General features: G+C 71.3%; 70 protein-coding genes and 9 pseudogenes. 37 read left to right on the top strand and 42 right to left on the bottom strand.

Annotation, left to right across the window (positions count from 1 at the left end; genetic code table 11):
* Positions 1-342 precede the first annotated feature (342 nt).
* From ACIA5F_RS24595 to ACIA5F_RS24585, 3 genes are all read right to left on the bottom strand, one after another.
* Positions 343-540: a serine protease inhibitor gene (locus ACIA5F_RS24595; protein ID WP_399356427.1), complete on the bottom strand. Its 198-nt coding sequence runs from the start codon at positions 538-540 to the stop codon at positions 343-345.
* 219 nt (positions 541-759) lie between these two features.
* Positions 760-1,536: an AAA family ATPase gene (locus ACIA5F_RS24590; protein ID WP_399356425.1), complete on the bottom strand. Its 777-nt coding sequence runs from the start codon at positions 1,534-1,536 to the stop codon at positions 760-762.
* Positions 1,533-2,678, bottom strand: a complete 1,146-nt coding sequence (locus tag ACIA5F_RS24585; protein ID WP_399356423.1) for a Mu transposase C-terminal domain-containing protein — start codon at positions 2,676-2,678, stop codon at positions 1,533-1,535. Before ACIA5F_RS24585 ends, ACIA5F_RS24590 begins: the two co-directional genes overlap by 4 nt.
* Before the next feature lie 160 nt (positions 2,679-2,838).
* Between ACIA5F_RS24585 and ACIA5F_RS24580 the strand changes: the two genes are divergently transcribed.
* On the top strand, positions 2,839-3,669 hold the full coding sequence (locus ACIA5F_RS24580; protein WP_399356421.1) for an IS5 family transposase: 831 nt from the start codon (positions 2,839-2,841) through the stop codon (positions 3,667-3,669).
* 201 nt (positions 3,670-3,870) lie between these two features.
* A complete protein-coding gene (locus ACIA5F_RS24575; protein WP_399356419.1) occupies positions 3,871-4,089 on the top strand; it encodes a hypothetical protein in 219 nt (72 codons plus the stop codon).
* Positions 4,090-4,687: 598 nt separating this feature from the next.
* Here ACIA5F_RS24575 and ACIA5F_RS24570 read toward each other — a convergent pair.
* Positions 4,688-6,151 carry a hypothetical protein gene (locus tag ACIA5F_RS24570; RefSeq protein WP_399356417.1) on the bottom strand — a complete coding sequence of 488 codons (1,464 nt, stop codon included), beginning with the start codon at positions 6,149-6,151 and terminating at the stop codon, positions 4,688-4,690.
* Between the two features lie 73 nt (positions 6,152-6,224).
* On the bottom strand, positions 6,225-10,010 hold the full coding sequence (locus tag ACIA5F_RS24565; RefSeq protein ID WP_399356415.1) for a CDP-glycerol glycerophosphotransferase family protein: 3,786 nt from the start codon (positions 10,008-10,010) through the stop codon (positions 6,225-6,227).
* 14 nt (positions 10,011-10,024) lie between these two features.
* Between ACIA5F_RS24565 and ACIA5F_RS24560 the strand changes: the two genes are divergently transcribed.
* Positions 10,025-11,017: a hypothetical protein gene (locus tag ACIA5F_RS24560; RefSeq protein ID WP_399356413.1), complete on the top strand. Its 993-nt coding sequence runs from the start codon at positions 10,025-10,027 to the stop codon at positions 11,015-11,017.
* 49 nt (positions 11,018-11,066) lie between these two features.
* Here the strand turns inward: ACIA5F_RS24560 and ACIA5F_RS24555 are convergent.
* From ACIA5F_RS24555 to ACIA5F_RS24535, 5 genes and pseudogenes are all read right to left on the bottom strand, one after another.
* Positions 11,067-11,478, bottom strand: a pseudogene (locus ACIA5F_RS24555) (leucine zipper domain-containing protein); the annotation flags it as partial.
* 170 nt (positions 11,479-11,648) lie between these two features.
* A complete protein-coding gene (locus ACIA5F_RS24550; protein WP_399356411.1) occupies positions 11,649-11,927 on the bottom strand; it encodes a chitin binding peritrophin-A domain-containing protein in 279 nt (92 codons plus the stop codon).
* A gap of 135 nt (positions 11,928-12,062) precedes the next feature.
* Positions 12,063-12,872 carry a hypothetical protein gene (locus tag ACIA5F_RS24545; protein WP_399356409.1) on the bottom strand — a complete coding sequence of 270 codons (810 nt, stop codon included), beginning with the start codon at positions 12,870-12,872 and terminating at the stop codon, positions 12,063-12,065.
* A 1,235-nt stretch (positions 12,873-14,107) separates the two neighbouring features.
* Entirely contained in the window at positions 14,108-14,392 is a 285-nt protein-coding gene (locus ACIA5F_RS24540) for a hypothetical protein (RefSeq protein ID WP_399356408.1), read from the bottom strand.
* Positions 14,389-14,631 (bottom strand): hypothetical protein, encoded by a 243-nt coding sequence (locus tag ACIA5F_RS24535; RefSeq protein ID WP_399356406.1) that lies wholly within the window; start codon positions 14,629-14,631, stop codon positions 14,389-14,391. The genes ACIA5F_RS24540 and ACIA5F_RS24535 overlap by 4 nt, the downstream gene beginning before the upstream one ends.
* Positions 14,632-15,015: 384 nt before the next feature.
* On the opposite strand from ACIA5F_RS24535, the gene ACIA5F_RS24530 reads away from it, so the two are divergent.
* From ACIA5F_RS24530 to ACIA5F_RS24515, 4 genes and pseudogenes are all read left to right on the top strand, one after another.
* Positions 15,016-15,267 (top strand): hypothetical protein, encoded by a 252-nt coding sequence (locus ACIA5F_RS24530; protein WP_399356404.1) that lies wholly within the window; start codon positions 15,016-15,018, stop codon positions 15,265-15,267.
* Positions 15,264-15,830, top strand: a pseudogene (locus ACIA5F_RS24525) (transposase); the annotation flags it as partial. The gene ACIA5F_RS24530 and the pseudogene ACIA5F_RS24525, both read left to right, overlap by 4 nt.
* 43 nt (positions 15,831-15,873) lie before the next feature.
* Positions 15,874-16,293 (top strand): transposase, encoded by a 420-nt coding sequence (locus ACIA5F_RS24520; protein ID WP_399356435.1) that lies wholly within the window; start codon positions 15,874-15,876, stop codon positions 16,291-16,293.
* A 97-nt stretch (positions 16,294-16,390) separates the two neighbouring features.
* The gene (locus ACIA5F_RS24515; RefSeq protein WP_399356402.1) at positions 16,391-17,446 is read left to right on the top strand and encodes a hypothetical protein; all 1,056 of its coding nucleotides are present in this window, start codon (positions 16,391-16,393) and stop codon (positions 17,444-17,446) included.
* Between the two features lie 1,436 nt (positions 17,447-18,882).
* On the opposite strand, the gene ACIA5F_RS24510 is transcribed toward ACIA5F_RS24515, so the two are convergent.
* Positions 18,883-19,281 (bottom strand): hypothetical protein, encoded by a 399-nt coding sequence (locus ACIA5F_RS24510; protein ID WP_399356400.1) that lies wholly within the window; start codon positions 19,279-19,281, stop codon positions 18,883-18,885.
* Between the two features lie 709 nt (positions 19,282-19,990).
* A complete protein-coding gene (locus tag ACIA5F_RS24505) occupies positions 19,991-20,491 on the bottom strand; it encodes a hypothetical protein (RefSeq protein WP_399356398.1) in 501 nt (166 codons plus the stop codon).
* 358 nt (positions 20,492-20,849) lie between these two features.
* Here ACIA5F_RS24505 and ACIA5F_RS24500 point away from each other — a divergent pair, with 358 nt between their 5' ends.
* On the top strand, positions 20,850-21,056 hold the full coding sequence (locus tag ACIA5F_RS24500) for a hypothetical protein (protein WP_399356396.1): 207 nt from the start codon (positions 20,850-20,852) through the stop codon (positions 21,054-21,056).
* A gap of 206 nt (positions 21,057-21,262) precedes the next feature.
* Here the strand turns inward: ACIA5F_RS24500 and ACIA5F_RS24495 are convergent, their stop codons facing one another.
* From ACIA5F_RS24495 to ACIA5F_RS24480, 4 genes and pseudogenes are all read right to left on the bottom strand, one after another.
* Positions 21,263-21,739 (bottom strand): beta-ketoacyl synthase N-terminal-like domain-containing protein, encoded by a 477-nt coding sequence (locus ACIA5F_RS24495; RefSeq protein WP_399356394.1) that lies wholly within the window; start codon positions 21,737-21,739, stop codon positions 21,263-21,265.
* On the bottom strand, positions 21,684-21,818 hold the full coding sequence (locus ACIA5F_RS24490) for a hypothetical protein (RefSeq protein ID WP_399356392.1): 135 nt from the start codon (positions 21,816-21,818) through the stop codon (positions 21,684-21,686). The genes ACIA5F_RS24495 and ACIA5F_RS24490 overlap by 56 nt, the downstream gene beginning before the upstream one ends.
* 321 nt (positions 21,819-22,139) lie before the next feature.
* On the bottom strand, positions 22,140-24,095 hold the full coding sequence (locus tag ACIA5F_RS24485; protein ID WP_399356390.1) for a reprolysin-like metallopeptidase: 1,956 nt from the start codon (positions 24,093-24,095) through the stop codon (positions 22,140-22,142).
* 238 nt (positions 24,096-24,333) lie between these two features.
* Positions 24,334-24,421 (bottom strand): annotated as a pseudogene (locus ACIA5F_RS24480) (XRE family transcriptional regulator); the annotation flags it as partial.
* Positions 24,422-24,556: 135 nt separating this feature from the next.
* Here ACIA5F_RS24480 and ACIA5F_RS24475 point away from each other — a divergent pair.
* Positions 24,557-24,886 carry a hypothetical protein gene (locus ACIA5F_RS24475; RefSeq protein WP_399356388.1) on the top strand — a complete coding sequence of 110 codons (330 nt, stop codon included), beginning with the start codon at positions 24,557-24,559 and terminating at the stop codon, positions 24,884-24,886.
* Positions 24,887-25,205: 319 nt separating this feature from the next.
* Here ACIA5F_RS24475 and ACIA5F_RS24470 read toward each other — a convergent pair whose 3' ends face one another.
* The 5 genes and pseudogenes from ACIA5F_RS24470 to ACIA5F_RS24450 form a co-directional block, all read right to left on the bottom strand.
* The gene (locus ACIA5F_RS24470) at positions 25,206-25,703 is read right to left on the bottom strand and encodes a transposase family protein (RefSeq protein WP_399356386.1); all 498 of its coding nucleotides are present in this window, start codon (positions 25,701-25,703) and stop codon (positions 25,206-25,208) included.
* An 838-nt stretch (positions 25,704-26,541) separates the two neighbouring features.
* Positions 26,542-26,724 (bottom strand): hypothetical protein, encoded by a 183-nt coding sequence (locus tag ACIA5F_RS24465; RefSeq protein WP_399356384.1) that lies wholly within the window; start codon positions 26,722-26,724, stop codon positions 26,542-26,544.
* Positions 26,725-27,160: 436 nt separating this feature from the next.
* Positions 27,161-27,778, bottom strand: coding sequence for a hypothetical protein (locus tag ACIA5F_RS24460; RefSeq protein ID WP_399356382.1), 618 nt, complete (start codon positions 27,776-27,778; stop codon positions 27,161-27,163).
* A gap of 560 nt (positions 27,779-28,338) precedes the next feature.
* Positions 28,339-28,554: pseudogene (locus ACIA5F_RS24455) on the bottom strand (DUF1768 domain-containing protein); the annotation flags it as partial.
* Between the two features lie 125 nt (positions 28,555-28,679).
* Positions 28,680-29,309, bottom strand: a pseudogene (locus ACIA5F_RS24450) (transposase); the annotation flags it as partial.
* A gap of 312 nt (positions 29,310-29,621) precedes the next feature.
* Between ACIA5F_RS24450 and ACIA5F_RS24445 the strand changes: the two are divergent.
* Positions 29,622-29,951, top strand: a pseudogene (locus ACIA5F_RS24445) (hypothetical protein); the annotation flags it as partial.
* A gap of 124 nt (positions 29,952-30,075) precedes the next feature.
* Here ACIA5F_RS24445 and ACIA5F_RS24440 read toward each other — a convergent pair.
* Positions 30,076-32,451, bottom strand: a complete 2,376-nt coding sequence (locus ACIA5F_RS24440; RefSeq protein WP_399356381.1) for a hypothetical protein — start codon at positions 32,449-32,451, stop codon at positions 30,076-30,078.
* The gene (eccCa, locus tag ACIA5F_RS24435) at positions 32,448-36,455 is read right to left on the bottom strand and encodes a type VII secretion protein EccCa (RefSeq protein WP_399356433.1); all 4,008 of its coding nucleotides are present in this window, start codon (positions 36,453-36,455) and stop codon (positions 32,448-32,450) included. The genes ACIA5F_RS24440 and eccCa overlap by 4 nt, the downstream gene beginning before the upstream one ends.
* Positions 36,456-36,824: 369 nt before the next feature.
* On the opposite strand from eccCa, the gene ACIA5F_RS24430 reads away from it, so the two are divergent.
* From ACIA5F_RS24430 to ACIA5F_RS24350, 17 genes are all read left to right on the top strand, one after another.
* The gene (locus ACIA5F_RS24430) at positions 36,825-37,211 is read left to right on the top strand and encodes a hypothetical protein (protein ID WP_399356379.1); all 387 of its coding nucleotides are present in this window, start codon (positions 36,825-36,827) and stop codon (positions 37,209-37,211) included.
* 81 nt (positions 37,212-37,292) lie between these two features.
* Entirely contained in the window at positions 37,293-38,672 is a 1,380-nt protein-coding gene (gene eccD / locus ACIA5F_RS24425; protein WP_399356377.1) for a type VII secretion integral membrane protein EccD, read from the top strand.
* 63 nt (positions 38,673-38,735) lie between these two features.
* Positions 38,736-40,256: a type VII secretion protein EccB gene (gene eccB / locus ACIA5F_RS24420; protein ID WP_399356375.1), complete on the top strand. Its 1,521-nt coding sequence runs from the start codon at positions 38,736-38,738 to the stop codon at positions 40,254-40,256.
* Between the two features lie 54 nt (positions 40,257-40,310).
* Positions 40,311-40,649 carry a hypothetical protein gene (locus ACIA5F_RS24415; RefSeq protein WP_399356373.1) on the top strand — a complete coding sequence of 113 codons (339 nt, stop codon included), beginning with the start codon at positions 40,311-40,313 and terminating at the stop codon, positions 40,647-40,649.
* 86 nt (positions 40,650-40,735) lie between these two features.
* Positions 40,736-41,017, top strand: a complete 282-nt coding sequence (locus ACIA5F_RS24410) for a WXG100 family type VII secretion target (RefSeq protein WP_399356371.1) — start codon at positions 40,736-40,738, stop codon at positions 41,015-41,017.
* A 140-nt stretch (positions 41,018-41,157) separates the two neighbouring features.
* Positions 41,158-41,607, top strand: coding sequence for a hypothetical protein (locus tag ACIA5F_RS24405; RefSeq protein ID WP_399356369.1), 450 nt, complete (start codon positions 41,158-41,160; stop codon positions 41,605-41,607).
* Between the two features lie 36 nt (positions 41,608-41,643).
* A complete protein-coding gene (locus ACIA5F_RS24400; protein ID WP_399356367.1) occupies positions 41,644-43,923 on the top strand; it encodes a hypothetical protein in 2,280 nt (759 codons plus the stop codon).
* 53 nt (positions 43,924-43,976) lie between these two features.
* Positions 43,977-44,540, top strand: coding sequence for a YbaB/EbfC family nucleoid-associated protein (locus tag ACIA5F_RS24395; protein WP_399356365.1), 564 nt, complete (start codon positions 43,977-43,979; stop codon positions 44,538-44,540).
* On the top strand, positions 44,533-44,841 hold the full coding sequence (locus ACIA5F_RS24390) for a hypothetical protein (protein WP_399356363.1): 309 nt from the start codon (positions 44,533-44,535) through the stop codon (positions 44,839-44,841). The genes ACIA5F_RS24395 and ACIA5F_RS24390 overlap by 8 nt, the downstream gene beginning before the upstream one ends.
* Before the next feature lie 166 nt (positions 44,842-45,007).
* Complete coding sequence (locus ACIA5F_RS24385) at positions 45,008-57,040, top strand: hypothetical protein (RefSeq protein WP_399356361.1); 12,033 nt, start codon at positions 45,008-45,010, stop codon at positions 57,038-57,040.
* 120 nt (positions 57,041-57,160) lie between these two features.
* On the top strand, positions 57,161-57,595 hold the full coding sequence (locus ACIA5F_RS24380) for a hypothetical protein (protein WP_399356359.1): 435 nt from the start codon (positions 57,161-57,163) through the stop codon (positions 57,593-57,595).
* Positions 57,596-57,683: 88 nt separating this feature from the next.
* On the top strand, positions 57,684-59,081 hold the full coding sequence (locus tag ACIA5F_RS24375) for a hypothetical protein (RefSeq protein ID WP_399356357.1): 1,398 nt from the start codon (positions 57,684-57,686) through the stop codon (positions 59,079-59,081).
* A gap of 87 nt (positions 59,082-59,168) precedes the next feature.
* The gene (locus ACIA5F_RS24370; protein WP_399356355.1) at positions 59,169-62,597 is read left to right on the top strand and encodes a right-handed parallel beta-helix repeat-containing protein; all 3,429 of its coding nucleotides are present in this window, start codon (positions 59,169-59,171) and stop codon (positions 62,595-62,597) included.
* On the top strand, positions 62,594-63,886 hold the full coding sequence (locus ACIA5F_RS24365) for a S8 family serine peptidase (RefSeq protein WP_399356353.1): 1,293 nt from the start codon (positions 62,594-62,596) through the stop codon (positions 63,884-63,886). The genes ACIA5F_RS24370 and ACIA5F_RS24365 overlap by 4 nt, the downstream gene beginning before the upstream one ends.
* A 348-nt stretch (positions 63,887-64,234) precedes the next feature.
* Entirely contained in the window at positions 64,235-64,831 is a 597-nt protein-coding gene (locus tag ACIA5F_RS24360) for a sigma-70 family RNA polymerase sigma factor (protein ID WP_399356351.1), read from the top strand.
* Positions 64,832-64,907: 76 nt separating this feature from the next.
* Positions 64,908-66,191, top strand: a complete 1,284-nt coding sequence (locus ACIA5F_RS24355; RefSeq protein ID WP_399356349.1) for a MinD/ParA family protein — start codon at positions 64,908-64,910, stop codon at positions 66,189-66,191.
* Between the two features lie 45 nt (positions 66,192-66,236).
* The gene (locus tag ACIA5F_RS24350) at positions 66,237-66,773 is read left to right on the top strand and encodes a hypothetical protein (protein WP_399356347.1); all 537 of its coding nucleotides are present in this window, start codon (positions 66,237-66,239) and stop codon (positions 66,771-66,773) included.
* Positions 66,774-68,089: 1,316 nt separating this feature from the next.
* On the opposite strand, the gene ACIA5F_RS24345 is transcribed toward ACIA5F_RS24350, so the two are convergent.
* The 4 genes from ACIA5F_RS24345 to ACIA5F_RS24330 form a co-directional block, all read right to left on the bottom strand.
* Positions 68,090-68,800: a hypothetical protein gene (locus tag ACIA5F_RS24345; RefSeq protein WP_399356345.1), complete on the bottom strand. Its 711-nt coding sequence runs from the start codon at positions 68,798-68,800 to the stop codon at positions 68,090-68,092.
* Positions 68,801-68,913: 113 nt separating this feature from the next.
* Complete coding sequence (locus ACIA5F_RS24340; protein WP_399356431.1) at positions 68,914-69,546, bottom strand: RNA polymerase sigma factor; 633 nt, start codon at positions 69,544-69,546, stop codon at positions 68,914-68,916.
* A 1,268-nt stretch (positions 69,547-70,814) separates the two neighbouring features.
* Positions 70,815-71,417 (bottom strand): RICIN domain-containing protein, encoded by a 603-nt coding sequence (locus ACIA5F_RS24335; RefSeq protein WP_399356343.1) that lies wholly within the window; start codon positions 71,415-71,417, stop codon positions 70,815-70,817.
* A 490-nt stretch (positions 71,418-71,907) separates the two neighbouring features.
* Positions 71,908-72,438, bottom strand: a complete 531-nt coding sequence (locus tag ACIA5F_RS24330) for a GNAT family N-acetyltransferase (RefSeq protein WP_399356341.1) — start codon at positions 72,436-72,438, stop codon at positions 71,908-71,910.
* A gap of 392 nt (positions 72,439-72,830) precedes the next feature.
* Here ACIA5F_RS24330 and ACIA5F_RS24325 point away from each other — a divergent pair, with 392 nt between their 5' ends.
* Positions 72,831-73,325, top strand: coding sequence for a MarR family winged helix-turn-helix transcriptional regulator (locus ACIA5F_RS24325; protein ID WP_399356339.1), 495 nt, complete (start codon positions 72,831-72,833; stop codon positions 73,323-73,325).
* 13 nt (positions 73,326-73,338) lie between these two features.
* On the top strand, positions 73,339-74,037 hold the full coding sequence (locus ACIA5F_RS24320) for a type 1 glutamine amidotransferase domain-containing protein (RefSeq protein ID WP_399356337.1): 699 nt from the start codon (positions 73,339-73,341) through the stop codon (positions 74,035-74,037).
* Positions 74,038-74,103: 66 nt separating this feature from the next.
* Here the strand turns inward: ACIA5F_RS24320 and ACIA5F_RS24315 are convergent.
* From ACIA5F_RS24315 to ACIA5F_RS24295, 5 genes and pseudogenes are all read right to left on the bottom strand, one after another.
* Positions 74,104-74,376: pseudogene (locus ACIA5F_RS24315) on the bottom strand (transcriptional regulator); the annotation flags it as partial.
* A 251-nt stretch (positions 74,377-74,627) separates the two neighbouring features.
* Positions 74,628-77,621: a hypothetical protein gene (locus ACIA5F_RS24310; protein ID WP_399356335.1), complete on the bottom strand. Its 2,994-nt coding sequence runs from the start codon at positions 77,619-77,621 to the stop codon at positions 74,628-74,630.
* Positions 77,622-77,878: 257 nt separating this feature from the next.
* Complete coding sequence (locus tag ACIA5F_RS24305) at positions 77,879-78,598, bottom strand: replication-relaxation family protein (RefSeq protein WP_399356333.1); 720 nt, start codon at positions 78,596-78,598, stop codon at positions 77,879-77,881.
* A gap of 1,089 nt (positions 78,599-79,687) precedes the next feature.
* The gene (locus ACIA5F_RS24300; RefSeq protein WP_399356331.1) at positions 79,688-80,221 is read right to left on the bottom strand and encodes an EF-hand domain-containing protein; all 534 of its coding nucleotides are present in this window, start codon (positions 80,219-80,221) and stop codon (positions 79,688-79,690) included.
* Between the two features lie 317 nt (positions 80,222-80,538).
* Positions 80,539-81,078 (bottom strand): hypothetical protein, encoded by a 540-nt coding sequence (locus ACIA5F_RS24295; RefSeq protein WP_399356329.1) that lies wholly within the window; start codon positions 81,076-81,078, stop codon positions 80,539-80,541.
* Between the two features lie 582 nt (positions 81,079-81,660).
* Between ACIA5F_RS24295 and ACIA5F_RS24290 the strand changes: the two genes are divergently transcribed.
* Positions 81,661-82,197 carry a hypothetical protein gene (locus tag ACIA5F_RS24290; protein WP_399356327.1) on the top strand — a complete coding sequence of 179 codons (537 nt, stop codon included), beginning with the start codon at positions 81,661-81,663 and terminating at the stop codon, positions 82,195-82,197.
* Between the two features lie 824 nt (positions 82,198-83,021).
* Here ACIA5F_RS24290 and ACIA5F_RS24285 read toward each other — a convergent pair.
* Positions 83,022-83,466: pseudogene (locus ACIA5F_RS24285) on the bottom strand (amidase family protein); the annotation flags it as partial.
* A 678-nt stretch (positions 83,467-84,144) separates the two neighbouring features.
* On the opposite strand from ACIA5F_RS24285, the gene ACIA5F_RS24280 reads away from it, so the two are divergent.
* Positions 84,145-84,870: a hypothetical protein gene (locus ACIA5F_RS24280; RefSeq protein WP_399356325.1), complete on the top strand. Its 726-nt coding sequence runs from the start codon at positions 84,145-84,147 to the stop codon at positions 84,868-84,870.
* A gap of 251 nt (positions 84,871-85,121) precedes the next feature.
* On the opposite strand, the gene ACIA5F_RS24275 is transcribed toward ACIA5F_RS24280, so the two are convergent.
* The 7 genes and pseudogenes from ACIA5F_RS24275 to ACIA5F_RS24245 form a co-directional block, all read right to left on the bottom strand.
* Complete coding sequence (locus ACIA5F_RS24275) at positions 85,122-85,376, bottom strand: type II toxin-antitoxin system RelE/ParE family toxin (RefSeq protein WP_399356323.1); 255 nt, start codon at positions 85,374-85,376, stop codon at positions 85,122-85,124.
* Entirely contained in the window at positions 85,373-85,609 is a 237-nt protein-coding gene (locus ACIA5F_RS24270) for a hypothetical protein (protein WP_399356321.1), read from the bottom strand. The genes ACIA5F_RS24275 and ACIA5F_RS24270 overlap by 4 nt, the downstream gene beginning before the upstream one ends.
* A 281-nt stretch (positions 85,610-85,890) precedes the next feature.
* The gene (locus tag ACIA5F_RS24265) at positions 85,891-87,045 is read right to left on the bottom strand and encodes a glycoside hydrolase family 5 protein (RefSeq protein ID WP_399356319.1); all 1,155 of its coding nucleotides are present in this window, start codon (positions 87,043-87,045) and stop codon (positions 85,891-85,893) included.
* Positions 87,046-87,236: 191 nt separating this feature from the next.
* Complete coding sequence (locus tag ACIA5F_RS24260; protein ID WP_399356317.1) at positions 87,237-87,980, bottom strand: heparin lyase I family protein; 744 nt, start codon at positions 87,978-87,980, stop codon at positions 87,237-87,239.
* A gap of 181 nt (positions 87,981-88,161) precedes the next feature.
* Entirely contained in the window at positions 88,162-89,010 is an 849-nt protein-coding gene (locus ACIA5F_RS24255) for a glycoside hydrolase family 19 protein (RefSeq protein ID WP_399356429.1), read from the bottom strand.
* 15 nt (positions 89,011-89,025) lie between these two features.
* Positions 89,026-89,409 (bottom strand): annotated as a pseudogene (locus ACIA5F_RS24250) (cysteine/serine endopeptidase inhibitor); the annotation flags it as partial.
* A 1,143-nt stretch (positions 89,410-90,552) separates the two neighbouring features.
* A complete protein-coding gene (locus tag ACIA5F_RS24245; RefSeq protein ID WP_399356315.1) occupies positions 90,553-91,089 on the bottom strand; it encodes a DUF6584 family protein in 537 nt (178 codons plus the stop codon).
* Positions 91,090-91,339: 250 nt separating this feature from the next.
* On the opposite strand from ACIA5F_RS24245, the gene ACIA5F_RS24240 reads away from it, so the two are divergent.
* Positions 91,340-92,404, top strand: a complete 1,065-nt coding sequence (locus ACIA5F_RS24240; protein ID WP_399356313.1) for a methyltransferase — start codon at positions 91,340-91,342, stop codon at positions 92,402-92,404.
* Positions 92,405-92,509: 105 nt separating this feature from the next.
* Here the strand turns inward: ACIA5F_RS24240 and ACIA5F_RS24235 are convergent, their stop codons facing one another.
* Both ACIA5F_RS24235 and ACIA5F_RS24230 read right to left on the bottom strand, forming a co-directional pair.
* A complete protein-coding gene (locus ACIA5F_RS24235) occupies positions 92,510-92,752 on the bottom strand; it encodes a hypothetical protein (protein WP_399356311.1) in 243 nt (80 codons plus the stop codon).
* A 165-nt stretch (positions 92,753-92,917) separates the two neighbouring features.
* Positions 92,918-93,988, bottom strand: coding sequence for a GNAT family N-acetyltransferase (locus ACIA5F_RS24230; RefSeq protein ID WP_399356309.1), 1,071 nt, complete (start codon positions 93,986-93,988; stop codon positions 92,918-92,920).
* 68 nt (positions 93,989-94,056) lie between these two features.
* On the opposite strand from ACIA5F_RS24230, the gene ACIA5F_RS24225 reads away from it, so the two are divergent.
* The 5 genes from ACIA5F_RS24225 (at position 94,057) to ACIA5F_RS24205 (ending at position 98,400) form a co-directional block, all read left to right on the top strand.
* Positions 94,057-94,692 (top strand): TetR/AcrR family transcriptional regulator, encoded by a 636-nt coding sequence (locus ACIA5F_RS24225; RefSeq protein WP_399356307.1) that lies wholly within the window; start codon positions 94,057-94,059, stop codon positions 94,690-94,692.
* 172 nt (positions 94,693-94,864) lie between these two features.
* Positions 94,865-95,056, top strand: a complete 192-nt coding sequence (locus tag ACIA5F_RS24220) for a hypothetical protein (RefSeq protein WP_399356305.1) — start codon at positions 94,865-94,867, stop codon at positions 95,054-95,056.
* A gap of 340 nt (positions 95,057-95,396) precedes the next feature.
* The gene (locus ACIA5F_RS24215) at positions 95,397-95,816 is read left to right on the top strand and encodes a CAP family protein (RefSeq protein ID WP_399356303.1); all 420 of its coding nucleotides are present in this window, start codon (positions 95,397-95,399) and stop codon (positions 95,814-95,816) included.
* Positions 95,817-96,039: 223 nt separating this feature from the next.
* The gene (locus ACIA5F_RS24210) at positions 96,040-96,390 is read left to right on the top strand and encodes a hypothetical protein (RefSeq protein ID WP_399356301.1); all 351 of its coding nucleotides are present in this window, start codon (positions 96,040-96,042) and stop codon (positions 96,388-96,390) included.
* 297 nt (positions 96,391-96,687) lie between these two features.
* Positions 96,688-98,400, top strand: coding sequence for a beta strand repeat-containing protein (locus ACIA5F_RS24205; RefSeq protein ID WP_399356299.1), 1,713 nt, complete (start codon positions 96,688-96,690; stop codon positions 98,398-98,400).
* The last annotated feature ends 70 nt before the right edge of the window (positions 98,401-98,470 follow it).

Below are 98,470 nucleotides of genomic sequence, written 5' to 3'. Positions count from 1 at the left end.
CCCGCGGAGCGGGTACCTGAGCGCTGCGCGCTCAGGACTGAACGGCCTCGCTGCGCTCGGCCGAGGCGCCTTCGGCGCCTGCTCCTGCGCTTCGCTCGGCAGGGCTCGGCTTCGCCGAGCAGGGGCCGGCCTTCGGCCGGGAGTCCTGCGCTTCGCTTCGGACTGGCTCTGGTTCCGCTGCGCTCCACCAGAGCGGGCCGGCTCCGCCGGCTCAAGAGCTCCCGTGCTCCGCACGGGAGGTGACCCCGTTTCACGGGGTCCGGGCCTTCGGCCCGTTGGGCGGGTCCGCTCCGCTCCCCCACCCCGGGCCTGCTCCGCAGGCCTGGCTGGCAGTAAGAGACGCTACCCGCGCCTGGGTTCCCTGACCACCTTGCCGTCCTTCACGAAGAGTCTCACCCGCTCCTCGTTAAAGTCCATCGTCACCATGCTGCCCTCAGGCACCACATGGACCACAACCTCCGGGGACTCCCCACAGGTCTGCTCGCGGGCCTCCTCCACCGGCCTCCCCATCAGCTCCGGCCACTCACTCTTCGCGTCCAACGTCCCCTCCAGACTGGTGGTCGCTTCAAGTCCTGACCGACGCTACAGGCCACCCACTGGTTCCGCTGCGCTCCACCAAGGCAAGCCTGCAAAGCAGGCCCTAGGGCTCCCGCGGTTACCAGACTACAGGTGAGTGCTTCAATTTTTAATTCAGCTAGACTCTGGAAAGATCATGTTCCACCAGATCGACTAACCGGCGACGGCCGCAGCGATCTGTCGTCAGCCCCGCGAGGTACCCAGTCTGCTGAACGCCCAGCGCAGCACCTCCTGGTCAGGGTGGTCGCGGCCTGTCCGTTCGAGGGCGGTCAGGGTATGGGCTGTTAGCCGGGCCCAGTTACGGAAGTTGCCATGAGCCGCGTGGCGATCGGCGAAGGCGATGTCCACGGGATCGGTCCGTGCCCAGACGGGGTGGTAGAGCGGGATGACCTGCTGAACTTCCTTCAGAGTGAGCTTGGTGACGTGCTGCCAGATGAAGATGCGGGAGGAGAGCATCGGCTCCTTCCGCAATACCGTGTGCGCTCCCTCGCCGCCGGCGAAGATGATCGCGATCTGCGAGTACGGGTGATCCCAGATGTATCTGAAATATTCGAACGTCTCTCGATTCAGCCACTGTGCTTCGTCGACGACGAGCGTACGCGGCTGGGCTGCCAGCGAGTCCAGGAGCAGCCGGTCGAACTCGGACGGGTGACGCGGAGGTTCGCCCGGCAGACCGAGCGCAGCGAAGAGTTCGTGGCGCACGGCGCGGGCGGTGGGGCGGGCGCGGAAGGCGATCCGGCAGACCTCCTCGCCCCGGATCTGCTCGAGCTCGCGCAGGCAGACGTTCGCGGCGAGCGTCTTACCGACGCCGGCTGGGCCGTGGAGGCACATCATCGCCCTGGCGTCGATCGTGTCGGTGATGTTCTCCCGGGCCGCCAGGAGCGCCCGGGTCGTGACGACCGCGGCGTCCGCGAGCTGGGTGTAGTGATCGGTCTCCTGAGGCGGCAGCTGGCTCGTCATCGCTTCTCTTCCCGGGTGGCAGGACACAGGGAGGCTGGGGTGTTCCAGTCGTCGGGGGGCGGGGCGTGAGGGATGAGGTCTGGCAGGGCCAAAGCGGCCATGTCGCTGTCGGATGCCGCGGCGAGTTCCTGATCGGCTTCGGCTGCCGTGACGGCGCCCAGGCGCTGCGCGGGCGTGGGAGTAGTGGCTGGAGCGAAGCGCTGCCGGCGCAGGGCCTCGGCCTTCTTCGTCTCCTCGCGCAGGCGGCGGGCCCGCACGGTGCGGGTGCGGCGCAGATCGTCGAGCTGTTCGGGAGTCGCGGCGTCGGCGAGGTGGGCGGTGCCCAGGTGGCGGCCGGCCGGGTCGCAGACCTCGATCTCGTGATCGTGGTGGGGCATGTGCCTGATACGGACAGTGCGGCCTGCCTGGCCGGCCATCCACGCACCGACGTAGTCCCGGCCGCGCCAGCGCACCCCGTGGCTGCTCAGCTTCCGCACCCGGCCGTCGTCCTCCAGCATCAGCCTCCACAAGGCGGCCTCGGGGATGTCCGAGAGGGGCGTGGGGTCGGCCTGCCAGGCCTCGAGGGGACTGAGGCCTGCCAGGTCTGCGGAGTGGTGCTCGGTGTTCCACCACCGCGCCCAGTCCAGGACCTCGGTGGTGAATTCTTCGAAGGCCAGGGGCGGGAGCTCGTCGAGGTCGGGCTTCTTCTTGGCGCGCCGGGGCTTGGGGGTGAGGGTGTAGCCGGGCAGGACAGCGAAGAGCATGCGGTCGGCACACCGGTTGAGGTTCTCCACCGTCCCCTTCAGATGAGGGCTGTATGCGGGCAGATCCTCGAACTTGGTATCCATGTCGGTGAAGGCGCCCAGGACTGTCTTGGACAGAAAGTCCCGGCCGCGGTCGACGCGCACGTGCTCCGGGATGCCGCCCACTGGCCCGTACGGTCCGGTGCGCAGCACGGCGGCACGCAGGGCCGCCAGGATCGAGGCCCGGGACGGATGACCGGGGGTGACCGCGGTACCGGTGATGGCCTTCGTCGCGACATCGATGAACCACGTCACCCACGGGCGCACCAGCTCCCCGTCCGCGTCGACCAGGAGCGGCGCCTGGACGTGATCGGCCTCCCACGTGTGGTTCCGCCACAGCCTCGGGCGCCGCCCGAACACATCATGAGCCCGAGCCGCCTCCGGCCCCCGGGCCAGACCCGCGCGCTCGCCCGCGGTCAGAGGGCGATACGTGAGCTGATGTCCGGTTCGTGGTCGCCTGATCGTGTGGCTCTGCGGCGTCTGGCCTGGTCAGGCGGCTTGGTCGTGTTGGGGTGGCCGGGTGAGTGGACGCAAGCCGTACCGGAGTGACTTATCGGATGGGCAGTGGGCGTTGATCGAGCCGGTGATCGCGGCGTGGAAGGCCGGGCACCGGTCGGTCAGCGGGCATACGGGCCGGTACGAGATGCGGGAGATCGTGAACGTGCTCCTGTACCAGAGCCGGACCGGCTGCCAGTGGGACTACCTCCCGCACGACCTGCCGCCGCGCGGCGCGGTGTACTACTACTTCGCGAAGTGGCGTGACGACGGCACCGATCAGACCATCCATGACCTGCTGCGCTGGCAGGTGCGGGAGAGTCGGGGGCGGGAGGCCGACCCGAGCCTGGTCGTCCTGGACACCCAGAGCGTCCGCGCGGCCGCCGGGGTGCCGGCTACCACGACCGGGAAGGACGCGGCGAAGAAGGTGCCGGGCCGCAAGCGGGGCCTGGCCGTGGATGTACTGGGTCTGGTCATCGTCGTGATCGTGCTGGCCGCCTCGGTTCACGACAACACCGCGGGCACCGCGCTGCTGGACCGGGTCGCCGCGCAGTCGGACACCGTCCGCAAGGCCCTGGTCGACCAGGGCTTCAAGACCACGGTCGTCTCGCACGGCGCCTCGCTCGGCATCGATGTGGAAATCGTCGAGCGGAACCCGGCCGGCACGGGCTTCGTGCCCCAGCCGAAACGGTGGGTGGTGGAGCAGACCCTGGGCACCCTGAACCTGCAGCGGCGCTTGGTACGCGACTACGAACACCGCCCCGCCAGCTCCGAGTCGCGCGTGTACTGGGCGATGACCGCGGTGATAGCGCGCCGGCTGACCGGCACCACCACCCCCGCCTGGCGCGACGCATGACCGATAACCCGCAGGTCAAGGCGGTCCTGGACCGTGTCGACGCGCACGAACAGGAAGTGACGGCCCAGGCCGAGCAGGCCCGGGCCCAGATCGAGGAACTGACCACACGGCTCCACGGACTCGACGCGGAGATCGAGAACCTGCGGACCACCCGCAAGACCCTCCTCGCCCTCCCCGAGCCGCCCGCCACCGAGGCGCGCCGTGCCGCCCGAGGTCCCCGAGCACCCCGCCTACCAGCAGATCCTCACCGTCTTCACCGACGCCGACCGCCCGATGCGGGCCCGAGACCTCTGCCAGGCCCTCGACCTGCCGATCGTCCCGAAGAACACCGAGGGCATCCGCTCCAAGCTGAAACGCCTGGTCAGCAGAGGCATCCTCACCGAGACCGAACCCGGCCTGTTCACCCAGCCCCGCCCATAACCCCCATCGCGGACCCCCGACCAGCGAACCTCACAGCCCTAATCACGAACCGGACATCAGCTCACATATCGCCCTCTCAGGCAAACCGTCCCGCTCCCCCACCACCGCGCACCCCACAACAGACCAGGCCCTCCACAAGACCCCAAGCCTCCCTGCCTGCGATCCCACCATGGACAAGAAGTACCGATCCCATGACAGTCAGGGCGCTGGGGGTGTACCGCCCCATGACAGTGACAGCCACCCCGAACACCACCCCCATGTCAGTGACGAACCAAGCTCCTCGTCACACGACCAGCACAAACACGCTTGCCTGACAGCCCATCACTGCCAGCACACCGATGACACCAACCCCGCACATCACAGCAAGCGCTACCGCCACCCACCGGCGCCGTGTACGGGAGAGCACCAACGCCCACCCCACGTCGGACGGGGCAAGCCCGGCTTGCCCAGGCCCGGTCCACCGTTCGAGCACCGCGCGTTCCTCATCGTCCAGCAGCAACGGCACCAGCTTCGGGCCCCGACGAGGAACTGACACACCAGCGGCAGAAGTCACACGACCACTGACGAACCGCTACTGGCGCAGGACACCAGCGCGCGATCAGGCGTGGCCCCCGGGGCCCATCGGGGCGGCGTACACACTGTGCACGGTGAACGAGGCCACGGCGGGTGCCGATTCGGATCCGTTCGCGTCCAGCGCGACCACCTCGACCGCGTGCGGGCCCTCGGGCCAGGCCCAGCCCGCGTCCCAGAACCAGCCGCCGTCGTGGGCTACCGGGCAGTCGCCGAGCACGGTGCCCCGCTGCCGGAGAACGACCTGTACGGCGCCCGGGGCGAAGCCAGTGAACTGCACCGCGGGACCGAGGTAGCCGTGGAGCCCCGGGGAAACCAGCACGGGGGGCAGCGGCTGCGCCGGCCGGTTCACGGGAGCCAGGTGCCGGTCCACGACGGTGAAGACCATCTCACTGCGCTCGGACTGGAAGTTGGCTGCGTCCACGCTGAAGAGCCGGACGGCGTGCCGCCCCTTGCCCAGCGCGGGCGGGTCCCACGTCCAACTGCCGTCGGGTGCCACCGGCGTCGACGCCAGGTACCTGCCGCTCTCCCAGAAGCTCACCCGCACGGCGCCCGGCGCGGCTCCCGTCACACGGATCATGCCGTCGGACACCAGTTCTTCGGGGGCCGGGCTCAGGACGACCGGAGGCAGGAACTCCTCCGTCCGCTTCAGCTGTGAGGTGGCCGTCAGGTAGGCCTCGATGGCCGACGTGTCGCGGCTGGGCTGCTCGCCCCCGGTACGCACCATGCCCAGGCGCGGGGCGATGCCGTCCACCAGCATGTTGACCAGCCCCATGAGGGTGGGGAGGTTACGGAGGGTCACCTTGCCGTGGCCGGTGATCTGGCTGGAGTCGTTGAAGACGACGTTGAAGTTCTGGTACCCGTGGAAAAGGGGGATGAAGGGCTCGACCTGGGTACGGTACTGCTCGTCCTGGGGCGAGGTGACCAGGTAGATGTTGGCCCCCCGGTTCGGGCTGCGCCGGACCAGGTCGGGCAGGACCGTATCGAGGGCGCGGACCTTCTCGTCCGTCACCTCGCCCATCATGAGCTTCGCGGCCCCGGGCATGTCCGCCTGCACGTAGCTGCCGATCTGGAACTGCGGAACGGAGGCCACGATGTTTCCGAAGCCGTACCGCAACCCGAAGTAGAGCGCGGCCGACCCCCCCTTGGAACTGCCGAACAGGGTGCAGGCGTCGGGGGTGAGCCCCAGCGAGTCCAGCACGCGCGAGATGAGCCCGGCCACGGACCTCTCCAGCGCGAAGTCCATGTTCTTGCACAGGTAGTAGCTGTTCTGGCCGTCGAACAGGTCGCGGATCCACAGGATGTTCGACCGGACCTTGTCGAGGACTCCATTCGCCCAGCCGTACTCCCCCGGTGCCGTGAGATTGGCGAACACCACGAGGAGGTGCCCGTTGCCGTTCCTCGCGTGGGTGAAGCGGTACTCGATCGGTACCTCACCAGAAGCGTCGACTCCGGTGTGTATCTGACGGCTGTTTGCTGCTGCCTTGGACATGGGGGAATCCACTCCTGTCGAGGTCGATGGGAACCTTGAGGACCTGGTGCGGTGAACCTTCCCGGTCACAGCACTAGCGCCCGGGCCGGGCCGGCACGTCGATGCCGGCTTCGTGGTCGGCTTCGTGGGGATGACGCTGCCTTGGGAACTCCGTGAGGGTCGGGGGCCTGACAACGGCCGGCCCGTGCATACCGCCCGTGCCCGGCGCCGGGGCGGTCGCCCGGCTTTCGTCGAGGTCACCGCCCACGACGAGCAGCCGGTCGGCCAGCCGCGCGGCGGCGAACCCGTCGTCGAGGTCGCAGAAGTCCTGCTGGAATCGCCGGTAGTGCCCGTCGTAGTTGGACCGGACCTGATCGGCGTGCCTGATCGCGGAGATCAGCTGCGTGGAATCGAAGAGCAGTGGCCCCGGGGCGTTCTGCTCGAAGTCGAAGTAGAAGCCGCGCAGGGTGTCGCGGTAGTGCTCCAGGTCATAGGTGAAGAACAGGATCGGACGCCCCGTGTTGGCGAAGTCGAACATCAGCGAGGAGTAGTCGGTGATCATCACGTCGGTGATGAGCGACAGCTCTGCCATGTCGGGGTAGTCGGACACGTCGAAGACGAACCCGTCGCCCGCCCCGGGGACCGGGTCCACGACGTTCGGGTGGCGGCGGACCATGAGCACGTGGTCGGCGCCCAGCCGTGCGCGGGCGTCGTCCAGGTCGATCCTGAAGTCGAACTTGTACTTGCCGGGCGCGTAGAACTGGTCGTCGCGCCAGGTGGGAGCGTACATGACGACCTTCTTGCCGGGCGGCAGGCCGATGCTCCGGCGGATGGCCTGCGCCCTGCCCTGGTTGCCGGGGCGGCGCAGGATGTCGTTGCGGGGGTAGCCGCAGGCGAGCATCTCACCGGTGAAGCCGAAGGCGCGCTGGAGGATCGGGGTGGAGAAGCTGTTCGGGGACACCAGGATGTCCCAGTTCTGCACCTCCTTCTCCACGCGCTCCAGGTAGCGCTGGTCGGCGAAGTGCACGGCTTCGATGTCGTGCCCGATCTTCTTGAGCGGCGTGCCGTGCCAGGTCTGGACGACCGTCTGCCCGGGCCGCTTCAGGAACCAGTCGGGAAGGTGGTTGTTGGCGACGACGTACTTGGCCCGGGCCAGCGCCTCGTACCACTCCTGCGACCACAGGCGCACGGCACGGGCCGTGGAGGGCACGTCGACCTGGTCGTCCTTGACCACCCACAGGTGCTCCAGCGGTGTACCGCGGCGGACGAGTTCCTCGTGCAGCGCGCGCGGGCTGTCCGAGTACTGCGTGCCCTTGAAGGCGTCGAAGAGCACCGCGGGGACGACCGGCTCGCGCCGGGCCGCAGTGTACGTCTCGGTGCGCAGCAGCTTCTGCCGGTAGGGGCCGCGAGCGCTGTCGGGCATCGCGGAGTGCACGAGGAGGGAGAGCCGGTCGTAGGACTCGGCCTGGACCTCGTACCGGCGTCCGGCGGGGTCTTCCAGCAAGCCGGGGAGCGCCCGGACCAGGTCCTGCTCCAGCTTGATCATCCGGTCCTCGCGGCGGTCCTCCGGGGCGACCGAGGAGGGGTCCTGGGTGCGCAGGAAGAAGTCCCAGCGGCCGGAGGCGAGCGGAACGGTTCCGGCGAGGGTGCGGACCTCGGCGGGACGCACCTCCGCGCGGAAGGACCCGCCCGACCAGGCGATCGGGAAGGCGCGTTCGGCTCCGCCGCCACGGGCCCGTACGACCAGGTGGGAGGCGGTGTAGTCGAAGGAGGAGAGGCGGTCGACGGCCCCGTAGTGGCCCTCGATCTCCAGGGTTCCGTCCTCCTCCCGCCAGTTCAGGCGGGTCGCCATCGCGAGGGTCGCGCGCTCGAAGACCACGAGGTATCCCGAACCGTTGCGGTGGACGACGGCCTCGCGGTCGCCGTTCGTGTCCTGGAGGTCCGGGGGCATGCGGTAGTGGCCGTCGGGGGTGCCCTCGGCCATCACGGGGTACAGGGGTGCCTTGCGGCCCTCCACGTGCAGTGTGGTCTTCCACCCGTTGCTGCCCATGTTCCACGACGCGGGGGCGCCGGCGCCTGCTTCGGAACGCGAACCGGGCACGAGGTTGGCCAGCGGGATGCGGGTCACGAAGGTGCTCCAGCCCTCTCCACCCTCGCTGAAGTGGACCCAGGAGTCGTGCTGGGCGGCGCCGGCGAGGCTGCGGACCCGGAACTTCCCCCACTCCGGGACCGTCGCGCCCAGGTACACGCCGCCCAGTTCGAGCTGGTTGCCGACGATCCGGTGGCGGGTGATCCGGCACCGGACGATCTCCACGCGCAGCTTCAGGCTGCCCTGCAGGAAGAGCGGTACGACGCGGGTCTTCTTGTCCACGTAGATGTACGGCGGGGAAGCGGCGCTTCCGGCGCTGCCGCGCGAGAGCCCCTTGTAGCGGAAGAGACCGCGGCTGAGCACGCCCGCGGCGACCTCCCAGGTGCCCTCGACCCACTTGCCCTTCTGCTTGAGGCGCGCGACGTCGATCCTGGTCTCGAAGCCGGACCAGTCGTAGCAGTAGCGGTTCTGGCCGGACTGCTCGGTGGCCTGCGGGAAGTAGGTGGTCTTCGCCGCGTTGACCAGCATCCGGTCCTGCGTCTTGTTGCGCAGCGCAATGGCCTTCATCGACATCCGGCGCTTGTGCACGTTGATGAAGCGGATGTACGCCGCTCCCCTGATGTGCAGGGCCTCATCCTCGTCCCACGCGATGTCGGCTACCTGGCCGTGCAGGGACAGCTCCTTGTCGAGGCGGTACGTCTTCTTGTCCAGGCCGAGTTCGCGGTCGCCGAAGTGCGGGTAGTTCAGGTAGCGGTGGAAGCGGCGGCGCACGGGGATCGGGCCGCCCTTGCGCTCGAACTCGATGACCTCGAGGAGCTCTTCGAACTTGCCGGACCGCACCAGGTGCCACTTCACGCGCGCGTCGGCGGGGAGTTCGTCGAGGATGTCCTCGTCGGCCTGGTCGAGGAACTCGTTGGCCCACTCCATGAAGGCGTTCTGGTACTCCTCGTCCGCGTCGGGCAGCACCTTCAGGTGCAGCATGAGGTCCGACTTGAGGCAGGCGACGTCGTACTTGCGCTTGTGCCCGGCATAGGCGCGCGACCGGTGGGCGCCGAGGAAGCGGCTGACGGACTGCACGGCGGCGACGCGGTCGCGGAGGTTGCTCAGCTCGGTGTGGCGCTGTGTGATGGAGGGGGCGGAGGCGCCGTCACGGCGCCGCCAGAAGTAGACGAACTCGGTGATGACGTCCACTTTGGCCGCACGGAAGTGGGCGACCATATTAACCCAGGAGTCCTCATAAAGGACACCTTCGGGGAACTCCATGAAGTGGTAGTCCCAGAAGGACCGGCGAAATACCTTGTTCCACACCGTGCGGTCGTAGATGAGCGCCTCGAAGCGCGTGATGTGGGTGTGGCGGCGTTCCTTCGCCATCGCGGTCTTGTGGAGGGGGGACTGCCACTTCTTGGTGGAGTTCATCATCTGCACATTGCCCGAGACGAAATCGGACTCGGAGCCTTCGAGCCGGCGCACGAGGATCTCGTAGGCGTACTCGGGTATGACGTCGTCGCCGTCGACGAAGGCCAGGAACTCCGCCTCCGGGTGGGCCGCGCGTATACCGGTGTTGCGGGCGTGACCGGGGCCCTGCGACTCCTGGCGCATCAGACGGAAGCGGGGGTCACGTGCACAGAAGCCCGCGGCTATGCGGGTCGAGGAGTCAGTCGAGCCGTCATCGACGAGAATGACCTCGAGATCGCCGAAGGTCTGCCGTGCGATCGACTCCAGACACTCGTCCAGGTACTCCTCGACGTCCATGAACGGGACGACGATACTCAGGCGGGGCCTTGCCGACAACACATGCTCCTCCGATGAAACCATGCGACAGCGGCCCGCGGCCTGGACCGGGCACCGACACCCTCCAGGTCACCGGCGGCGCCGGCAGCACCGTGGGACGTGAGAGCGCCGGGCCCGGCGGTCCCGGCGTGGGCGCCGGCGGCAGCGTCGACGGCGGCACCGGAACCGACACCATCACCGCCACCGGCGGCTACGGTGACAAAGCCAGCGGAAACGGCACGGCCGGCACCCTCTTCGGCGGTGCCGGCAACGACCGCATCACCACCGAGTCCCGCAACTTCGTGAGCGCCGACAGGATTACCGTCGGGGCGAACCACGCCGGGGCCGGTATCACGTCCACGGGATCCGTGGACGCCGGAGACGGCGACGACACGATCACCGCCACCGGCCGCAACGCCGCCCCCGGCAACGCGGGCACCGTCAACGGCGACGCGGGCACCGACACCCTCCGCGCCACCAACACCGACACCGCCGGGACGGGGGCCACCGGGAACACCGGCACCCTCTACGGCGGCGACGACGCCGACACCATCACCACCACCGGAGGGCGTGGAGGCAACGGAGGGGATGGGCACACCGACCCCCATAACATCACTGACTCCACCCCGGGCGGGACCGGAGGAACGGGTGGCATCGGCAGCAGCGGCACCATCCGAGGCGGCGCAGGCATGGACACCATCACCACCACCGGCGGCAACGCAGGCGCCGGCGGAAGCGGCGGCTTCGCGAACGGCCTTACCGGAGACAACGGCGGAACGGGCGGCACCGGAGGCACCGGCAACGCCGCAGGCGCCACCCTGAACGGCGGTGACGGCGACGACACCATCACCGCCACCGGCGGCCCAGGCGGACCCGGCGGCCCAGGCGGCTGGCCCGGCCCCGGCGAGCCAGGCACCCCCGGCAGCCCCGGCCCTACCGGACCCAGCAACGCGGGTACCGTCGACGGCAACGCGGGCACCAACACCTGCCATGTAACCGGCGGCACCATCCTCAACTGCCAGAACTGACCACACAGACCGGGCCAGCCCGGCCCCGGGGCCGCAGCCATGCACGCGGGACCAGGTCGCCGGGGGTGTCGTGTTCGTAGCGGCGGATCCTGCGGCCGGTCACCCGGTCCAGGTGGGACAGACGGGCCAGCCGGTAGCGGGTCAGGACACGGTGCACGGTCGCGGGATTGAGTCGCAGCAGGTAGGCGATACGGGCCGGGCCCCAGCGGCGCAGGACGCGGACCCTGATGATCCGCCGCTCGGTGCGTGTCGGGGTCCGCCGGGGACTGGTGTGCGGGCGGGAGGACCGGTCCGACATGCCGGCCTCGCCCAGCCCGCGATAGCGGCCTGCCCACCGCTGGGCCGTGGTGGGCGAGACCTGGAAACGTTCGGCGGCCCGGCGCAGCGGCCAGCCGTCCTCGACCACAGCGGGCCAGCCGCAGACGTCCGGTCCCGGTCAGGGGTGCATTATGGTGGGGCATGAAGGCCTTCTGCTGGTCGGTGGTGATGTCGCAATCCACACCGAACCCGGAAGGCCCTCACTCATTCAAGATCACCCAGCAGTGATCACCATCACCGTCCACAACCCCCCGGGACAGAACACCTAGCGCCACCCACCCACGTCAACGGGAGTGCGCATCGCCCGGTTCTCTCAGGGCAAGCGCGGGCCACAGGCCTCAATCGACTCGTCGAAGACGAGATCCAGAGGACAAATGAACTGGGTCAGCACTCCATCTGATCCGCAGACGTAGAAGATCTGCGGATCTGTGTCGTCCAAGAGCACCTGACCCAAAGAGACGCACTCTCCCACCGGCGCCGCCCGGACAACCGGGACCGCTGGGGAAGCGTGAGCGAGCGGGACCACAGCCCCGCCGACCAGAAACGTGACAGCAGACACCGCGGCCAGCTTCGGGAACAGACGTAGCAGCATTCGGGCAACCACCTCTCAGACAGACACCGGCACCTACCCCTTACGGCAGGCACACAGCGGCTCCCCTCCACCACACCGGAACCCGCCTGTGAAACGCCAGGCCAGTGGACCGAACAGCTCACCCACCTCACCCTCTCAGCACCACTTGACACCGGAAACAGGCACTTCGGCAGCCCGCCCCGCGTACCGAGACCGCGGGGCGGGCCAGATGCGCGGCGAGAAGGCCGGTGCCGCCGTGGTCGCGATCCGGTCCATGCGGTGGGCCAGCAGGGGCCACTGGCGGGAGCCGACCAGGAGGCCCGCCTGCGTCTCGGGCAACACGTCCTTGACGGCTCCGACGATCGCGACGTGCGCGAGCCGGTTCACCCCCAGCTGCTCCAGCGCCTTCGCCCGGTCGCCGAGGTCCAGGTCCCGGGGCACGTTCAGCCCCTCGGTCAGCGGGCCCCAGGAACGCTTCGCGTCCACGCTGGCGGGCGGCGCCCACGGGTCGACGGCCTCCCGTACCGGCGCCGCCGCAGCAGGTGCGGGAGCGGCGCCCGCAGCGGGGACGGAGGTGGGCGCGGTACCAGGAGCGGGGGCGGGGACACGGGCATCGGCCGAAGCCCGAGCGGGGGCGGCGGTCGGCGCCGGGGCAGGAGCGGGCGCCGTGGTCGCGGCTGCGGTCGCGGCTGCGGTGGTGACGGCGGTGACGGCCTGGTCGACCCCGGCTCCGGCTCCGGCTCCGGCAGCGTGCGCGTCGAGGAGGATGCGGGCGACATCGACGCCGCGGGCGTCGAGCCGGCCCATCGCGGCCGCGATGTCCGGCCAGGCCGGGGGGGAGGGGATCGCGTCGCGCACCAGGCCTTCCGGCATCGTCGCCTTGAGGAGGCCGGCCCACCGGTCGGTGCCCTCCGCCTTCGTCCGCGCGATGTTCGCGGCGACGGCCTGGTGGACTCCGGCGGTCATGCGCCCATCTGCGGCAGGAACACCCCCAGATCGGCTCCGGCCTGCTGGAGGCCGACGAGCTGGCGGGCCAGCACCGGCCAGTCTGCTCCCTGCATCAGCCCAGCGTCCTCGCCGAGTTTCCGGTGAGGCGTTTTGGGTGGCGCGGCGGACGGCGTCGGTGATGGTCATCACCAGCCGGTAGGCCATCGCGGCGGTCTGCGCCGCTTCCCCGAGGGATTCGGCGAACGGCTCGGGCTGGGGCGGGTACGTCATCGGCAGGAAGCTCCCTCGGGTGTGGGTCAGCGTGTGCGGGCGGGGCCTGGCCAGCCAGGGTCCGGGCGGGCCGGTGCACCGGTAACGGGTGTGGTGGGCGGCAGGCCACGGCCCGCGGTGCGCACCGCTCGACCGGTGCGCGGCTTCGTCGTCGGTGGCGGGGCGCCGGGCAGACCGGACGCTTCCCGCAGCAGGACAGTCGCCTGGGAGGCGGCTTTCGCCTGCGCACGGAAGGCCTGTGCCCGGTGCCAGTCGGCGGCGGCCTCTACCGCCTCCACGAGCGCGATCAGCAGGGTGAGGACGACCGCGGCACCGCCCCCGCGCGCGGCGCGGGGGCCCGCTCCAGCGCCCGGGTCGAAGCCCGCCATCCGGCGCGGGCGCGGCCTCAAGGGAGCGGGCGCCGGGGGCGCGGGCGGCCTGCTCGAAGGCGTCGGCCGCGGCCTGCACCCGCGTCCGGACGAGGGCCGGGGAGTGTGCGGCGGCCACCGCCAGGAGGTCGCCGAGAGCGGCGACATCGCCTGCGCCCTCTTCCTGCCCGGCGCCGCCCAGCAGGGCGGACGCTTCCCGGATCCGGTGTCCGGCCAGCGCCCAGTCCGCCGGAGTGACAACGGGGGTGAAGCGCTCGCGGACGCGGGGCGGGGACAGGTCGTAGGCGAGCGTGGAACCGGCGAACCAGACCGGGCAGTCTCCGCGAGGCCTCGGCGGGCGGCTTTCTCGGCCTCGCCGGTGACCGGGCGGCGGCGCGCGGTCCGGTCGAGCGGGGACATCGGGGTGAGGCCCCAGCGAGCTTCGAAGACGCGGGCGACGGTGTGCATCGCGGGGATGTCCCCGCGCAGCCGGGGGTACCGGCCGTCCTGGCGGGCCAGGGTCGCCGCGATGTGGATGTGGTCGTCCGCGTGCCACACCGCGATCCACCGGCAGGCCTGTTCGTCGCCGTGTTCGGCGATGCCCGCGGCGTGCACCATGGCGGCGGCGACCTGCGCCTATTCCGCGTCCGACAGCAGCCGATCGCCGGGCGCGTTGCGGACCGAGACGTGCCACACGTGCTCTTCCGGCTTCGGGCCGCGCAGTGCTTCCACCGGGGCATCGAGGAGGAGCGCCAGATCGGCGAGCGACATGCGGTCCGGGTACGGGCCGGGGCACAGTAGATCAGGGTCCCAGCCGGCGACGAGGTGGGGGTCGACGTGCTCATCGCGCTCGCCCGGACCGAAGAGGTAGTCCAGGAGGTCGATCGTCGTCGCCCCGCTCTCCGCCTTCTTCGGCATCATGGCCGTGGGCGCCTCTCCCGCATCACCGGGCACGTCGTCGCGTCCACCCGGGCCACCGCCGCCAACGCCGCTTCCACGACGGTCGCGGCCGTCCCGGGGAGGCCGGTCACAGGCGGGCCGGTGGCGGTCAGGGCGCGGAGCGCGGCGACGGTCTCCCGCAGATGGACCCAGGCCTGGACCAGCTCCCTCAGCACATCCCCGGCGTCCCGGGACACCGGCACCAGCACGTGCTGCGCCACCGCCATCACCTGACGGCCCACCCACGACGCGGGCGACATCCCCTCCCGCCCCGCGGCCAGCCGCACGACCTCCAGCTCCGCGTCGTTGAACGACAGATCACCCGCCGCACGCGTGGCGCGGACATCAGCCGCTCACGCCGCCGGGCCCCCGCACCAGACCCCTCAATACCCATGGATAACCGCTCCCGGATAACACCCGTCCGGCCCACCGAAAATGCCGGGACCTTCGAGGTCAGTCAGCCCGTACTGCTCCAGTACGTACTACTGTAGGTAGGTTCCTTCCTCGAAGGAGTCATCTGATGGGTACGACGACGGGTCACACGATCGGGATGGCGAGCGGCGTGTCGCTTGCGAGGGCGGATTCGGCCGCTGAGGGGTTCTGGTGTGAAGTCGATTCCGGTATCCGAGAATGGTCTGTCGCTCGAATTGCTGGAGGAACTGGCCGTGCTCGCTGCGGAGAAGACTGCTGCCGGCGGTCTCCGTCTGATGGGCGAGGGCGGAATTTTCCCCGAGCTCGCGCAGCACCTCATGCAGGCCGCGCTCAGGCGGAGATGGACCTGTAGCTGGCCGATGAATCAGTTCGCGGCGGCCAGGGGTCACGTTCGGACGGCAATACGCGCAACGGATACCGGATGAAGAAGTTGATGACCGAGGTCGGTCCGGTCGTGGTGAACGTGCCGCGTGACCAGCTCGGCACCTTCCGTCCCGGACTCCTGCCGAAATACGTCCGGCGGACCGGCGCCCTCGACGAAATGGTTCTCTTGCTCACCGGGAAAGGGCTGACGTCCGGGGAGATCGTCGCCCACCTCGCCTAGGTCTACGGGATGACCACGTCAAAGAAAACGGTCTCCACGATTCCGGACAAGGCGCTGGAATCGATGGCGGAATGGCGTGCTCGTCCTCTCGGTTCGGTGTATCCGGTGGTGTTCATCGACGCGGTCCACGTGCGGATCCGGGATGGTCGGGTCGCCAACCGACCCGTCTACGTCGCGTCCGCGGTCACTGCGGACGGCTACCGGGAAATCCTGGGACTGTGGACCGGGCAGGGCGGCGAGGGCGCCAAGTACCGGCAGGCCGTGCTGACGGAGATCCGGAATCGCGGCGTGAAAGACGTCCTCATGCTGGTCTGTGACGGCCTGACCGCGCTGCCTGAGGCCGTCAGTGCGATCTGGCCTCAAACCGTCGTGCAGACATGCGTGGTTCACCTGATCCGGAACAGCATGCGCTACGCATCGCGGCGGGATACCGCTGAGATCGCCCCGGGACATCAAGCCGGTTTACACGGCCGTCGACGAAACGCAGGCCCGGTGCCGGCTGTCCGAATTCAGGGAGAAGTGGGACAGCCGGTACCCCTCGATCAGCGCGATCCGGGAACGGTCCTGGAACGAGTTTGTCCCGTTCCTTTCTCTGCCGCCTGCGATGCGCCAGGTCGTTAAAAACACGACCAACGCGATCGAGAGTCTCAACGCGCGCTACCGGCGGGCGGCACAGGCCTGCGGACACTTCCCGCACGAGACCGCAGCCGTCAAGCGTCTCCACCTCGCCACCCTGACACTCGATCCCACCGGCCGGGGCCGCCAGCGCTGGAACAACCGCTGGAAAGCCGCCCTCAACGAATTCGTCGTCCTCTTCGACGGCCACCTTACCGCCAATCAGATATAGGACGAACAGTCCAACAAAAAACCTGTAGGACAAATAGACGAACCACACCTGATTCGTGATAGACCCCCGTAAGCAGGATGTGCCACTTCCTCGGACGGTGGATGCCCTTGCGCTGAATGGAGCCTTCTATATTGGCGGGATCGTATCGGGCCGTGGAGAATGGGCAGAACCTCTGGACGACCACTGGATGGAGCACGGCATGAACCGGTACCGATCCCGATGCCCGCGAGCCGCAATCTGGGCCATGGTCCTCGTTGCCTGCACCGGGGCGGTGGCCGCCGCGCCCGCCCCGGCGGCCCGTGCCGAGGGGACGGTGGATCTGGCCCTTGACGTGACGAACGTGGTGATCGCTCCCGGAGGTACCGGACAGCAGGAGTTCACCGTCAGCAATCTGGGCACCCGCGCCACCAAGGCGGCCTCCCGCCTGATCTATGTCACGCCGGTCTACATTAACTTCGCCTCTGTGCCGTCCGGCTGCGTGCGGCGGCTGGAGAACCCGGACCCACTGGTCCCGCAGATCGCCGAGTGCACGGTTCCCGCAGGCCTGGAGCCCGGTGAAACCTTCACGGTCATCTTCAACCTGAGCGCCACGCCCACCAACCTGGCCGGCACGTCGTACGGTGACGCGATCGTCTCACCGGACATCACAGTGGACCCCGAGAGCAACTTCAGTGACAACGTCAACGTTCCCGACGCCGGAATCCGCCAGCCCAAGCCTCCCGCGGTGACCGGGCGGGTATCCAACGTGTACCTCGCCTTCACCACACCCGCCCTGGCGCCGGGCAAGACCACGCTGAAGCAGTTCACCATTGGCAACGAGGGCCCCTCCGCCACTGTCGATCCGGTCCGTCTCGTCTTCGCAACGCCGTTCTTCGTCAACTTCGCCGACGTCCCTCTGCCGCTCGGATGCACGCTGCTCCTGGACGACAACGACCCGCTGATTCCCCAGGTGGTGGAATGCCGCCGGACCCTGCCCCTGCCGGCCGGATTGGAGCAGGTGTACGATCTCGCGCTCACCGCGGTGCGCGGCGGCCCCAGCGGCATGGTCTGCGGCCCGGCAGTCGCGTCCGAGTCCAAGCCCGGATACTCCTCCACCCAGGACCCCTCCGTCATCGACAACGTCCTCAACTCCTGCGTCAACGAACTCCCCTGACCCCCACAGCGCCCGGGAGAGCCGTTCCCTGGCCTGCCCCCGATCCCGCACCGCGGCATCGGGGGCAGGCCCATACCGGCCATCTCGGCGGGATGGCGGAGTGGGCAGGAAACCGGACCCCGACCGCTCACCGCCTCCATCACCTCTGCTGTGCCCGCCCGTGGTAATCACCGTGCCGTTTCTGACACCCACGGCTTCGCCGACCGGCTCTCCCGCCGAGGAGGGTGGCCTTCGGACGAACAACAGCTTCTCACCAAGCACCCGTCTTGGTGCTCAGCCCAGTTCGGTGCACAAGGGTGGTGGTCGCCTCGTCCACGGGCTGGATGCGGAGGTGGTCGATGCTACCGGCGGAGCGGGCGGGACCGGCGGCGCCGCGAACACCGGCACCATCAACGGCGACGACAACGACGACACCCTCACCGCGACCGGCGGAAACGGCGGAGGTGGCGGGTACGCGGGCGGCGGAACCGGGGGCGCCGGGGCCACCGGGGTACGGGTGGCACCGGCAACACCACCACCGGCACCCTCAACGGCGGTGACGGCGACGACACCCTCACCGCCACCCCAGGCCCCGGCGGCCCCGCACTCACCGGCCCCGGCCAACTCGGCGGCACACCCGGCACCCCCGGCCCTGCCGGCACCAGCAACGCCGGCACCCTCGACGGCAACGCGGGCACCAACACCTGCCACGCCACCGGCGGCACCCTCCACAACTGCCAGAACACCTGACACCACCCGGAGAAGACCCACCACCGCCAGGGCGTGCAACAGCACACCCCAGCACCCCCCGGTGGCTTTGTTCACGAGTCCGCGACGTGAACAGAGCCACCCCGGTACCGGGTACCGGCAGACGACCCCGGGAAACAGGCCGACACCAACCCTCAGCCCGACGAACTCGCCCACCCCCGCTACCTCGGCCTGAACCCGACCCGCTCCCGCGCGGGTCAAACGATGACAGGAACACCCCGACCCTGTACACCCCGGCCCCACACGGCTCCCACCAGCGGGAACAGCCAGGCACGACGAGGATCAGGAGCGCACCCTCCCCTGTGCTGCTGGCCCCCACCCTGACCACCGAGACCCGGGTGCCCACGATCTGGGCGCGGGCAGCGATCATGTGACCGGTGCTGCCCGGTACCGTCGCTCGTCCTGGTGGTACCCGACCTCGCCGTGCTCCTGGCGCCCGTCCTCACCGCTACGGCGGGATGGCATCGCGTCGGGGGAGAGGCCGTCATGGGTCGCCAGAAGCAGAGCCATCCGCGCCGGGAGCATGGACCAGCGCCGCTCAACACCTGCAATGCCCCCCTTCGACGGGGGCCCCGGATCTGCACCCTGCCGGCCGGTCACCACCCCGCCGTCCATCAGACAACCACCGGCATGCAATGGCTGGCTCGAAGCTGAGAGGCTCGACACACGCCACTGTCCGCGCCCGGGTGTCAGCTCAGAGTGACGTTAGTCTGGGTGAATTCGGCGTCGGAGACCGAGTCGACGTCGAGCAGGTCGCCGATCACGGTGAACGGAGTCTGGCCCGATGCGTAGGAACCGGCGACCGGGACGACGGTGACATTGGCATTGTGCTGGGTGTTGTCACAGGTCGGGGTCAAGGAACCGGCACCGGCCAGCGGGTTGCCGTTGAGGGGGTCCTGGTTGAGCACATCCACCAGGAGGACGGCGATGCCGGTGGTGCAGGTGTAGTTGACGTTGACGATCACGTTGCCGCTGGAGGCCGTGGCGCTGACGTAGGAGATCGAGGTGGTGGCCATGGCGGGCGTGGCGAACACGGCGACTGCGACGCAGGCGGCCACAGTGGCCGCGGTGATCCGGGCGAGTTTCACGACGACTCCCCGATTGCGTTGTGTATTCATTTAATTACACCATGCCATATTACGGGGGTGATGTCCTCCCAGAGGCTGAGCTTGTCCTTCATACAGAGCACCACGACGACCGTCCGGCGAACGGAACCCCTGGGATGCCTTCGATGGGTGGCCCCGGAGTCGGCGGCGGGCCGGAGAACCTTGATCATTCTCACGTTGACGACTGTCAACTCACCCCTTCCCTCACCTGGTATCAGGCTACCGAGCGCATCGATCCTGAAGGCTTGAGAACAGGTTCTGACGGAACTGTGGACCGGCCGAGCGCCTTGGCATGCTCCGGCTTCAGGTCGTCGGCGTTGAACGGGGCGGGACGAGGTTCGTCACTCGCGAAGTAGGACGCGGCCAGTTTCCCCTCCGGTAAGGACGCGGAGCGACGGGCAGTCATATCCCGTCCTGTCGCGTCGGATGAGGAGAAGCTATCCGATCCGGCATCCCATCGAGTTCCTGCTGCGAAGCCAACCGGACGGTGACGGTTTGCGGTGTAGGGCGAGGGGGTTCTGGCAGGCGCGGAGAGGGAGCGCGTCTGCCGGGACGGACAGAAATTGCCCCCCGGGCGTCCTCGACGACGTCCTCCGCCTGCTGCCCCGGGCCTGACGGCGCATGCACGAAGAGCCGGGGGCCGTGGCGTACCGCGACTCCCCGGCTCGGGGTGAGAAGGAACGACCGATGTCTAGTCGGGGAGGACCACGGACACCAGGTACACGTTCACCCGGTCACCCTGTTCGTCGACCAGCAGGTCGAAGGTGGGGTCCTTGGGCGTGGTGAAGGCCGTGTACATGGGGTAAGAGCGCCCGGGCTTCACCTTCAGCCCGAGCTCGTCCATGGTCCCCTCCGGGAACGGCGTCCTGGCCTGCGGCCTGACCTTCCCGTCGACGATGGTCTCGCCGTACGGCCACCGTGTGGAGTGCGCGAGCTTGACGCCGTGGTCCGTGAGGTACTTGTCCGCACAGGACTTCGGCGCGGTGAAGCTCAGTGTCATCTGCGGTCCGAACATCTTGGAACCGGAGAAGCGCAGGTTCTCGGTCTCGCAGGCCGGCAGCTGCAGCCCGAACGTGTCCAGCATCTCCTGTCGGGAGGCGCCGCACCCGGACAGCAGGACACCCGCTGTGGCAACGGCCACTGCGGAACGGATCACCATGCATATGCGCATCGAGCCACCTTCTTCATTCATCCGCGAAATCATAGGACGAGTTCCGGCTACCTGGTGATGCCGACCGACGTCACCTTGCTGCCCTGGACGGCGAAGTCCTTGGTGGCTCTATGGACGACCTCGAATACGCGTGGGGACCGCACATCCGCCTCAGCCGCTGAACCTCTGGGGCAGACAACGGCGGGCCGCACGGACACTTCTGTGCGGCCCGCCGCCGTGCGCGGGCCGGTGCGCCGCAGGACCCCGGCCTGCATCACCGCCAGCCGCTACACGCAGGAGGCTTGTTCGGGCATCCAGCCCGCGCGGGGTGTGCTGTGCGGGCATGCTGGCAGGAAGCCAGGTGGAGAGAAGGGGTGGCCGGGGTGGCGAAGAGCGATGCGTGGTGCGTGCCGGGCAGACGCTGGTCCGTGCCAGCAGCGTGCGGCGGATCGTGTGGCAGGACGAGCCGGGAGTCCTGGCGTTGAAGGTGACCGGCGAGCCCGGGCTGCTGCCCGTCGGCGGCCTCCAGGACCTCGCCCACCCCGGCCTCATCCCGCCCCGCCCCGCACCCGGCAACCGGGCCCGCCCCCGCCCCACCACCCGGTAGACCGCCGACAGCCGTTGGCCGGGACCGGACACCCCCGCCAGGAGACGAGACACGCACAGCCCTTCCGTCCCGGCCTGCGAACCGCCGCAGGTGGATGGCCCGCGCAGCGGGGTGCTCGTCTCCGTTCACCCGAGCAGCCACCCCCCGACAACGCGGGGCCGGGACGGCTGCGGGCCCGGCCTGGATGGCAGCCGGGCCCGCTGTGCTCACCGTGCCTTCGGGACCGGGCCTCGCTCCGGCCCGCCGCACCTACGCCGGGCCGTGACACCGGCCACGGCGGGTCGTTGAACCCGACGGTCAAGCGAAGTGCGCCACGAGGCCCCGGGCGTTATCGCCTGGGGCCTCGTGCCGACCGCCTCGGCCCCGGATGCGCACGCGCTGACCACGGCGTGCACGCCTGCGCGCGCACCGATCTCCAGGCCCACGTGGGCGGCCGGTCCGTTGGGCATCAGCATCGTCACGGCGAACGGGCTGATCTTCCGCGCTCCCTTGCTGTCGAGGACCTCGGCCTGGCTCAGAGCGGTCCCCGGCCCTCCCCTGCCACACCCGAGGACCACCGCGACCCGGTGCGCGTCCAGGGCCGGGTCGGCGTCGGCCGTCCCGGTGAAGCCGGCGTCACTCCAGGCCTCACGGGCGGGCGACCAGTGCGAACTGCGCGCTGCGGTCCAGATGACGCCGCTCACCGCAGGGCGGCACCAGCTGCGCGGTGACCGTCGCGGCGATCCGCACCGGCAGCGCCCGCGCCCAGGGCTGATCAAGCACAGCCGCCCCCGACACGCCGGCCGGCACGGCCTCTCAAGTGGCCGGGTACGCCCAGGCCCAGCGGCGTAACCGCTCCCAGGCCCGTCACCACGACACCCACGTCTCCCCTCATGGCGCACCCCCCGATCGACTACCATCGTCGCTCACTTCGAGCATGCCAATGGCGACTTAAAGTGAGCATGGTGCGGTGTGTGCGACGTTGCCCCTCGCACGGGTCGGACGTTCGCCCGGTGGAGCCGGTCAGCGACTGCGGTCGGGAGCCAGTGCCATGAGCACGGAGAGGTTGCTCCGGTGCCTGGTCAGGCTGTGGTCGCCGTCGGTTCAGGGTGTGTAGGTGAAGGCGATGCCGGGGGAGATCACGCCGGCGCCACTGACCAGCGCGACGGTCACCTGTGCGGGTCCCGGCCAGGCCGGCACGGTGAACCGGACCGTGTTGTCGTCGACCACCGTCACATCGCCGGCTGGACGGCCCGAGAATCCGCCCGGGGTCGGCGTGCCCACGTAGACAGCGGAGGTGCCGGTCAGCGCTGATCCGTGGATCGTCGCGGTCACACCGCCAGCTGCGGAAGCCTGTGCCGGGTCGATCCGGTCGACCTGCGCCGGGACGCCAGCGCTGTAGGCGTCGGTGTCCTTGATGTAGGTCGCGGTCACGAAGTGGTTGTCGTTCATGGTGACCGTGATCTGGTTGTTGCGGCCAGGCTGGGTCACGCCGTCGATGGCCCACTTGTCGAGTTTGTAGCCGTCATCGGGACGGGCGGTGGCGGTGACCTGGTCGCCCTTGTCGTAGAGCCCGGTGGCCGGGACGTCGACCGAACCGCCCTGGCCGGAGTCGGCGACCGCGGTCAGCGCATAGCGGGCTGGAGCGCTCTGACCGGGAACCGCGCGGTACTGCGCGAGCACCGGGGCAGTGAGGTTCATGACCCGGACGCAGTCGGCGGGCATCGGATCGCCCAGCGCGACACCGCGCGGTCTGCCGTCGAAGTCCTGCCGCGGGTTGGAGTACCACAGCTTGGCCTCACACGTATTGGGGTCCGCACAGGAGGACGGGTACCCCATGATGTCCGTCCAGTCCCGCGCCGCCGGCAGAAATCCATGGTTGTCCGGGTAGTACGGGTTGAAGTTGCTGCTGTGGTAGTCCTTGTCGGCCGGGTCGATCGGGTCGGTCACGTAGTCGTGGTTCAGGCCGAAGTTGTGCCCGATCTCGTGGGCCAGGTGGTACGGGCTGAGGGTGTTCGCCTGCTGCGCTCCGAACGCGGCGCCGTCCGAGCTGTACTTCGCGTCCTCGGCGGGCAGCATCCGCGGCAGCGAGGGAGTCGAGCCCGTGCCGACCGTGTAGGTGGTCCCGGCCTGTGGGGTGAACGCGGTCAGGACATGGACCAGGTCCGCACCCTTCTGGTCGCGCGTCTTGCGCACGCCTGTCGCCCAAGTACTGCTGTAACGCTTGTCGTTGGGGTCGCCCAGCGCGGCAGCCATGCCGCCGGTGTCACTCACCTCGCCGGACCAGGCATCCGTGGTGAACGTGCCCAGCAGCTTCAGACGTGCCTTGACCTGGCTGTCCGCGAAAGCCTGGTTGACCGCCGCGACGGTGGCCTTGACCCGCAGATCCAGCGCGGCGGCACCACCGTCGGTCGCCTTGACCGTGGCCGGGGTGTAGCCGATCAGCACGGTGACGACCGGATCGGTCACCACAGCCCGTGCCTGGGCGCCCGGGGTGAAGCCGGGGCGCTCCGGGAGCCTGAGGCTGTCGCGCGCCAACGGCGCCTCGGCGACGGTGTCGAACTCCCGTACCGTGGTGCCGTGGCTTCCGGGCTCGATCGCGTACCGCAGCCGACCGGCCGCCACGAACCCTGCGACCGCGCGCGCGCCAGAGCCGCACGCACCGTTCACCGCAAGGGTGACCGACCGATCGGGCTTGCCGTAGACATGCCCTGACCAGAGCAGCGTGCCGTCGCCGTCCTGCGAGATCGTGTCCGCCACCACGTCCACGGAGACACCGTGCAGCAGCGGCAGGGTGCGCCGGTCCGCCGCGGCCCCCTGCCGGGTGCGGCACAGCCCTGCAAAGGAATCAGCCGACCATGCGAGATCCCCGGACCGCACCAGCCCGGGCAGCACCCCGGTCCCCGAGCGGCCGGTACTGTTCGCGTCGCCGGCTCCCGTCGCCGTCGCCGTTGCCGTTGCCGTGGGCAGCGCCGCTGCCAGCGTCAGCAGCACCGCCAAGCCCGCCGCTGCGCGGGAGCGCCGCACCATCTGCCTGCCGTCTGATCCGAGCAACCCCATGTGCCATCTCCGTCGTCCGAGAAATCCGGCCCCTTCCAGAGGCCGGCGCCGGCCTTCTGTCTAGCCCGTGCCGCACGGCGTCAGAGGGTGCGCCGTGCCAAGCGGTACGACATATCGCTCGTTCGGCCGCAATGGGAGACCTCGACTGAACGGTCAAGCGGCCGAGCATCGGTGCCGGCCCCCCGCCGGCCGCGCGGCTCCCGCCGTCCTTGAAGTAGAACCTGCGCTGCGAGGACACCGGCGGCGTAGGCGGGCGGGAGGTGCTGGGTGATACGGCGTATCCGCCCGTCGTCCGAGGTACCGGTGACGGCCGTGAACCCGAACCGGACCCCACCACCAGCCCAGAACGCCCATCTCCCCTCCGGGGGCGCGAGGCCGAGCCGCGCGCGCCGTGCCGGTGCACCGCCCGCGCGGCGTACCGTGGGCTGGACGGCACACCATGTGAGGGAAGGGCCCGGGCGATGAGCAGGACCCCACCCACTGAACCCTGGTCGGCACATGTCCGCGGCGAGACCGTCATGCTGCCCAGCACCGCCGCAGACATCCGCAACGCTCTTCCCGCGGAGCGCCGCGCGCAGTTCGACACCGCACTCGCCGAGCTGGACACCGCCGGTGCCCCGGAAGACCTGCGCACGGCGCGGTTGGCGTGGTGGGCCCTGGAGGCCGTGCCCGGCGCCGTCGAGGAGACCGACGCGGAGGTCGCCCGGCTGCGCGCCGGTGACTGCAACGGCGCCGTCACCCTGGACGAGAACGGTGAACTGGTCCCGCTCGACGGCCACGAAGCCGCGTAAACGGCCTACCGCATCGTCTACGCCGGCCAGGCCGTTCGACGTGGTCTTCATGATGCCGCCGAGAACCGGTACGCCCGCGGCGGGGGCTCAAGTTCACCGCGCCGTTGGCAGTGCTCCCCGCAACGCGGGGACGACTGCTGCCAGCGCATCCACGTCCGGTACTGGTCAGGACCACCCCCGCGCGGGCGGGGACGACACCCCGCGCCCAGCCGGGAGTGAGCCTCCGTCAACTTGTAGTCGCTGGTCACAGGGATGGTGTGACCGGCTCTACGGGTACTCACGCTGGTCGTGGGCAGCTGGCTGCGGCGTAGATCGTCTGTCAGTGGTTGACTTCGAGGTTCGTCGGAACGAGCAGCGCCCGCAGGAGTTGGGTGGCGCGGGCGGGGTCGGTGCGCAGTTTGGTGACGGTCCGCCAGTTCTTCAGGTGGGAGAAGCCGTGCTCGACCGGTGTGCGTCCGATGGCGAGGACGCGGTTGGCGGTCTTCTGGCCGGGGGTGAGCTTGTGAGTGCGGGTGGCTGTGCAGCCGGTGACGATCACTGGGTCGTGGATGTCGTTGTCCAGGCCGCGGAAGCCGAGGTCGGCCAGTGCCCCCGGGGCCGGCGGCGCGGAGGTGGGCCAGGATGTGGTCGTGGCGGGCGGCGGTGTTGTCGTGGGTGCTGCCGGGCCGGCGGCGGATGTCCAGATCAGGCGGCCCTTCTCGTCGGTCGGGGCGAGGAAACGCAGGCCATGGCTGTGGTGCTTGCCGGAATAGTTCCGTCGGTCGGCCTTGCCGGTGCGGTGCCTGGTGCGGATGAGGGTGCCGTCGATCAGGACCACCTCCCCGCCCTGCTCGGCGACCTTCCTCCGACTGCTCAGCTTCCTCGGGCAGAAGGCCGGTAAACGGGTAGGTGACCACCTGCTCCGGGTGCAGCACACAGAGCTCGGGCACGAAGCCGTCGGACCCGACGACCAGCGGCTGCGGCGGCGCGTTCGGCGCTTGCCAACCCCCCACGACCGCCGCCGACGCAGGTGCATCTCCAGGTCGTACCGGCCCGTGCCGTGCGCGTTGAAGGGGCACCAGAACACTTGAAGCAGATCGCTGTCGCCCGGCTCCGCCGGCAGGTCGGGCGCATCCCGCCGGTACAGCTGGGCGAGGCTGCTCATCGGCAGCGGGTCGATCTCGGATGCCCCGGGGGTCCGGTGCTCCCGGTGCGGTTCGCCCAGAAGCTTCCGTTCCTCGTCCGTCGGGCCGGAAGCCTGCTCGCGGGCCCATGCGGAGCCAGGACCTGCCGATAGCGACGGATGTCAGCCGGGTGTCGACCACGCCCACGGCCGTGTGCCTCGCCGTACACCGGCCACAGCACAGGACCGCCCACGGAACTGGCCGAAAGGTCTGGTCTGCCCGGCCGCGGATGGAGCCGAGTTGTCGTTCCCCCGAAAGGCGGCCAGTTCCGGGAAGAGCGCCTCGATATCGAGAGGGCGCGCGGGCGTGGTCCTCGTCATGGACGCGACCTCAGTCGCCTGAAAGCCCCGGTCACCGAGCACCCCCGGCAGCTACGCCCCAGCACCGGTGCTGTCAGAGCCCGTTCAGCAGAGCCACTCGGGCGGCTGCGTCAGCGCTCACAGGTGGGTGGTGAACGGCCGTCGGGCAGTTTCCGCAGCCGGCCGCGGTCAGTCAGTCCGGCCAGCTTCCCCCGCAACGGTTCCAGGCTCGGCCGCCCACCTGCTCGGGAGCCGCTACGGTCGAGGTGCGTTCATCGGTGAGCTGCCCGCGCACCCGCTCAAGGACACGTTCGTCGACGGCGAGTTCGTCCCGCTCGGCCCGCACCTCCGCCAGCTGCTTGACCACCCGCTTCACCCACGACCTCCACCGGCTCACCCCGGCCCAGCGCGACCGCTTCCGCCAGGTCGTGCGCACCACCTTCGTCCACGACCTCCGCGCCGGCCGGGGCTTCCGGTCCGGGCTGCGCATCAAGCGCGTCCCGGCGCACGTCCGGGGTCTACGAACTCACCTGGGCACCCGACGGACGCGCCACCTGGTCCTACGGCCAGGAACAGCACCACGGGGCCCACATCGTCTGGCGGCGGATCGGCACCCACTCGATCCTGACCGGCCCCTGACCGAGGTGGTACCGCCAACAATCGCGGGCCTTCCCCAACCTGGGGAAGGCCCGCGATGTGATGGGGCTCAGCCCCCAACGAGTTCAGTGTCCACGTCAGCTTCTCCGTGGAGGTTGTCGCCGTCAGCCTCGGCCTTCGGTACGGGCCTGGTGTCTGACGGTCAGGGAGTTGGGTCAGCAGGGGAGGGTGGACTTACCGGCGGCGCCGGTGGCACCGGTGGTGCCGTTCGCGGTGGCTGTGGCGGCGGTGCCGTTGCCGCCGGGCTTGCCGGGGCAGACCGGGCTGGCCGCGCCGCCGGCACCGCCTGTGCCGCCCGTGAAGTTACCGCCGGCCGTAGAGGCGCCGCCGTTACCACCCGCACCGCCGGGGATGCCGGTACCAGCGTTGCCGACGCCGCCCACGCCGCCCTTGCCACCGGTGCCGCCGAGCGTGGCGGCGCCTCCGGCGCCCCCGTTACCACCGTTGCCATTGGCGCCGCCTGCGCCGCCGGCACCGCCCATGCCACCGGTACTGCCGCTGCCGCCGGCGTTGCCGCCATTGCCCCCGTTACCACCGTTGCCATTGGCGCCGGCAGCGCCGCCGGTACCACCGAGACCACCGACACCGCCGCTGCTCCCGACGCCGCCTGAGCCGTTGCTGCCGGGGAAGCCGAGGACGCCGAAGCCGCCGCGGGCCCCGGAGGCAGCCGCGTCCGTGCGGTCTGCGGTGGAGGCGACGGCGGGGACGGCAGTGAGGCCGACGACGGCGATCGAGGCGACCAGAAGGGTCCGTGAAGCGGTGATGGTGCGCATGAAGCGCATGAGGTGCCTCTCGATGGATGCAGCCGGAGATACTCCCCAGCTGACTCGGTGTCAACGTAACTCGCCCAGGGGGCATGACACGGTCTACGCGAGCACCCATTGGCCTTAAATGAACTTTTTGACCAAATTTTGGCCGTAAGTTCATATTTTTCCGAGTCTTGAAAAGCTGCGGACACCGGCCCCCAGGTTCAACCCTGCATCCGGCACATCATCTGGCGCCGCACTCCGCGACCGCGTCGAGCGCCCCGGCCGACAGCCCGGCAGCGGACCACCACTCCGCCGACTCCCGGCCCGCGTCGACCGTTCCACCAGCTCCGAAAACCAAGGCCGCCAGAAAGGTGAGAGGCCACCACCGGTTGCCCGCCAGAGATTCTCAGGCAAGCCCGGTGGACAAGCCCGGCTTGCCCACCCCCATCCAGGGGCGGCACAGTCGTCCGCCGCCCTCGCACGGGAGACCGAAGCCAAACGCTCCCTGCTCCGCATCCACCAGGGACCGGCCGACCGGAGCACCTACTGCGAAGGCCGCGTCGGCCCCAACGACCTCGAACCGCAGCGCCGTCCGGGAGGGTGGTGGCCACCCAGCCGGTCCGGAGCTTCTCCTCGAACTCCTCGACCGTGACCAGACCCCAGCAGTCGACAAGCCCGTCGGCGTAGATGAAGAGGTCGGTGAGGTAGTAACGGCCGCCGTTGCGGATGAAGGCGTGCCGCCAGGTTCCGGGTATGCGGACGCCGTCCGCGGTGCGATGGGTGATCCGGTTGCCGATCATCCCGTGTCTCGCGGTGACCGCCGAGGAGACCTTGATCTTCCTCGGGCCGGCAGGTCCGGCCGCACGGAGGCGGCGCGCACGGACCTCAAGATCAAGTTTTACGGCCGTAAAACACGGAAGCGGGCCGCGCACCGGGGTGGTGAAGGGCTCGGGGCGGTGCCAGCAGCGATGTCCGGGGCGCCGTCCTCCCACTGGCCCCGGCCGATCAAGTCGTTCACGACGGGGCGGACCTGCCGGGCGGTGACCTCGGCGACATCGTCGTGGGGGCCGAGGCGGATGGCGTCCAGCAGTTGGCACCACGAGGTGCGGCCCGTCTCCAGCGCGGCGACGAACGAGTACGGCCAGCCGGGGATGAACTGGTCACTGGAGCGTCCCGAGCGTCCGTAGACGTGGCAGAACAGGCGGTCCGGGCTGGTCGGCGCGTCCGGACGCAGCCACGGCGAGACATCGACCGCCAGGACCAGGCGCCCGTCGGCGGCCTTCGGCTGCGGCAGCACGGCCAGTGCCTTACGCAGCCTGTCCGCATCGATGCAGCCCTGGTTGAGCGCGGCGTACAACGCGCCGTGCCCACGCCGGTGCTCGGCCAGCAACGTCAAATCGACCGGCGAGGTCACCGGGCCGTCCTCACAGAGCATCGCGTCGCACAGCTCGAACAGCGTGTCAGCGCGCCGGGTCAGACATCCGTAGAGGTCCTCCCGAAAGTGCGAGGTGAAGTCGAACGCCTCGTCCCGGCCATCGTGGTGCGGCAGACCCATTCCCCACGGCCTTCGCTGGTCAAGTGCCTTCTTGGTCGGAGCACAGGATCAGACGGGGCCGTGTTCACGTCCCCGGAATCCCCGTACGAGCGATCACGTTCGGGGCATCGTTCGGTCAGCCGGAGTCAACAAGATCAAGCGTTCTCTTCGGGCCCAACGTGGCGAAGGACTGTCTCGTGCTCGCCTGCGGCGACGAGCCCGTCGATGACCTTGACCATCGACGGCACACCCGCGTCGCGCACGATGAGGCCATCCCAGCACCACCAGTAGTCGCCCTCTGGTTCCCCTTGAGGGCGCAGCAGTAAAAACAAGCTCAAGAGCCGACCGGCCATACCGCCGGCCAACATCCGCGGAGCGACCTCCGACCCGGGGATCATCAGGGAACCGAAGGGCATCCGTGCTCCTGGCACCCACCTCCCCGGCGTCATCACCGCGGGCACCTTCCTCATCGACGGCGAGCGGGTCTTCCGGAACGTCCACGACCCGGCCAAAGCCGTCGTCATCGAACTGGCCGACGAACGGTACGCCCGCCTTGCCGTCCAGGTCACCGACCCGCGCACGACCGTGTCACTCATCGAGCACGCCATACCACCGGCCCGACTCCCACCCCACCCGCTTCGCTCAACCGCAGTCCGCCCATGACTCGAAGCCTTGCACCGCATCGAGTTCCGGCTGCCCCGCACGGGTCGGTCCGTCCGGGCCGGGCGCGGGCGGCCCGACCGGGGACGCGCCCCCGGATGACGTGCGGAGGGCGGAGTCGTGAGGTTCAGTGCAGGGCCGCTCCCGGGGCCACGTGGAAGCGGGTCGCGTCCGGGAGGGGGCGGCGGTCGGGGGGTTCCAGCATGTCTCTGCGCTCGAACCATTCGGTCAGGCGGGTACGGGCCTGCTCGTCGCGTTTCCGGAAGCGGTCGTCCGCTCCGTCGGTCTCCGCGGGGGAGATCTCGCGGAGCAGGACACGGATCGGCGCCGTGTCGTCCTCCGACAGGTGGAGGGCCAGGACGGAGAAGGCCGTGCCCGGGGGGAACACCACCTCCGGTTCGTCGTCCGCCCCGAGGAAGACGGACGTGCGGCGGCCGGTGGTGGACCAGATCCCGAACTCGACCGCGCCCTCCAGTTCCACGTCGCACGCCGGGACGGTCGCCACCGCCGCGGGCTCGACGAGGACCGTGCCCGGCACGTACCGGTCCAGTGGCACCCGCTCCGCCGGGGCCGCGAGCATGACCGTCCCGTAGTGCCCTGGCAGGCGGCGCAGGCCCGATTCCAGGCAGCGCAGCAGTGGGGTGAAGGGGCCGGGGGCGGCCGCCCGCGCGGCCTCGGCCAGTCCCGCGCGGGACGCCAGGTCGGGGGCGTCGGCCTGGTACAGCGCGATGGCGACCATGTCCGGCTTGAGGCCGTCCTGCGCCAGGGAGCGCAGCGACGGCAGCCGGGAGGCCAGCAGCTCCGCCTTGCTGGCGAGGATGTGGTACTTCTCGCCCAGGAGTTCCCGGAGAGCCGCTCGGTCGTCCGGGCCGCTCCGGCCGCCCGGTAGCGGCGGGGTGACGGGTATCCGCGGGGTGACGGGAGCCTCCCGCACCGGGGGCTCCGGTTCCTCCGGAGCCGGAGTCGGGGCCGGAGTCGGGGGCAAGGTCGGAGCTGGTGCCAGGGCCGGGTCGGTCGGTCCGCTCGGGGGCGGGGGCGGGGGCGGGGGCGGGCCCGGTACGGTACGGGGTTCGGGGGCGGGCTCGGGCGCCGGCGCCGGCGCCGGGCGGGAACTCGTGGAGCCCAGCCAGCGCAGGTTCAGTTCCCCCGCCCAGGAACGGGGCTGCTCCTCGTCGGACGCGTCGCCGTGGAGCAGTAGTCCGTACGGTTCCGTCGCGCCCAGGTCCGGCAGCGCGGCCAGCACCCCGGGCAGTGCCCGCCGGACCTCGGGGCCGACGGGCCGTTCCCCGTCTCCCACGATCAGGACCGGGCGGGCCGGGTCGGGGGGCACCGTACGGGGGCGGGCGTCCGGCACCCGGTCCGCCGGGCGCAGCCAGAGTCCCGCCGGGACGAGTTCGAGGACCCAGCCCTCCGGGTCCGCGCAGGTGTACAGGGCCGGGGCCGTCGCCTCCGGGCCGGACGGCCGCAGCCACGCGGACGGCACCACGCGGTGGTGTGCGGGCGAGGCGGCGAGTTCGAGCAGGAGGGGCTGCCAGGTGGGCGCGCCCCGTGCGTCGAGGTACGTGGTGGCGTGGTCGTCGGCCGTGCGTACGGGGAGGCCGATCGCTGCCCGTACCGTACGGTCGAAGCGGTCCGCGAGGGCCACTGCCATGGCGACGAGGTCGCACGGGTCGGCCCACGGCGCGGCCAGCAGGAGGTGCCGCGCGTCCGCCGCGTCCGCCGGTACCCGGTCCAGGAGTTCGGCGGCGGGCAGCGTGGGGCGGGCCGGTGATCCGACCCCCAGGAGGAAGGTGTCCGGGCCGACGCCGATCAGCGGTTCGACCGCCTCGGGCGGTCTTCCCAGCCAGACTCCGCCCGGAACGGTACGGCTGTCCTCCTCCGGCTCCTCCCCCGGCGCCTCCTCCGGCTTCTCCGTCTGCTTCTCCGTCGGCGTCGTTCCGAATCCGTGCATGCCGCCCTGGGACTCCGCCACGACGGGGACGGGCGGCGCGGGGGGCGGGAGTGGTTCCTCCGGCTCCTCCAGTTCCTCCGGCTCCTCCGGCTCCTCCTGTGCCTGCGGTTCCGCCGGGGGCCATCCCGGGCCCAGTTCGTACGGCTCCTCCCCCGGCTGCGCCAGCCACCAGGTGCCGGGTTCCGCGAGTCGCAGCGTGCCGTCCGGTTCGACGCTGACCACGTCGTCCGGGGCGACCACCGTGAAGCCCGCCGCCGTGGCGACCGCCTGCACCGGGCGGCCGCCGCCGGGGCCCCGTGCGGCGAGGCCCGAGGCGGCGAGGACCAGGCGGGTCGCGCCGCGCTCCCCGGCGAGGGCCACCAGGCCCGGCAGGGCGCGGCGGAGGACCTGTGCCGCGTCCGGCGCCGCGGCCAGCACCAGGAGCGCGCCGGGCAGCGGGGGCAGCCCGCTCAGGACGGGGGTCAGGGCGGCGGCCGTCTCCTCGGGGGCGATCACCAGGTGCGGGCCGACGGGGTGCGTGCCCGATCCGGTGGCGGGGTCGGGAGTGGTCATCCGGGGTGTCCGTTCTGCGGGGTCCGGCCGTCGGGGTCGAGCAGCGGGGTCTGGAGCTGCACCGTGCGGCGGCGGGTGATGTGCAGCGCGCGTCCGGTGGGCAGCACCTTCGGCTTCGTGCCGCCGAAGAGGTAGCCCTCGGTGGGCGGGCAGGAGAGCAGGACGGCCGGAGTGTTGACGTCCTGGAGCTTGCGCAGGAGCGGGTCGGACAGGCCGCGGCCGGCGCCGTTGGCGGAGCGGGCGACGATGATGTGCAGGCCGATCTCCGCGCCCTGGGCGAGGTGGTCGAGGACGGCGGCGAAGGGGTGTGCCGACATCGAGCCGTTGACCAGGTCGTAGTCGTCGACGAGGACGAAGAGTTCCGGGCCGCTCCACCAGTCGCGCCGCCGCAGCCGGTCCGGGGTGATGTCGGCGGCCGGGACGCGGTTGGCGATCGCCTTGCCCGCGCCGGTGATCATCTGGCGCAGCGGGTCCACGGAGACCGCGTAGCCGAGGCGGTACTCCTCGGGCACGGTCTCGTACATCTCGCGGCGGAAGTCGGCCAGCATGAGGCGGCCCTGGTCGGGGGTGTAGGCGCGCATGATCTGGGTGGCGATGTGCTGGAGCAGGTTGGTCTTGCCGGTCTCGCTGTCGCCGACGACGATCAGGTGCGGGTCCTGGGAGAAGTCGTGCCACAGCGGCTGGACGTCGTTCTCCTCCAGACCGAGCGGGATGCGCAGGGAGCCGTGGGGCTCGGGGAGGTCGGCGGCGTCGAGGACGAGGGGAAGCATCCGGACCTCGGGGGCGCGCGGGCCGGTCCAATGGTCGGCGACGACGTCGACCAGGTCGGCGACGCCCTCGCTGAGGTCGTGGACGGTGCCGATGCCGTCCAGGCGGGGCAGCGCGCACAGGAAGTGCATCTGGTCGGGGGTGAGTCCGCGGCCGGGAATCTTGGGGACCTTGGCCGCCGCCCGCATGTTGACGACCGAGTCCACGGTGTCACCCAGGCGCAGTTCGAAGCGGGTCTGGAGCTGGTCCCGGAGGGCGCCGGTGATCTCGCCCCAGCGGGTGGTGCCGACGAGCAGGTGGACGCCGTAGTTGAGGCCGCGCTGGGAGATGAGGGTGAGGGGCTGGACCAGGTCCATGAACTCCTGGCGCAGGGTGTTCCAGCCGTCGATGACCAGGAACACGTCTCCGTGCGGGTCGTCGGGGAGTTCACCGGCCGCCTTCTTGCGGCGGAAGGCGGCGACGGAGTCGACGCCGAGTTCGGCGAAGTACTTCTCGCGGCGGGTGATGACCGCGTTGGCCTCGGCGATGGTCCGCACGACCCGGTCGGGGTCGTGCCGGCCGGTGACCGAGCCGACGTGCGGCAGACCGCGCAGGCTCGACAGGGCGCCGCCACCGAAGTCCAGGCAGTAGAACTGCACTTCGGCCGGGGTGTGGGTGAGGGCGAGCGCCGTGATCAGGGTGCGGATGAGGGTGGACTTGCCGGACTGCGGGGCGCCGGCGATGCCGATGTGGCCGTCGGCGCCGCCCAGGTCGGCCACGAGCAGGTCGCGGACCTGCTGGAAGGGCCTGTCGACGACGCCGACGGGGACCTTGAGCGTGCCGCGCACCTCACCTTCGGCGGTGAAGCCGTGCTCGGGGTGGGGTCCGATCGGGGGCAGCAGTTCGTCGAGGGTCGGCGGCACGTCGAGGGGTGGCAGCCACACCTGGTACGCGGGGGGACCGGCGTCGACCAGGCGTTCGGCGGCGATGTCGAGGAGCGTCCCGGTCTCCTCGGCCGCCGGCTCCTCGGCCGGGTCGGGGGTGGCGGGCAGCACGCGCGGGGCCACGTACTCGGTGCCGAGGGCGACGACCTGGCCCTCGATGACCGAACGGCGGGCGGCCGGGCGGCGCTTGGGCCGGTAGGTGCCGGAGACGTAGGCGGCCTTGAAGCGGGTGAGGGTGGAGATGTCGCTGCGCAGGTAGCCGTTGCCGGGCTGGGAGGGGAGCTGGTAGGCGTCGGGGACGCCCAGGACGCCCCGGGACTCCATGGCGGAGAAGGTGCGCAGGCCGATCCGGTACGAGAGGTGGGACTCCAGCTGGTGCACGCGTCCTTCGTCGAGTCGCTGGGAGGCGAGCAGCAGGTGGACGCCGAGGGAGCGGCCGAGGCGGCCGATCATGACGAAGAGGTCCATGAAGTCGCGGTGGGCCGCGAGCAGTTCGGAGAACTCGTCGACGACGACGAAGAGGGTGGGCAGCGGGTCCAGCGGGGTGCCGGTGGCACGGGCGGTCTCGTACTCCAGGAGGGAGGCGTAGTTCCCGGCGGCGCGCAGCAGTTCCTGGCGGCGGATCATCTCGCCGTGCAGCGCGTCGCGCATGCGGTCCACCAGGTCGGCCTCGTCGGCGAGGTTGGTGATGACGGCGGAGGTGTGGGGCAGGCCGTCCAGGCCGAGGAAGGTGGCGCCGCCCTTGAAGTCGACGAGGACGAAGTTGAGGATCTCCGAGGAGTGGGTCAGGGCCAGGGCGAGGACGAGGGTGCGCAGCAGTTCGGACTTGCCGGAGCCGGTGGCGCCGATCAGCATGCCGTGCGGGCCCATGCCGCCCTGGGCGGATTCCTTGATGTCGAGGTCGATGGGGGTGCCGTCGGGGCCGAGGCCGAGGGGGACCCGGAGCTTGTTGGACTGGTTGCGCCGCGCCCACTGCTCCTTGACGTCGAAGCGGTGCAGGTCGGGGATGCCGAGCAGGCCGGCCAGGTCGAAGTCGGTCTCCAGGGGTTCGCCCGCGTCGAAGCTGTCACCGAGGCGGTACGGGGCCATGGCGGCGGCCAGCCGGGTGGCGGCGAGGGGGGTCAGGCCGTCGGGGACGCCGAGCGGGGTGATCTGGTCCTTGCGGTTGCGGTCGGCGCCGACCATCTCCAGGGCGGCGGGGCCGTCGGGGGGGCCGGTGATCCGTAGCCGGAGGGTGAGCCGGCCGTGCTTCCACTCCAGGGCGGAGCCGACGTCGACGACGGTGGTGTTGCGGTAGCCGCCGAGCGCGGCCCGGTGGGGGGAGGTGAAGACGGCCCCGTCGAGTACGACGACGGTGTACGGCTCGTCGCGGCTGGGGGTGGCGTCGGGCTCGTAGGGCGGCCGGGCGCCGAACTCCTCGCCGAGCAGTTGCTCCAGTTCGCCGATGGTCGCGGCGACGAGCCGCAGCGGCCCGGCGCCGTCGGTCTCGTGGGGGTGCAGGGCGTGCGGGAGCCACTTGGTCCACTCCCAGTGGGCGCGCCGGCCGGGCGCGGCGACGACCGCGATGCGTAGTTCGTCGGGGGCGTGGAAGGTGGCCATCTGGGCGAGGACCGCGCGGACCAGGGCGCGGGAGCGGTCGTCGTCGGGGCCCGTCCCGGTCCCGCCCGCGGGCCGGGTGGTATCGGAGGAGGAGTCGGCGGCGGCGTCGGTGCGGATCATGACGTGGGCGAAGCCGCGCAGGTGGATGGCGACGGGCTGGTCGGCGACGGAGCCGTACGCGTGGATGAAGCGGCGCAGCGCGTGGGCGCTGAGCGGTTCGAGGTCCTCGACCGGTTTGGTGGCGAGCGGGGCGAGGCGCACGGCGAGGCGCTGGGAGCCCAGCGCGATGCGTACGTCGCTGAAGTCGGGGTGGGAGGAGCGCCGTTCCCACAGGCGTGAGGTCCGTGCCAGGAAGGGCAGTTCGGCCGGGTCGGGGTGGCGCCAGGCAAGAGCCTCCTGCTGGCGGAGGACCTCCTTGCGCACCTGCCGCCGCATCTGTGCCAGGTAGCGCAGGTAGTCACGGCGCTCGCCGGTCAGTTCCTGTTTGCGGTCGGCGTTGCCGCGCATGATCTGGGTGACGATCATGCCGATCGCGGACACGGCCATGGTGCCCATGGCGATGTACGTCATCATGCCGCCGTTGGGGCGCAGGAAGATGAAGACCATGGAGAGCGAGGACAGCGCCATCGGCACCATCGTGATGATGCTGCCCATGCCGTTCTGCTTCTCGGGCAGGCCGGGGGGCTCCTGGAGCTGGATCTCGCCGTCCGGCATCTCGGGACCCGGCCGCCGCGGTGGGCGGTTGACTTGCACCACGCTCAACGAACAACGCTCCTCACGCCTGGCTCATGCCTGGCGGCCGACTCCGTGCGGTTTCCTCGTCAGTCGGGAACGGACGGAGGGTGCGGGACGGTTCAACCGGTCCGTGCGGTGACTTCGGATGACCCCCGGATGACCCCCGGATGAACCCCGACGAGGGGGAGGCGCGTTGACCACTGCGACAAGGAGGAAGCGGAGGAACGGGGGAAAGGTGTGCGCGCGTACGGATGCCCGCCGGGTCGCCGGTCGGACCGGTCCGGCCGGTCGCCGGGGTGGGCGAGGCGGTGTGCGCACGCCCGTCGGGGTGGTGCCGGAGGGAGAGCGGTGTACGAGGACAAGGACGGGGACGAGGAGGCGTACGAGGTGCGGGCGCTGCCGCGCGGGTGGCTGCCGGGCGTCGGCCCGGAGGACGGAGATCCGCTCGGCGGGGTCGTGACCGGGCTGGACGTGCCGGAGGCCACCGCGTCCGAGGTGGCGGACGCGCTCGCCCGGCTGCTCGGGCCCGCTTCCCCGGCAGACGCGCCGGGACCGGAGGCGCGGCTGATCGCGCGCGTGTTCGTGGTCGACGAGCATCCGTCGGCGGCCGGCTGGAGCGAGGGCGAGCGGCGGTCGGTGGCCGAGCTGGCCGCCGTGCTCGTGGCGCGGTACGGCGAGGAGGGTGTCGAGGCGCTCGTGCGGGAGCTGCGGGGCGAGCCGCGCGGGGACGGCTGAACCCGCCGCCGGGCGTTTCCGTTCCCCTGTCCGCCGAGGGCGTTCCGGCCTCGGCCGGACAGCAGGAAGGATACGCGGGCAGTGAGCGGTAGCGCGGTGGCGGGACTGTGCCGGTTGAGGTTCCACGGGCCGCACAAGGTGGTCGAGCTCTCCGTACCGGCCGACGTCCCCCTGGCGGACCTGTTGCCGACCATCGTCGGCTACTCCGGGGACGATCTGGACGAGAAGGCCGTCGAGGCGGGCGGCTGGGTGCTCCAGCGGCTCGGCGAGGAGCCGCTGGACGAGGAGCGGACGGCGGAGGCCCTGGGGCTGCGCGACGGCGAGCGCCTCTACCTGCGGATGCGCCGCGAGGCGCTGCCGGAGGTGCACTTCGACGACATCGTCGACGGCGTCGCGGCCGGGCTGGAGCGGCGTGGCGACGGCTGGCACCCCGCCCTCACCCACCACTTGGCGCTCGGCGTCGCGCTGCTCGCGCTGGCGGGCGGTTTCGTCCTCCTGGCCCTCTCCGGCGGCCTCGGTCCGCTGCGGGTGGTCACGGCGGCCTGCACCGGGGTCCTGCTGCTCCTCGGCGCGGGCAGCGCCGCGCGGGCGGTGGGCGACGCGGGGGCCGGTACGGCGCTCGGCGCGGCGGCGGTGCCCTATCTGGCGCTGGCCGGGACGCTGCTGCCGGCCGGGGAGAGCGACCTGACGGCCGCCCGGCTGCTCGCGGGCGGTTCGGCGGCGGCGGGCGCGTCGGTCCTGGCGCTGGCGTCCGTGGCCTGTTCGGCGCCCCTGTTCCTCGGGCTGCTCGTCACCTCGCTCGCCGCGTCGGCGGCGGGGGCGCTCGTCCTGGCGGGGCTCTCGGTCTCGCAGACCGCGGGGGCGCTGGCCGTGCTCGTGGTGGCGTTCGGGGCGTTCCTGCCCGGCTTCGCCTTCCGGCTCTCGGGGCTGAACCTGCCCGCGCTGCCGCGCCGGGCCGAGGAGTTGCAGGAGGACATCGAGCCGTACCCGGCGCAGGAGGTCATGGACCGCAGCGCCGTGGCCGACGGCTATCTGACCGCCTTCCATGTGGTGACCGGCGCCCTGTGCGCCGCCTGTCTCACGCTGATGGCGCCCTCGCCCGGCTGGGCCCCGGTGGCGCTGGCGGCCGTGCTGTCGCTGCTGCTGATCCTGCACGTCCGGGAGGTCGGCTCCCGGTGGCAGCGGCTGGCCCTGATCCTGCCGGGCGTGTACGGGCTCGTCCTGCTCGCGACCGGGTGGGCGCTCTCCCTCGGCCCGACGGGCCGGCTGGGTCTGCTGACGGGCCTGGTGGCGGCCGCCGCGGCGCTCGCGGTCTTCTCGTGGACGGTGCCGGGGCGGCGGCTGCTGCCGTACTGGGGGCGGGCCGCCGACCTGCTGCACAGTGCGCTGGCGCTGAGCCTGATCCCGCTGGCGCTGACCGAGGCCGGGGTGTTCGCGTGGGTGCGCGGGCTCACCGGCTGAGCGGCGCGCCCGGAAACACCCCCGACCCCCGACGTTCCTTTCCCCTCCCCCTCAGGAGTTCACATGCAGTCCAGACGCGACCAGGTGCAGGCCCACCTGTTCGTGATGAGCAGGCTCGGGGCCGGGATGCTGCGGGGCGAGCCCGACGCGCTGGACCTCCCGACCCGGCGGACCACCCGAGGGGTGCGTACCGGACTGTTCATCGCTGTGATCATCGCCCTGGTCGTGGGCCTGTACGGGGCGATCAAGCCGGGCGGTGCGAAGGGCTGGGCCAAGCCGGGGACCCTGGTGGTGGTCAAGGAGACGGGTGCCCGGTATCTGTTCGTCGGCGGGGAGCTGCGGCCGGTGCTCAACCAGGCCAGTGCCCGGCTGGTGGCCGGGGGGAAGATGACCGTCACGCAGGTCGGCCTCAAGTCGCTGGGGGCGGTGCCGCGCGGCGGGCCGGTGGGGATCGTGGGCGCGCCGGACGGGCTTCCGGCCGCGTCCGCGCTGGCCCGGGGCGACTGGCTGGTGTGCGCTCTGGTGGCGGCCACGGCGACGGGGCGGCCCGGCCCGGTGGTGTCGGTGGCCGTCGGTCCGACGGGCGCGGGGCGGGCGCTGGGCCCCGGGCAGGGGGTTCTGGTGACCGTCTCGGACGGCACCGACCACCTGCTGTGGCAGGGGCGGCGGCTGCGGCTGGGCGCGGGCGCGGGGACGGCGCTCGGCTACGGCACGGCCACCCCGTTCCCGGTGGGGTCGTCCTACCTCAACTCCCTTCCCGCCGGGCCCGATCTGGCCCTGCCGGAGATCGCGGGGCGGGGTACGCCCGGTCCCGCACTGGCCGGGCGGGAGACCCGGATCGGCCAGCTCTTCACGGGCCCGGGCGACGAGCCGTACGTCCTGACCGGGAAGGGCCTGGCGGCGCTCGACCGCACCCGGTTCGAGCTCCTGCGCGGCGACCCGCGCACGCAGCGGGAGGCGTACGCGGGGGCGCCGGCGGTCGCTGTGGCGGTGGGCGCCGCCGATCTGGCCGCCCACCCGGCGCCGGCCGGGACCCTGCCGGACGAGGGCCTTCCGGCGGCGCCGCCGGAGCTGGTGGAGCCGGGTGCCGGGCAGGGCGTGTGCACGGCGGTGCGGCCTTCGGCGGACGGCGGTCCCGCCACCCTGGTGACCGTGGCCGACGCGGCGGCGGTCGCGGGCCGGCCGGTGACGCCCCAGCCGGGCGTGACGGCGGCGTGCGGCGCGGCGGACCTGGTCTCCGTGCGGCCCGGTGGCGGCGCGTTGGTGCGGGCGCTGTCCGGGGCGGGCGCGGCCGGGACGACGTATCTGGTCGCGGACAACGGCGTGAAGTACCCGCTGCCGACGCCGGAGTCCGCGAAGGCCCTCGGCTACGCGGGCGCGGCGGCGGTGGGGGTGCCCGCGACGCTGTTGACCATGCTGCCGTCGGGGCCGGCCCTGGACCCGGCGGCACTGGCGGCGGCGGGGGTGGTCGACGCGACCGCGGGCGTGCCGGCTCCGGTCTGTCCCGGGACGGACGCGAAGGGCGTGGCGGGTGTGGCGGGCGTGACCACCGGCGCCGAGAGGGCGGTGAACCCCGCGCCGTGAACGGCCCGTTCCCCTGCCGGGAACCCCACCGACCGTACGATCGAAGGAGCTCAGGTGACCGACATTCCCCACGACAGTCTCAAGGTCTCGTCAGCGGTACTCACCCAGACCCTCAACGAGCTGGAGGGGCACCTCCAGACGATGGAGCGGGCCTACGCCCAGTCCGAGGACATCGCGCAGCAGGTGGCGCAGAGCATGCGGTCCGCCGCCGGCACCAAGTTCATCGCGAAGATCGAGAGCTGGCAGCACGGTTACCGCACGGTGATGGCCGAGTACAAGGACCTCCTGGACGCCGTCGGCACCACCAGCAAGGTCATGGCGGACACCGCCGGTGAGGCGGAGGCCAACATGGACCTGTGGAGCGGCGACGTCTACGACATCCTCAGCAAGTGATCCCGGGCGGCGCGCCCCCTCTCGCCCTTCCCCTCCTTCCCTCTCTTCACTCTTCTCCGTAAGGAACGCGCATGAGCGAAATGGACATGGACATCAAGCATGGCGCGCTCGAGGACGCCAATGCCCAGATGAAGCAGGTCGCCGCCACCATGAACTCGGCCCTGGAGACCGTCGTGCAGCGTCTCGACGCCATCCGGTCCGAGTTCACCGGTGAGGCGGCCAAGGAGTTCGCGGAGTTCAAGCAGGCCGTGAACAGCCTGGACGCCGGCCTGTCGCAGCAGTTCGACAAGGGCGCGAACCTGCTGGCGGACGCCCACGGCATCATCCGCAACGGCGACCGCAAGAGCGCCTACCTGTTCCAGCGCTGAGTCCCGCCCCGGAACCCGGCCCGCCGCCCTTCGACGGCGCGCCGGGTTCCGTCGTTCCCGGGTCCGTTTGAACCCCGGGGGCGGGGCCTGCGTTCTCCGTGCCGGACCGCATACGGCAGAGACAGGACAGGAGAGGTCCCATGGCGACCAACAGCACGGACCCCGACGACACAGAGGACGACGGCAGCTCCACCACGGTCACGGAGGACGTCCTGCTGGCCAAGGCGACGCAGTTCGAGAAGCTGATGAAGGAACTCACCTCGGACACGGTCCTGCTGTCGCTCCCCGACTGGACGTCCAAGCAGTCCAACGGCGACTACGGCCTGATCCTGCCGGGCAACGCGAAGGAGCTGAACAGCGCCGCCCGCGTCCAGGCGGGGTTCGCCGCGCTGTCCGCGCAGCTGGAGGGCGCGCTCGACAAACTCCAGGCCATCGCCAAGAGCGGCAGCCTCAATCTGCGGAGCGTCAAGGAGATCCTCGGTGACGCGGCCGGGGACTCCGTGGACGTGACCGAGATGTGGGAGATCCTCGGCATGATCCAGCGGGACGGGCAGCAGTCCAGCGGCGCCGGCTCCTCCCCCTCCAAGTAGACCCGCCCCCACCTGAAAGAGGAGTTCGGCGCAACCATGGCGGACAAGAAGTGGACCTGGGAGGACGGCCTCAAGGTCTTCATGGACACCACCGGGGCCCTGACGACACGGGAGGCGGTGGCCGGGGCGGGTTCTCAGGACTGGTCCGACTTCGGCACCTTCCGCATCGAGAAGAACGTCCCCCTCACCAAGGACTACAGCACGATCTTCGACTTCTACTGGGACTTCACCTCCACCTACGGCAACAACACCGCCCGGTTCGTGGTGGGTTTCAGCTCCAACTGGAAGGGCTACTTCGACGAGCCCAAGTCCCCGTACAACCTGTTCCTGAACGAGCCGTACAAGGCGCTGGGGCCGTTGGTGAACGGGAGTTCGTCCGCGAAGACGGACATCGTCAACTCCTTCACGTTCGAGAACGCGAAGAACCAGCTGGACGGGGTGGTCAAGTGGATCGAGGAGTGGATTCCGCTCATCAAGGGCTGGGGCGAGGACCTGGAGTCCGAGGGGAGCGAGTGGCGGGGCAGTGCCGCCGGCTCGTTCAAGAAGTTCGTCGACGTCATCCACATGGAGATGAACAAGGTCAGGCTGGACATCACCACGCCGAACAACTGCGTCACCCTGCTGGCGGACGCCAAATCCGCGCTCGAAGGCGCCTCCTGGGGGATGTACAACGGGTTCGAGCACTGGCGGAAGCTGCGCAGCCTCCTGATAAAGAGCGACGGCGAGCAACACGACTACTCGGCCATGAACGGAGTGGAGTTGCTGCGCGCCGAGTTCTACGCCCTCATGGACGGCTCGACGCTCCACGTCACCTGGACGACGACCACGGCGTCGTACGGGAACGGCTACACGGCCACCCCCTACGCCACCTTCGACAAAATCCTCGACAACACCGGGAAGGACGTCAGTCCCCCCGACTGGGTCAGGGCGGTCGAGCGGAAGGCGAAGGACGCGTGGCTGAACTCGGTCGCCTACCTGGACAACATCGCGACGACCAACGTCAACGCCATGGACAGCGCCTACCTCCCGCTCGCGTCCGCCCTTGAGGAGGGCGTCTACCAGCCGAACTTCACCCTGCCGAGCGGTGCGGGCGGCGCCGGTGGCGGCGCCGGCGGAGGTGGAGGCGGGGGCGGCCTGCCGGACGGCCTGCCCGACGGGAAGGGCGGGGGCGAAGGCGGTACCGGCGGCGGGGGCGGGGGCGGGGGCGGGGGCGGCATCAAGGTCCCCGACGTGACCGGCGGCAAGGAAGGCGGCTCGGGCGGCAAGAAGCCCGGTGGTCTCCCTGACGTCCCCAAGGTCCCCCCGATCTCCGTCCCCAGCACCTCGAACGGGTCGCAGGGCGCGGGGCCGGGCACGGGCGGCGGCAACGTCCCGCTGCTCGACAAGAACGGCAAGCCCGTCGTCGGTGCGGACGGCAAGCCCGTCATGGTGCCGCCGGGCTCCCGCATCGGCAAGGACGGCAAGGTCTACGACGCGAAGGGCAATCCGGTCCTGGGCGCGGGCGGCAAGCAGGTCGTCGCGCCGCCCGGCGGCAAGGTGGGGACGCCGCAGCCGCCCGCCCGCGAGGAGAACCAGACGGGTGGAACGCCGGGCGCCGGCTACGACCGGATCCGGCTTCCCGAGGGCGCGAAGGTCCTGGCGGACGGCAGCGTGGTCGACGCCAAGGGCAAGCCGCTGCTCGACTCCAACGGCAACCCCTACGTGCTGCCCAAGGGGGCCACCCTCAAGGACGGCGTCGTCGTCGACGCGAGCGGCAACCCGATCAGCCGCAGCCACCAGCTGCTCACCAACGCCGAACACGCCCTCTCCACCCGTCCCGAGCAGAAGAACCCCACCATCGGCGGTCCGGGCGGCGGGAAGCCCGGCGTGGACGGGCCCGGTTCCGGTACCGGAACCGGCGGAGGCGGCGGCGGCGGCCGCAAGTTCGACCTGGGCGGCCTCGGTTCGGACGGCGGCGCGGGGTCGAAGGGCGTCACCTCGGTCGTCGGCGGCACGGGCGGGACCGGCGAGCGGGTCGCCCGGATGCTCGGCGGCGGCCCGGAGGGCTCGCAGGCCACCGCCTCCTCCGACGGCCGGCAGCCGGGCGGCGGGACGGGAACCGGCACCGGAGGCGGAAGCGGTACGGGCGGTGGCACGGGCACGGGCGGTGGCACGCAGACCGCGCAGCCCCCGATGATGCCGCCGATGAGCCCCGGCGCGGCCGGCGGCGGCCAGCCCAACCAGGGCAATGACCGGCAGCGCACCACCTGGCTCACCGAGGACGAGGACACCTGGGGCACCGACACCGGCTCCGTCAGCGGGGTCATCGGCCGCTGACACCCGCCCGCCCACGACGACCACGCCTCTCCCCCTTCATGAAAGGCGGCCCCATGGCCATCGACTTCGAGAGCATCCTCAAGGACGCGATGTCGGCCCTGCACGACCAGCGGGACAAGATGCTCGCGGCCAAACACGAACTGGACGCGGCGACCGCGTCCGCCACCTCCAAGGACCACATGGTGTCGGTGACGGTCGGCCCCCAGGGCCAGGTGGTCTCGATGACCTTCCACACCAAGGCGTACCAGTCGATGGCACCGGCCGAACTGGCCGCCGCGCTCGTCACCGTCCTCAACGAGGCGCGGGCCAGGATGGGCAGCCAGGTCATCGAACGCATCAAGGGCTTCGAGGACTTCGGCGGACACCTGCGCAGCGTGACGGGGCTCGTCGGCACGCCCGTCGAGATGGACGAACTCCTCAAGCCGCTGCGGTCGATGGCCCCGTCCTTCGGCCTGGAGGAGTCCTTGGAGGAGGCGAAGGCGGCCCGGCAGGAGGAGTTCGCGGCCGAGGAGCCGACGCCTCGCCGCCCGTCCGAACAGCAGGCGAAGCAGGACGATTTCGCCACCGAGTCCGAGAGTCGTATCCCCGCCGGGAAGCAGGAGGAGTTCAGTGGCTGACGACCTGAAGGTCCTGAGCGACCTGAAGAACAAGTTCGCCCACTACGAGGACTACCAGCGCTGCCTCACCGATCTCAGCCGGGCGATCGTGGAGATCAACCGGATCAACAAGGAGTCCGCGGGCCAGGACGAGATCGGCAAGACCTACCACCAGCAGGTCGACAAGCCCACCGAGAACCTGACCGAGACCCTCGCGTACCTCAGCAAGCGGCTGGGCGCGGTGACGGACGCCGGGAAGGAGACGTCCGACACGATGGCGAAGTCGGACGAGGAGGCAGGGTCCCAGGCGGACGGCTTCTGAGGCAGGCCGGCCCGGGGGACGGCTTCTGAGGTCGGTCGGCCCGGGGGACGGCTTCTGAGGTCGGTCGGCCCGGGCGGGCGGCGGGCGAGCCTTCCTCTGAACCGCTCGGACGGCTGTCCCCGTTCTCCCGGGCACAGCCGTCCGCCGATCAGAGGACCTCCACGTCATGGCCATCAACCCGCCGGAAGGGATCGCCGACTTCCTCGCCTTCGTGTCGGGCATGGAGTGGCCCGAGGCCGACGAGGACCTCATGCGGCGGGTGTCGGAGCACTACGGTTCCATCGCGCGGGACCTGGAGACACTGTCCGGGTACGTCATCGAGCTCATCCCGATCGTCAAGAACGACTTCGACGGCGAGGCCGCCGACTCGTTCCTGGTCGCGATGAGGGACCTGACGGGCCAGACGGCGGGCGCGAACCAGCTGGAGCAGACGGCGGAGCTGTCCCGTCAGCTGTCCGAGGTGGCGTTGAAGGTCGCCAACCAGGTCGAGTACACGAAGATCATGGCGATCCTCCAGCTCGTGCAGCTGCTGGCCGAGATCCTGTTCGCCACCCTCTTCTCGCCCTTCACCTTCGGCGCGGTGTGGGGCCCGGTGTCGGCGCTGTTCGCGGCGACCCGCGAGGGCCTCCACCAGCTCCTCCGGTGGCTGCTCCAGACGATCATCAGCCAGACCTTCATCGGCATCATCGGCGGCATCTTCCAGGACACGGTGATCCAGCTCTACCAGCTCAACGCGGGCCACACCACGAGCTGGAACACGGAGTCGCTGCTCGACTCCATCAAGCAGGGCGCGCTGAGCGGCGTGGTCGCCGGTCCGCTGGAGATCCTCTCCCACTACGGCGGCAACCTGCTCGGCAGGCTCCTCGGCGGCAAGACCCCCGGCTCGATCATCAGCAAGCGGGTCGACGACGTGCTGAACAAGATCGACGACAAGCTGGACGACATCACGCCGAACCCGAAGCCCGACGTTCCGACGGGCGGGGCGGGCGCGGCGGGAGGGGCGGGAGGGGCGGGATCGAAGTCGAAGCTGGACGACCTCGCGTCCAAGACGGACAAGGACCTGCCGCCGACCCCGCCCAACAAGGCGCCGAACGACGTGACGCCTCCCCCGGTCCCGCCGAAGACCGTCGGCGACGGCATCGTGCCCCCGCCCGCCACCGGCAGGCCGAAGCCGGAGACGCCGGGCGGCGCCACGGCCAAGGACAAGCCGAACGCGCCCGCGACGGGGACGACGGGGGCTCCCGCCCCGGGCAAGGGGAACACTCCGACCACGGGCAAGGGAGACGTCCCGACGACGGGCAAGGGAGGCGCACCCACCACAGGCAAGAGCGACGTCCCGACGACGGGCAAGGGCGACATACCCACCACGGGCAAGGGAGACGCTCCGGCCACCGGCAAGACGGACACGCCCGCCACGGGCAAGGCCGACGTTCCGGCCGCGAACAAGACGGAGACCGTCGGCGGCAACGAGGCCCCCGGCGCGGGCAAGGCCACCGCCGGGGACACGCCGTCGGCGGGGGCGTCCGCCAAGGCCCCCGACGCGTCGACGGCCGGCCGGGCCGTGGGCGACGCCGGGACCCCGCTGGACGACCTCCTCGCCACCAAGGAGGCCCGGTCGGCCTTCGCCAAGGACGTCGGCGAACTCCTCGGCGGCGTCAGCCGCAATCTGGAGACCGGGTTCATGCGGTTCGGCGAGGGCACCATCGCGGACTCGTTCTCCAAGAAGATGGGCGACGTCTTCTCCGAGCACCTCGGGAAAGCGGGTGCCAGGGAGGCGGGCGAGGCGTTCGGAGAGATGCTGACCCGCAAGTGGGTCCGGCTCGGCGCGGACCACACCGAGCTGCCCGAGCTGCTCACCAAGGCGATGGGGGACTTCGGCCGGCTGGCGCCGCTCAAGAGTCTCGCCGACTCGATGCCGAACCTGTTCGCCCGCTCCGAGCACAGCAACACCCTGGCCCGTATCTTCAAGCAGGAGAACCCGCTCCAGGGCAACCCGATGTACCAGCTCGGCGGAGCCGTCGCGTCCCTCCTCAACGAGGGCACGAACGAGATGCTGAGCGAGGGCTTCTACAACCTGATCTTCGGCGACGGCACGTTCACGGTCAGCGGCGGCCCGTTCGCCGCCGGCGTGGCCATGGGCGCGCTGAGCCACGGCCTGCACCGGGCGTTCGAACCGATCATGGTGAGGTACCAGAACTGGGTCCTCAGCCACCAGCACGCCGAGAACCCGCACGACAGCAAGTACTTCGGGCTGCTGCACCCCATCAACATCGCCTCGTTCGTGGCGAACATGACGGGCAACCCGGCACCGTGGCCGGTCCCCCGCCCCACTTCCGAGGTGCAGGACCCGAGCTTCACCCGTGACATGAAGGACATGGTGAAGTGGGTCTTCTCCAACCCCATCACCGGCACCCCCTTCTTCGCCGACCTGCCCCAGCGGCCGGACGTCACGGTCGAGAGCGACGGTGGCGGTGCCTTCACGCCGCTCGATCTGGACCTGGGTCCGTCGTTCGGCGACGAGATCGCCAAGGACCCGCTGTTCCGGACCGAGTCCGACGGTGACACGTCCACGGACGACGGCGGGAAGAAGGAGGGTGAGGAGGGCTCGGACACGGCCGTCGAGCCGTCCCGGGCCACCGTCTCGTCGGACCTCTCCTCCCTGCTGGGCGGCGACACGGAGAGCCTGACCCCGGACCTGACCGACCAGAACCAGGACCAGGACCAGGCCACGGCCCGCCCCGTGACCCAGGGCGGCGGCGACCGGTTCACCACATCCGTACCGCAGGAGACCGGTTCCCCCTCACGTACGGAGGTGCCGGCGCAGGCCGAGGCGACGACGGGCCCCCGGCCCCACCCGCTCCAGGCCGAGAAGGACAGGGCCGCCGCCGAGGGGCTCGACTACCTGCTCCCCTACGACGACACCACGGTCCCCGACAACATCACGGCCACCGACGACACCATGACCCCGGTCGGCGACGGCGACGGCAACCACCGCCCCGACGATGACGGGGGCGACGGGGGCGACGGCACCACCCCGCCGCCCGACGCCCCGGTCCGGGACATCCCCTCCGGCATCGCCGTCGGCGTCCTCACCCCCGCCCAGGCCGCCGCGCTCCAGGCGTTCCCCCCGCGCCCCGGCGTCTTCGTCGTCGGCACGCACACCGACCCCCGCACCCCCCACGACCCGGACGCCGTCCTCAAGGCCCTCACCGACGCCCACGACGACGGCAGGCTCGACGGGATCACCGAGATCCAGTTCACCGCCTGCGACCTCGCCTCCCCCGTCCACGAGAACACCGTCAGGACCGTCATGAGCGGCCTGTGGAAACACCGCGCCACGACGGGCACGACGGCCCCCGACCCGCTCACGGCCCGCGCCGCCGACGCCCCCGTCTGGTACGTGCCCACGACAGGCGGCGACACAGCGGGCGGCCACCTGCTCACGGCCCGGCACATCGGGCTCACCCCGGACGGGAAGATCGCCGTCGTGGACGAGGGCGCCTGGCACGTGTACGGCGACAGCGGCGGCCCGGACCACACACCCGTCCGTACGACCCCCGGCCCCGACGCCCTCCCCGACGACGCGGTCCGTTTCCTCTTCCGTACGCCCGCGATCGACGCGGAACACCCGGACGCCGTCAAGTTCGGCCGGAACAACGGCCTTCCGGACGCTCTGTCCCACCACCTGCCGCGCGAGCGATGGACGGCCCTGCTGTCCGATCCCGCGGCGGCGGACCTGCTCGCCGAAGTGACGGAGACCCGGCGCTCCCCGGGCGACGCCTGGCACACGATGGACGCGAGGACGTACCGGGAACTGCGGAACCGGCTGCTCGGGGACGAGGGGAACGACCTGTCGGCCGAGGCCGTCGAGGAAGCCTTCTCGGCCTACCCGCCCGAGCTCTCCACCGACGCCGCCGGACGCCTGGAAGCCGTCGTGACCCTGGTCCGGGAGCTCCACGCCGACGCGGAGGAGGGGCCGCTGACGCCGGACGTCCAGATCCTGCTGCAGCGGCTGCTCCTGGACCAGGGTTTCCCCCCGGCCCGGCTGCCCGACGCGGCCCGCGCCACGACGTTCTGGAAGAAGAACGAGACGGGCTTCCTGACGGCCGAGCTGACCCTCGGCATGGCCGATGTCACGGATGCCGGGAACGCTCCCCTCACCGGCGCACTCACGGTCGCACCGGCACCGACCCCGTCCGACGGGGCCCTGTCGGAACTGCTCCAGGACCCGGACGAGAGCCGGGGGGCCCTGCTCCGCGAGCTGCTGGACGGCGCACACCTCCCGGGGAGTCCCTGGCACACCCTGGGCAGCGAGGCGTACCTCACCCTGCGCTCCCGGGTCGAGGGCGGCCCGCTCGACGATCCCGGCACGGAGGTGCGGGAGACCCTCGACCGCGTCTTCGAGGAGTACGGGGAGGCCCTGAAGAGGGCCACCACCCGCGTGGAGCAGCTGAAGGCCGTCGCCGACACGGTCCTGACGCTGCACGCGACCGGCGGCCTCACCGGGTCGCCGGAGAACGCGCTGACCGCCCACTCCCGGTTCCTGGTCCCGCGGATGCTCCTGGACCTCGGCATCACCCCGGTACCCCTGCCGGCCAAGCTCCACGCCAAGCCGGCCTGGCAGGCGCCCAAGATCGCCAAGATGAGGAACACCCGCGTCCTGACCTTCGCGACCTCCGTCGCCCGTGCCGTCATGGACGCCCGTCCCTCCTGGTCCCGCCCGCCCACCTCGGCCCCTGCCGACGGCGGCACGCCCGAGGTCACGCCGCCGGACGACCGGGCGACCGGCACCTCCGTCCCCGCGACCTCCCCCGCGGCCTCCCCCGCGGCCTCCGGCGCGCCCGTCGCCACGCACACCCCCGCGCCGCAGGACGGCCCCGCTCGCGACGGGGACGGGGACGCGGCGCCCGAACCGGGTGACTGGCGGGCGGAACTGGACGCCCTCGGCGCGCGCACGCGGGAGGAGACCACCGCCTATCTGGTGCTCCCGGAGTCCCCGCTCGGGCTGGTGGGCCGGGCGGACCGGCTCCTGCGCACCGACGACCGGCCGTACACCACCCTCACCAAGGACCTCCCGCCCGGTACGGAGCACTGGCTGGCGGTACGGGTTCCCGCCGGGCACGCCGTCGGCACGGGGGACGGACGGCTGCTGGTCGGCAAGGACCGGCTGGCGGCGGTGACGCTCACCGGCCCGGCCGGCACGATCGGCCCGCTCCAGGCTCTCGAACGGGGTCTGCGGCCCCCGGGCAGCCCGGAACAGCCCCTGCCGCTCGCCGTGCTGAGCCGCGTCGGGCAGGCGCTGTACGCCAACCCCGGCCACGACGAGCACCACACCGTCGTCCGGACGGCGGTCCGTGAGGCGTACGCGGAGGCGTCGCGCGACGCCGAACGTGCCCTCGGCGAATACCTCACCGGGCGGGAGGACGTCCAGCGGCAGGTGCGGGCGCTGGTGGAGGCGGCCTGGAACCACTTGTCGGCCGACGAGCGCCGCAGACTCGGCACCGCGCAGAACACCGGCAGCGGGTCGGTCGGCGACGACCTCAGGACGCTGGAGGAGGTCGTCAGGAACGGGAACATCCGCGAGCGGATGCACCTGCTCGTCACCGGGGTCCACGGCCCCGTCAGGGAGCGGCTGGGGCTGAAGAAGCCGGAACCGGAGATCCTCACGCGCGAGCGGAGCGCGCACGACACGCCGGAGGCCCAGCGGATCCAGCAGGACGCCGACGTCGTCCAGAACATCAAGCGGGAACAGGAGCGGTTGCGGAAGGAGGAGGCGGACAACCCCGGCCTGGAGGCGCTGCTGCGCGCCCAGGACCACCGCAGGCGCACTGAGCTGCGGCCCGAGGAGGCCGTTCCGCCCCTCAGCGAACGCGAGCGCGTCCACGCGCTGGAGGAAGGCCGGCTGACGTGGGAGCCGGGTGAGCGGCACCGGCAGATCGCCCTGCGGACCAAGAGCCAGGTGACGGCCGAGGCGACCGGTGGTCTGATGAGCGCGGGCACGTCCAACACGACGTACTTCGCGCTGACGGTCGTCCACGCCATGGCCAAGAAGTGGAATGTCCCCGTCGATTTCCAGCTGGTGCGGCTCGCCCTGATGGCGGACATGCTCCCGATCGGCCACCACACCTTCCACGAGGTCATGACGGCGTCCGAGGCGTTCGAGCGGGACGTGCCGGCCAGGCAGCCGCGGCCCGCCGGTGCCCCGCCGTACGCCGATGTCCTGTCGTACACCGACGACTGGGGCAGGTTCCGCTCGCTCGCGCCGCTGACCGAGAACACGCTGCGGGAGGCCATGCCCGGCGGGAGGTTCCCGGACGAGGTCGCCCTGGGGCTCGAAGCCCACGAGCGGACGCCGGACACGCTGCCCGCCCCGTCGCCGGTGCGGCGCACTCTGCGCGCGCTCCCCGACAGCGAGCTGACGGTGCTCCTGGACGCGACGCCCGCTCCGACCGGCCGTGCGGCCGGGCTGCTGCGGGAGGCGCTCGGCGACGGCGGGAACACCAGCCGCGACTGGCGCCGGCTGAACGCCGACTCCTACCTGGACCTGCACGAGCGCGTCACCCGGCCGGACGACGCCGTCCAGGACCCGCAGACCGGCGTGTGGGACGAACTCGGCTCCATCATGGAACGCTGGTACGGCATGGACCCGGACGTCCCCGCGCCCGACCCCCTGCGGCAGAGCCTCGACTCCGCCTTCGACGCCTACGACACCGCCCTGGCCGGTGACCCGGGCGACGGAACCCGCCTGACGGCCCTGGCCGACCTCCTCCTGAAGCTCCGGAAGCCCGAGAACCTTCCGCCGTCGGACACCGACGTCTCCACCGCCCTCGGGGTCATGGCCCAGCGCCTCCTGGTGGACCAGGGCTATCCGCCCGCGCTGTGGGGCGAGGACGTCGGCGCACCGGACTTCTGGCCGGACGACGCTCCGTCGCTGGTGCGGAAGCTGGAGACGGCCATCGGCGAGTTCACCCGCCGCCTGCCCGTGCGGCAGACCCCCACCGGCATCGCCGTCGGCCCCATGAACGCCGCCCAGTCCAGGGTGCTCGCCTCCCTGCCGCCGCGCCCCGGTGTCTTCGTCGTCGGCACGCACACCGACCCGAACGCCCCGCACGACCCGGACGCCGTCCTCAAGGCCCTCACCGACGCCCACGACGACGGCAGGCTCGACGGGATCACCGAGATCCGGTTCACCGGCTGCGACCTGGCCGCCCCCGTCCACGAGGCCACCGTCAGGACCGTCATGAGCGGTCTGTGGAAGCACCGTGCCGCGACGGGCACGGAGAACGGTCCCCTCACCGCGCTCGCCGCCGACGCCCCCGTCTGGTACGTGCCGGGCGGCGAGGGGCTGTTCACGGCCCGCCACGTGGGCGTCACCGCCGACGGAAAGGTCACCGTCCTCGGCGACGGCGCGGACTGGCACCGCTACAGCGACACCGGCGCGCCCGGGCACACCGCCGTGAGCACCCCCGTCGGGGACGACGGGGCCCCCGCCGACGCCGTGCGCACCACGCGCGACGACGGTCCCGCGCACGAGGACGCCGTCAGGTTCGGCGACGAGGACGGGGAGACGGAGTCCTCCTCGTTCAGCATGACCTCGGCCGGTCTCGTCCCCAGACAATGGACCATCGATTTCGGCAAGGGCGAGAAGACCCTCACCGAGGAGGGCCGGACGGTCGTCCGGGGTCTCGCGAGGGAACTGTTCCCCGAGCTGGTCCGCCGCGCCTTCGGCCCTTCCCCGGACCCGCTGGACATCCGGGTCGCCGCGGGCGGCAACAACCTCTTCCCGGGAGCCGCGAAGGAGGTGGGCATGGACCGTGCCCACGCCGTCGCCGGCGCGCTGGCGACGGCGATCAGGGAGCTGGCGGTCGAACGGAACCTTCCGGAGGTGGAGCGCCTGGCCGTGTTCACCCCGACGACGCGCGGCCGTGACACCACGGGGTTCGACCTGACGGGCGACGCGTCCCCGTCGGTGCTGCGCCGCCGGGGCACGGTCCTGGCCGAGCTCCACCCGCTCCAGAGGGTTCTCGAACGGTCCGCCACGATGAACCTCGCCGAACTGGCGGTGTTCCGGCAGCTGGCGGACCTCACGGACTCCCGCCGCATGACGTTCTCGCTCGACGAGCTGGTCGGTTCGCGGGTCTACCGGACCTCCGGGGCGACCCCTCTGGAGGAGCACAACGTGGTCTTCCGGCTGGAGACCCATGAGATGGACCGGAGCACCCGACGGGACTGGGCCTCGGGCCTGGTGACCTTCACTCCCGACACGCGCGTCGAGGTGGTCTCGTTCCAGCGGACGGACTCCGGGCGCAGCCTGGTGACCCTGCGGGAGGTGCACTCCGACGACCGTGAGGACCGGTCGCTCGGGACGTCGGCGCGGGACACCCCGGCCATCGGTCTTCCCGGCGTCGGCTACGCGGGGCCGAACCGTCCCTTCGACTCCACCCTGGTCCACCACAAGGCCGAGACGGAGGTCACGGAGGAGGTCACGGACGAAGCCACGGGCGAGGTCACGGTCGTGACCAGGACGGTGAACGAGAGCCGCTACGAGTTCCGCAAGGCGCTCTACATCCACCGTGGTGAGGTGGACGTGGAGATGACGGAGAAGGGGCCGCACGTCCGCTTCTACACCGCGGTCACCAACCAGACGGCCCTGACGATCGACAGGGAGTCGGGAGACGTCACCGCCGGGTACAAGGACATCCAGCAGGACCCGGAGACCGGCAGGGTCGTCCTGGCCACCGGCCCGAACATGGGGGGCACTCTGTGGACCGGCATCGGCACCCCCGCGCGGGCCGTCGCCTGGGCCATGAAGTACAAGGCGGAGGACCCGGACGTCAACAGGCCGCTCATCCGTTCCTACCTCGTCCCCCTGCACGTCTACCACGAGATCACCTCGACGGCGGTTCCGGAAGGTGACGTCAATTCGCTCGGCGACCCCTACCGCGGCAGCGAGTCGCTCGTTCCCCAGGGGCTGCGCGAGCCCCTCGCCGTGCCGGACACCCCCGAGGGGGTGGCCTACAGGCAGAGGTCGCAGGCGCGGGAGAAGGGCTCCGCACCCGACCCGGTCGACGGTCCCACGCCCCTCACCGACCGGACCATCAACACCGATCAGCCCGGCGAGCGCAACCAGTTCGGCATCCGGGGCAGCCATCTCGCCCTGCTGCGCGAGAGCGTCCTGGCGAACTCCCTGGTCACGTACCACGAGCGGGACGACAGGCAGGACCTGACACGGGAGGACGAGGGTTCGGAGCACTCCAGGAACGGCGAGGTCCTCCACGTCGACGCCCTGCGCGACCGCCTGGGCATCCCCGGCGTCGGCGCGCCCCAGCTGAAGTCCGAATACAACCCCTGGGTCCAGAACAGGAAGCACGTCAACAGATCCGACAAGCTGAGGAGCATCTCGAACCAGCTGCGGCAGTTCTACGTCACGTGGCAGCAGTCCCGCCAGCAGCCGGCCGACCGCAGGCCGAGTCCCCTCGTGGACCCGGACGCGACCGTACTGGCGTACGACAAGCGTCTGGACTTCCTGGAGAAGTTCCTCAAGGACCACAACCAGTACCTGCGGGACGAGAACGGCGCCGAGCTCACCTTCGGGTTCCTCCGCGCGCCCGACCCCGACCCGATGTCTCCCGCCGATGACGCCGCCAGGGCGACCGTGGAGAATTTCATGGTGGACACGGCCTTGACCTGGGCCTCCCACGCCGAGATCGGCTATCTCCTGTCCCGTCAGCACCAGGAGGTCAAGGGCGACCGGAACATCAGCGACGCGCCGCTGACGCACGACTTCGACGAGATGCGGCGGCGGCGGAAGGAGGACGTCCACCTCCAGCTCCGGGCGGGCGAGGACCTCACCCGGCTCTGGCGGGAGGGCGAGCCGACCCACCGGCTGATCAACCGCCTGATCCGGGACTATCCCGAACTCTCGCTCCTGTACGGGGAGATCTGCGCGCCGAGCGAGAGGTACACCTTCTTCCAGCACGCGCAGATGGTCCTGGGCCAGTACCTCAAGCTCGCCCACCGCGACATGGACGACTCCCGGCGCGTGGTGCCCGTGGACGCGATCGTCAAGGCGATCCTCTTCCACGACATCGAGAAGGCGAACTCGAAGGTGATGTACGGGGAGGACAAGGAACCGGACCCGGACCAGGAGCCGGAGGAGAAGAAGCCGAAGAAGGGCCCGACGAAGAAGGAGCAGCACGACTACGAGGCCGAGCACCGCGGGGCCGTCGACCTCATGAGCCGGTACCGCCACCTGTGGGGCGACGTGGACGGCGACAAGGATCTGGCGCGCACGTACAGGGCGGCCGTCATGATGGTCGACTCCGACCCCTTCGGTTTCTACTACCGGAAGAAGCACCACGCCAAGGACACCCCCAACCGCGACGCGACGTTCCACTGGATCGTCGAGGCGTACATGCGGCTGCGGGGCAAGCCCCTGCTGACGTCCGACGGCATCACGCGCCGGCTGGCCACTCTGGACGACGGGGACACCGAGGGCGTCCGGAGGCTGTTCCACGAGTTCCACCAGTACTACCAGGCGGACTTCTCCTCCTACACGAGGTACAGCGGGTACCGCGACTACGAGGCCCCGGAGAGGACGAGGCAGGGGGAGACCCCGCGCCCGGAGAACCCCGGCGTGTTCGGGGCCGCTCCCCGGCAGCCCGCCAAGGAGATGACCGGCAAGGAGACGTTCACCCAGCAGTTCGTCTCCGACGAGGGTCAGGAGCCCCTGGACCCGGGAAACCCCTACGGCACCGGTCCCCGGACGGCCGGGACCTCCCCGGTGGGCGAGGAGCACGGTCTGCGGTTCGTCTTCGACACGAAGTACGAGACCATGTACGCCGAGATCGCGAAGATGTTCGCCAGTGACGAGGACGTCAGGGCCAACTTCCGGCGCGTCGGCGGAGAGCGGATGCGCTCCGAGGCGAAGGCCCTCGGCGACGAGGCGAACGCGAAACCGCCGGCACCCGAGGCGGTGCCCGCCGGGGACGGCGGCACCCCGCGGACGGATCAGGACGGGAACGAGGACGCGCCCGTCGACCTGCTGGACGGCGAGGACGACGACCTGCTGGGCTTCATGGAGTTCGGGAACGGCAAGGCCCCCGTCCCCACCGCTCCGCGGTCCTCCGCCGAGCAGATCGACGAGCTCGTCGTGTCGCTCACCCGCTCCCACCAGGGCAACGACATCCACCACCTCGTCGACCCCCACACCGGCCCGGCCCAGGCGGACCGTATCCGCGGCGCCGTCGGACGGTTCCCCCGGGACGACCGGTTCTTCACGCTCGCCAGTCACATCGCGGGGACCGACGGCGCGCCCACCTGGCGCGGGCAGCGGGTCACCGCCGGTGAGCTGGCCGTCGTGCTGTCCCGGCTCGCCGACGACGGGGTGTGGGACACCGCCAGGCCGCTGCAGTTCGCCGCCTGCGGTCTGGGCGAGAACATGGAGCGGTCGTACGCCGCCGACACGCTGCGCGCGCTGCGGGAGCTGCGGCCCGGCCTGCCGCTCACCGCGTACGCGCCCCGGTCCACCCTGTGGTTCGTACCGTCGGTGACCGGCCCGTTCACCACGGACACCACCGGTCCCGGCCACACGGCCGTGGCCCGGAAGGTCCGGGGCGCCGACGGTACGCCCCGCCTTGTCCCCGGCCACTGGGTCAAGCTGACCCTGGCGACGGGCAGGGACGCCGCTGTCGGGACGACGCTCCTCGGCGCCCACATTCCGCCCGACGGCCGGCTCTCGCCCGATGGCGTGCCGGCGACGACTGGGGCGCCCGACGGCTACCCCGGCTCCGTGCCCTCGGTGCTCGCGGGTGACGCCGGGAGTCATCACGTCATGCTCCAGGGTGACGCCCGGCCCGACCGGCGGGACGCCGGCATACGGCGTGCCGTGGACGCGAACCTCGACCACTACGGGCCGGAGCTGGAAGCGGTCGCGGAGAAGCTGGAGCACGCCGACCCCGGGCGCGCGGAGCCCCGTACGGTGCTGGCGCGTGCCCTGGCCGACCTGCGTCGGGTGCGGGAGGAAGGGGGCGACCCCGCCGCCCTGGCGCGGGCCTGGGCCGAGGCGGTGCGGGCCTTCGCGGCCGAGGCCGGGGACGAGTACGGGTCCCCGGAGGGCGACGGGCACCTGCGCCTGGGCCGACCGGCCGCCGCCGCCGTCACCGCCGTCACCCTGCCGTCCGTGGACTGGTCGTTCTGATCCGCCCGCGCCCGGTCTGAACCGTGCCCGGCGTCCCGTACGTTCCCCCGGGAGCGTGCGGCCGCCGGGCCGCCGGGCCGCCCCGACCCGCCCCGACCCGACCCAGGACAGGACCCCGTCATGACCGACCCCGAGCCCCAGCCGGAGTTCCGGCTCGCCTCCGTCTTCGACCACGCGGACCCGGTGACGGGTCCGGGCTTCGCCACGGACCACCCGGTGGTCGAGGACCCGGAGCTGCACGCCCTGCTGCTGGAGCGGCTGGCCGCCGGGACGCCCGTGCTCGCCACGCCGGTGCTGGCGGACGACGTGCTGACCCCCTCCCGGGTCGCGGAGGTGCCGCTCACCTTCCGTACGGACGGGCGGTGGGTGTGGACGGACACCGTCACGTACTACCTGGAGCGCTACGCGCTCGCCCCCGATCCCGAGCTGCTCGCGTACCTGAGCGACCCCGGTTACGCGGCCCCGGGCCTCCTCGGGCAGGACGTCGTCGAGCGGGCCGCCGCCTTCGTCCTGACCCCGGCGCCGGAGGGGACCGAGGTCCATCCGCTGAGCTGACCGGGGGCGGTGAACCACGGCGCGCCGCCGGTCCGTTCGTACGTGCGCGCAGGGTTCGCGACGACCGAGGGGACCGAAGGGAATGACGGTGGACGACAACGAGGTGCGGGCCGGGAACGCCGCCGGGCAGGCCGCGGCGGCCATCAGCCTGCCGGCGGTCGCCTGGCAGCAGGCGGGCGAGGGACCGGAGGGCAAGCCTGAAGGGACGCCCCGGGAAGAGTCCGAAGGCAAGCCGGCCGAAGGCGCCGTGGCGCCGGGACCGGCCCCGGAGGCCGCCGCCGAGCCCGAGCCCCCGGCCGCGCCCTCGGCCCTGCCCTCCGGCGCCGCCCCGGCCGTGCCCGCCACCGACGGCGAGGACGCACCGGAGAGCGCCCCCGGGAGCGGGACGCAGGGGACTCAGGCGGCCTCCGACGCGGACGCCCTCGCGGCGGAGGCCGCCGCGGCCGCCGCACCGGCGGTCCGGGCCGGGTCCCGGCCCGCCCGGCGGCTCTCGAAGCCGATGATCGCGGCGGCGGCCACCTCGGGCGTGGTCCTGATGGGCGTGCCGCTGCTGCTCTCGCAGCTCGGCGGCGGTTCCGGGCCGGGTCCCGTGCCGCCGCGGCCCACCGGGTACAACCAGGCCGACGGCGGTCCCGGCGGCTTCGTGCCGAGGGCCGACGCGCCGGAGAAGGGCTCCTCGCTGTCCGGCGCCGTCGCGCCGGAGGCCACGGCCGGTGCGGGGAAGGGCTCCTCGGCCGCCGGGAAGGGCCCCCTGTCCACGGGCATCGCCGGCATCGGCGCCGGGGTGGGCGCCGACATGGGCGCCGGGGTGGGCGCCGGGGTGGGCGTGGGGGTCCCCGCCGACCCGACGCCGGCCTCCTCCCGGGCGCCCGGCACCGGCCAGGGCGCCGCTCCCGCCGATGCCGGGCAGGCTCCGGGCCCGACCCCCGCCGCCCAGGTGCCCCCGGCCCCCGCGGCGAAGCAGCAGTACTCGGCCGTGGCGGGGCCGAACTGCGCGGGCACGGGCGCGAGTTTCACGTACAGCGGCTGGTACACGGACGGCAAGGAGGGCTGGCAGAAGTACGGCTCCGGCGGCTACGCGGGTAGCGGCTGCAACGGCGGCTTCCTCTCGCTGCCGATGTCCGGGAAGGCGGGCTCGGACGCCGGGAACGCGCTGCGCTGGACCTTCCGCACCGGCCCCGTCACCTCCGGCACCTGCCAGGTCTCGGTGCACATCCCCAGCAACACCGACATCAAGGCGGTCGGCGGCAAGCCGGCGTACTACACGGTGCACGCGGGTGCCACGGGGAACGACCCGATCCTGCGGTCCTTCAACGTCGACCAGCCGTCCCTGCGGGGCCAGTGGGTGAGCGCGGGCAGCGTCCGCATCACCGGCGGCGTGCTGACGGTGAAACTCCACGACCGGGGCCTGGACTGGTCCGGGTCGCGGAAGACCTACGCCCACCACGCGGGCGACGCCGCACGCGTCCAGTGCACCTCCGCCTGAGGCGGCCCGGCCGTCCGCCGGCCCGCTCCTGAGGCCCACGCTCCTGAGGCCCGTCCCCAGGGCCCACCACGAAGGGAACATCCACGCATGTCGCGCCATGTGCTGACCGTGAGCGCCGAGGCGCAGAGCGACCGCCCGTCCTCCGGCGGCCCCTACCGCACGATCGGGGCGGCCCTGGAGGCCGCGCGCAGCGGTGCGGTGATCTCGGTGCGTCCGGGCCGGTACGAGGAGAACCTGGTCATCACCAAGATGGTGACGATCACCGCCGAGGACCCGCACGGGACCGTGCGGATCGTGCCGCCCCGGGGGACGGTGGTGCAGGTGGTGGCCGAGGCGGTACAGCTGACGGGTCTGGTGCTCCAGGGGCAGGACGACGAGCTGCCCGCCGTGGACGTGCCGCGCGGGCAGGCGGCGTTCCAGGACTGCGAGGTGGTGGGCAACGCCTGGACGGCCGTGCTCACCCGGCAGCAGGGTTCGCTGGCGATGCGGGGCTGCCGGGTGACCAACCCCGGCGGCGCGGGGATCGTGGAGACGTCCACCGGCACCAGCGTGATCGACGGCTGTGTCGTGGAGCACCTGGGCACCTCGGCGGTGGTCATCGGCGAACGGGCCAACCCGATCTTCCGCAACTGCGTGCTGCGCGACGCCCGGGGCAACGGGGTGTGCGCCAACGGCGAGGGCCGGGGGCTGATCGAGGACTGCGAGATCTCGGCCACCGACAAGCCCGCCATCGCCCTGGAACAGAACAGCACCACCCGGGTGGTGCGGACCTCGGTGCGGGACTGCCTGCTGGGCGTGTACATCAGCTCCAAGGAGCGGGTGGTGCTGGAGGAGTGCTCGGTGTCCGCCACGAAGGTGCACGGCATCGCGCTCGCCGAGGGCACCGACCCGGTGCTGAGCCGCTGCCGGATCTCCCGGACGAAGGGCAACGGCATCCATGTGACGGGGCGTTCGCGCGGCGCCTTCGAGGAGTGCGAGGTCATCGCGGCCGAGGGCACCGGCATCTGGGTGGAGGAGTCCTCGGGCCCCTCGTTCAAGCGGTGCTCGGTGCGGGACGCGAAGGAGGCCGGGGTCCAGCTGACCGGGGACAGCGCGCCGGACTTCGACCGGCTGGAGGTGCGCGGCGGCGCGGCGGTGGGGGTGCGCGTGCTGGAGGGCGCGAACCCGATGCTGCGGCGGCTGAACGTGTCGGACGTGGCCGGGGCCGGGGTGGAGGTGACCCGGGGCGGCCGGGGCCGCGTGGAGGGTTCGGAGATCTCCGCCACCGGGCAGGCCGGGGTACGGATCGCCGACGGCGGTGACGTGTACGTCGGCACCACCACGGTCCGGGAGACCGGCGCGGCCGGTGTGTCGGTCGGCAGGGGCGGGGTGGCCACGCTGCGGGACTGTGAGATCACCGACTCGCCGCAGGAGGGCGTGCTCGTCGAGGACGGCGGGGAGCTGACCGCGGCCCGCACCCGGGCGCGGTCCTGCCGGCGGTACGGCTTCCGGGTCGCGGAGGGCGGGCGGGCCACGCTGAACCGGTGCGAGGCGGTGGACAACACCGGCGACGGCATCCGCGTCGACTCCACGGAGGCGGTACGGGTGCACGACTGCGCGGTCTCCGGGAACGGGGGCTCGGGGCTGCGCCGGCTCAAGCCGTCGGCGCGGCTCGCGGTGGAGAACCTGACGAGCGCGGAGAACGGCCTGCCGGACTCGTACGGGGAGATGGCCGCGGCGGGCGGCGGGCCGGGGGCGACGGCGGGCGGGCCGCGCGGGGAGGAGGCCCGCGAGGGCACGCCGGGCGGTTCCTGCGGCGGGGGTGCGCAGGCGGCGGCGCCCGCCGCGTCGCGCAAGCCGGACGGACCGCTGGAGGCGCTGAACGCGCTGGTCGGCCTGGACGGGGTGAAGGAGCAGGTCGCCACCCTGGTCAACCTCAACAAGCTGGCCAGACGCCGGGAGCTGGCGGGGATGCCCGCGCTGCCGATGAGCCGCCACCTGATCTTCGCGGGGCCGCCCGGTACCGGCAAGACGACGGTGGCCCGGCTCTACGGCTCGATCCTCGCCGAGCTGGACGTGCTGCCGTCGGGGCACCTGGTGGAGGTGGCGCGGGCGGACCTGGTGGCGTCGATCATCGGCGGGACGGCGATCAAGACGACGGAGGTGTTCCAGCGGGCGCTGGGCGGCGTGCTGTTCATCGACGAGGCGTACACGCTGTCGCAGGGGACCGGCGGCAGCGGGCCCGACTTCGGCCGGGAGGCCATCGACACGCTGGTGAAGCTGATGGAGGACCACCGCGAGGAGGTCGTGGTCATCGTGGCCGGGTACTCGCAGGAGATGCGGGGCTTCCTCGACTCCAACCCGGGTCTGGCGTCCCGGTTCAGCCGCACGGTGGAGTTCGAGAACTACGGGGACGACGAGCTGACCACGATCGTGGCGATGTCCGCCGCCTCGCACGGCTACCAGCTCGCCGACGGCACCCGCGAGGCGCTGACGCTGCACTTCGGGGCCATGACGAAGGGCGCCGACTTCGGCAACGGGCGGGCCGCGCGCAAGGTCTTCGAGGAGATGGTGGACCGGCAGGCGTCCCGGCTGGCCGCGCTGCCCGAGATCGCCAACACCGATCTGGCGCTGCTCAAGCCGCAGGACGTGGGGGCGACGGCCGCCGCGGCGGCCGCGGCCGCGGCGTCCGGCGAGCCGGTGGAGCGCAGGACGGAACTCCTCGACGAGCTGAGGGCGATGATCGGACTGCCCGCCGCCAAGGAGCAGGTCGAGGACCTGGTCAATCTGATCAAGCAGGTCAACCGGCGCAAGGAGGCCGGGCTCCCGACGGCCACGATCAGCCACCACGTGGTGTTCTCCGGCCCGCCCGGCACCGGCAAGACGACGGTGGCCCGGCTGTACGGGCAGCTGCTCGCCGAGCTCGGCGTGCTGCCGGGCGGCCAGCTGGTGGAGACGGCGCGGGCCGACCTGGTGGGCCGGTTCGTGGGCCACACCGCGCAGTTGACGAAGGACGCCTTCGACCGGGCGCGCGGCGGCGTGCTGTTCATCGACGAGGCGTACACGCTGACGCCGCGCGGCGGCACGGGCAACGACTTCGGGCAGGAGGCGGTGGACACCCTCATGAAGCTGATGGAGGACCACCGCGACGAGGTGGTGGTGATCGTCGCCGGGTACGCCGACGAGATGCGGGGCTTCCTGGACTCCAACCCGGGCCTGGCCTCCCGCTTCTCCCGCTCGGTCGTCTTCGATCACTACACCGACGAGGAACTGGTGCGGATCGTGCGGGCGTTGTCCGACAAGGCCGGTTACGTGTGCCCGCCCGAGACCCTGTCGGCGCTCGGCGAGCTGTTCGCGGCGGTGCCGCGCGACCGGAACTTCGGCAACGGCCGCTTCGCCCGCCAGGTCCTGGAGACGATGATCACCCGGCAGGCCGGCCGGCTCAGCAGGCTCGACGACGTCGACGACATGGCCGAGCTGAGCCTGCTGCTGCCGCAGGACGTGCCCTGGGACCGGGTGCCGGACGGTGTCGCGTGAGCCGGGGTGCGCGGGGCGGGGCGGCGGTCCTCGCGGCGGTCCTGCTGTGCGGGACCCTGACCTTGCTGCCGGGGAGCGCGGCGGCCGTGCCCGGCCCGGACGGCGGGACCGGCTCCCCCGGGACCGGGGCGGCGGGTACGGACCCCGCCTCGCTGCCCGCCGTCACGCAGCTGCTCTCCGACGACACCTGCCGCAAGGCGTCGGACCGGAAGGTCGCCGGACTGCCGTGGCCCCAGGCGCTGCTGCGCCCGGAGGCGGTCTGGCCGCTGTCCGAGGGGGCCGGGGTGACGGTGGCCGTGGTGGGTTCGGGGGTGGATGACACCGCCGGGCTGCTGGGCGACCGGCTGAAGCGGACGCCGCGCCGGTTCGACGCCGGCCCGGCCGCGGACTGCGCCGGTCACGGCACCTTCACGGCCGGTCTGATCGCGGCGGCCCGCACCCCGGGGGCGGGCTTCGCGGGGATCGCGCCCCGGGCGCAGATCCTCGACGTCCCGGTCACCGACCGCCGGGGGAACACCACCCCTGAGCTTCTCGCCCAGGGCATCCGGGAGGCGGTCGGCGGCGGCGCCCGGGTGATCGCCGTGGTGGCGGTGACGGGTTCGGACAGCCCGGCACTGAGGAGCGCCGTGCAGTACGCGGTCGCCGAGGGCGCGGTCGTGATCGCCCCGGCCGCACCGGACGGGGCGAAGGACGTGGCGTACCCGGCGGCGCACCCGCAGGTGGTGTCGGTGGCGGCGACCGGCCCCGGCGGGAAGGTGTCCGGGCAGACCCCCGAGGGCCGGGTGGACCTGACGGCGCCCGGAGAGGCGGTGACGGGCCCCGGGCCGGGCGGCCGGGGCAGTTTCACGGCCTCCGGGCCGAGTTACGCGACCGCGCTGGTGGCCGGGACGGCGGCCCTCGTCCTGGGCCGCCGGCCGGAGCTGGGCGTCCGGGCCCTGGTCCACCGGCTCCGTTCCACCACGTCGGGACCGGGCGAACCGGTGCCGGACCAGGTGCGGGGGTACGGCTCCGTCGACCCGATCGCCGCCGTCACGGCCGTGCTCCCCGAGGAGCGGCCCGGCGCGGCGGCCCCGGGCGGGCGGGCGGCGGCGCCCGGGGTGGCGATGGCGCCCGCGCCGGGTCCGTCCGCCGCCGGGTCCGCCTGGTGGGTGGCGGCGGGTTCCCTGGCGGTGCTGGCGGGGGTGGCGGGGGCCGCCGCCGTGGTGCCGCGAGGCCGCCGACGGCAGTGGCGGCCGGGCGACTACCGTGCTCCGGAAGCAGTGAGGGGGAGCGGCCCGGACCCGGTCTGAGGGTGTTGCAGAAGGATCGGCCCGGGCGGGGTCGTGCGGCCCGGGCCGAGGCAGGCGCCGTCCGCGATCACCGCCGTTCCCGCCGCCCGGGCGGGAAGGCCGCCACGCCGGCTCAGCCCGTAACACCCCACCCGTACAGGCAGAATGCCCCGGGCCGAGCCTTCTGCGACACCCTTGGGCGGCGCGTCACCGGACGAGCCGCGATCACACCCGGGCGTTAGCGAAGCGTTAGCCAAGGCTGCCAAGGTCGTCCCCGACCAGTCCGACGTGCCCGGAGCCGTCGGTCGATCGATGCCGCCGTCCGCCGCCCCAGAGTCGTCGACGCGCGGCGGGGGAGGAACGACCAGGGTGAGAACGCACGAACACGCCGTCGGCGGCACGGTCCGCGAGGGGACGGGACCGGGCGTCCGCGCGCAGGCGCGGCCCCGCCCCACCATGGACCGTGACACCCTGGCGGAGCTCCACCGGCTGCACGCCTCCGCCCTGTTGCGTTCCCTGCTCCGCCTGACCAGCGGGGACCGGGGCAAGGCTGAGGACATGCTCCAGGAGACGTTCCTGCGCGCCTGGCAGAATCCGCAGGCGCTGACCCGGGGCCCGGAGCACGGCCGCCCCTGGCTCTTCACGGTCGCCCGCCGGATCTCCATCGACCACTTCCGGGCGCAGTGCGCCCGGGCGAAGGAGCTGGGCGACGGGACGCCGGAGGACCGCGCGGCCCCGGACGACCCGTACGAGGAGGTCGTGACCGCGCACGCCGTCGACGACGCGCTCGCCGAACTGCCCGAGCACCACCGGGAGGTGCTGGTGGAACTGCACCTCAACGACCGCTCGACCATGGACGCGGCCGCGGTGCTCGGGATCCCGCCGGGCACCGTCAAGTCCCGCAACTTCTACGCGGTACGGGCGCTGCGCCCCGTCCTGGAGCGGCACGGTCTCGCCCCGGCGTGAGGGCCCGGTGCGCGCCGTCTGAACCGGCCGCACCCGCCGGGCCGTTCCTCCGGGCGACCGACGAAAGGGGGCCGAGGTGGTCACCGTCGTAGCCAGGAACGACATGGACGCGCCCGAGCACTGGACGGACGCGCCCGACTACAGCCCCGAGCGCTGGCGCACGAGGCGGAGCGAAGTCCCGCCGGAGCCGGCCGCCGAAGCCGTACCGGCGGAGCCCGCGCCCGTGGAGCCCGCGCCTGTGAAGCCCCCGCCCGTGGAGCCCCCGCCCGTGGAGCCCGTATCCGCCGGTCCCGTACCCGTGAGCGCCGCCCCGGCGGAGCCCGTACCGGTGGCGGTGGCTCCGGAGCCGGCTCGGGAGCACCCGCCGGAGACCGGGGCGGGGACCGAGGTGGAGGCCGAGGTGGAGGCCGAGGTGGAGGCCGAGGTGGAGGCCGAGGTGGAGGCCGAGGCCGAGGTGGAGGCCGCGGACCCGCTCCCGCCGGTCCCGGCCGGTCCGGCGGAGCCCGTGGCGCAGGCGCGGCCGGCCCGGCGTGCTCCTCGTTCGCTCTTGCGGATCGGGCGGCGCGGGGTGCCGGGCGGTGTCCCCGACGCCCTCCGGGTCCCGCTGCTGCGCAGCCACCGGATCGCGGTGATCGGCCTGAACGGCGGGGCCGGGAAGACGACCACCGTCCTGGCGCTCGGCGCGGTGCTGGCGCGGGAGCGGGCCGACCGGGTCGTCGCGGTGGACGCGAGCCCCGACTCGGGCGCCCTGGGCCGCCGGGTGCAGCGGCAGTCCGGCGCCACCGTGCGCGACCTGGTGGCCGCGCTCCCCCGGCTGCGCACCTACATGGACATCCGGGCGTTCACCTCGCAGACCCCCAGCGGCCTGGAGGTCGTGGCGCACGACCCGGACCCGGCGGACCCACGGACGTTCGGCGAGCGGGACTACCGGCAGGTCGTCGACCTGCTCAGCGGCCAGTACCCGATCGTCCTCACCGACTCCGGGACCGGCATGCCGCACGACACCCTGCGCGCGGTCCTGGAGCTGTCGGACCAGCTGGTCGTCGCCACCACGCCGGGCGTGGACGGCATGAGCGGCGCCGGTCTCGTCTTCGACCGGCTGACCGCCCTCGGCCACGAGGAGAAGGCGCGCCAGGCGGTGATGGTCGTCTCCGGCGTGCGGTCGTCCTCGGGGCGGCTGGTCCGGACGGACGAGGCTGTGGCCCACTTCCGGCAGCGCTGCCGGGCCGTGGTGACCGTCCCGTACGACCGCCAGCTGGCCCGGGGTGGCGAGGTCGACCCGGCGCGGATGCGGGGCCGGACCCGGGCCGCGTACGACGAACTGGCGGCGCTCGTCGCCCAGAACTTCCCCCGCGGCTGACGCCGCCCTCCGCCTCACCCGTCCCGAGAACACTGGAGAGCACCCATGGCCTGGTACGAGGGCCCCTGCCGGATCACCGTCATCGGTCTCGACGCCGACTGGCCGCAGCGCGCGCTGGTCACCGTGTCCGGCGCGCGCGGGGCGCGGATCGAGGTCCCCGGCGAGGTGGGGACGGTCCGGCACGTGGACGCGCCGAGCTGGCACCTGGAGGTGGAACACCAGCACGAGGGCCGGTGGCGGCCCAACGTCCGCGCGGTCAGGAGCCGCTGGGAGACAGTGGGCGGCGTCCGTACGCAGACGATCACCAGCAAGGACGTGGACTGGCCGGGAGGCAACCAGCACGAGCGCAATCTGGTGCTGCGCCTGGAGCGCGTCGGCGAGGAGGCCGAGCGCCCGCGCGAGACGGTCCGGGAGGCGCCGGCCCGGACCACCACACAGTCGACGGCGGACACCCCCGCCCGCCGTACGGCCGCCGGCCCCGCCTCCGTCCCCACCCGGTCCTCCTCGGGCGGCTCCGTCTTCGGTACCCCGCCCTCGACCTCCGGGAGCGCGACATCGACGAGCAGCAGCAGCCCCTGGTAGGGGCTGGGCCTCCCGCTGACAACGTAGGGAAGTTCGACCGACCCCTGAATTCCGTCGGCCGTGAGCTCGATCTGGACGGCGAGCCAGGTATCGACGCGCCTGGAGCTGGTCGGCGCGCTCGGAGAGCCGGGCCGCTTCGCGCTGTTCGGCATCCCGGGCGCCGGCGGCCACGACTTCGGCGGCGAGGTCCTCCTGGACGACCGCGTCGTCGTCCCTGGCGGCAATGATCGCGGCGGCATGGAAGGGCGATACAGCAACCTGGATGTCGCGCATCCGGCCCGTGTCAGAGCCGCCCGAGCCGAACCCGAAGTAGGCGGTGATCGAGATGACGAGCCCCGCCGAACTGGCTGCGCGCGGCCTCGCCCGTGCTCTGACCTGCGGTTGCCACTCGGCTTCCGTCTCCTTCTCCAGGGCTCCTGGAGGGTCTTGGTGGTCACCACCGACGGGCCGTCGGTACGGACCAGGTACTCGAACTCGGAGTCCACGGGTCCGGCCCGGTCGCCGCCGGACTCCCAGGACTTGATCAGTCGTCCCAGCGCGTCGTGCCCGGGGTTTCGTGCTGTCGGCGCCCGTACAGCGGGTGTACTGCTGGGGGCCTCTAGTGCTGTGACCGGAAAGGTTTGCCGGTAGGCCCGCGGCGTCCGGTGCGGTGGATCGCAAGGCGGAGGGTCACGGCTTGTACTGGACGTACTTGCGTGGTCCGACAACGCGGCGAGGCGCCGTGCCGGGCGTCGCGGGCCGGTGAACCTTTCCGGTCACAGCACTAGGCGTTCCCGGGGACCGTCGGCAGGAGGGGCTCGGGGTACTTGGCCGGCTTCCCGGGCGGTCCGTCCGTCATGCCGCAGTACGCGCTGCGATGATTCACGCCGGGGGCAGCTCCGCAGGTCAGGTGTGAACCACGGGGCTGTCGCAGCTGTGCGTGTCACGGCCGGGCGGGTCCGGCTGTTGCGGTCGGCGAGGCCCGGCGGGGGGAGGCGCGGCGCGGCCGGGGCGGGCCCCTCTCAGGTTTCAGCGATGCCCAAGGCCGGTACCACCGGGCTGTCACGGGACGAGTCCCCCGAGCCGCTCCACACCGGTGAGGGCAGCACGTCGGACACCGGCAGCATCATCCCGTTCAGGCTGGCGCGACCGTAACGCGGAGAGCAAGGTCCCTGCCGGACCTCTCCGGCAGGGACCTTGCTCGCGCATCTACCATCTCCAGTCGGTCAGCAGGCCACTTCACCACCTGCGCCGTGCGGCAGCCCGCGGGGAGCAGGCCGGCCCGCAGGCTGCCCGGCCCCGCGCGACGCGGCCGCCGGCCTCACTGGCTCACTGGCTCACAGGGAGGGCCCGGGGATGGTGCGGGTGGTGCCGTCGGTGAAGGTGAGGGTGGCCGTGTCGAGAACGCCGCCCTTGTCCTCGGGGGAGCCGGGCCACCAGGCAGTCCAGCGGCCGTTCTCCACGATGACCTCGAAGGTGCGGCCCTGGGCCGTCATGGTGACTGACCTGACGTCGGACCCGGCCAAGCCGGTGGCCTGGTTGAAGATGTCCGGGTCGGCGCCGATGGCACTGCCCGTTTCGTAGGTGATCACATCGGGCGCGACGGGCTTCGTGTCGCCGATCTGCATCCAGGTGACGCCGTTCTCCGGGGCGACGTAGCAGAGCACGTTGGTGCCGCCACGCCTGATGACCATGGAGGTGACCTTGCCGCGGAGGTCCGCGTTGGTGATCGTGGCGGGGCCGTCGTCGCCATCCATCGTGTCCAGGCACCGTTTCAGAGTAGCGGCGCCCGAGCCCTTAGAGGTGTCCACATGAGTCGGGCTGGCGGTCCAGCTGGCGAGCGCGCTGGAGTTCAACGGCTTACTGCCGGCCTGCTCGTGGAGCGGGACGTCGACCACGGTCGCCCGCTCGTAGAGCGGGACGCCGACCACGGCCGCACCCGCCGCGAGGGCGCCGACGAGCGTGAAGGCCAGTCGTCGTCGCAGCCGCGGCCGGGCAGGCTGCCTGGTGGGCGAGGTGGCGGGGGTGTCGAGGTCGATCTGGCGCATCAGAAGCTCCCGATGTAGGGCGTGGCGTCCTGGCGGAAGGTCGCGCTTGGCCGGCAGGGGCAGTCGCCCGAGCGGTTCGGCGCGTTCGACCGGTTCCGGCCGCTGGTCGGCGTTCACTGGTGTACCTCCTTGGGGGACAGACCCGCGGTCGCGGGTCCACTCTTCATCTGGTGTGCGGTGCGGTTGAGTTCCCCTTCTTCTTGCGGGCCCCGACGGGCGGCCGCCTCGGTGAGGTGGCGCAGCTTGGCACGGGCGCGGGAGAGCCGGGAACGGACGGTGCCCACCGGCACACCGAGCGCCTCGGCGGCCTCCTGGTAGTCCAGGCCCGCCCATACGCACAGGGCCAGCACCTCACGGTCCGGTCGCCGCAACCGCGCCAACGCCCCCTGCAGGGCGGCGATCCGCGCCGCGTCGTCGATCCGCCCGGCCGCCTCCTCCGCGAAGTCGGGAACCTCCTCGGGCACCGGTGGCAGCTGGGCCAGCACCTGCCGGTGCCGTCGGGCGGCCCGGCGCTGGTTGCTGACCAGGTTGGTCGCGATGCCCAGCAGCCACGGCCGCAACGACCCGCCCTCCACGCTGACCCGGCCGTGCTGGCGCCAGGCCTCCAGGAAGGTCAACGACATCACGTCCTCCGCCACCGACCAGTCCCAGGTGAGCCGGTACGCGTGGTTGTACACCGAGCGCGCGTACGCGTCGAAGAGCTGCCCGAACACGTCCCGGTCACCGGCCCGCACCCGCAGCCTCATCTCTGGATCCGAATAGTCCATGTCCCTTTCTCTGGTACGACGCCCCGGCGAGTTCCCGTGACACACGTCACACCGCTGAGAGTCGGCGCCCAGCACACTCCGTCAAAGGTCGTGGAAGCAGGAGAAGGCGGTACGGGCCGTCCCAGAACCATCCAACTCCCCGTCCCGTACGGCGGACACCCGGGAACAGGACGAACGGTGATCCGGAAGGGACGAGGCCGCAGACACCGCCTCCGGGTACACCGAAGACCGGCGTACGAGACGGTGGCGGGGGTCCGTAGGGCCGGCATCGGAACGGGTGCCAGGTGGTCGGCACGGGCCGTCGGTGACAAGCCGTCTCGAACCGGAGACCGGTCGGCCGGTGTCGCGCCGGAGGCTCCTTCCCCGGCCGCAGGACCGCCACGACCTCCCCAGGGGGATTCACCCGTATAGGTGGTTTGGCCACGGGCACTATCGCGGGTGCGCGGCACGGTAGGCACGATACGCGTCCCTGCAATCCCTACCGGCTGAAGAGGAAAACCCGTGAACTGGACCGACGAACTTCTCGCTGTCATCGGACACATCGTGCCGATCATTGCCCCCATCATCACCAGTTTGCCGTGAGAACGGTGTCACCCGCGGCAGACGCACCCCCGGACCATTCCGTACAGCCCGGCCGGTACCGGGTCAATCGTGCCGATGTGGACCCCCGCTACCCGGAGGGTGGCGGGGGATATATGGCGGGGGATATGCGGCACAAGGCGTGATACTGGCGGATTCTCCCCCGCGCCGTCACCCCGCCCGGAACTCCTGCCCCGCAGGGCGGCATCGCCCCCGGTCGGCACATCGCCCCGGTCGGCTCCCGGCCGCGGAAAGACCGGTGGTGCCTGTGGTGACCCGGCAATCAGCCGCCTTTGAGCAAGTGCAGGAAATGTTCCGCGATCTCAAGGAGCTCATCGATGATGCCCCTCACAGGGGTCAGCCCTTTCTGCTGCGGGAAAGCGGACACAGCACACTCTCCGCACGGACGCAGGGCCCACCCCGGCCCAGAATCACCCACACGAGTGAATCAGGCGCCGCGTCGACCCAGCGGTTGCCCCTGAACCGGACGCCCTGGTTCACCACAACCGGCCGCCGTCCGGGACAACCGCCACCGCGGGACAGCTGCATCGCCTTCGGTCCGCCCGCCGGCCCGCCGGGCAGGGCAGTACCGGAGTCTCCACACCCCGGCGCATACGGGACTCTCCGGGACGGAACGGGCGGGCACCGGGGGAAGGTGAGGGGGGTGGTCAGGCGGGGACGAAGGTGAAGGTGTCGTTGCGGTCCCCGCTGCCGGGGGGATTGCAGGCGAGCTGGATGATGTGGGCGCCGTCGGCCGTCGTGGCGTCGTAGGTGTGGAGGCAGAGGACGTTGGGGTTGAAGGTGGGAGTGATCTGCGATCCGCTCCAGGGGTGGTAGGTGAGAAGGTCGAAGACTTCGTTCGGCCGGTTCTGGCAGCGGTACTGGGTGATCCGCGCCCATGGATTCCATTTGTTCCGCTCGACGTTCCAGCACTTGCCGGCGTCGGTGACGAAGCGGAGGTGCGGCTTCTGGTCCTGGTCGTGGATCCTCTGGACGGTGACGCGCTGGGAGGGGCGGCCGTCGCAGGTCTGCTGCACGATCAGGACGTCGTCGGCGGTGCTGTCGCCCTGAGGGGCGAGGCACTTCCCGGAGTGGAGCGCGCGGATGGTGTGGACGCCGGGCTCCACCACCGCCGCGGCAGGAGCGGCAGGCCGTACGGGGGCCGCCATGGGGGTGGCGCCGGCGGCGGAGGCGGTGCCCAGTCCGAGGGCGGCGAGGGCGATCAGGACCAGACCGCGCGCGGCGGGTCCGGAGGTACGTGAAAGAGGCATGGGCAAACACACTCCATCAGGTCATGGGGGGGGGAGGGAAGGAATCCGTGCGGGCCGCCCCGGGACTGCTCAACGCCCCGTCCGGCACAGCGGGTACGGCGGGTATCCGGAAGTATGACCACCGGGAACACCGAGGCCATGAAGCCACAGGCATCCATCCGGGTGCACCGCAGACACGCCTACGAAACTGCACCGGTATCCGCAGAACCCGGATGCGGATCCGCAGACGCGAGAGGACAACGGCAGCCCCCACCCCAGCCTGCCTGACCGGACCAGCGGCCCCGGCAGCACTGGTGACCCTGGCGGTGCGCCACCAACACAAACAGCGGCTGGAACAGCTCACCGAACACCAGCGGACGGTCCTGCGGGAAGCGGGAGTCGAACGGGCCTGACAGCTTTCCCTCGCCGGCCCGCCATCGGGGGTCTGTTGTCGAGCGGGGAACTTCCCTGCAGAAGAGCAAACGTAACCGGCCAAGCATCGGCCCGGGCATCAGGGCCTCAGCAGTCCGCCCACCCACCAGTCGTGCGGCTTGCCATCGTTGGCGATGCTGCGATGGCGCAGTGTCCCTTCGACGGTGAAGCCGAGTTTCTGGGCGACGGCACGCGAGCCGGTGTTCCCGGCCATGGCCCACCACTCGATGCGGTGGACGTCGAGGGTGGCCCAGCCCCAGTCGCACAGGGCCCGGGCGGCCTCGACCGAGTATCCGCGTCCGCGCTGTTCCTTGACCGCCCAGTAACCGAGCTCCCAGACGCCGCGGCTGATGAGGGTCAGGCAGTACGAGCCGACCAGGACGCCGGTGTCCTTGCGGAACGCGCCGAGGGTGTAGTCCCTGTCCTCGGCCCACTGGACGGGCAGCTTCTCACCGACGAGCTCCTCCGCGTCCGCACGCCGGTACGGCACCGGCACCGGGGTGCAGAACTGGATGTCCTCGTCCTGGCAGGCTTCGTACACCGCGTCCACGTCGGCAGCTGTGAAGGCCCGCAGCACCAGACGGCCGGTCTCAAGAGTCACTGGATCCATCGCGACAGCATGACCACCATCGGCAGGCGGCGACCAGCGAATATCCCGACCGGGCACCGCCCATCACAACACCTCCGGGCTGGTCATCGGGTCGCACACCCCAGATCAGCTGCCCCCGGGACGGAGCTGCACCCGCCATCCATCGCGGACCGAACCGTAAGAACAGCCGTTTGGCGACGGGTTTCGGTGGCGGTTGTTGATCAACCAGCTCGTGGAGGGTGAGGAGAAATGACGGCACTGGGAGGCCCCGGCTTGGCTCTGGGCTCTGCCGTCAGGGGCGTCCTCGGCCTGCCTGGGCTCGTCGGCATGCAGGTGGCTGTCGCGCCGCGAGACTTAAACGTATGCACTTCAACTGAGTTGCGATCCATACGATCCAGAGTTAGGGTGGAGCAATGGCAGGCGATAGCGATGACACGCACACCGAAGAGGCCGACTGCGACCTGGGGTGGTCGATAGGGATGCTCACACGTCACTACAAGGCGCGGGTGGAGCCGTGTACCGCCGGTCTTCCGCGCGGTGACCGCGGGTACCAGCTGCTCTACACCGTGGTGCGCAAAGACATACCCAACCAGTCACAGCTGGCCGGGTACCTGGGAATCGACCGGTCGGTACTGCCGTACGTGATCGATGACCTGGTCGAGGCGGGGCTGGTCGAGCGGCAGCCGGACCCGGCGGACCGGCGGGCCCGGAAAGTCGTGGCCACCGCACTGGGCATCGAGACCTTCCAGAAGCTGCAGAACAAGATGACCTCGGCCGAAGAAGCGGTGCTGACCGCCCTGGAGCCTGCCGAGCAAGAGCAGTTCCGGTCGCTGCTGTCCCGCCTGGCCCGCCAGGCAAGGGACGAGGCCCGTCGCAGCGGCCGGACCGCGTCCGTAGAAGAACTCTGAGAGCGAGGCCGTCATGGCCGCCAGGACCAACCGCATTCTGATCATCGTCACCAGCGTCGGCGAGTACGAGAAGGTCGGCTACCGCACTGGGCTGTGGCTGGGTGAGCTGACCCATTTCTACGATGTCGCCGAACAGGCCGGCTTCGAGCTGACGGTCGCCAGCATCGACGGGGGCCACGTCCCGATCGACCCGGAGAGCCTGGCCCACACCGTGCTCGGCGAGCTGGGCACCGGCAAGCGCTACGCCGACCGGGAGTTCATGAACAAGCTGGAGAACACCACGTCAGTGGCTGAAGTCGACGTGGAGGACTACGACGCGATCTACCTCACCGGCGGACACGGCGTGATGTTCGACTTCCACCAGAGCAAGACGCTCGAAACCCTGATCGCCCGCTTCTACGAGACCGACCGGATCGTCTCGGCGGTCTGCCACGGACCGTGCGGCCTGCTCGACGTCACCCTCAGTAACGGGGAAGCCCTGGTGAAGGGCAAGAACGTCACCGGATTCTCCTGGCACGAGGAGGAGCTCGCCCAGCGCGCGGACGCGGTCCCCTACAGCCTCCAGGACGAGCTCAAGAAGCTCGGGGCGTCGTACAGCACGGCCGACAAGCCCTTCGACACCTACGTCGTCGAGGACGGCCGCCTGATCACCGGACAGAACCCCGGCAGCGCCAAGGCGGTCGCCGACGCGGTCGTCAAGCACCTCAGCTGAGACCAGCCCCGGCCCGCCCTCCAGAAGCCTCCCGGCGATATGCGTCCGGGAGGCTTCCGGGGGTTGACCCCGGTGATCCCCGGCTGCCCACGCTCCGACGAGGCGGTCCCAGCGGCGGACGTTCATCTCCCGGTGGGTGAGGACGCGCTTGTTGCGCTGGGGGACCTGCGACTGGTCGAGCGGGTGGATCTCGATGCGGGTACCACGGCCGTCACGGTTGAGGCGTTCGAGGAGATGCGCGGCGACGTTCTGGCGGCGTACGGCCCGGTAGGCGCGTTCGATCTTCTCCCGGCTCGCCCGCGACGGCTGCTGCTTGCCCTCGCGCCAGGCTTTGAGCGAACCTGAACACCCATCACCCCGCTCTGACCAGCTGATCAGCACCTCCCGCACACCGGGGGAACCTCAACCGGACAGCACGCTCCCGGTGACGCGCCTGTCACGGGCACTCTGCTGCTCTTCCTGGCCTCATGGCTGATCGGCCTTTCTGCCCCATGCCCCATGCCCCATGCCCCGGGAAACCCTGCCGCCCGTTCAGGACATGGCGGTGGCCCGGGACGCGCGCTCGCGTCCCGGGCCACATGCTTCACAGGTCAGGAAGTGCGGGCCGCGCGGGGGCGGTGCTTGTCCTTGTCCTTGGCGTCGACGGTGCCCTTGGTGGTGCAGCGGGCGTCGGTGCCGCGGGCGGCTTCACTGCCGTTTGCGGGGCAGTTGCTGCCGGGGGTGTCGGAGACCACGGTGTTGAGGAGTCTGAGGTCACCGAAGGGGCGGGCGTTGGTGGTGATGGAGAAGGTGATGGTCGCGGTCTGTCCGGGGGCGAGTGCGCCGGACCATTCCAGGACCGGTTCGCTGTAGGAGACGTCGCCGCGGGTGGCGAGGGCGTCATTGTTGTAGCGGGCGTCGTCGAGGAGTTCGGTGAGGTCGTCGGTGAAGGAGGCGGGGTTGGCCTCGGTGTAGGCGGCGGTCCCGGTGTTCTTCACCGTGATCGTGTATTCGACCTCTTCGCCGGCCTTGACGGTCGCGGCGCCCTTCTGCTTCTTGGTGATCTCCAGTTTGGAGATCTTGGTGGTGGTGGTGCTGGTGTTGTTGCCGGGGGTGGGGTCGGGGTCGTCGCCGTCGACGGTCGCGGTGTTCACGATCGACGTCGCACTCGCCGCCGCCGTGCCGGTGAGGGTGATGTCGGTGCTGGCGCCGTCGGCCAGGGGCCCGCCGGTGCAGGTGAGGGTGCCGCCCGCTACCGTGCAGCCGGCCGTGGTGGTGGCGGCGCCGTTCAGGTCGGCGGGGATGGGGTCGGTGAGGGTCCAGCCGGTGGAGTTGGCGGGACCGTTGTTGGAGACGGTGATGGTGTACGAGACGTTGCCGCCGGCGGTGACGTTGGCGGGACCGGTCTTGGTGACGGCGAGGTCGGCCTGGGTGGGCCGGTAGGGGATGGTGACGGTGTTGCTGGTGCCGGTGATGGTCCGGCCGCTGGGGGCGGTGGTGGAGGCGGTGGCGGTGTCGACGATCTCGCCCGCCGTCACGTCCGCGGCGGTGGTGGTGTAGGTGGCGGTGCAGTCCACCGAGGCGTTCGGGGCCAGCGGGCCGGGCGGGCAGGTGACCGCCGGACTACCGGGACCGTCGTCCTGAACACTCAGGCCGGTGAGCGGTACGGCGCCGGTGTTGGTGACGGTGTACGTGTAGTGGATCGTCTGCCCGGCGGCGGTGAACTCGGTCTCGGTGGAGTCCTTCACGACGGAGAGGGCGGCGAGGGGGGTGTTGACCTCGTTGCTGGTAGCTGTCGCGGGCTGTCCGCCAGGGTCGTTGCCGGTGGCGGTTGCCTGGTCGGGGATGTTCTTGGCCGTGACGTCGACGGCGGCGGTGGTGTAGGTGCCCTGGCAGGTGGTCATCGCTCCGGGGGCCAGGGTGGTGTTCGCGCAGGCCGAGACGTTGACCGCCGGGGTGAGATCGTCGACGCTCACGCCGGTCAGCGTGACGCCGCCGGTGTTGGTGACGGTGTACGTGTAGTGGATGGTCTGGCCGGCGGCGGTGAACTCCTGCTCGGTGGCTGCCTTGCCGATGGTCAGCGCGCGCGGCATGACGGTGACCTGGTTGCTGCCCGCGGTCACCGCCTCACCGCCGGCGTCGGTCGCCGTGAGGGTCGCCGTGTTGGTGATCTGACCGGCGGTGACGTCCGCGGCGGTCGCCGTATAGGTGGCGGTGCAGTCCACCGAGGCTCCCCCGGCCAGCGGTCCCGCCGGACAGGTCACGGTCGGGGTGCCGGGGCCGGTGTCGGTGACCTGGATGTTGGTCAGCGGCTGGGTCGCGTTGTTCGTCACCGTGTAGGTGTAGTGCAGGGTCTGCCCGGCGACGTACGACGCCTCGGTCACCGCTTTGGTGATGGAGGGGGCGGAGCCGACGGTGAGCGTGGCGTCCGCCGGCGGGTTGAGACCGGTCACGGTCGTCTGGCCGGGCCCGTTCACATAGCTGCCGGAGGCGGTGGAAGTCACGTTGACCGTGACCGTGCACGATGCCTGGCCGGCGGCCAGTGCGCCGCCGGTGAGGGAGAACGACGTGCCGCCCCCGGTCGCGGCGACCGTGCCCGCGCCGCAGGTGGTGGCCGCGTTCGGAGTGGCCGCGATCGTCACCCCGGCGGGCAGGGCGTCGGTGAGGCCGAAGCCGGTCTTGGAGGCGAGATCGGTGGTGTTGGTGACGGTGAGCGTGAGGGTGGAGACCCCGCCCGTGGTGATCGTCGGCGGGGCGAACGACTTGTCCAGCTGCGGTGTCACATCGAGGATGCGGATGTTGTCGAACGCGTGGTCGTTGCCGTCGCCGCTGCCCTGGCCGTTGATCATCTTCAGGCCCAGTGACGCCCCGGTGAACAGCACCGATCCGTTGCTCGGGAACGACCCGGCCTGGACCAGGCCCCCGGCGAAGTTCTGTGTTCTCGGGTCGGTGCACGGATTGATCGGCGAGCTGAAGGTCGGAATGTCCGGCCCGCCGCCCGTGAGATAGAACTTGAGCAACGGCGCCGAGACCGCGCAGTTGACCGCTGCGGCATCGACCGAGAACGTGATGAATCGCCCGGTCATGGGAATGGCGATGGGGTTCACCGTCTGGAACTCGACCTTGTCCGCACCCGGATTCGCGCCGTCCGTGTACGCGGACACCGCGTGGTTGGTCCCGGGCGTCGCCGCGCCGTTCACCTGTCCCAGGATGCCCGCCAGCGCCCTGAGGTTGCCCATGGCGAGAGCGCTCTCGGCCAGGCAGTCGGGCTGATTCGCCCCCGACTGGTCGAGGATGATGCCGTTGCAGCGGGCCGGGTTCAGCCACACCGGGTCGGCGGTGTACGTCTCGTTCTGCGGTGGCGCCCCGACGTAGGCGGGCAGCAGGATCGGTGTCGCACCCGTACTGTTCTCGAAATCCTCGGCGTAGACCACGGTCGGCGCCTGCGGTACCCCCGGAGTCCCGGGGACCGTTCTGACCTCAGCCGCCTTGGCTGTCGCGGGTGCGGCGGGCAGGGCCATGGCCAGGCCCACGGCCTGAGCAGCCAGAACAGCAGCAGCGCAGACGGCAACGCTCAGCCGCCGTCTGCCGGAAGAGCCATGCATCAGTTCCCTCACTCCACTCACAGGACCGCCCCCAACAGCGCTTGGTAACACGAACGGACAACCGTTCACCGGACAGACGTCACACCACCGGTGCACGCCACCCGGACGCCCCGGAAACCGACCCGCACAGCCCAACAGAACCCACCCGCCCACCCGAACGACGGCGGAACCGCACTCACCCCGCCGGCCCGGCCTCATTCCCGAACCGGACACACCCCGGCCGAGAGCGATGGGAAGACGAAGGTGGCGCGGTCGAGTCACGGTCTGGTGCTGAGCGCGAAAGGGCCGATCGCTGACCGCCGATCGGATGCCCCTCCTCCCGACGCGCGGCCGGAGGCAGGTCCGGGGTCAGTCGCCGGTGAACACGAACGCCACCGGCACATAACCCCACGGCCCGTCGCCGGGTGGATCCGCGAGCACAGCCGGAAGTCGTGGACCGCCGCTCCCCGGGCCGCCTTCTCCTTGTTCGCGTCGGCCTTCGGCGCCAGGAGCTCGAACCAGTCGGTGTAGCGGCGCAGCTTGTCCACCAGTTCGTCGACGGGCTCGGTGACGCGGTCGGCCTCCAGGAGCATCGCGGGCACTTCGGCGTCCGGAACGCGCATCGTCAGGTCGGCGTACTGGTTGTAGCCGTACGGGAGGTGGTGGGCGATCTCGGTCTGCCGGGACAGCGGGGTACCGTACTCGGCCCCGGTGAGCACGGCCGCGGTCGAGGTGACGGCGGCGGCGTGCTCGTCGTAGCCGTCGTTCTTCACCGGCCGGCCCTTGGCGTCAAGGCGGAGCTTGCGCAGCGCGGAGATCCGTACCGTCTTCGGCAGCAGCAGCTTGGCTTCCCGGTGGCCGGTTTCGGTGAGCACCCACAGCTGGTGGCCGGACTCCAGTCGCGTCTCCACCCGGACCAGGCCCGATTCCTTCAACGCGTTCAGGGTGTCCCTGGTGATCCGGTCGTGCCGGTCGTGCCGGTCGGCGGGGCGCAGCATCCGCCAGAGCTGATCGGCGGTAGCCCGCTGGAAGATCCCCCAGAGCCCTCAGCACTTCCTTCCGTCGCACTCCCGTCGGCTTCCAGGCCCTGGGGGTTTGACGAGGAGGGTTGTCGAACGCGCCGCAGGGCCTTGACTTCTGGGGCTGACCTGCGGATACGTGTCCGGCGGGCGAAGTGGTCGTGGAGGGGGTGATGGAGGGGCCCGTGGAGGGGGCCTGTGGAACCCTGGTCGACCTCCTCGGAAGGCCGGCGGTCGTGGGCGGCACGGTGCTCGTGGGCGGGGCCGGGGTCGGGGCCGGGGTCGGGCGGGAGATCGGCGGGCACGGTGTCCTCGTTCCTCCGGCCTCGCGGCCGGGTCGGCGATCGTCCGGCCCGCGCGCGGATCTGCGTGCGGGCCGGAGCCACCGTGAGAAGTCACCCCTTGACCGCGGTCTGGCTGCCATCGCCGACAGGTGTCCGTTCTCGCCTTGACTGCCCCTTGACCGGGTGGGTTTGTCCGTGGCCGACGCCACACCCGTCCGGCCGGAGTTCAGCGTGCGGGGGCCGCGCTGCCGGTCCAGCGGCCCCCGCGTCCGCCGAACCTGTCCCCTGACGGGCTGGCCGTTCCCGCACGCGGACCACACAGGAGGACCTGGGCTGGTTCGACTTCAGGCAGTGTCCCGGATCGGAGGACTTGCGCCGTGAACTGGCAACGGCTTTAGGGGAGTTGGCCGGGCGGGAGTGGAAGGCGGCGGCGACCTTGCAGAGTCGGGCCAAGCCGATGCGGCACTCCTGCGTGCCCGGCGCCTTCCCCACGAACGGCGGGCGGCGGAAGAACTCACTCAGCCGAGCGTCAACACGACCCTCGGGAGACACCAGAATCGGCTGCCGCTGCCGGATCCCCAACCGCCGCTCACGCTCTTCCAGATCGGCCGCTTCCCCGATCGCAAGGTCCGCGACCCCGCTGCCCCTGTCCGTCCAGAACAGCTGCCACTCATCAACCACAAGGACGCTCCGCAATCACAACACAACCTGCTGTAACACGCGGAACGTACACGGAATTCTCGGGTCCCCGACCTGCCCCAAGGACACGGGGGGGCCGGGGAGATCAGCCCGCCGGGACGGCGACGAGGAGGTCGCCGACCGTGCCGTCGGCGTCGGGGCGGTAGTACTCGCGGATGGCCACGTCCCAGGCGCCGGAGGCGACGCGGTCCTCCTCATCGGGGCCGAGGGCGTCGAAGAGCGCCTGGATGTTGGCCGGGACGAAGCCGATCGCGAGCATCAGCGCGACGAATTCCGCCCGCCCCACCCGACCGTCCCCCCGCAGATCGCCGACGGTGGACAGGGTGCCGGCGAACTCCGCGGCGGCTCCGTCGAACCGCTCGGGTGCCAGTACACAGGCCACGTACTCCTCGAAGTCGACCTTGCCGTCGCCGTCCGTGTCCAGCTCGCCGACCAGCGTGTCCCAGTACCGCCGGAACGCCGCCGTCATCGCCTCCCGCGCCGCCGGCTCCGCACCCGGGACGGCGTTTCGCACCCGGTCCGCCATCAGGTCGAAGTCCGCTGCTTCCAGGACCCCGTTGCCGTTGGCGTCGAAGAGGGTGAAGACGAGCCGGACCCGGTCGAGGGCTTCCGTCCGCATGGTTGGTGCCGCCTTTCATGAAGCCGACACGCCAGGGAGTGGCGTGTCGTGGAGCTGCGTTTCCCCACTGTGGCTCCACGACACGCACGTTGTTCGCGGTCTGCACCCCGATTCACCGGATCGGGTGAACGCGGGGCACAAGGCACCGAACGGCGCGCCGGGGTTCGTCGCCGCCCTCCGCCGCGCGCAGATGCCGACCCGCAGAAAGGGGCCGAAGCGCGTGCACGGCGCCGCGCTGCCCGGTTCGTCCCACAGTCCCCGGCCACCGACAGACCGCTGCGCCCACCGAGGGGGTGGGGACCCCGCAGGGCAGTGGGTCAGTCTTCCAGGGCCGCTTGGACCACTGTCTCGGGCCGCTGCCACTTCGGCCAGGACGTCACCGCTTCCAGGCGTCCGACCGCCCACCACAGCCAGTCGGTGTCGCCGAGCCGGTGTGGCTCGCCCGCGTCGACCGTGTACTTCATCATCCCGGCCAACAGCATGACGTGCGTGGGCTTGTACCAGTGGGCGTGCCGGTCGAAGGTCAGGTCGTGGTCCTCGTACGGGTGACGCAGGGTCATCCTGAGGTTGCCGCCGAAGCGTCCCTTGAAGGGGCCGGGGAGGCCACCGAGGATTCCCATCACCCCGACCTCACCCGCATAGCCCATGGTGGAGGACGTCTGACCTATGTAGACGCAGATCCCCATCATGACCCTGGACCAGGGGATCAGATCACCCTCTGTACCGCCCGTGTGCCGGACCATTCCTTCGGTCCGGAACTCCACCCAGGACCCGCCCGGGCGGCGGGAGTCTCCCATTCCGCAGCGCCCGTCCACCAGTTCCAGCGGTCCGTAGATCATCTTCTTCGCATCCCCCATAAGCTCATTGGATCACATGGTGTTTCAAGAGCCCCCCGTCGGCATCGGCCAGGAGCCCGAGCCCGCTGCCAGGCCCGGCAGCACCTCGGGCTGGACGGCCCACCAGAACCCGGCATGGGGCGGGTGCCGGCCCACCGAGCCTGAGCCGGCGCCCTGCCGCCCGCGCGCCGTTGTCGACGCGCGGGCGGGGGGTCGCGGGTGGCTGCCGGGCGGGTCCTACGTCCGTCGGCCGGAAGCCCTGGAGCCACGGGCGAGCCGACGGTGCAGGGCGCCGGGGCCAGGCCCTGATGGAGTCCTCCGGCTGGACCGTGTACGAGCCCGAGCGGGACATCGAGGGCACTGCCCGGGTGAAGGAGAGAGAAGCCCGCCGGGCGGGATACATCGCGCGCCATACCGCGCACCAGGATCAGCTGCGCGAGGCGAGGGACGAACTGCGGGCAAGATCCCTCCCTTCAAGGCCTTCAAGACCTTCAAGACCTTCAAGATCGTTTCAGGGCTTAGGCTCGACCAGGTTTGCACGGCGACTGCCGGCAGGCCGCCCTGTGGCACGTTCGGATATGCGGCGATTCAACGGAGATGACGATGACTCGATCACGGCGACTTGAAGTCAGCAAGACGATCTCGCTGGGCCAGAACAGCCCGGCAGCGCTGGACACGCTCCGCAGCACCGGCCGGTGCGAGTGGACGCTGGCCGAGGCGGAGTTCGATGCAGACCATCCCGGCCACTACGACCGGAGGATCACGGACGTCAGCCTCGCCCTGGCCGGCATACTCGGCTCCGCGCAGACGAAGATGACCCTGAAACTGCTCAGCAGCAAAATCCGGATGGACACCTCATTGCAGCCCTCCTACCGCCAGCGGGAGCTCCACTGCGAGAGCACGGTTTCGGAGCGCACGGTAGACGGAACAGCAGATGGGGACGGGAACGGCTTCCCGTTCGGGGTGAACGATGACTACGCGTACGCCGCGTTCGAGGGAGCGGGAGTGATCAGCTCCTGGCACCTCTCCGTGGCGGGCGCCGACCTGCCAGATCTCATCGATCTGATCATCGGCCTGAGGTACACCGCGGTGGAAGGCGGCACGGAGTTCACCGATGCCGTCGAGCGAACCCTCGAATAGCCCTTCCCCGGGCGCAGAAACCGATCATCGGGGCAGGCGGTCAGTGAGCCCGTTCGCCCACTCCCCCGATGCCCTTATCGCCGCCCCCTTCCCGCGCGCATCCGCCTGGCCTGTCACGTCCTCCAGCCGATCGCCCGTGGATTCGCGGACGCCGGGTCAGTCGGACGGGCCCGGTGCCCAATCCGGTGCCGGGCACCGCTGGCGCGGCGTATGAGGGTGGGCGTCGGCCCAGTGATGCACGTCGTCACCCCGCCACTCCACCCAGGCCGGATCATCCAGAACCATCTCCGTCGCGGGTGGAGAACGCCAGGCCCAGGAACAGGCCCAGGACTTCGTCCCGGCCATGCCGGTGCACACTCACCCGCCGACCCGACAGCGACAGGCGGTGCACGACGACCGGCGCGCTCTCGATACCCTCCGGCCTGCGCGCATCGAGGGTCCGGGGACAGAGCGCAGCAGCGCCGGGCGGGTTCGGTGTTCCGTGCCGATGCCCTGGTACCCGGGTCCGAGGCCGCGCCGTCTCGGGCGGGGCCGGGACGGCGTCCCGGGGTCGGGCTGCTGTCCGGTGCGCGGCACGGACACCGCCGGCTCCTCTCCCCCGGTATCGGAGCCGGGGTCGACGGGGAGACCGAGCCGACGGCGTACGTCAGCGGTGGCCGCCACCAGGCGGCAAGAGTCTCGGCGGTCTCCGGGCTGACCCGGACAGCGCGGCGGTAAGGCCGTCGATCGCGTCCAGGGCATCCTCCGCCGCACGGGTGCTCCGCACCCGGCGGATCTCCTCCTCCGAGGGGGCGGCCCCGGCACGGGCCCACTCGTCGGCTCCGGCGCGGGTCGACCGGTGTGAGCACTCCGAGCCGGTCCTCGATCGCCTCGGCCGCTGCCGGACACAGGTCCTCCCGGAGCGCGCGCCCGACGATCCGCACCCCGGACGGCAGCCCGTCGGCCATCCCGGTCGGCACGGCCACCCCGGCACGCCCACGAAGCTGGTCACGGTGCACAGGCGCGTTCCCGACCCGACGCGATCCCGCCCGGCCCGGTCGCGCGACTCCAGCCCCGGCTCGACGGGCGGTTCGGTGAACGAAGGGCCGAGCAGGAGCGGGTACTCGTGGAGGAATTCGGTCCAGGAGCGGCGGAGCGGCGGATGTTCATCCAGGTGCCCATGAGCTTCATGAATTCGTCCGCACTCGTGGGCGGGGTCCGCTCCATCGTCATCTCGATGAAGCGGTCCCCACCCTCGCCGAGGAGCCCCCGCACCACCGGCCAGGAGGGGGGTGTCCCTCCCGGTGCCGCCATTCCCGCCGCGTCCGGAACATCGGGTACCGACGGCTGTCCGCTGATGCACCTGTCCTGAGACAACCCTCCTGAACCTCGGCATGATCCCGGATCGAAAGACCGTCCGGGACCGCGCTGGCTCCCTCTCCCCCCCCGTTATCTTTTTCGCGGTCCTGCAATGGGGCCGCTGGCCTCCGGGCCCGGCATGACTGTGTCCTCTCTGTCGAACGGATGATCTGGGGGGGGTGTCACCGGGCCTGTGGGGTGCCGTCGGAGACGCTGATGAGAGACCCGGCCACCGCCCGGTCCGGCGCAATGCCGGGCAGAACGCGGGCGGCAGGTCTGCATAACGTGGATGCGCGAGAACGGTGCCATCGCCGAGGCCGGCACGGTCAACGACCTGGAGAGGGTGCGATGTTCGCCATCGAAGCACCACCAACCGCGCCCCCAGCACGGTCAGCCGCTTCACCGTCGTTCCGTTCAGGCGAGCCCTCATGAGGGCAGAGTGACGGACGACGACTTCCTGTGCGTTCCCGGCCCACGGGATCGCCAGGGTGATTGCTGCCGCTGTTCAGCCGAACGCAGCCGCGCCGCTCCCGGACATTTCTCCTGTTTGTCCGATCGTGTGTCGCATTGCTCCGCAGTTCCGCCCGCCCGTCAGGAGACGAACTCCGTATGTACCGCGCAAGCATGCTCTCCACAGCCGTCAGCACAGCAACTCTCGCCTGCGCTCTCAGCGTCACCGCGCCCGCCAGCGCCTCCATGGCCGCCTCTCCCGTCCCCACGGGCACCAGGGTCATCACCACCAGCGAGACCTTCACCGTTCCCCTCGGCGTCGAAGGTATCCAGGTCCGCGCGTGGGGAGCAGGCGGCGGAGGAGGTGGCGGAGGGACCGGAAACACCCCGGGCTTCGACAGGTGCACCGGAGGGGGAGGCGGCGGCGGAGGCATGGTCGAAGGCAACGTCACCGTCCTCCCCGGCCAGCGGATCACCGTCACCGTCGGCCAGGGCGGAACCGGCGGCTCCCTCGGCGTCAGCGGCGGAACCGGCGGGAACAGCACCATCACCACACCCGGCGGTACCACCCTCCTCAGCGCCGACGGCGGAAACGGCGGCGGTAAGACCGGAGAACTCGGCGGAGCCGGCGGAAGCGGTACCACCACCCCCGACACCGCACTCGGCGGCGGTGGCTTCGTCCGCGCGGGACGGACCGGAAGTTCCGGTACCTGCGTCGGCTTTGACCGCCCCACCGTCCCCAGCAGCCGCGGCGGCGGAACCGTCGACGAAGGCAGCATCAACCCCACCGAAAGCCGCGGGACCGGGGGAAGCGGCGGAAACCTGGACCCCGACCCGCACCCCGGACAGGCCGGGAACCCCGGCCTGATCATCCTCCGCTGGTAGCACCCGTACCCGCACCACGCGCCGCCGAGCGGGATGTGCGCCGGGACCAGCAGGTCCCGGTAGCCCTTCCAGGAGAAGCTCCCGCGAGCCCCCTTCGCCGGGAGACGGCGGCAACACCGGGCACCAACACCTGCCCGGATGGCCCTTCGCCGCGGCGCGGTCGGCCGTACCGGCCGGAGCTCGTCCTTCTGCCTTCTGTCTCTGGGACGGTTCCGCCCGGCTGGATGCCCGGCGGGGCCTCCCTCGGTGGTCTACCAGGGGGCGACGGCGCGGACGACGGTGATCAGGAGTTGTCCGCCGTGGACGCGGTAGTGGATGACGACGAACGGGCCGATGGCCGCCGTCCGCAGGTCCTTGTCACCGCGGACGGGGTCGGAACCCTTGCCGTAGGGGTCACGGCCGATCCGGTCGGCGATCCGGTTCTTCACCTGGCCGCGCACCGCCGGACCGAGGGCGGCCAGACCGTGTTCGGCCTCGGGGCTGTAACAGATCCGGTAACGGCTCACGGGGCGACGGGGTTCCCGTCCTCGTCGACGACACCGCTCCAGTCCCCGGCGTCGATCCGGGCCACGATCTCCGCGTCCTCCTCCCGGGCCTCGTCCGGCAACGCGAACTCCATGATCGCGACCTGCCGGACCAGCTCCAGCGGCGTCGACCCGATGACCCGGTCGAACTCGGCCCTGCGCCCCTCGTCAGGAAGCCCCGCACGAATCTCGGCCAGCGTGTTCGGCAACCGCACCCGCCGACCCCGCACCACAGCAGAAAGCACACCACACCCCCGAAAGGACCGCGGAACCTGTCCCGTCAGGCTGCCACAACAACCAACCCCCACGACAGGGGCGGACAGCCACACGTCGGAGTGAAACGACCGGGGCGACGCACCTCCTTGAGGTGCACCTGGCACACCCGGTACATACCCGGAACACCCCGGCGCCGCCGTGGAGGACGAGCCGTCCGGCCGTTGCGGCCTGGCGGAACTCCACGGCGGCGCCACGAGAGGGGTGCGGGTCAGCTAGTGGGTCAGTTGGTGGGGAAGTTGTCCGCGGTCCTGATCTTGTCGCGGACCCAGACCCCGGCCTCCTTCAGTGAGCCGGTCCCGGGGCCGGGGCCGCCCGCGCTACAGGTGCCCGTCTTGAAGGCGGCGCCGGAGCGGTGGTCGTCGGAGTAGTTCCAGTTGACCCAGCTGATCTTCTTGGCGGCCATCACATCGAGGTACCGCTGGGTCATCGGGAAGTTGTTGCTGCCCTCGCCCGCCGCGTTCTGGGTGCCGAACTCGGAGACGAAGACGGGCAGCTTGTCGGCGGCGCGGGAGAGGCCGTCGAGGTAGCGCTGGCCGTGCGTCGCCGCGTAGAAGTGGAAGGTGTACATGATGTTCTGGATCTGGAGCGGGTTGTTCACCACCTCGGACTCGTCGGTGGGGCCGGAGAGCCCGAAGGACGCCCAGTCGGGGGTGCCGACGAGGACCGGGGTGTCCGGGTCGAACTGGCGGATGTGCGGGATGAGGTCCTCGGCGTAGGACTTGACCGTCCACCAGTCCACCCGGTTGCCCTGCCAGTTCTTGCCGTTGGGCTCGTTGGCGATCTCGAAGAGCAGGTTGTTCTTGCTCCGGTGGCGCTCGGCGATCTCCTTGAAGAACTTCTTCGCGGGCGCGATGTGCGTCCAGGGGTCGCCGTCGCCGAGGGTCGCGTCGTTGCCGTCGCCGAGCATGTGCCAGTCCACGATGACGTACATGCCGCGCGCCGTGGCCTTCTCGATGAGGTCGTGGACCTGGTTGGTGTACTTCACCGGGTCCTTCAGGTAGCCGTTGTCGACCGCGTCGACGTACATGGAGACCCGCAGGACGTCGGCCTTCCAGTCGTTGGCCAGGACATCGAGCGAGCCGTTGTTGTAACAGCCGGGGAACCACCCGATGCCGTGGGTGGACATGCCGCGCAGCTGGATCGGCTTGCCGAACTGGTTACAGAGCTTGGTGCCGCAGACCTTGAGCTGCCCGTTGATCGCGACGGGCGATCCTGCGGGGGCCTGGGCCTGGGCCCTGGCCTCCGGGACCGCGGGTCCGGCGGCCGGAACCGGGGCCGCGGGGGCGGCCGGGGCCGCGGTGAGGCCGAAGGCGAGTGCGGCGGCGATCGTGCCCGCGCCGGCGAACGAACGCATGCGGTTGCGTGAGATGTCCATGGGTCTCCCTTGCCTGGTGATCGGGTGGGTGAGACTGACAGGAAAGTTTCCTGACAGTAAAGGGGTCGAGCAGCCTGTCGCAAGAGACAGGACGGCAAAGATTGCCGGGAGTTTCGCGCGGGGCCCAAGGGCCGAACCCCGGCCCCGCGCCGCCTCGCACGGGGCCCGTAGCGGCCCGGCGCGCCGGGCCGCTACTGCTTCACGTCGTCGTACGAGCGACCCACCTTCAGCCCCTCGACGTCATGCGTCACATCGTGCGCCTCGGCCCCGTACAGCCCCCACTTGGGCTGGTTCGCGCTGTCCCAGGTCCGGCCCTTCCACTCCTGGAGGTTGTTGGTGAAGGTCTGCTTCTGCCCGTTGAACCACAGTTCGATGGAGCCGTCGCCGGACCGGTCGGAGAGGTTCAGGCCCAGGACGATGTGGTTCCAGTCGTTGGCCGCGATCGGCTTCTGCCAGACGACGTCCGGCGACGACTGGTTCGGCGGGCGGTGGATCAGGGTGAGCTTGCCGTCGATCATCTTGAGGACGACGGGCCAGTTCTGGTCGGCGTTGGGGTAGGACTTCCACTGGAAGATCGCGTTGTTGTCGACGGTGCTGGACAGCCGGCTCTCCCAGCCCAGGTAGTACTTCGCCGTCGCCCCCGGGCCGGGGTCGAAGTTGTGGTCGACACCGTTCAGGGCGATGCCCTTGCTCTCGCAGCGGGGGGAGCCGACCGGCTTGTGGTAGCGCCAGATCTTGCCGCGCCAACTGCTGGTCGGGGTGGTGATGCTGCTGGGCGCCGCGCAGTTGCTGCCGATGTGGGCGAAGACGCCCGTGCCGTTCGCGGCGTCGCCGTCCCAGATCGGCGCCGCGTGGGCCTGCCCGGCGAACAGCGTCATCGACGAGGCCACGGCGGCCAGGGCGGTCCCGGTTCCTCTGCTCAGGTTCATCTTCATGTCCGTGCTCCTTGGTTGTGTCGGGAAAGGCGCGTCGGGAGGGGCGCGTCGGGAGGGTTTGGTCCGCCGACCCGGCCCGCCCCGGCCGCTGAGGGCCGGGCAGGTCCGGTCGGTCGGGCAGGTCCGGTCGGTCGGGCAGGTCCGGTCGGTCAAGGCACCGGGTGCCCGGGTGCCCGGTGTGTCAGCAGTACAGGTTGGTCCCCGGGGTCGCGCCGAGGATCTGGGTGAATGCCTGGTAGGCGCTCACCCGGCTCTGCACCTCCGCCGGCTTGCGGCCACCGCACTCCTCGGTGCCGTTGATGCTGCGGATCGTCTGGCCGAACCCGGCACCGTCGATCATGGCCTTGTGCGGGGTCATGATGCCCGCGCCGCTCTGCGTGTTCCAGAACCAGAGGGCGGTCTTCCAGGCGACGGCCGGGTCGTTCTCCACGAGCCAGGGGTTGTTGAGCAGGTCGATGCCGAGCGCGTCGCCCGCGGCCTTGTAGTTGAAGTTCCAGCTGAGCTGGATCGGGCCGCGGCCGTAGTACGCCGCCTGGCCGGCCGGGCAGCCGTACGGCTGCGTCCAGTCGCAGTAGTGGGGGTAGTTGGCCTTGTTCTGCTCCACGATGTGGACCAGGCCGCCGGTCTCGTGCTTCACGTTGGCGAGGAAGGCCGCGGCCTCCTGGCGCTTGACGGTGTCACTGCCGGTGTTGGCGAAGCCCGGGTAGGCGCTCAGGGCGGTGACCAGGCCGCTGTAGGTGTAGAAGGGGTTCCGGTTCGGGAACATCTGGTTGAACTGTGCTTCGCTCACCGGGAACCCGCTGGGCTGGGGGGTCTCACCGCCCGTGCAGGTGTGGGGGGCCCAGTACCAGGTGCTGATGATCGGGTCGTAGCCCGGGTTGTCGTTCTTGGCGATGTAGTGGCGGCCGTCGGTGTACTTGACGACGGTCCCGGCCGTGTACCAGGTGCCGGCCGCCCAGTTCGGCGCGGCGGAGCAGGTGCTGCCACTACCGCTGCCGCTGCCGCCGCTGCGGACGAACTTCCAGGTGATGCCGTTGACGACGCCGAGGTCGGTCGGGGCCAGCTTCTGGAAGGCGGTCTGGCTGAGGTCGATGTGCTCCGGGCCGCAGGACGGACACTTGTCCTTGACGGGCACGGTGATGGTCCGGCCGTTGTAGCTGACCTCCACGGAGACGCCCCCGCAGAGCTCGTCGTTGTTGGGGTTGGCCGAGGTCCACCAGGTGTGGGAGACGGCGACCAGGTCCTCGACGGCGGCGTTGATCGGGGTCCCGCAGGCACCGAAGCCCGCGTCGTTGTAGTAGGTCATCTTGCCGGTACGGGCCTCGCCGACGGGTATCGCCGCGAACGCGGCGCCCGCACCGAGCACGGTGCACAGCGCCGCCCCGAGCAACCCGGACGCCCAACGGCCGATGTTCTTACGGGGCTTCACTTTTCCTCCTGCGGAGCACCGCCGGACCCCACGGGGCACCCGGCGAACGAACGGAACGGATGGAGCTGATGGAGCGGACGAGCGGACGAGCGGACGAGCGGACGGAGCGACGGTGACGGCTCTCCTCCGCCGGGAGGCCGCACTTCCGAAGACCGTGGAGCCGATACTGCCCAGGAGGGGTCAACAGTTTGTCAACGTACTCACGACACCCGGCGGCGGAACGAGGGCGTCCCGCCGTCCCGGCCCGCCCGGCGCCCGACGCGGGGCCGGGCGTGCGAGCGAGTGCCGCGACCGGCCGCGGCGACGGCCACCGGCGATATCCGGACGACCGGCCCGGGACGTCACGGCCGCCCCGCCGACGACGCCGCCACCCGGCTGTCCGGAAACCGGCGGGCCGTCCTCGGCGGGAGGGCAGGACCGCGCGACCGCCCCGACCGGCCGGAGTCCTCATCAACACACGGTCAACAACCGTGTAAAACCCACGTGGTCGAGGATGCCGGTACAGGTGATGCGGAAGCCGCACCCGACGCGGCACCCGCGACGATCGGACCGCATCGTGTCCTCACACGAGGCCGTCCGGGGAGTGCGACGCCTTCGCGCTCGGTGGGGTGCTGGTGTACGCGGCCTGCGGGGAAGGGGCCGTCCGATCCCGGGGCGTTGCTGACCCCCGGGCCCGGGACGCCGGGCTGATGGTGTCGCTCCCGCCCCGCCCGGGGCACCGTCCGGGACGGCCGCTGTGGGCCGCTGACCTGCCCGTCACCGTCTTCGTGCCCCAGCTCTACGCGCTGGGCCCGACCCTGGTGGTGCACGACGGCCCCTGCTCCGCCGCCGCCTTCGACCCCGCGACCGGCGCCCTCCGCTGGAAGCACGGGAGCGGGGCCGGCAAACGCCCGGTGAACGAGAACACCACCCTGTCCTCAGGGGCGAGGGCCGTGGGCAGCGACGGCACCACCCTGGTCGCCTCCATCGGGTCCGTCACCTCCGCCCTGGCGGAGGGAGTCGGGCTACTGATCGTCACGGAGGTCACGGACGTCATGCACGTCATGCACGTCACGGACGGGATGCACGTCACGGACGGGATGCACGTCACGGACGGGATGCACGCGTACGGCGTTCCCGGTGGTCTTCCCCGGTGTGCTCGGCCTACCGCCAGAGCCAGCGGACGAACGCGACGAAGCCGAACACCCAGACGGCGAAGAAGCCCAGCACCATCAGACCCATGCCGATACCGATCAGACGGTCGGTGAGCGTACGCCGCTCGTCCTGCGGCTCGCCGTCACCGTCCCTGTCGGGGGTGAACGCGGCCCAGTCCTGGTCGACGGGCCGGCCGAGATGGGCCGCGCAGGCTTCGCGTACCGCCGCCAGTTGCGCGGCGGCGAAATCGGTGGTGGCGAGGGATTCCGGGCCTCCCCAGGCCAGGGCCACCATCCGCTTCGGCGGGGTGGAGTAGCGCGCTTCGAACGCGGCCGTCTCCGCGGGGTCCCGGTCCGCTTCGAGGTATGTCCACCGCCCGGCCTCCGCAGGGTCACCGTAGAGCCGGTACACCTCGGCCAGGCGGCGGCGCGGCAGGAGGTCCTGAGGGTAGGTGGTCACCAGGCTGCGCAGTCGCTGCCGGGCCACGGGAATCCTTCCCGCCGCGAGATCCGCGTCCACGCGCGCGAGGGTGTCCATGAGCGTCATACACACATGATCACCGACGGACGGCGCCGGCCCGCACGTATTTTCACGCACCGGCGCCCGGCCGACGGGCCGTCCCGTGGAACGGTCCGTCGGCCGGGTGGGGTGTCGGGTGGAGTCTCGGGCGGTGCGGGGCGGGGTCGGGTGGGGTCGGGAAATGAGTTTGAGCCATGTTGCGGCAGGGCGGGGTGGTCCGTGGCCTGGCGTGGGAAGACCAGGGTGCGACTGTTCAGGCAGGGCTCCAGGAGGTTCGATGGCACAGGACGGACAAGAAGTGGCGGACGGGGTGCGCCTGATCGACGAGGCGCTCGGTTACGTGGTGCCGGCCGCGCTGCGTGCCGTCGCCGTGTGCGGGGTGGCCGACCATCTGGCGCAGGGGCCGCGCACCGCCGGTGAGCTGGCCGCCGCCACCGGCCTGGACGCGGGCGGCCTCTACCGGGTGCTGCGGCTGCTCGCCACGCGCGGGATGTTCACCGAGGACGCCGGGGGCCGGTTCGCCCTGACCGAGGTGGGTGGCCTGCTGCGCAGCCAGGTCCCAGGATCGCTGCGCGACGGCGTGCTGATGCTGACCGACCCCACCTTCTGGGCTCCGGCCGCGCGTCTCGACCACTGTCTGCGGACCGGCACGTCGGTGTTCACGGACGTCTTCGGCACATCGTTCTTCGACCACTTCGCCAAGGACCCCGCGACCGCGGCCGTCTTCCACGACGGCATGGCCGCCATGTCGTCGGTCGAGGACCAGCCGATCGCCGACGCCTACGACTTCACCGGTGCGGGTGCCGATGCGGGTGCGGGTGCCGATGCGGGCAGTGGCACCGGGACCGGGACCGTCGTGGACATCGGGGGCGGCCAGGGCGGGTTCCTCGCCGCCGCGCTCCGGCGCGGCACGGGCCTGACGGGCGTCCTCTACGACCGCGGGCACGTTCTCGCCGACCACGGTCTCGGCAGGCACCCGGACCTCGCGGGGCGCTGGAGCACGGCGGAGGGCGACTTCTTCCAGGAGGTGCCGTCCGGCGACTTCCTCGTCCTCAAGCGCATCCTGCACGACTGGCGGGACGACCAGTGCGTGGAGGTGCTGCGCAACTGCCGCCGCGCCCTCGCGCCGGGCGGCCGGGTCCTGGTCGTCGACGCCGTGGTGCTGCCCGACGGGCGCCCGCACCAGGGAAAGACCCTCGACCTGCTGATGATGGCGTCGCTGGTCGGCCGGGAACGGACACGGGAGGAGTTCCGTGACCTCTTCGCCGAGGCCGGGCTGCGACTGACCCGTGTCGTGCCGACCCCGACCGTGCTCAGCGTGGTCGAAGCGGTCGCCGCCTGACGGGTCCTCCTCCCGCCCTCTCCCCGCAGCGCCGACCGCCCCGTCACCGCCGTCGCGACGCCCGGGCCGGGCCGGAACACCCCGGCCCGGCTCAGGACACCCGGCTCAGTGCACCCGGATCAAGGGGCGCGGGTCCGGGCTCCGGGGCGCGTCCGGGTCCTCGTCCGCCGTCGGCAGCGGGCTGTGTCCCTCGGAATGGTCGTTGACCCAGCCGCACGGTGGACAGGCGTAGCGGCCGTTGATGCCCGCGATGCGGGTCCCGCAGCGCCGGCACTCCGTTTCGGTGATCTCCAGGGCCACCAGGACCGGCTCCTGTGGGGTTGCGAGTTCGGCGTGCCAGCGAGTCATGAGCACACGGTATCCCCGTGACCGCCGGCCCCGCGGCCGGATGCCCCTCCCGCACCGGCCGGTACAGCTGGTGCGGCTGGTGCGGCTGGTGCGGCTGGTGCGGCTGGTGCGGCTGGGACATCCGGTGCGGCCGTGGAGACGCTCGTCGTGCCGTTCGCCCGTCGCCTACGCGTCGTACCAGGCCATCGAGCTCATCCTCCAGCCGACGGGCGTCCGGACGAACTGGATGGTCTTGTGGCCGGAGCCCTCGAACCACTCGCCTTCGCGGAAACCGGACTTGCGGTACTCGCTGAACCGGTGCGCGACCGGCCCGGAGATCTCGGTCCGCTCGGCGACCTCCCATTCGGAGAACTCCGTCAGCGTCCCGTCGGTGAGGATCTTCTTCCGGGGCTCGACGAACGCGTCGAGGTCGTGGACCACGGGCTCGTCCCCGGTGTTCACGACGATCACGCCGTGGGGAAGGAACAGTTCACGGACGGCGTCGACGTCCGGCCTTCGGCCGCCGGTGTTGGTGAACGCGCCGAGGAAGGCACCCATCAGCCGGTCGATCTCCGCCTTGGCGTCGACCCCTGACGCCTCTGATGCCCCGGACGCCTCTGACACCTCTGACGCCTCTGACACCCCGGGAGTCCCGGACCGACCGGACGCCCCGGACAGCCCGGGTGTGCCGGGTGCCCCTCCCGCCGTCGGCCCCTTCGCAGGCCACTCCTCGGAGAGGACCGACCAGATCTCGATGTCCAGCCGTACGCCCCGGTACGAGGAGCGCTGCCGCAGCACACCGTCGCGGGTCATGCCGAGCCGTCGCGCGGCCTCGACGCTGCGGGTGTTGCCCGTCGCGGCCCACCACTCGACCCGGGTCATCCCGCGTTCCCCGAAGGCCCAGTCGATCAGCGCCCGGCACGCCCGGTTCACCAGCCCGCGGCCGGCCCCGTCCGCCTCCAGCCAGCAGCCGATCTCACAGACCCCGGAGGCGGTGTCGAACGTCGTGAACATGACGCCACCGACCAGTGTGCCGTCCCGCCAGATGCCGTAGATCCGGGCGGTGTCCGCGGCCTGCTTGTCGGCGTACCGCTGGAGGACGGCCGTGGCGGAGGCGAGGTCGGCGCTGAACGTCGCCCAGGGTATCCACGGGTCCACATGGGGCCGGGAGCGGTCGATGTGGGCGAGGAACTCCTCCGCGTGCCGGGGCTCCAGGGGGCGGAGCTGCGCGTCGTCGCCGAGCGGCAGTGCGAACACGGGCTCTCTCCTTCTCGTTCCGGCTCGTCCCAGGTACGTAACGAGCGTTCGGTAGGTAAGGTAGCAGCATGCCACCCGCACTTGGAGATCGTGAAGCCCGCCGCGAGGACGTGTCCCAGGCGGTGTGGCAGGTACTCGCCGACAAGGGGTTCGGCGGACTGACCCTGCGTGCCGTCGCCGCCGCGATGGGCGTCTCCACCGGGATGCTCATGCACTACTTCCCGGCCAAGCGGGCCCTGATCGCCCACGCCCTGGACCTGCTGGAGAAGCGCACCGCGGAACGTCCGCGCCGCGAGCGCCCCGCCGAGGGCCTCGCCACCGTACGGGCCATGCTGCTGGACATCCTGCCGCTGGCCCCGGACGACACCGCCCGCAACCGCATCTGGGTCAGCTCCTGGGACCTCGCCCTCGCCGACGACGGACTGGCCGCGGACCAGGCCGACCGCTACACCCGGATGCGCGCCGCGCTCCGCCCGCACCTCGAAGCCGCTCGCGGCCTGGGCGAGCTGCCCGCGACCGCCGACGCGGAGCAACTCGCCGCCGGCGCCGTCGCGTTCACCCACGGGCTGGTCGTCCAGGCCCTCTTCGACCCCGGCCGGTTCCCCGAGGGCGTACAGACCGCCATGCTCGACGCCTTCCTCACCTCGATCGCCCCGCCCCGACGCCCCGACGCCGCCGCGGACAGGCCGGTACCCGGCCGGTAGGCGGGGGGCGGGGGGCGGCCTGGTGGACGAGTCGGACGAGTCGGACGAGTCGGACGAGTCATGGGATGCGGTTCCGGATCTCCTCGCCCGCTTCCCCCGCCCGAGCCGCACGTCCGGGCCGGGGCCGTCAAAGCGCAGGTCGGAAGGTGGCTGGCGGCGACGGGTGTGCTCGGTGGGACGGACCTTCTCGGGCCTCACGGAAATCCTGGACGGCGACGGGCGGACCGGCTGTCCGGCGGGGGCGGCCCGCACCGCGCGGGAAGGGCCGCCCACCGGTGACGGTCCCCTCGTCCCTCTCGCCACCCTGCGACCCGGCCCGGTACGGATGCGCACCACCCACCGCCAGAACCCCACCCCGGCCTGAGCACACACCCCTTGGGGAACACCACCCCGGCCAACGGTCCGGCCCCGGGCGGCGCGTGTCCGCCACGACACCGTTCGGTCGAATCCGACGCTCCGGCACCGCAGTGAGTTGAGGTGAGGTGAGGTCACCGCAGTGCCACCCCACTCACACGACGGCTGACCAGCTGACAGCCCGACCGGAAGGAAACCCCGTGGTCCCCTCACGTACGAGGCATCCTCGCAGCCGCGTCCCGAAGCTCGCCCCAGGGCTCGCGGCACTGACCCTGGCCGCCACGGCTGCCCTGTCCGGCCCGCAGGCCGTGGCGGCGCCGTCCGACGCCACCCCGGCCCAGCAGGAGCAGATGCTGACGGAGATCAACAGGTTCCGCGCCCTGCACGGCGCCGACCCCGTCACCCTCGACCCGACCATCAGCGCCTACTCCCAGAAATGGGCGGACAACTGCGTCTTCGAGTACTCGCCGTCCCCGAGGGAATATGGCGAGAGCATCGGCCAGGTCCTCCCGGAGGACATCGTGGACGGGATCATCCGATGGGAAAAGGAGGGAGAGAACTACGACTACAGCCAGAACACGTTCGACCCCATGACAGCTGACTTCACGCAACTGGTCTGGAAGGCGACGAAGCGTATCGGCGTGGGGCTGGGCACATGCGCCGGCAAGCCAGGCTTCGACGGGACTGATCTCCTGGTCGTAAATTTCGACCCGCCGGGTAACTACTCAGAAGAGTTCATCGAGAACGTGGGCAAGCCGAACTCGGCATGAACCAGCCCCCGGAGTCACAACCGGCAGCGGTAGTGGCAGATCACGGCGCTCCCCCCTGTACGCGCGTACAGGGGGCCGGGTGCGCGGTGGGCGGCGTAGGGCGTAGAGGGCAGGGAGCCGAAGGTGTGGTTCCACGCCTGTCCGGGTTCCTGCCCACCCCCGCAGGGGAGGGCTGACCCGGCAGGCCGGGCCGACCGTCCGGCCGTGAACCGAAAGGCATCCTGTGCGCAAGCTTCTGGCCCTGGCCGTCACCCCGCTGGTCGGCATCGCCGCCGTCGCGGCCCTCAGCACCCCCGCCCACGCCGACGCCACCGGCAAACTCACCGCCCTCGACTCCAGCAGCCTCTACCCGCCCGGACAGGACACCCCGGTCGAGGAGATCGTCAACCCGGCGGCCGGCTGCTACCGGCTGGACGGAGAATCCCAGGGCCCCGTCCCCGTGTCGTTCGAGAACGGCACCAACCAGAACCTCCCCGTCTACGGGAACACCGACTGCACGGAGGAACCAATCGCCACGGTCGACGCCGGAGCCACCTACCAGGATCTCCGCCCCGTCTCCATCAAGGTGGCCTGACCGGACACCGCAGACACCCCGGACGCGGGCAGGTGAACACGCTCCCGGGCTGACAAAGGGGACGGCACCCGGCCCCGGTCGGCAGGCACCGCTCCGTACGCCCCTGAGGGGAGTACGGGCCGGAAGGCCGCCGTGCCCGCCGTCCCTTCCATGTCTGTCGTACGACCCGGGCACCGTCTCGTCCGGCCCCGTTCCCTCTCCGGCGCCCCTCGCTTTCCACCCCTCTGCCCCCATGTCAGGAGTCCCGTAGTGCAGGTTTCCTCCCGCTCTCTGAAGACCGGCCGGACCATGCCGGCCGTGGCGGCTGCCGCCGTCGTGGCCGCGCTGGTCCAGGTCCCCTTGCTCGCCGTACCCGCCCACGCCCACGCCGCTGTCCCGCCCGGCTGCACCGTGGTACCGGTGACCGGCGGCAACCGCGTCACCTGCCTGCTGGGCATCCCTGCCGGACAGACCCTCGACGCCGGGCCCGGCAACGACACCGTGATCATCACCGGAGCCGTCCTGGGCACCGTCAACGGCGGTACGGGGGACGACACCGTCACCGTCACCGGACTCCCCGGCCTCGCAGAGGCCAACGGCGGCGACGGGGTGGGCTCGGGCGGGGTCGTCGACGGCGGTGACGGCGATGACAAGATCACCGTCACCGCCGGCTCCGGCGTCGTCGGGCTCGGGGCGGAGGACGAGGCCGGCGGAACCGGCGTCCTGGGCGCTGTCCGCGGCGGACCGGGCACCGACACCCTCCAGGTCACCGGCGGCGCCGGCAGCACCGTGGGCCTTGAGAGCGGCGGGCCCGGCGGTCCCGGCGTGGGCGCCGGCGGCAGCGTCGACGGCGGCACCGGACCCGACACCATCACCGTCACCGGCGGCTCCGCCGCCCTGGTCAGCCTCCCCGGAGACCGGATTCCAGCTCTCGGCGGCGAGGGCGCCGACGGTGTCGCCGCCTCGGGCACCGTCACCGGTGGCGACGACAACGACATCATCGAAGCAGTCGGCGGCTACGGTGACAAAGCCAGCGGAAACGGCACGGCCGGCACGCTCTTCGGCGGTGCCGGCGACGACCGCATCACCACTGAGTCCCGCAACTTCGTGACCGCTGGCAGGGCTATCGTCGGGGCGAACCAGGCCGGGGCCGGTATCACGTCCACGGGGTCCGTAGACGCTGGAGACGGCGACGACACGATCACCGCCACCGGCGGGCAAGCAGGCAACCTCTCCGGGAGTTCCGGCGGTCCCGGGATCGCGGGAACCGCCAACGGCGGGCCCGGTAACGACACCGTCACCGCCACCGGAGGCGCAGCCGACTCTGGTCTCGGGATCTCCGGCGGGCCCGGGATCTCCGCTTCCGGGACCGTGAACGGCGGCGACGGCGCCGACACCCTCACCGCCACCGGCCGCAACGCCGCCCCCGGCAACGCTGGCACCGTCAACGGCGACGCGGGTACCGACACCCTCCGTGCGACCGCCGCCGACACCGCCCGTACCGGACAGATCAACGTCGGCGGTGATCCGGCCCTGAGCACCGGCCAGTCAGGGGCCACGGGGAACACCGGCACCCTCGACGGCGGCACCGAAGCCGACACCATCACCGCCACCGGCGGGCACGCGGGCAACGGCGGAGACGGAGTCACCAACTCAAACCTCCCCCATTCCCTCCCGGGCTGGACCGGAGGCACGGGCGGAACCGGCAGCAGCGGCACCATCCGCGGCGGCGACGGCGTCGACACCATCACCACCACCGGCGGCACCGGCGGCACCGGCGGCAGGGGCGGAGCCCGGAAGAACGGCGGCACCGGAGGCACCGGCGGTGCGGGCAACACCGGCCTGACCGACGGCGGGAACGACGGCGACAACATCACCGCCACCGGCGGTGACGCCGGAAACGGCGGCGTCGGCGGCGGAAACGGCGGCGGCGGCACCGGCGGAAACGGAGGAAACGGCGGCACCGGAGGCACCGGCAACGCCACCACCGGCACCCTCAACGGCGGTACTGACTTCGGCGTTTCAGGGTGAGGTTGGTGTGTCGAGGGTGAGGCCGGTGCCGGCTATGAAGCCGTCGAGGGTGTGGGGCCGATACTGAAGG

The organism is Streptomyces sp. NPDC051567, from assembly GCF_044454165.1.
Lineage (GTDB): Bacteria > Actinomycetota > Actinomycetes > Streptomycetales > Streptomycetaceae > Streptomyces.
This window is presented reverse-complemented; position numbering and strand designations above follow the sequence as displayed.

What these genes read in the sequence shown, in the direction of transcription:
- ACIA5F_RS24300 (WP_399356331.1), bottom strand. Translation starts at nt 80,221, where the DNA reads ATGCGGACGGAAGCCCTCGACCGGGTCCGGCTCGTCTTCACCCTCTTC.
- ACIA5F_RS24570 (WP_399356417.1), bottom strand. Translation starts at nt 6,151, where the DNA reads ATGTCCAAGGCAGCAGCAAACAGCCGTCAGATACACACCGGAGTCGAC.
- ACIA5F_RS24350 (WP_399356347.1), top strand. Translation starts at nt 66,237, where the DNA reads ATGGCCTGGTACGAGGGCCCCTGCCGGATCACCGTCATCGGTCTCGAC.
- ACIA5F_RS24265 (WP_399356319.1), bottom strand. Translation starts at nt 87,045, where the DNA reads ATGGACATCTCACGCAACCGCATGCGTTCGTTCGCCGGCGCGGGCACG.
- ACIA5F_RS24325 (WP_399356339.1), top strand. Translation starts at nt 72,831, where the DNA reads ATGGCAGGCGATAGCGATGACACGCACACCGAAGAGGCCGACTGCGAC.
- ACIA5F_RS24310 (WP_399356335.1), bottom strand. Translation starts at nt 77,621, where the DNA reads ATGCATGGCTCTTCCGGCAGACGGCGGCTGAGCGTTGCCGTCTGCGCT.
- ACIA5F_RS24280 (WP_399356325.1), top strand. Translation starts at nt 84,145, where the DNA reads ATGTACCGCGCAAGCATGCTCTCCACAGCCGTCAGCACAGCAACTCTC.
- ACIA5F_RS24475 (WP_399356388.1), top strand. Translation starts at nt 24,557, where the DNA reads ATGAGCAGGACCCCACCCACTGAACCCTGGTCGGCACATGTCCGCGGC.
- ACIA5F_RS24290 (WP_399356327.1), top strand. Translation starts at nt 81,661, where the DNA reads ATGACTCGATCACGGCGACTTGAAGTCAGCAAGACGATCTCGCTGGGC.
- ACIA5F_RS24540 (WP_399356408.1), bottom strand. Translation starts at nt 14,392, where the DNA reads ATGATGCCGAAGAAGGCGGAGAGCGGGGCGACGACGATCGACCTCCTG.
- ACIA5F_RS24460 (WP_399356382.1), bottom strand. Translation starts at nt 27,778, where the DNA reads ATGCGCACCATCACCGCTTCACGGACCCTTCTGGTCGCCTCGATCGCC.
- eccCa (WP_399356433.1), bottom strand. Translation starts at nt 36,455, where the DNA reads ATGCCGGACGGCGAGATCCAGCTCCAGGAGCCCCCCGGCCTGCCCGAG.
- ACIA5F_RS24400 (WP_399356367.1), top strand. Translation starts at nt 41,644, where the DNA reads ATGGCGGACAAGAAGTGGACCTGGGAGGACGGCCTCAAGGTCTTCATG.
- ACIA5F_RS24440 (WP_399356381.1), bottom strand. Translation starts at nt 32,451, where the DNA reads ATGACCACTCCCGACCCCGCCACCGGATCGGGCACGCACCCCGTCGGC.
- ACIA5F_RS24260 (WP_399356317.1), bottom strand. Translation starts at nt 87,980, where the DNA reads ATGAAGATGAACCTGAGCAGAGGAACCGGGACCGCCCTGGCCGCCGTG.
- ACIA5F_RS24590 (WP_399356425.1), bottom strand. Translation starts at nt 1,536, where the DNA reads ATGACGAGCCAGCTGCCGCCTCAGGAGACCGATCACTACACCCAGCTC.
- eccB (WP_399356375.1), top strand. Translation starts at nt 38,736, where the DNA reads ATGCAGTCCAGACGCGACCAGGTGCAGGCCCACCTGTTCGTGATGAGC.
- ACIA5F_RS24305 (WP_399356333.1), bottom strand. Translation starts at nt 78,598, where the DNA reads ATGCTGCGCCCCGCCGACCGGCACGACCGGCACGACCGGATCACCAGG.
- ACIA5F_RS24335 (WP_399356343.1), bottom strand. Translation starts at nt 71,417, where the DNA reads ATGCCTCTTTCACGTACCTCCGGACCCGCCGCGCGCGGTCTGGTCCTG.
- ACIA5F_RS24380 (WP_399356359.1), top strand. Translation starts at nt 57,161, where the DNA reads ATGACCGACCCCGAGCCCCAGCCGGAGTTCCGGCTCGCCTCCGTCTTC.
- ACIA5F_RS24485 (WP_399356390.1), bottom strand. Translation starts at nt 24,095, where the DNA reads ATGGGGTTGCTCGGATCAGACGGCAGGCAGATGGTGCGGCGCTCCCGC.
- ACIA5F_RS24505 (WP_399356398.1), bottom strand. Translation starts at nt 20,491, where the DNA reads ATGAATGAAGAAGGTGGCTCGATGCGCATATGCATGGTGATCCGTTCC.
- ACIA5F_RS24320 (WP_399356337.1), top strand. Translation starts at nt 73,339, where the DNA reads ATGGCCGCCAGGACCAACCGCATTCTGATCATCGTCACCAGCGTCGGC.
- ACIA5F_RS24545 (WP_399356409.1), bottom strand. Translation starts at nt 12,872, where the DNA reads ATGACCGCCGGAGTCCACCAGGCCGTCGCCGCGAACATCGCGCGGACG.
- ACIA5F_RS24215 (WP_399356303.1), top strand. Translation starts at nt 95,397, where the DNA reads ATGCTGACGGAGATCAACAGGTTCCGCGCCCTGCACGGCGCCGACCCC.
- ACIA5F_RS24550 (WP_399356411.1), bottom strand. Translation starts at nt 11,927, where the DNA reads ATGCTGCTACGTCTGTTCCCGAAGCTGGCCGCGGTGTCTGCTGTCACG.
- ACIA5F_RS24560 (WP_399356413.1), top strand. Translation starts at nt 10,025, where the DNA reads ATGAAACCATGCGACAGCGGCCCGCGGCCTGGACCGGGCACCGACACC.
- ACIA5F_RS24225 (WP_399356307.1), top strand. Translation starts at nt 94,057, where the DNA reads ATGCCACCCGCACTTGGAGATCGTGAAGCCCGCCGCGAGGACGTGTCC.
- ACIA5F_RS24245 (WP_399356315.1), bottom strand. Translation starts at nt 91,089, where the DNA reads ATGACGCTCATGGACACCCTCGCGCGCGTGGACGCGGATCTCGCGGCG.
- ACIA5F_RS24405 (WP_399356369.1), top strand. Translation starts at nt 41,158, where the DNA reads ATGGCGACCAACAGCACGGACCCCGACGACACAGAGGACGACGGCAGC.
- ACIA5F_RS24330 (WP_399356341.1), bottom strand. Translation starts at nt 72,438, where the DNA reads ATGGATCCAGTGACTCTTGAGACCGGCCGTCTGGTGCTGCGGGCCTTC.
- ACIA5F_RS24345 (WP_399356345.1), bottom strand. Translation starts at nt 68,800, where the DNA reads ATGCGCCAGATCGACCTCGACACCCCCGCCACCTCGCCCACCAGGCAG.
- ACIA5F_RS24370 (WP_399356355.1), top strand. Translation starts at nt 59,169, where the DNA reads ATGTCGCGCCATGTGCTGACCGTGAGCGCCGAGGCGCAGAGCGACCGC.
- ACIA5F_RS24385 (WP_399356361.1), top strand. Translation starts at nt 45,008, where the DNA reads ATGGCCATCAACCCGCCGGAAGGGATCGCCGACTTCCTCGCCTTCGTG.
- ACIA5F_RS24395 (WP_399356365.1), top strand. Translation starts at nt 43,977, where the DNA reads ATGGCCATCGACTTCGAGAGCATCCTCAAGGACGCGATGTCGGCCCTG.
- ACIA5F_RS24295 (WP_399356329.1), bottom strand. Translation starts at nt 81,078, where the DNA reads ATGGGGGATGCGAAGAAGATGATCTACGGACCGCTGGAACTGGTGGAC.
- ACIA5F_RS24235 (WP_399356311.1), bottom strand. Translation starts at nt 92,752, where the DNA reads ATGACTCGCTGGCACGCCGAACTCGCAACCCCACAGGAGCCGGTCCTG.
- ACIA5F_RS24240 (WP_399356313.1), top strand. Translation starts at nt 91,340, where the DNA reads ATGGCACAGGACGGACAAGAAGTGGCGGACGGGGTGCGCCTGATCGAC.
- ACIA5F_RS24340 (WP_399356431.1), bottom strand. Translation starts at nt 69,546, where the DNA reads ATGAGGCTGCGGGTGCGGGCCGGTGACCGGGACGTGTTCGGGCAGCTC.
- ACIA5F_RS24410 (WP_399356371.1), top strand. Translation starts at nt 40,736, where the DNA reads ATGGACATCAAGCATGGCGCGCTCGAGGACGCCAATGCCCAGATGAAG.